This window comes from Candidatus Pantoea edessiphila (genome assembly GCF_002933345.1).
Classification (GTDB): domain Bacteria; phylum Pseudomonadota; class Gammaproteobacteria; order Enterobacterales; family Enterobacteriaceae; genus Pantoea_C.
In genome coordinates this window covers 1-84,112 of sequence record NZ_PDKR01000004.1, presented here as the reverse complement: position 1 = coordinate 84,112, position 84,112 = coordinate 1, and the positions used below count along the sequence as shown (strand labels likewise).

58 protein-coding genes, 3 tRNA genes, 1 rRNA gene and 1 pseudogene are annotated in these 84,112 nt (G+C 26.0%); 15 read left to right on the top strand and 48 right to left on the bottom strand.

The genetic code is table 11. From position 1 onward, the window contains the following. Nucleotides 1-164 precede the first annotated feature (164 nt). Nucleotides 165-2,294: pseudogene (locus CRV09_RS03095) on the bottom strand (AAA family ATPase); the annotation flags it as partial. Nucleotides 2,295-2,656: 362 nt separating this feature from the next. Continuing rightward, nucleotides 2,657-3,604, bottom strand: coding sequence for a 23S rRNA pseudouridine(1911/1915/1917) synthase RluD (gene rluD, locus CRV09_RS03090; protein WP_136132672.1), 948 nt, complete (start codon nucleotides 3,602-3,604; stop codon nucleotides 2,657-2,659). A 115-nt stretch (nucleotides 3,605-3,719) separates the two neighbouring features. On the opposite strand from rluD, the gene bamD reads away from it, so the two are divergent. Both bamD and CRV09_RS03080 read left to right on the top strand, forming a co-directional pair. After that, nucleotides 3,720-4,451, top strand: coding sequence for an outer membrane protein assembly factor BamD (bamD, locus tag CRV09_RS03085; RefSeq protein ID WP_136132671.1), 732 nt, complete (start codon nucleotides 3,720-3,722; stop codon nucleotides 4,449-4,451). Between the two features lie 394 nt (nucleotides 4,452-4,845). Further along, nucleotides 4,846-6,012 (top strand): chorismate mutase, encoded by a 1,167-nt coding sequence (locus CRV09_RS03080; RefSeq protein WP_136132670.1) that lies wholly within the window; start codon nucleotides 4,846-4,848, stop codon nucleotides 6,010-6,012. Here CRV09_RS03080 and tyrA read toward each other — a convergent pair. The 15 genes from tyrA to CRV09_RS03005 all read right to left on the bottom strand — a co-directional run bounded on the left by tyrA (nucleotide 6,009) and on the right by CRV09_RS03005 (nucleotide 19,926). Next, nucleotides 6,009-7,130: a bifunctional chorismate mutase/prephenate dehydrogenase gene (gene tyrA / locus CRV09_RS03075; RefSeq protein WP_136132669.1), complete on the bottom strand. Its 1,122-nt coding sequence runs from the start codon at nucleotides 7,128-7,130 to the stop codon at nucleotides 6,009-6,011. The genes CRV09_RS03080 and tyrA overlap by 4 nt on opposite strands. Next, entirely contained in the window at nucleotides 7,130-8,212 is a 1,083-nt protein-coding gene (locus tag CRV09_RS03070) for a 3-deoxy-7-phosphoheptulonate synthase (RefSeq protein WP_136132668.1), read from the bottom strand. The genes tyrA and CRV09_RS03070 overlap by 1 nt, the downstream gene beginning before the upstream one ends. 336 nt (nucleotides 8,213-8,548) lie before the next feature. Continuing rightward, the gene (gene rplS, locus CRV09_RS03065; protein WP_136132667.1) at nucleotides 8,549-8,899 is read right to left on the bottom strand and encodes a 50S ribosomal protein L19; all 351 of its coding nucleotides are present in this window, start codon (nucleotides 8,897-8,899) and stop codon (nucleotides 8,549-8,551) included. A 38-nt stretch (nucleotides 8,900-8,937) separates the two neighbouring features. Further along, complete coding sequence (gene trmD / locus CRV09_RS03060; protein WP_136132666.1) at nucleotides 8,938-9,675, bottom strand: tRNA (guanosine(37)-N1)-methyltransferase TrmD; 738 nt, start codon at nucleotides 9,673-9,675, stop codon at nucleotides 8,938-8,940. A gap of 35 nt (nucleotides 9,676-9,710) precedes the next feature. Further along, the gene (gene rimM, locus CRV09_RS03055; protein WP_136132665.1) at nucleotides 9,711-10,289 is read right to left on the bottom strand and encodes a ribosome maturation factor RimM; all 579 of its coding nucleotides are present in this window, start codon (nucleotides 10,287-10,289) and stop codon (nucleotides 9,711-9,713) included. Further along, nucleotides 10,282-10,551, bottom strand: coding sequence for a 30S ribosomal protein S16 (gene rpsP / locus CRV09_RS03050; protein WP_136132664.1), 270 nt, complete (start codon nucleotides 10,549-10,551; stop codon nucleotides 10,282-10,284). The genes rimM and rpsP overlap by 8 nt, the downstream gene beginning before the upstream one ends. Nucleotides 10,552-10,701: 150 nt before the next feature. Beyond that, nucleotides 10,702-12,063, bottom strand: a complete 1,362-nt coding sequence (gene ffh, locus CRV09_RS03045) for a signal recognition particle protein (RefSeq protein WP_136132663.1) — start codon at nucleotides 12,061-12,063, stop codon at nucleotides 10,702-10,704. Between the two features lie 389 nt (nucleotides 12,064-12,452). After that, a complete protein-coding gene (locus CRV09_RS03690) occupies nucleotides 12,453-12,590 on the bottom strand; it encodes an S-ribosylhomocysteine lyase (RefSeq protein ID WP_479683927.1) in 138 nt (45 codons plus the stop codon). Between the two features lie 148 nt (nucleotides 12,591-12,738). Next, entirely contained in the window at nucleotides 12,739-14,316 is a 1,578-nt protein-coding gene (gene gshA / locus CRV09_RS03035; RefSeq protein ID WP_136132662.1) for a glutamate--cysteine ligase, read from the bottom strand. A 392-nt stretch (nucleotides 14,317-14,708) separates the two neighbouring features. Then, nucleotides 14,709-14,782 (bottom strand) — tRNA-Arg (locus CRV09_RS03030). 17 nt (nucleotides 14,783-14,799) lie between these two features. After that, a tRNA-Ser gene (locus tag CRV09_RS03025) sits at nucleotides 14,800-14,892 on the bottom strand. Between the two features lie 197 nt (nucleotides 14,893-15,089). Further along, nucleotides 15,090-15,272, bottom strand: coding sequence for a carbon storage regulator CsrA (gene csrA / locus CRV09_RS03020; RefSeq protein WP_136132661.1), 183 nt, complete (start codon nucleotides 15,270-15,272; stop codon nucleotides 15,090-15,092). A gap of 248 nt (nucleotides 15,273-15,520) precedes the next feature. After that, nucleotides 15,521-18,157, bottom strand: coding sequence for an alanine--tRNA ligase (alaS, locus tag CRV09_RS03015; RefSeq protein ID WP_136132660.1), 2,637 nt, complete (start codon nucleotides 18,155-18,157; stop codon nucleotides 15,521-15,523). Nucleotides 18,158-18,305: 148 nt separating this feature from the next. Continuing rightward, nucleotides 18,306-19,361 (bottom strand): recombinase RecA, encoded by a 1,056-nt coding sequence (recA, locus tag CRV09_RS03010; RefSeq protein ID WP_136132659.1) that lies wholly within the window; start codon nucleotides 19,359-19,361, stop codon nucleotides 18,306-18,308. Nucleotides 19,362-19,422: 61 nt separating this feature from the next. Then, nucleotides 19,423-19,926 carry a CinA family protein gene (locus tag CRV09_RS03005; protein WP_422386576.1) on the bottom strand — a complete coding sequence of 168 codons (504 nt, stop codon included), beginning with the start codon at nucleotides 19,924-19,926 and terminating at the stop codon, nucleotides 19,423-19,425. Nucleotides 19,927-20,177: 251 nt separating this feature from the next. Here CRV09_RS03005 and mutS point away from each other — a divergent pair, with 251 nt between their 5' ends. Beyond that, nucleotides 20,178-22,733 (top strand): DNA mismatch repair protein MutS, encoded by a 2,556-nt coding sequence (gene mutS, locus CRV09_RS03000; protein ID WP_136132658.1) that lies wholly within the window; start codon nucleotides 20,178-20,180, stop codon nucleotides 22,731-22,733. A gap of 68 nt (nucleotides 22,734-22,801) precedes the next feature. On the opposite strand, the gene rpoS is transcribed toward mutS, so the two are convergent. From rpoS to CRV09_RS02940, 12 genes are all read right to left on the bottom strand, one after another. Next, nucleotides 22,802-23,791 (bottom strand): RNA polymerase sigma factor RpoS, encoded by a 990-nt coding sequence (gene rpoS / locus CRV09_RS02995; protein WP_136132674.1) that lies wholly within the window; start codon nucleotides 23,789-23,791, stop codon nucleotides 22,802-22,804. Nucleotides 23,792-24,581: 790 nt separating this feature from the next. After that, nucleotides 24,582-25,055: a 2-C-methyl-D-erythritol 2,4-cyclodiphosphate synthase gene (gene ispF / locus CRV09_RS02990; protein WP_136132657.1), complete on the bottom strand. Its 474-nt coding sequence runs from the start codon at nucleotides 25,053-25,055 to the stop codon at nucleotides 24,582-24,584. Between the two features lie 3 nt (nucleotides 25,056-25,058). Then, the gene (gene ispD, locus CRV09_RS02985) at nucleotides 25,059-25,769 is read right to left on the bottom strand and encodes a 2-C-methyl-D-erythritol 4-phosphate cytidylyltransferase (RefSeq protein ID WP_136132656.1); all 711 of its coding nucleotides are present in this window, start codon (nucleotides 25,767-25,769) and stop codon (nucleotides 25,059-25,061) included. Nucleotides 25,770-26,092: 323 nt separating this feature from the next. Continuing rightward, on the bottom strand, nucleotides 26,093-26,689 hold the full coding sequence (gene cysC, locus CRV09_RS02980) for an adenylyl-sulfate kinase (protein WP_136132655.1): 597 nt from the start codon (nucleotides 26,687-26,689) through the stop codon (nucleotides 26,093-26,095). Beyond that, nucleotides 26,689-28,134, bottom strand: coding sequence for a sulfate adenylyltransferase subunit CysN (gene cysN / locus CRV09_RS02975; protein ID WP_136132654.1), 1,446 nt, complete (start codon nucleotides 28,132-28,134; stop codon nucleotides 26,689-26,691). Before cysN ends, cysC begins: the two co-directional genes overlap by 1 nt. Before the next feature lie 15 nt (nucleotides 28,135-28,149). Beyond that, nucleotides 28,150-29,058 carry a sulfate adenylyltransferase subunit CysD gene (cysD, locus tag CRV09_RS02970; protein ID WP_136132653.1) on the bottom strand — a complete coding sequence of 303 codons (909 nt, stop codon included), beginning with the start codon at nucleotides 29,056-29,058 and terminating at the stop codon, nucleotides 28,150-28,152. 9 nt (nucleotides 29,059-29,067) lie between these two features. Further along, nucleotides 29,068-30,480 carry a siroheme synthase CysG gene (cysG, locus tag CRV09_RS02965; RefSeq protein WP_136132652.1) on the bottom strand — a complete coding sequence of 471 codons (1,413 nt, stop codon included), beginning with the start codon at nucleotides 30,478-30,480 and terminating at the stop codon, nucleotides 29,068-29,070. 330 nt (nucleotides 30,481-30,810) lie between these two features. Next, nucleotides 30,811-31,545 carry a phosphoadenosine phosphosulfate reductase gene (cysH, locus tag CRV09_RS02960; RefSeq protein WP_136132651.1) on the bottom strand — a complete coding sequence of 245 codons (735 nt, stop codon included), beginning with the start codon at nucleotides 31,543-31,545 and terminating at the stop codon, nucleotides 30,811-30,813. A 2-nt stretch (nucleotides 31,546-31,547) separates the two neighbouring features. After that, nucleotides 31,548-33,263, bottom strand: a complete 1,716-nt coding sequence (gene cysI / locus CRV09_RS02955) for an assimilatory sulfite reductase (NADPH) hemoprotein subunit (protein ID WP_136132650.1) — start codon at nucleotides 33,261-33,263, stop codon at nucleotides 31,548-31,550. Then, nucleotides 33,263-35,068 carry an NADPH-dependent assimilatory sulfite reductase flavoprotein subunit gene (gene cysJ / locus CRV09_RS02950; protein WP_136132649.1) on the bottom strand — a complete coding sequence of 602 codons (1,806 nt, stop codon included), beginning with the start codon at nucleotides 35,066-35,068 and terminating at the stop codon, nucleotides 33,263-33,265. Before cysJ ends, cysI begins: the two co-directional genes overlap by 1 nt. Before the next feature lie 513 nt (nucleotides 35,069-35,581). Beyond that, nucleotides 35,582-36,862, bottom strand: a complete 1,281-nt coding sequence (gene eno / locus CRV09_RS02945) for a phosphopyruvate hydratase (RefSeq protein ID WP_136132648.1) — start codon at nucleotides 36,860-36,862, stop codon at nucleotides 35,582-35,584. A gap of 52 nt (nucleotides 36,863-36,914) precedes the next feature. Next, complete coding sequence (locus tag CRV09_RS02940) at nucleotides 36,915-38,552, bottom strand: CTP synthase (RefSeq protein WP_199733972.1); 1,638 nt, start codon at nucleotides 38,550-38,552, stop codon at nucleotides 36,915-36,917. A gap of 669 nt (nucleotides 38,553-39,221) precedes the next feature. Here CRV09_RS02940 and queF point away from each other — a divergent pair. From queF to argA, 3 genes are all read left to right on the top strand, one after another. Continuing rightward, on the top strand, nucleotides 39,222-40,061 hold the full coding sequence (gene queF / locus CRV09_RS02935; protein ID WP_136132646.1) for an NADPH-dependent 7-cyano-7-deazaguanine reductase QueF: 840 nt from the start codon (nucleotides 39,222-39,224) through the stop codon (nucleotides 40,059-40,061). A 233-nt stretch (nucleotides 40,062-40,294) separates the two neighbouring features. Beyond that, nucleotides 40,295-40,371: transfer RNA gene (locus CRV09_RS02930), tRNA-Met, on the top strand. Nucleotides 40,372-40,707: 336 nt separating this feature from the next. Beyond that, nucleotides 40,708-42,015 (top strand): amino-acid N-acetyltransferase, encoded by a 1,308-nt coding sequence (gene argA / locus CRV09_RS02925; RefSeq protein ID WP_241973713.1) that lies wholly within the window; start codon nucleotides 40,708-40,710, stop codon nucleotides 42,013-42,015. 57 nt (nucleotides 42,016-42,072) lie between these two features. Here the strand turns inward: argA and recB are convergent, their stop codons facing one another. From recB to lgt, 4 genes are all read right to left on the bottom strand, one after another. After that, nucleotides 42,073-45,603, bottom strand: a complete 3,531-nt coding sequence (recB, locus tag CRV09_RS02920; protein WP_158675185.1) for an exodeoxyribonuclease V subunit beta — start codon at nucleotides 45,601-45,603, stop codon at nucleotides 42,073-42,075. Between the two features lie 92 nt (nucleotides 45,604-45,695). Beyond that, entirely contained in the window at nucleotides 45,696-49,067 is a 3,372-nt protein-coding gene (gene recC, locus CRV09_RS02915) for an exodeoxyribonuclease V subunit gamma (protein WP_136132643.1), read from the bottom strand. 7 nt (nucleotides 49,068-49,074) lie between these two features. Then, nucleotides 49,075-49,866 (bottom strand): thymidylate synthase, encoded by a 792-nt coding sequence (thyA, locus tag CRV09_RS02910; protein ID WP_136132642.1) that lies wholly within the window; start codon nucleotides 49,864-49,866, stop codon nucleotides 49,075-49,077. Next, nucleotides 49,867-50,733 carry a prolipoprotein diacylglyceryl transferase gene (gene lgt / locus CRV09_RS02905; RefSeq protein WP_136132641.1) on the bottom strand — a complete coding sequence of 289 codons (867 nt, stop codon included), beginning with the start codon at nucleotides 50,731-50,733 and terminating at the stop codon, nucleotides 49,867-49,869. It lies immediately after the preceding gene. Between the two features lie 735 nt (nucleotides 50,734-51,468). On the opposite strand from lgt, the gene mutH reads away from it, so the two are divergent. Beyond that, complete coding sequence (gene mutH / locus CRV09_RS02900; RefSeq protein WP_136132640.1) at nucleotides 51,469-52,143, top strand: DNA mismatch repair endonuclease MutH; 675 nt, start codon at nucleotides 51,469-51,471, stop codon at nucleotides 52,141-52,143. A 25-nt stretch (nucleotides 52,144-52,168) separates the two neighbouring features. Here the strand turns inward: mutH and lysA are convergent, their stop codons facing one another. The 4 genes from lysA to recJ all read right to left on the bottom strand — a co-directional run bounded on the left by lysA (nucleotide 52,169) and on the right by recJ (nucleotide 58,064). Then, nucleotides 52,169-53,425 (bottom strand): diaminopimelate decarboxylase, encoded by a 1,257-nt coding sequence (gene lysA, locus CRV09_RS02895; protein WP_136132639.1) that lies wholly within the window; start codon nucleotides 53,423-53,425, stop codon nucleotides 52,169-52,171. Between the two features lie 157 nt (nucleotides 53,426-53,582). Continuing rightward, nucleotides 53,583-55,106, bottom strand: a complete 1,524-nt coding sequence (gene lysS / locus CRV09_RS02890) for a lysine--tRNA ligase (protein ID WP_136132638.1) — start codon at nucleotides 55,104-55,106, stop codon at nucleotides 53,583-53,585. Between the two features lie 4 nt (nucleotides 55,107-55,110). After that, a protein-coding gene (gene prfB, locus CRV09_RS02885) for a peptide chain release factor 2 (RefSeq protein WP_136132637.1) occupies nucleotides 55,111-56,209 on the bottom strand; the annotation gives its coding sequence in 2 pieces (ribosomal slippage) (nucleotides 55,111-56,142 and nucleotides 56,144-56,209; 1,098 coding nt in all). A 112-nt stretch (nucleotides 56,210-56,321) separates the two neighbouring features. Further along, complete coding sequence (gene recJ, locus CRV09_RS02880; RefSeq protein ID WP_136132636.1) at nucleotides 56,322-58,064, bottom strand: single-stranded-DNA-specific exonuclease RecJ; 1,743 nt, start codon at nucleotides 58,062-58,064, stop codon at nucleotides 56,322-56,324. A gap of 412 nt (nucleotides 58,065-58,476) precedes the next feature. On the opposite strand from recJ, the gene ygfZ reads away from it, so the two are divergent. Beyond that, nucleotides 58,477-59,448, top strand: coding sequence for a tRNA-modifying protein YgfZ (gene ygfZ / locus CRV09_RS02875; RefSeq protein WP_136132635.1), 972 nt, complete (start codon nucleotides 58,477-58,479; stop codon nucleotides 59,446-59,448). A gap of 139 nt (nucleotides 59,449-59,587) precedes the next feature. Here the strand turns inward: ygfZ and pepP are convergent, their stop codons facing one another. After that, nucleotides 59,588-60,901 carry a Xaa-Pro aminopeptidase gene (gene pepP / locus CRV09_RS02870; protein WP_136132634.1) on the bottom strand — a complete coding sequence of 438 codons (1,314 nt, stop codon included), beginning with the start codon at nucleotides 60,899-60,901 and terminating at the stop codon, nucleotides 59,588-59,590. Nucleotides 60,902-61,246: 345 nt separating this feature from the next. Here pepP and CRV09_RS02865 point away from each other — a divergent pair, with 345 nt between their 5' ends. Continuing rightward, nucleotides 61,247-61,720: a 5-formyltetrahydrofolate cyclo-ligase gene (locus CRV09_RS02865; RefSeq protein ID WP_241973712.1), complete on the top strand. Its 474-nt coding sequence runs from the start codon at nucleotides 61,247-61,249 to the stop codon at nucleotides 61,718-61,720. Nucleotides 61,721-61,887: 167 nt separating this feature from the next. On the opposite strand, the gene rpiA is transcribed toward CRV09_RS02865, so the two are convergent. The 5 genes from rpiA to tkt all read right to left on the bottom strand — a co-directional run bounded on the left by rpiA (nucleotide 61,888) and on the right by tkt (nucleotide 68,810). Continuing rightward, nucleotides 61,888-62,547, bottom strand: a complete 660-nt coding sequence (gene rpiA, locus CRV09_RS02860) for a ribose-5-phosphate isomerase RpiA (RefSeq protein WP_136132633.1) — start codon at nucleotides 62,545-62,547, stop codon at nucleotides 61,888-61,890. Between the two features lie 251 nt (nucleotides 62,548-62,798). Further along, nucleotides 62,799-63,629: a small-conductance mechanosensitive channel MscS gene (gene mscS, locus CRV09_RS02855; protein ID WP_136132632.1), complete on the bottom strand. Its 831-nt coding sequence runs from the start codon at nucleotides 63,627-63,629 to the stop codon at nucleotides 62,799-62,801. Between the two features lie 89 nt (nucleotides 63,630-63,718). Beyond that, a complete protein-coding gene (fbaA, locus tag CRV09_RS02850; RefSeq protein ID WP_136132631.1) occupies nucleotides 63,719-64,801 on the bottom strand; it encodes a class II fructose-bisphosphate aldolase in 1,083 nt (360 codons plus the stop codon). A 51-nt stretch (nucleotides 64,802-64,852) separates the two neighbouring features. Then, complete coding sequence (locus CRV09_RS02845; RefSeq protein WP_136132630.1) at nucleotides 64,853-66,046, bottom strand: phosphoglycerate kinase; 1,194 nt, start codon at nucleotides 66,044-66,046, stop codon at nucleotides 64,853-64,855. A gap of 763 nt (nucleotides 66,047-66,809) precedes the next feature. Next, nucleotides 66,810-68,810 (bottom strand): transketolase, encoded by a 2,001-nt coding sequence (gene tkt / locus CRV09_RS02840; RefSeq protein WP_136132629.1) that lies wholly within the window; start codon nucleotides 68,808-68,810, stop codon nucleotides 66,810-66,812. Nucleotides 68,811-69,376: 566 nt separating this feature from the next. On the opposite strand from tkt, the gene metK reads away from it, so the two are divergent. Together metK and pitA are read left to right on the top strand one after the other, a co-directional pair. Then, nucleotides 69,377-70,531 (top strand): methionine adenosyltransferase, encoded by a 1,155-nt coding sequence (metK, locus tag CRV09_RS02835; protein ID WP_136132628.1) that lies wholly within the window; start codon nucleotides 69,377-69,379, stop codon nucleotides 70,529-70,531. Nucleotides 70,532-70,744: 213 nt separating this feature from the next. Beyond that, nucleotides 70,745-72,247 carry an inorganic phosphate transporter PitA gene (gene pitA, locus CRV09_RS02830; protein ID WP_136132627.1) on the top strand — a complete coding sequence of 501 codons (1,503 nt, stop codon included), beginning with the start codon at nucleotides 70,745-70,747 and terminating at the stop codon, nucleotides 72,245-72,247. Nucleotides 72,248-72,339: 92 nt separating this feature from the next. Here the strand turns inward: pitA and prlC are convergent, their stop codons facing one another. Then, on the bottom strand, nucleotides 72,340-74,376 hold the full coding sequence (gene prlC, locus CRV09_RS02825) for an oligopeptidase A (protein WP_136132626.1): 2,037 nt from the start codon (nucleotides 74,374-74,376) through the stop codon (nucleotides 72,340-72,342). Nucleotides 74,377-74,749: 373 nt separating this feature from the next. On the opposite strand from prlC, the gene gmk reads away from it, so the two are divergent. The 3 genes from gmk to recG all read left to right on the top strand — a co-directional run bounded on the left by gmk (nucleotide 74,750) and on the right by recG (nucleotide 78,652). Beyond that, entirely contained in the window at nucleotides 74,750-75,376 is a 627-nt protein-coding gene (gene gmk, locus CRV09_RS02820) for a guanylate kinase (protein ID WP_136132625.1), read from the top strand. Between the two features lie 53 nt (nucleotides 75,377-75,429). Next, complete coding sequence (gene rpoZ, locus CRV09_RS02815) at nucleotides 75,430-75,669, top strand: DNA-directed RNA polymerase subunit omega (RefSeq protein ID WP_136132624.1); 240 nt, start codon at nucleotides 75,430-75,432, stop codon at nucleotides 75,667-75,669. Between the two features lie 901 nt (nucleotides 75,670-76,570). Beyond that, entirely contained in the window at nucleotides 76,571-78,652 is a 2,082-nt protein-coding gene (recG, locus tag CRV09_RS02810) for an ATP-dependent DNA helicase RecG (protein ID WP_136132623.1), read from the top strand. Between the two features lie 69 nt (nucleotides 78,653-78,721). On the opposite strand, the gene typA is transcribed toward recG, so the two are convergent. Further along, nucleotides 78,722-80,542, bottom strand: coding sequence for a translational GTPase TypA (gene typA, locus CRV09_RS02805; RefSeq protein WP_136132622.1), 1,821 nt, complete (start codon nucleotides 80,540-80,542; stop codon nucleotides 78,722-78,724). A 383-nt stretch (nucleotides 80,543-80,925) separates the two neighbouring features. Between typA and yihA the strand changes: the two genes are divergently transcribed. Further along, complete coding sequence (gene yihA / locus CRV09_RS02800; protein WP_136132621.1) at nucleotides 80,926-81,528, top strand: ribosome biogenesis GTP-binding protein YihA/YsxC; 603 nt, start codon at nucleotides 80,926-80,928, stop codon at nucleotides 81,526-81,528. Between the two features lie 691 nt (nucleotides 81,529-82,219). Here yihA and CRV09_RS02795 read toward each other — a convergent pair. The 3 genes from CRV09_RS02795 to rrf form a co-directional block, all read right to left on the bottom strand. Continuing rightward, complete coding sequence (locus CRV09_RS02795) at nucleotides 82,220-83,110, bottom strand: 5'-3' exonuclease (protein WP_136132620.1); 891 nt, start codon at nucleotides 83,108-83,110, stop codon at nucleotides 82,220-82,222. Nucleotides 83,111-83,185: 75 nt separating this feature from the next. Next, complete coding sequence (locus CRV09_RS02790; protein ID WP_136132619.1) at nucleotides 83,186-83,824, bottom strand: DsbA family protein; 639 nt, start codon at nucleotides 83,822-83,824, stop codon at nucleotides 83,186-83,188. Between the two features lie 180 nt (nucleotides 83,825-84,004). Continuing rightward, nucleotides 84,005-84,112 (bottom strand): 5S ribosomal RNA (gene rrf / locus CRV09_RS02785); the annotation flags it as partial.

Sequence of the window (84,112 nt, the reverse complement as noted above, 5' to 3'; positions counted from 1 at the left end):
TATAATAATTCGTTATGCTAACTCTGTTGACCTTATTAGTCAAGTTTTTCTTGTCTAAATATACTGATTAATTATAAATATCTTGACTATATTATAATATTATTAAATATTGTCTATCGAGATATTACTATGTTTTTATAATCATTAATTAATTTTTATGAAAATCAATTAATTTTAATTTCTCCATTTTCCATACTTATTGTTATAGTCCTTTCATTAGATAGTTCTCCTGAAACTATTTTCTTTGCTAAAGGATTTTCAATTTGTTGTTGAATAGCCCTTTTTAAAGGACGTGCACCATATGATTTATTGTATGTGTGTTTCCCTAATAAATTAAATACTTCTTGATCAATAATTAAGTTATAATCTTTATCCTCTAAACGTTTACATAAAATTTTTAACTGAATTTGCACAATAGAAATCATATGCTCTTCGTTTAATGGATGAAATACAACTAATTCGTCAATACGATTAATAAATTCAGGTCGAAAATGACGATTAACTGTATGCATTATTAAATCTTTCATCTTATTGTAATCAATAATATCAAAATTATCTTGAATTAAGTTTGAACCAAGATTAGAAGTCATAATAATTACTGTATTACGAAAATCTATAGTACGTCCTTTATTATCTGTTAAACGACCTTCATCTAATACTTGTAATAAAATATTAAAAACATCACCATGTGCTTTTTCAATTTCGTCTAGTAAAATTACTGAATATGGATGAAGACGTATAGCTTCTGTTATATATCCTCCCTTTTCATATCCAATATATCCTGGAGGTGCTCCTATAAGCTTAGAAACTGAATGTTTTTCCATAAATTCAGACATATCTATTCTTGTTATTGCATTATTGTTGTCAAATAAAAAATATGCCAATGCTTTAGATAACTCAGTTTTGCCAACTCCAGTAGGACCTAAAAATAAAAATGAGCCAATTGGGCGATTAGGATCAGATAAACCAGCTCTATTACGACGAATAGAATCTGATATTGCTTCAACTGCCTTATTTTGTCCAATCACTTTTTTATGCAGTTCTTTTTCCATTCGTAAAAGTTTTTCACGCTCGCTTTCCATCATACTAGATATTGGAATCCCCGTCCAAAGAGATACAACATTTGCAATTTCTATATCAGTAACGCGGTTACGTAATAAATTCATGTTATTTTTTTTGAATTGATTTGCTACAATAAGTTGTTTCTCAAGTTCTGGAATTTTACCATATTGTAATTCAGACATCATTGCAAGATCTGCAGAACGACGGGCTTGTTCTAATGATAATTTCGCTTGCTCAAGTTTAGTTTTTATTTTTTGTATAGCTAAAAGAGATACTTTCTCATTTTTCCACTTATCTTCAAGACTAATATACTCAACTTCTTTTTTATGAAGTTCTTTTTTTAATATGTTAAGACGTCTAACACTTGATTGATCTGATTCTTTTTTTAATGCCTGTTGTTCAAGCTTTAAATGTATAATTTTCCTTTCTAGTCTATCAAGAGATTCAGGTTTGGAATCTATTTGCAAACGAATGCTTGAAGCAGCTTCATCAATTAAATCAATTGCTTTATCAGGTAATTGACGTCCTGAAATATATCTTTGTGATAAATTTGCTGCAGAAACAATAGCATGATCAGTAATTTGAACATGGTGATGTAATTCGTAACGTTCTTTTAATCCTCTAAGAATAGCTATAGTGTCTTCAACATTAGGTTCAACTATATTAATTTTTTGAAAACGACGTTCTAGAGCCGCATCTTTTTCAATATAGTATCGATACTCATCTAAAGTCGTAGCTCCTATGCAATGAAGACCTCCTCTAGCTAATTCTGGTTTTAATAGATTACTTGCATTCATTGATCCATCATATTGTCCACCTGAAACTATATTATGCAATTCATCAATAAATAATATAATATTGCCTCCATGTTTGGATAGGTCGTTTATTAATCCTTTAAGACGTTCCTCAAATTCACCACGATATTTAGCACCAGCTACCAAAGCACCCATATCAAGTGATAGTATTTGACGATACTTTAATCCTTCTGGTACTTCACTATTAACAATACGTTGTGCTAAACCTTCAATAATTGCAGTTTTTCCTACTCCAGGTTCGCCAATTAGAATTGGATTATTCTTTGTTCTACGTTGCAATACTTGTATTGTTCTACGAATTTCTTCATCACGTCCTATTACTGGATCTAGTTTGTTGTTTTCAGCAAGTTTAGTAATATTAATTGTATATTTATTTAAATTTTGGTTTTCAGTTCTTAGATTATTCATGTTTTGTCCTTGATAATTATTCTAGATGTTTTAAAATAAATGTTTAATAATATAACTATCAAAAGATTGTATGAAAGTTTATAAAAATATATTTTTGATGAAATAAATATATTTCATATGCTATATATTTATTTACTCTATTTAATTTGTTTAATGATATAATAACTTTAGAATAAATATAAAAATTCATTCTATTGTGTAATTATTAAATATTTGTTCAAATAAAACTGTGTTATAATTTATAAGAGGGTTGATCTTGTTTTTAAAACAACGTTTATATAGTTTTAATAAAACTAGTTTAGTTATGAAAAATATAAACTACACTACTTAATATAGTTCTTTAAAAAATACTATTTTTTATTTAGTTATAATTATATTTCCTTAATTATACTTATAAGCTCGTTCATATCGTTAGGTATTGGAATATCAATTTTCATTTGGATGTTAGTAATAGGGTGGTAAAAGTTTAACGTCGTTGCATGCAGAGCTTGTCGATTGAAAATATATGATTTTTTTAACAATGTATTAGAAGTTTCTTTAAATAAAATAAAAGGTTTTCCATACACTGGATCTCCTAATAATGGATGACGAATATAAGCCATATGAACACGTATCTGATGTGTACGGCCTGTCTCTAAACGTATACGTATGTGAGAATGATTACGAAAATATTCTATAACATTATAATGAGTGATAGCCGGTTTTCCTTGTGGATTTACCATCATTTTTGTTCTTTTTGTTAAATGTCGGGAAATTGGTTTATTAATTGTACCACTTATAGGTGGTTTACCAGCTATAATTCCTTCATATTCACGAGTAATTTCACGTCTTTGCAACATTTTAATTAATTTGGATTGTACTTTTAATGTTTTTGCTACGATTATCAATCCAGTGGTATTTTTATCTAATCTATGTACTATACCTGCACGTGGCACATTAATTATGTTTGGATATTTATATAATAATGCGTTTAATAGAGTTCCACTAAAATGATTAGCTCCAGGATGCATGACAAAATTATTTTGTTTATTTACAATTAAAATATATTCGTCTTCATATAAAATATTTAATGGTAAATTTTGTGGTTTTGAATCTAATCTTTCTTTAGAAAGAGCATTAATAGTTATTAATTCACCGCCAGATATTTTTTTTTTTGGTTTATCTATTATAATTCCATTTAATTTGATGTATTGATTTAAAATCCAATTTTTTATAGATGATCGTGAATAAAGAGGTAAGTATTTTTTTAAAGCTTTATCTAATCTTTCGTTACAATTAGTTTTAGGTAAGGTGAAAGTATGTTGAATTTTTTTTAACATAGTCTTAATGTGTGCTTTATAAAAATGATTTATTATAGCAATAATAAATTTAATGATATGCTATGTTTTTTGTTAAATTAACTTTAAATATTTTTAAAAGGATATTAATTGTATCATGAAAAGAATAAAATACCTATTTGTTACTTTTACATTAATATTAATGATTATGGGTTGTTCTAAATTTAATAATATTTCTTCTATACCTTATACTGATTTACAGAAAATGTATAGTATTGCTCAACAAAAAATGCAGAACGGTAATTTTGTATCGGCAATACAATATTTAAAAGACATAAGTAATATAGATTCATTTGGATCTTATTCAAAACAAGCACAGCTTGATATGATATATTCTTATTATAAAAATAAAGATTTTATTTCTGCACAAATATTGATTAATCATTTTATGCAGATTTATCCAGAAAGTAGTTCTATGGACTATTTACTTTACATTAAAGGATTAATAGAAATGATATTAGATAATCCATTAAAACTAAAAGTACAGCTTGATTATTCTAGTCATAGCATGGTCCATGCTTATAATGCATTTAATGATTTTGCAAAATTATTACATAATTATCCTGGAAGTGATTATTCAGTAGATGCTTATAATCGCTTAGTATATTTAAAAAATCGTTTGGCAAAACATGAATTATCTATAGCACTGTTTTACAGTAAACGTAAAGCTTATGTTGCGGTAATTAATCGAGTTAAAAAAATGATAAAGTTATATCCTGATACACAAGCAACACTTGATGGATTAGTATTAATGCAAAATGCTTATCGTGAATTAAAAATCCATAATGAAGCTGACAAAATTGATAAGATTATTGCTGCAAATGATTAAAATATAAATAATATTATTATATTTTAACTGTTTAAATATATTTTGATATTTAGAGATTTGTTATTTTTGAAAAACATATCTTCTTATATTATATAAATATAAAAATATGAAATAATTAATTTAAAGTTTATTTTTGATATTGCATTATATTTTCTATTGATTTATAAAATTATTAAAGATTATATCTCAAATAAACTAAGGTAAAGATCTAGCTAAAATACTTTGATTAAATAATTACTTAAAATATTTATTACGTTGATATTGCTATAAAATAATCAATAACTTTTATCTGTTAGTAATTTTATAATTGTTATTGTGTTATTTTATAGCTTAACTTACAGATCTTAAAATCTTGTTTTCTTAATTTTTATCTTATACCTTATAGGTAACCTTTATGAATTATAAAAACTCAGCATTAACAATGCTGCGTGATAAATTTAATGAAATAGATGAAAAAATTTTGATGTTATTATCTGAACGTCGTTGCTTATCTATTGAAATTGCCAAGATTAAGTTAAAAGATAACCGTCCAATTCGTGATATAAAACGTGAAAATTTAATAATAAAAAAATTAATTATATCCGCAAAAAAATATGAATTGAATTCTTATTATATTAAACAGCTATTTAAATTAGTAATTGAAGATTCAGTTTTTGTTCAAAGACAAATTTTACAAAAAGATCCTAATTATACTTCTAATAATATAGCAAAAATTACTTTTCTAGGTCCTAAGGGTTCTTATTCACATATTGCTGCTAGGAAATATTCTGATAAATATTTTGATAATATAATTGAATTAAGTTGTTCTAAATTTAATGACATTATTAAAAATGTCGAAAAAGGAATTGCAGATTATGCTATATTACCTCTCGAAAATACTAATTCAGGTTCCATTAATGAAGTATATAATTTATTACAATATACAGATTTATCAATTACCAATGAAATCATATTAAATATAAATCATTGTATTTTGTCAAAAAAAGGAGTAAATTTAGAAACAATTAAAACAATTTATAGTCATCCAGAACCTTTTAAGCAATGTAGTAATTTTATTAGTTTATTTCCTCGTTGGGTAATTAAATACACAGAAAGTACAGCAGCAGCAATTGGAAAAGTAGCTACAATCAATTCAATAAACATAGCAGCTTTAGGTAGTGAAGCAGGGGGGGGGTTATATAAACTAGAAGTACTAAAACGCAATATAGCAAACAAACAATATAATCAAACAAGATTTATTGTACTATCACGTAGATCTGAAGAAATTTCTGATCATATTCCTGCTAAAACTACTCTTATAATTAATACTGGACAGCATATGGGTAAATTGGTCGATATATTATTTATATTGCGTAAAAACAATTTAGTTATCAATAGAATTGAATCACTACTAAAAAATAATAATCATTTGGAAAAAATATTTTATATTGATATTCAAGGTAATTTAAACTTAAATAACATAAAACAAGCATTAATAGATTTGAAAAACATTACATGTTCATTCAAAATTTTAGGATGCTATCCTAGCAAAAATCATATATCCATTAATAATAAATATTAGAAAATATCATTTATTAAATTTAATAACATGTTACTTTTATAAAGAAATGTTTTAGAATTATCACCAAACCATTTTTCTATAACATTAAAATTTTTTATAAAAACCTCTTTATCTTTTTGTTCTAATAATGAAATAGTTCTACCAAATCTTTCGTAATAACGTTTTATTAAAGCTATATTACTTTTTGATGACATCATTATATCTACATAAAGTTGAGGATTTTGAGTAAACAAACGTCCCACTATTGAAAGTTCTAATTTGTGAATAGGAGATGAAAGATCCATAAGTTGATCTAAATTGACTTTTTCTTCGTTTAGATGTAAACCGTATACAAAAGTCTTAAAGTAACGAAGAGATTGAATAAATGACATACTATAATCATGTTCTATTGCGTTAACGCGGTGCATACGCATACCCCAAGATTTAATTTGTTCTAAAAACCATTGATATGATTTTGGATAACGACCATCACACCAAATTATTAGCTGATTTTGCAAATTATAATGATCAGGACTAAACATTGGATGCAAACCTAAAACTGGACCACTATGTACTTCAAGCATAGCTTTTAATGGAATGGTTTTTAATGATAAAATATCGACCAAAATGCAATCTTTAGGTAAAGATGACAGTTTTGAAATTATTTCTTTGCTTACATCAATGGGTACACTTATAATAACCATACTTGCATCAAATAGCAGGCTGTCAGCGTTATGCCAATCATTTTTTTCAATAATTTTAACATTATAACCAGATGATATTAACATTTTTTTAAACAAACATCCCATTTGCCCATTACCACCAACTATAACTATTGATTTTATTTTAGGATGCAATTTTTTTAAAAATTTTTTGTATTTATTCTTATAATATTTTGTTTTTATAAGATATAATATATCTTCTATTAATTCAGGGCAAATACCGAATTTTTCAGTTTCTTGACGTAAATACAAGATCATTTTTGATTCTATTTCTGAAACGTCAACAGATATCCCATAGGAACTTTTTAATTCAGTGGCTTCTTCAACTAAGGCAAATCTTTTTGCTATCAAATGTATCAACGATTTATCAATGTTGTTTATTTGATCGTATAATTTTGTTAGTCTAGTTAATGACATTAATTATTATTACTCCTTTTACGATTTGATAATATTCCTCGTAATTTTTTTTGCATATCATATAATAAATTTTCTGTTGATTCCCAGTTAATACACGCATCAGTTACAGAAATTCCATATTTCATTTCAGTACGAGGTTGTTCAGAGGATTGATTACCTTCGTTAATATTACTTTCTAGCATAAGACCAATAATTGAACCATTTCCTTGTTTAATTTGAGAAATAACTGATTTAGCTACTGAAATTTGTTTTTTATAGTTCTTTGTAGAGTTTCCATGGCTACAGTCTATCATTAAAGCTGGGTCTAATCCTGCATTAATCATTTTTTTTTCACATTGTGTAATATCATTAGGGGCATAATTAGGTGACTTTCCTCCACGTAAAATAATATGACTATTGGGATTACCTTTAGTTTTTAATAAACATACTTGTCCAGATTGATTTATACCGACAAAACAATGAGCCATTGAAGCAGCACGCATAGCATTTATTGCAGTGCCTAAACTACCATCTGTACCATTTTTAAAACCAACAGGCATTGAAAGACCTGACGCCATTTCTCGATGTGTTTGTGATTCTGTAGTACGTGCTCCAATTGCTGACCAACTGAATAGGTCACCAAGATATTGAGGACTATTAGGATCTAGAGCTTCTGTAGCTAAAGGCAATCCTATTTCTATTAAGTATAACAATAAATTACGTGCGATATGTAGTCCTGATTCCATATCAAAAGAGTTATCCATATAAGGATCATTTATCAATCCTTTCCATCCGATAGTAGTACGGGGTTTTTCAAAGTAAACACGCATTACAAGATATAACTGATCTTTTACTTTTTCAGCTATCTTATATAATCTATTGGCGTAATCAACAGCAGCTTCTGTATCATGAATTGAACAAGGGCCACATACGATTAATAATCTAAAATCTTTGCCTGAAATAATATCAGAAATAATCTTTCTTGAACAAGAAATTTGTGTTTCTTGCTTAAGATTTAAAGGAAATTTTGATTTTAGATCCTCTGGTGTAATTAATATTTGTTCATCAGCAATATGCACATTATTTAATAAATCTCTTTTCATAATTGCATACTCCACTCCATATATTTAATAGGTAATAAAATCTTTTATATTTCTCAATAATAGGAAATTTAGATTATTTAATAATTGATATTTAACTTAAATATTATAAAGATATCAAAAATAAATTTAATAATAATTATTTATATGATAATAATTATTTATATGATAATAATTATTTATATGATAGTGAATATTAAGATAAGTTAATTTAGTTGTTTAAAATTATCAGAGATAATATTAAAAGATATTTAATATTATTGAATTAATCATTAATTAATTAATGATATTATTTATTAATTATTTTCTATATTATTAATAATGTCCTAAATTATAGTTTTAATTTAGACGTTCCTTGATACGAGCTGATTTTCCAGATAATTTGCGTAAATAGTAAAGTTTTGCCTTACGAACAGTACCATGACGTTTTACTATAATAATATCAATTGCAGGAGAATAGGTCTGAAAAACACGTTCAACACCTTCTCCATTTGAAATTTTGCGTACAGTGAAAGAAGAATTCAAACCACGATTTCTTATAGCTATAACAATTCCTTCAAAAGTCTGAATTCGTTTTTTAGAATTTTCAACTACTACCCAAACCTTTACCTCTACAGAATCACCTGGTCTAAAATATGGTATATCTTTAGTCATTTGTTCTTTTTCTAACTTTTTAATAATTTCATTCATTATCAAATCTCTTATTTAATATCTTAAAATATAAATTTTTATTTTTTAATTTCTTTTTTAAATTCAATCAATAATTTTAATTCTTCTGTGTTAAGAACTAATTTTTTTAAAAGTTCAGGTCTTCTTAACCAGGTTCGTCCTAAAGATTGTTTTAATCTCCAACGATAAATTTCAAAATGTTTTCCAGATAGTAATATATCTGGAACCTTTTTTCCTTGAAAAAACCTAGGTTTGGTGTAATAAGGACTATCTAAAAACCTATTAAAAAATGAATCTTTTTCAATAGATTCATATTTACCAATCACTCCAGGAATTAATCTAGCAACAGCATCGATTAATATCATTGCTGGTAATTCTCCACCGCTAACTATGTAGTCGCCTATCGATAATTCTTCGTCTATTTCAGATTCAATAACTCTTTCATCAATACCTTTATATCGACCACATACTAAAATAATTTTTTTTTGTTTTGTTAATTTAAATACTTTATTTTGGTTAAGCGTACGACCTTGGGGAGAAAGATAAATTACTTTTGCTCCATTCCCTACTTTTTTTGCTGCATAAATAGCATCAACTAGAGGTTGAACCATCATTATCATTCCTGGTCCACCTCCATATGGACTATCATCTACTGTACGGTTTTTTGTATGTGTAAAATCACGGGGATTCCAAGTTTGAAATGTAAGTAATCCTTTTTTTACACCTCTACTAATAACTCCGTAATTAGTTATGATATTAAACATATCAGGAAATAAGCTAATAATTCCTATCCACATCTTATAACACATTATTATATAATAGTTGAGTTTTTTTAAAAATTAATATCCCAATTTATTTTAATAAATTTTTTATATATATCTACCATCTGAATGATTCTTTGTTCGATAAACGGAATTAATAATTTTTTTTTAGTGAATTTACTTTTATTAAATTCACTATTTCCTGTAAATTCAGGTTTGACAACCATAACATGGTTTGATTTTGTATCTATAAAATCAATTATAATACCAATTATAAAACCATTTTGATTGATTACTTTACAATTCAGTAGATCTTTTAAATAATACTCACCATCTTTTAAAGATGGTAATTGTGTTGAATTAACAATAATTTCCTGATTGGTTAACTCATAAGCTATATTTCTATTGTTTATGTTTTTAAATTTTGTAATAATTTGTTTATTATTATATTTCCAATTAATTACTTCCAGTTTACGCCATTTACCAATGTGATTTATAAACCATGGTTTATAAAAGAAAATATTTTCTAATCTTTCAGTAAAAGAATAAATTTTTATCCATCCAAGAACACCGTATACGGACCCTATTTTTCCTATAATAATAGGTTCTTTAATAAAAAGATTATCTAATCCAGATTCTTTTTTATTCATTTTTATCAACGTTTAATTGAGATCTCTTTTTTTGTTTAATTAATGTATTAACTTTATTAGAAAGTTGTGCACCTTGATCAATCCAGTATTCTATACGTTTCAGATTTAAGGACAAAAAATTTCTATGTCCAGAAGTAATTGGATTAAAAAAACCTAGGTTTTCAATAAAAGCACCATTACGAGCTTTGCGATTATCAGTAATCACTACTTGATAAAATGGACGTTTTTTTGTACCATGTCTTGCTAATCGAATTATTACCATAATATTTCCTTATTTTTAATAAAACACCCGGTTCTATTATTTCTCTAATAATAGAACCGGGTGTTTTATACAAAGAACTTAAATTCTACTTATATAAGTACAAAAAATCAACTTTTATAAATCATAATTCGAATTATTTTATTAAATACTTTAATGTTTATAAAATTTTTGTGGGATTATGTTTTTCATATATTTAGATATTTTGTTTATTCCGTTCTTTTTTATTTTTTTCATCATATTTTGCATATCAGTAAATTGCTTAAGTAATCTGTTAACATCTTGTACTTTCAAACCTGAACCATTAGCAATTCGACGTTTACGAGAACCCTTGATAATTTCTGGTTTCTTACGTTCTTTGATGGTCATCGAATTAATAATAGCTTCCATACTAATTAATATTTTATCATCCATTTCTGATTGAATATTATCTGATATATTATTTAAACCAGGTAATTTTTTTATTAAATCAGATATATTACCCATTTTACGTATTTGCTTTAATTGTTGAAGAAAATCAATAAGATCAAAATTATTACCTGTTTTTATTTTTTTTGTTAAATTTTCTAAATTTTTACCATCTAATTTATTTTCTATATCCTCAATTAGTGTTATTATGTCACCCATTCCAATAATTTGAGATACTATACGCTCTGGATAGAATTGCTCTAGAGCTTCTATTTTTTCACCTATTCCTATGAATTTAATTGGTTTTCCAGTTATATAACGAATAGATAATGCTACTCCACCACGTGCATCGCTGTCTACTTTTGTTAAAATTATGCCAGTAAAAGATAATTCTTCATGAAATATTTTTGCAATATTAGCAATATCTTGGCCCATCATAGCATCAACTACAAACAAAGTTTCTATTGGATTGATTTCATTATGTATTTGCTTTATCTCTTCCATCATAGATGAATTAATATGTAAACGACCAGCCGTATCCACTAATAAGACATCATAAAATTTTATTTTAGCTTCCCTTAATGCATTTCTTACAATGCAAGTTGGTTTCTGATCACAATTAGAAGGATAAAAATCAATATTAATTTGATTTGATAAAATCTCTAATTGTTTAATGGCTGCTGGACGATAAATATCTGTAGAAACTGTTAAAACTTTTTTTTTATGTTTTTCTCTTAGAAACCTAGCAAGTTTAACAGTACTAGTGGTCTTTCCCGTGCCTTGCAAACCAACAAGTAATATAACAGCTGGAGGTGATGTTGATAAATTAAGAGTATTATCATCTTGACCTAAAGCTAAAATTAATTCATTACGGACAATTTTGATAAATTCTTGACCTGGAGTAAGTCTTTTGTTTACTTCTTGACCAATTGCTTTTTCTTTTACACATTTAGTAAAATTACGAACTACTGGTAAAGCAACGTCAGCCTCTAATAATGCTATAGAAACTTCCTTGAGTGTTTGCTCTATATTTTCCTCAGTTAATCTACCTCTACCAGTAATATTTTTAAAAGTTTTTAATAGACGATCAGTTAATGTATCAAACAATTTCATTTCACCTATAATTAGAATTCTGTAATTTTATTTTAATATTTAAATTAATTTTAAACCAATATATATCTTTATAATCAGTTAACGTTATATATTATATTAATAAAAATTAGATTTGTAATTATTTTTAATATATTTATGTAAATAAAATAATTTAATTTTTAAATATAATGTATTATTTTTCTATGAAAAATTTATTTCTTATGATTTTTTTAAAGATAATTTCAAATCTTTATTATAATGAATAGCTATATGACATAATAAAATATTTTTTCAACATCTTGCGTTTATTTTAATGAATTAAGCTTATAATTTCTATTAAAATTAAATAAAACCAGTAAGATAATCCCATTAGGGAAATATCTATAATTTTTTTATTATCTTAATTAATACAATGTCGCATAAATTTTCGATAAAAGATATTCGATGGTATGAATTGTACAGTCTGTAAGAGCATCTATATTAGGTCTGCAAAATCTTAAATCAAAAATAGCAATACAATCCTTATTTAAGGTTTGAATTATTTTTAGATAAACTAACTGATAGTACTTGTATAAGTATATGATTGTAAGTGAAACTATCTAATAATTCCATAATATTTCTCTCATATGATAAAATACATAAAACTTATTATTTGTTAGTTCTGTTTTACAATGATCCAGATGTATTAAATTAAATATTATTTTTTTTATTAAAGTTATTTAAATAATCATCAAATTCTAATAAATCTGAATTTTCAATTCTTTTTTGTTCTAGAATAGAATTTCTTGCTTTGATTTTAAAATCTTTTTCTTGTAATAAGTGTAATGGCTCTAAACGAAGCAAATTATGATATTTTTTTGATAATGAAAGACCAGCGCTAATTATACCTTCTTTTTTTATAATATTAAGAATACGTGCCGAATAGGTTAGTTCAGGATCATATAAATACAATAAAAATTGATCACAAATTTTTTGATATTTTACACTATTTTGATTCATATCTAAAATTTCTGCTAATTTGTACAAATCATCAAAAATTATTTTACCAACATCTAATATAGAATATTTTTTATTATTATGTCCTATATTAATCTTTTTATTTGGTTTTCTTCCTTCTAGTGTCACTATTTTCCAATTTTTTTTACTGTAATGTAGTTCTTCAATGGTCATTTCAGAAACATCAATTAAAATACACCAGATTAAAAATAGGTCAAGAAAATAAATTTGTGTTTTATCTATACCAATGGCTGAAAATGGATTTATATCAAGTGATCTAATTTCTATATACTCAATTCCATTTTTTAATAACGCATCGGAAAGAACTTCACTAAAATGTGTAGCGCATTTAGGACGTATTGGAGAATAAAATTCATTTTCAATTTGAAGGATATTAGTATTAAGTTGGATTCTATTACCATCTTTATCTTTAATACCTATTTCTGCAAATTTTTTAAAAGGTGTGTTAACGGCATTTCGTAATATATGAACATATTCTTCAAGTGAATTAAAAGTTATTTTTAATATATTTTGATATTTGTTACTATACCCAATATCACTTAAACGTAATGATGTCGCATATGGTAGCCAAAAAGTATCTTTATTATTTGTTTCAAAAGGTAATGTAATGTTATTTCTTTGTATAAAATTGGAATATATTGCCGGTGAAGCACCAAAAAGATAAGAAATAATCCAACCAAAACGATGGTAATTTCTAATTAATGTTAAATAACCCGTTGATACGGTCTCTTTACAATTTCTTAATTTTCTAAAATTTGCCCATTCTTGCCAAAATAAAATTGGTAAAGAAAAGTTATAATGAATACCAGATATAGTCTGCATCATAGCACCATAACGATTTTTCAAACCTTTACGATATAATGTTTTCATTAATCCAATATTAGATGTTCCATAATTAGCTAGTTTAATTTTATTTTCATCTTCAATTCTACAAGGCATACTTAAAGACCACATTAATTCTTCATTTAATATACGTGCAACATAACGATGAATATCTCTTAAAAAAGAAAACATGTATTCTATTCTAGAATCTACAGGGGTAATAAATTCTAGCAAAGATTCAGAAAAATCAGTTGTAATCCATTCGTTTTTAAGTGCAGATCCTAACAATTTAGGATGATTACTATTTGCAATATTACCATGATTTGTTACTCGTAATGTTTCACGTTCAATACCACGATTAATATTTTTAAAATCATACGGCTGATTCTTTAACCAAGATAATACACTATTAGAAATATCCGGGAGCATAATAACCTCCGGCTTAACAATATTTTATTTAATGCAAATATTAAATATCAAATTTAATAATTGAAAACTTTTTATTTAATTAAAGACCAGTAATCTTAAGGAAATAAATATAAATTTTTAATTTATACAAATTTCTAAGATAATAACTGATGTATTTATTCAAATAACATAAATTTAAAATAATATTTTTTAACTCGTTTTATTTTATATAAGATATACATTCAAGATTAATATTTATAAGAAAAACTTTTTAAAAGTTTAATTATTTTAAATAAAATAATAATTAAAATTATATAGTTATAAAATAGAACAAAGCACAATGATATACTAAAAGAATTTTTATACTTAATCTTAAGAAAATAAAAAATTAAACATGAATAACCAATAAATTGCGCATCCGGGAGGATTCGAACCTCCGACCGCTCGGTTCGTAGCCGAGTACTCTGTCCAACTGAGCTACGGATGCAATGAAAATAACTGCTTCGGTGAGGGAGGGATTCGAACCCTCGAGCAGCTTTTATAGAGCTACATACTCCCTTAGCAGGGGAGCGCCTTAAGCCTCTCGGCCACCTCACCTATATTGGATCTAACGACTGAATTACTTATCCAATTAAGTATATTACTTTTCTATATGAATAAGTCAATTAATTTTTTTGATTATCGATTGTAATTTTAATTATAATTATTTAATTACTTAGATATAATAGAAAAAGAAAGATCAACATCAAAAAGTAATATTAGCCTCGCTTTTCCGCGAGGCGTTATACCATCCATTAAATACTTGTTTGCTGATTTTCAGATTGAATACGTTGATAAATTTCTTTTCTATGCACAGATATTTCTTTAGGTGCTGTAACACCAATACGAACCTGAGTACCCTTAACTCCTAATACTGTTACGGTCACCTCATTACCAATTACTAGGGTTTCACCAACTCTACGAGTTAGAATAAGCATTATTTGATCCTTAAAAATAAAAAGAGTCGGTCTTATAATAAGGAGAATCCTTTACAACTTTATCGTTTAATATTTGAATAATAATGAATGATAAATAAACTTATATATCACAAATGTGATACAATATATTGTATTATAGTTTATTTAGTTTATTTACAGTAGATTATTTCAAATTGATTTACTATCTCTAGTTTAATATAGAAAATCGTGAAAGCAACTTTAATATAACTCTTTTTCTATATACTATTTTATAAACGATTATAAACCCATGATTGAATACTTAATAATGTAGTTTCTAACTCCTTGATATTATTACCAGCAGCTCTTGCTAAATTAGGTTTTCCACCTCCCTTACCATCAATTTGTTTTGCTAAATCATTAATTAATTCATTTGCTGAAATACGATCAGTTAAATCTTTAGTTACACTAGCTATTAATAAAATTTTATCTTCTATTATTGTTGCAAGTACTATAACTGAAGAACTTAATTTATGTTTTAATTTAACAACTATATTATGTAATCCTGAAGAATTGACATTATTTATTTTACTTATTAAAAGTTTAATACCTTTTATTTCAATAGTTTTTTTAATTAATAAATTACTTTCATTATCGGCTTGTTTATCACGTAATTGTTTTAATTCTTTTTCAAGCACATTGACATGATTAACTAAATCATTAATTTTTTTATGCACATTACTAATATTGGTTTTCATTAAATTAGAGATAATCCATAATTTATGTTTTTGTTCGTTGATATGAATTAAAGCATTTTTACCAGTATTTACTTCAATTCTACGAATTCCTGAAGCAATTCCATATTCAGATTTGATTAAAAACAAACCAATTTCACCAGTACGTGATGCATGAGTACCACCACAGAGCTCAAATGAAACTCTTTCAATATTTACTACTCGAACATGCTGATCATACTTATCCTTGAACAACATTTTTGCTCCTTGAAGTTTTTCGTCTTCAATATGCATAATTTTTGTTTCAATTGGTAAGTTACAGAAAATTTGTTCGTTTACGATTTCTTCAATTTTATTGATTTCTTCCAATTTTAAAGCATTATAATGTGAAAAATCGAAACGCAAATATTTATCATTTATTAATGATCCTTTTTGTAAAATATGATCGCCTAAAATTTGACATAATGCAGCATGAAGTAAATGGGTGGCTGAATGATTTAAAGATATTAATGTACGATGTGCTTCATTAACTTCAGTTGTACAACTATCACCAATAGATAACTTACCTGAAATTAAAGTACCTATATGACAAATTGTATTTCCATATCTTTTTGTATCTTTTACAATAAACTCTGTATTACATTTCTTTAATAATCCTATATCCCCTATTTGGCCACCAGATTCACCGTAAAATGTAGTCTTATCTAAAATAATTAGAGCATTTTGTCCAATAACAGAAATATTTTCTACTTTTTGATCTAAAACATAAATTAACTTAATAATAGCTAATGAACTTAGCTGTTCATATCCTTCAAAATGAGATTCAATTTTAGAACATATAATGTTATTATCATTGGAATTAAATTGATTCAACTCACGTGCACGTATTTGTTGTAGCATCATTTCCTTTTCAAAACCAGTGCTATCTATTTCTATATTACGTTCTCTACATATATCTTTAGTTAAATCAATAGGGAAACCAAAAGTATCATGAAGACGGAATATAGTTTGACCATTTAAAGTTTTACCTTTTAATTTTGACAATTCGGTGTCTAATAATGATAGACCGCGTTTGAGTGTTTTATCAAATTGTTCTTCTTCAAATTTTAATATATTTTCTATTTGAACCTGTTGATTAATTAAATCCTCTACTCCTCTTTCTTCCCATACAATTTCAAGAAATGGTTTAACTAAAGAATGGAAAAAACCTTTTTTAGCCCCCAACATATTTCCATGACGAATTGCGCGACGAATAATGCGTCTAAGCACGTATCCACGATTTTCATTTGAAGGAAATACGCCGTCTGCGATTAAAAAAGAAGAAGAACGTATATGATCAGCAATAACTTTAAGTGAATTATTATTAAGGTCTGTAGTACCAATAAACTTAGCAATTACCTGAATTAATTTTTTAAAAAAATCTATTTCATAATTAGATTTAACATTCTGTAATACAGAAGCTATACGTTCAAGACCCATACCGGTATCAATAGAGGGTTTTAATAAAGGTAACATTGTTCCATCTAATTGTCGGTCAAATTGCAAAAATACTATATTCCATAACTCGAGATAATTATCAGTTTTTAATATCGATTTATTAACATCATTATTAGAATTATAATCTCCATAATTATATAAAATTTCACAACAAGGACCACAAGGACCTGTATCTCCCATTTGCCAAAAATTATCTGAACAATAGGGAATACCTTTTTGATCTCCAACTCTAATAATGTGATTATGTGGAATACCAATTTTATTAGTCCAGATATCATAAGTTTCATTATCTGTTTTATAAATGGTAATGAACAAACGATTTTTAGGTATATTAAACCAATTACTATGTGTTAATAATTCCCAAGCAAATAGAATAGCTTCTTTTTTAAAATAATCTCCAAAACTAAAATTACCAAGCATTTCAAAAAAAGTATTATGTCTTGCTGTATATCCTACATTTTCCAAATCATTGTGTTTACCACCAGCCCTAATACAACGCTGACAAGTTACAGCACGCATATAATCACGTTGTTCTTGACATAAAAAAATGTTTTTAAATTGATTCATCCCTGCATTAGTGAATAGTAATGTCGGATCATTATTAGGTATTAATGAACTACTAGCTACAATTTTATGTTCTTTATTATCGAAATAATCGATAAACATTTGACGAATGTCGTTAGTACTTTTGATCATATATTTATCTACATCCTAAATGTTATATTTAATTTTATTTTTAATAAAAAATAAAAACTATTATTTCATGTTTGAATTATATTAATCATGTAGATATGAAATTTTGCCAATTAATTAAATTAAGATATTTTTATTTTATATAAAATTTTCATAAATCTTCATTAACCAAACTCTCTATTTTTTCATAACAAGATAATTTAGTTGATTCATTAGTATTTAACAACATTTCACGTAATTTATTATCGATTTCATTTGCTATTAATATATTTTTCTTTAAAAAAGAACTAGCATTTAATTTACCTTGACCAATTTTGTTCTCTTTATAACTATACCAAGAACCTGACTTATCAATTATTCCATGTTTTACACCTAATTCTATTAATTCACTGAAAATATTAATACCCTCTCCATACATTATTTGAAAATCTGCTTGTTTAAAGGGTGCTGATATTTTATTTTTAACTACTTTAACACGAGTTTCACTACCAACAACATTTTCTCCTTCTTTAATTACACCTATTCGACGAATGTCAAGACGAACAGAAGCATAAAATTTTAATGCATTACCACCAGTGGTCGTTTCTGGATTACCAAACATAACGCCTATTTTCATACGAATCTGATTAATAAAAATTAATAACGTATTAGATTGTTTAAGAGTACCAGCTAATTTACGCATTGCTTGACTCATCATACGTGCTGCAAGTCCCATATGAGAAGCTCCAATTTCACCCTCAATTTCAGCCTTAGGAGTTAATGCAGCTACAGAATCAACGACTATGACGTCCACTGCCCCTGAACGTGCTAATGCATCACAAATTTCTAATGCTTGTTCACCGGTATCTGGTTGAGAACATAATAAGTTATCAATATCAACGCCAAGTTTTTTAGCATAGATTGGATCTAATGCATGTTCAGCATCAATAAAAGCACATGTTTTTCCCTTAAGCTGAGCAGCTGCAACAACTTGAAGTGTTAAAGTGGTTTTTCCAGAAGATTCAGGACCATAGATTTCAACAATACGACCTAGTGGAAGACCGCCTGCTCCTAATGCAATATCTAAAGATAAAGAACCAGTTGAGATAGTTTCTACATCCATTGATCGATCTTCCCCTAAACGCATTATAGAACCCTTACCAAATTGTTTTTCAATCTGAAATAATGCAGTAGCCAAAGCTTTTTTTTTATCTTCATCAATTGCCATTTAAATTCCTATTTTTACTTATTATACAATTCATATTTATTGTTTATTTCAGTATTAAAATTTAACTCATTAAAAATTCTTTATAAAATATTTGTAATGCCCAAAATACAGATTGATAACGTATTATGTCACGACATCCTTTAAATTGGTGACAAACAGTAAAAATCTTATCTTTAGGTCCTGCAAAACTAAACCATATTGTACCAACTGGTGGATTGTCTATCCTGCCACCACTTGGTCCAGCTATACCAGTTACAGCAATAGAATAATCAGTCCCTGATATACTTTTAGCTCTTAAAGCCATTTCACAAGCAATGATTTTACTTACTGCTCCGAATTTTACTAATAATGTACTATTTATTCCCAATAATTTTTGTTTAGATTTGTTACTATAAGTTATAAAACCACATTCAAACCAATTTGAACTACCAATTGTATCAGTAAAAATTTTAGAAATCCAACCGCCTGTACAAGATTCAGCACATGAAATAGTTGCCTTTCTAAACCTTAATTGATTACCAATATGTTGACTAATTAATTGTAATTTAGAGCCAAATATGATCATTTTTAAACACTTATTTTAAACAAATTAACAATTATATAAAATATTATATTAATATAAAAGATTTATAGTCGTTACTTTAATTAAAATAAAATTAAATAATTTTGATCTATTTTATATATAATTTAACTTATTAGTTTTATTGAATTCTAAATGTTAATAATGTTAGGAATAAAATGATAGGTATGATTTTATAAATCAATATAATATATAATATAGGAAAATAATTTTTTATAAAATTAAAGAGAAAGAATATGAATTTTTGTTCACATACTCCAATGATTCAACAATACTTAAAAATTAAAGCTAAATATCCTAATATGTTACTATTTTACCGTATGGGTGATTTTTATGAATTATTCTATGATGATGCAAAACGTGCATCTCATTTATTAGAAATATCTTTAACTAAGCGTGGAAATTCAGCAGGTGAACCTATACCAATGGCAGGTGTACCTTATTATAATGTTGATAATTATCTAGCTAAATTAATTAAATTAGGTGAATCTATAGCAATTTGCGAACAAATTTCAGATTCTTCACAAAAAAAGGGGGGATTAGTTGATCGGAAAGTTGTTCGTATTATTACACCTGGTACTGTTAGTGATGAATCTTTTTTACAAGATCATCATGATAATATAATAGCAGCAATTGTTCAAGATAAAGACAATTATGGATATGCTACATTAGATGTAACTTCTGGTCGTTTTATTATTAAGGAATTAATTAATACAGAAATAATGGCAGCAGAACTACAAAAGACTAATCCATCTGAACTACTTTATCCAGAAAATTTTCAAAATTTTTCTTTAATAAAAAATTGTTGTGGTTTGAGGATGAGACCAATTTGGGAATTTGAAATTGATACTGCCTATCAACAGCTTAATTTGCAATTTGGTACCAAAGAGTTAAAAGGATTTGATGTTGAGAAATCATATTTAGCTTTAAAATCAGCAGGTTGTTTAATACAATACGTAAAAAATACCCAATGTAATGAACTATTACCACACATAAAATCAATAATATTAGAACATCCTAAAGATAATATTATTATTGATTATAATACGTATCGAAATTTAGAAATAGTAAACAATTTAGAGAGAGGTATAAAAAACACACTATACGAAATATTAAATAAAACAGTAACATCTATGGGTAATAGAATGTTAAAAAGATGGTTGCAGATCCCAACCCGTAATATTGAAATAGCAAATCAACGTCAAGAATCTATTTTAGAATTACAAAATCACTATGAAGTTATACAACCCATTTTACAACAAATAGGGGACTTAGAACGTATATTAGCACGTATAGCTCTTCGTAATGCTAAACCACGTGACTTTGTTCGTATACGTCATGCCTTTCAACAATTACCTAATTTAAATAAAATCACATCTATTTTAAAAACAAAAAAATTAAAAACAATAAATAAACAAATAGGAAATTTTAAAACATTATGTAATTTGCTTGAAAAAGCAATAGTTCCTTTTCCTCCTACTCTCATTAGAGAAGGAGGTGTTATTGCTCCTGGTTATAATAAACAACTTGACAAATGGCGTGATTTAACAAAGGGTGCAAAAGATTATTTGGATAAAATTGCAATGCAAGAAAAGAAAAAACTTGGATTAGATTCATTAAAAATAGGATTAAGTAGTATTTATGGATATTATATTCAGGTTAATAAAAATCAAAGTGATAAAATTCCAAATCATTACATACGTCGTCAAACTTTGAAAAGTATTGAACGTTATGTTATTCCTGAATTAAAAATTTACGAAAATAAAATAATTGTTTCAAAAGAAAAAGCTCTATCATTAGAAAAAACATTATATGAATCGCTTTTCGACTATTTTATGCCTTATATTGCAGAAATACAACTTAGTTCTCAATCATTAGCTGAACTTGATGTGTTAAGTAATTTAGCAGAACGTGCTTGGAATCTTAACTATTGTCGACCTACACTACACAAACATCCTGTAATAAAAATTGTAAATGGCCGTCATCCAGTAGTAGAAAATGTTTTAAAGGAACCATTTATTCCTAATTCATTATCTCTATGTGCAAAGAATAGAATGTTGATTATTACAGGACCAAATATGGGTGGTAAAAGTACTTATATGCGTCAGACTGCTTTAATAGTTTTGATGGCATGGATTGGAAGCTTTGTACCAGCTCAAGAAGCATTAATAGGAAATTTTGATCGTATTTTTACTCGCATCGGAGCAGCAGATGATTTAGCTGCTGGTAGGTCAACTTTTATGGTTGAAATGACTGAAACAGCTAGTATTTTACATAACTCAACTAAAGATAGTCTAGTTCTTATGGATGAAATTGGAAGAGGTACTTCAACTTATGATGGACTATCTCTCGCATGGGCTTGTGCAGAATATCTTAACAAGATAATCAAGTCTTTTACATTATTTTCAACTCATTATTTTGAATTAACTTTTTTAGAAAAAAAAACAGAAGGTATAATGAATGTATATTTTGATGCAATAGAGCATGAAGATAATATAGCATTTATGCATACTGTAAAACCAGGAACTATAAATAAGAGCTATGGTTTTTCTGTAGCTTTATTAGCTGGAGTTCCTAAAGAAGTAATCATATTAGCAAAGAAAAAATTAAATGAGTTAGAGATAGAAAATTGCTATTTTCACTCTAACTCAGTGATTAATGATCTTAAAACAAAAACGTTAATAAAAGAAATTCCATCAACTATAAACAATATTATAAAAAATATAGATCCAGATAATATCACGCCATATGAAGCACTTGATTTAATTTATATTTTAAAATCGATAAGTTAAAACTTTATATCTAGTTACATGAATTTAAAAAATGTTTTAATAGTGTAAATTATTATTTAAATTAATAGTTATTTATGAAATAATGATTCAATATTAAGACCGTGAGATTGCAAAATTTCACGTAAGCGGCGCAATCCTTCAACTTGAATCTGACGAACCCTTTCTCGAGTTAAGCCAATTTCACGACCAACATCTTCAAGAGTCGCAGCATCATAACCTAACAAACCAAAACGACGTGATAAAACTTCTCTTTGTTTTATACTAAGTTCAAATAACCATTTTATAATACTTTGCTTCATATCATCGTCTTGAGTTGCATTTTCAGGTCCATTATCTTTTTCATCAGCTAAAACATCTAATAATGCTTTCTCAGAATCTATCCCCAATGGCATATCAACTGAGGTAATATGTTCATTAAGCTTCAACATACGATTTACATCTTCCACTGGTTTATCTAATTTTTCTGCTATTTCTTCCGCGCTTGGCTCATGATCAAGCTTATGAGAAAGTTCACGTGCAGTACGTAAATAAACATTAAGCTCTTTCATAATATGAATAGGCAAACGAATAGTACGAGTTTGATTCATAATTGCTCTTTCTATAGTTTGACGAATCCACCAGGTAGAATATGTAGAGAAACGAAAACCACGTTCTGGATCAAATTTTTCTACAGCACGAATCAATCCTAAATTACCTTCTTCGATTAAATCTAATAGTGCCATACCTCTATTGCTATAACGACGTGCAATCTTGACTACTAATCGTAAATTACTTTCTATCATACGACGACGAGAATGTATATCACCTTTTAATGCAAGACGAGCAAAAAAAATTTCTTCTTCTGCACTTAACAAAGGAGAATAACCTATCTCCCCAAGATATAATTGTGTTGCATCTAAAATACGTTGAGTAGTACCAGGTAATACCTCTTCTTCTACAATATCATCATCTCCTAGTTCAGTTTGAATAAAATCTTCTTCATTAAAAATTTCATTTTTAATTTCTTCAAATTCTATACTTTCATGTAATTGATCTATTTTCAATATATTATGAGTCATACGCGGTCCTACCCGTGATATCAAAGCAAAAATTTGCCCGATTAACGCTGTAATGAATAACACAACAGTTTTACGGATGTAACCTAATGATTTTCAAAATATAATTTTGTGAAATTAATTTCTGTATTACTCATGCTAGCAATATCCTTTACAATTTAACTTTTTACTGCAACTAAAGATATATTTTTATTATCGTAATTATTCAAACAAAATTTTAAGGAATTTTTCAATGCTTAATTAGTTATAATTGTAAGAACAATTTTTTATAAAAATAATTTTGCAACTATACCAAATCCAAATCATCTGGATGAAATATATTTATTTTCATATCTTTAAAATTGTTTAAATTATTTTAATCTTTTTATTAACACAGCTTTAAATTTTGTGCTAAAAATAAATATCTTTATTTGAATTAATTAAAATATTAAAATATCTATTCAGATTAAATTGTAAATTTTGCTTTTTACAGAATAATAATTTTATATTAACCTATCCTATTTAAATAAAGTAAAATTCAAAATTATTGTATAATAATTTTTTATAAAATACAAGTTATGTTGTTTTATATAGCAAATACTAATCATTATTAATTATAGCAAGATATAATTAAATTTTAATAAAAATTATATTACACATTTCTTTAAGTTATTTCATACTTAATTATAATTAATTATAAAATTAATTAATTCATTGTTAATTTTAACAAAATCTAATTTATAGAATAAATTTATTTAAATGAAAAAAGATATCCTATTATGGAATAATAAGTATTATAATTTTAATTAAAAATTTATTTTTTATTTAATAATAACGCTACTGCTTCACATGCAATTCCTTCTTCACGACCTACAAAACCTAACTTTTCAGTTGTAGTAACTTTTATATTAATTTTGTTTTTTTTACAATCAAGATTTTTTGAAATATTAGTGCACATTTGCTTTAAATATGGATTAATTTTAGGGGTTTGTAATATTATTGTTATATCTATATTTCCTATAACGTAATTCAAACTAATAAGCTTCCAAACCTCACTTAATAAATAAAAACTATTTACTCCTTTAAAATTTATATTATTATCTGGAAATACAGTTCCTATATCTCCCATAGCAGCTGCTCCTAAGAGAGCATCAATAAGTGCATGTAAAACTACATCTCCATCAGAATGTGCTATTAAACCATGTTTAAATTTTATTTTTACTCCTCCAAGAATAAGGGGATTTATACCACCAAAAGCATGAACATCAAAACCATGACCAATGCGCATTATTTAATATCCTTTAAAAATTTTTTTTAAATAAAGCTCTGCAAGTAATAAATCTTCTGGAAAAGTTATTTTTATATTATCATTGCGTCCTTTTATTAAATTAGGATTATAGCCACAGTATTCTAAAGCTGAAGCTTCATCGGTAATATCAATGCCTTCTGTTAGCGCTTTTATTAAACAAGATATCAAGAGAGAACAAGGAAAAAATTGAGGAGTCAAAGCACGCCATAAATTTTTACGTTCTACTGTTTTCTTAATAAGATTATGTCTGTTATTGCTAAGTTTTATTGTATCATTTATAGGAATGGCTAAAATACCTCCAATATTACTTTTCTCACGTATTTTTATTAAACGGATCAAATCATCTATATGTAGACATGGTCTTGAAGCGTCATGTATTAATACCCAAGCGTTATTCTGTATAGTTTTCAAAGCTGCTAAAACTGATTTAGCTCTTGTATCACCACCTATAACACATAATATTCGATTATTACTTGCTAAAGGAAGTTTAGAAAAATATTGATCATTAGAGTTTAAAGCAATAATAACTTGCTTAATATCAGAATGAGAAAATAAACTAAAAATACAATGTTCAAGAATAGTATATTTACCAATAGTTAAATATTGTTTTGGATGTTTTATTTTCATACGTTTGCCTATACCAGCAGCTGGTACTATAGCAATTATATCTTTTTTAATCGATGAATTATTCATTTGTGTAATTTAAATAATTTTTAATATGAAAAATTAATAAATAATTAAATATTAATCATCTTAGTTATTTTTAATGTAATTACTTGTATTTAAAATAAAGATTGTTATCGTAAATCTTTAATTTATTTAAATAAATTTAATGATATTTTATTTTTAATATAAAAATTATATTACAATCTTTAGGATTATATTTAAAATATAACAGTGATTCCAATTTGATATTATAATATATTACCTAACTAAGGATATATTAATAAATAAAATATGATAAAAATTATTTCGATTCATTTACTTTATTTAAAAATTAATTTTCTATTTAATTATTAAATAATATTACGATCTTTAAGTAAATTTACTAAATCAATTGTCAACGTACTAATAGTTTGATTACCATCTAGTTTAATTTCTGGGTTTTCTGGGATTTCATAACTACTACCAATACCAGTAAAATTAATTAAATTACCAGAACGTGCTGCTTTATATAATCCCTTAGGATCTCGAGATTCACAAACAGATAAAGGAGTATTAATAAAAACTTCAATAAATTGATCTTTATTAAAAAAATTTCTTACCATTTTACGATCCTTACGAAGGGGAGAAATAAAGGCAGCAATAACTAATAATCCAGCATCTACCATTAATTTTGCCACTTCACCAACTCTGCGCAAATTCTCTTTTCTATCATAATTACTAAAACTAAGATCACTACATAATCCGTGTCTTAAGTTATCACCATCTAATAAGTAAGTTTTACAACCAATTTGATATAATTTTTTCTCTAAAAAACATGCAATAGTAGATTTTCCTGACCCAGATAACCCAGTAAACCATAACACTAAACCCTTGTGCCCATTTTTCTTTTCTCTCAATTCACGTGTAATAGTATGTTGATGCCAAAGTATATTTTTATATTTTCGCATTATTGTTTTTTATCTAGTAAATTACGTGCTTTCCAGTGTGGAAAATAGCAACGAATTAAAGAATTTAATTCCAATTCAAAATTATTGTAATTGTTGTCATAACATCCTGTATGTTCTAAGTCTAATTTATATTTATTAATCATACCTGCACCTACTGTAGCATTACTAAAACGATCTATAAAAATTAATCCTCCAGTAACTGGATTATTATAGTATTTATCAACAACCATTGGTTCTTCAAAGTTTATTTTTACTAAACCAATACTATTCAGAGATAAATTATCAACCTTATATGTTTCTAATGAACTTATATTAATTTGATGTATTATATTTTCGATATTGCCAATGATTTTTTTACTAGCCATTTTTATAAAATAACTTTGATTCTTTTTCATAGGCTTATCCGACATCCATACAACATTAGCAATTACAGATTTTGTTAAATTAAGATCAGAGTTAATATCTACAATTAAATCTCCTCTACTAATATCAAGTTCATCATTTAGAATTAAGGTAATTGCTTGACCTGCATTAGCTTCTATTAAATCACCATCAAAAGTTACAATACGTTTTATATTGGATTGTATATTTGATGGAAGCACTTTTACATTTTGTCCTACCCTAATTGTACCAGAAGCTATGGTACCAGAATAACCACGAAAATCTATATTAAAACGATTTACATACTGTACTGGAAAACGCATAGGTTTGTTATTTATAAATACATCTAAATCAATGTTTTCTAATATTTTTAATATAGTAGATCCATGATACCAAGACATTTTTTGACTTTTAGAAACTATATTATCACCTCTAAGGGCAGATATTGGAACAAAATAAACATTTGGATTTATCGGTAGTTTTGTAATAAAATTAATGTAATCTTGTTTTATATTATTAAATATATTAGCATCATAATTGATTAAATCCATTTTATTAATAGCTATTATTAACTGTTTTATATTTAGCAAACTAGATATAAAACTATGACGGCGAGTTTGATTTACTATTCCTTTACGTGCATCTAATAATATAATTGCTAATTGGCAAGTAGATGCACCAGTTACCATATTACGTGTATACTGGTCATGTCCTGGAGTATCAGCAATAATAAATTTTCTTTTTTCAGTAGAAAAATATCTATATGCTACATCAATAGTAATTCCTTGTTCACGTTCTGCTTGTAAGCCATCTACAAGTAATGCTAAATTAAGTTTTTCGCCTTGAATTCTATAACGTTTGCTATCATTATAAAGCGATGATAATTGGTCTTCATATATATAACAAACATCATGTAATAAACGACCAATAAGAGTACTTTTACCATCATCTACATTCCCACAAGTAAGGAAACGTAAAAGATCTTTATTTTGTTGAGCAAGTAACCAGACTTCAATGTCATCTTTTTTAATCATTTGGTTTGTATCTTTAATTATAGTATTCATGCTTATATTTATTTCCTAAAAATAGCCCTGCCTTTTTTTATATTCCATTGAATGACTTTGATCTATATCAATTAAACGATTTTTACGTTCACTTGTTTTAAACAATAACATTTCTTTGATTATATCTGAAATTGTTTGTGCTTTTGATTCAATAGCTCCAGTTAGAGGCCAACAACCCAATGTACGAAAACGTACCATACGTTTTTCTATTAATTCATTGTCTTTCAAATTGATACGATTGTCATTGATTACGATAATCATATTATTTCTTTTCAAAACAGGTCTTATTGCAGCAAAATACAGTGGTACAATTTTAATTTTCTCTAAAAAAATGTATTGCCAGATATCTAATTCCGTCCAATTAGATAAAGGAAATACACGAATGTTTTCTCCTTTATTAATTTGACCATTATAATTATTCCATATTTCAGGTCGTTGATTTTTTGGATCCCAACGATGAAATCGATCTCTAAAAGAATAAATACGTTCTTTTGCTCTAGATCTTTCTTCATCACGACGTGCTCCTCCAAATGCTGCATCAAACTTGTATTTATTTAAAGCTTGCTTCAATGCATCTGTTTTCATAATATTAGTATATTTTGTACTATCATGAACGAAAGGATTAATGCCCATTTCTATACCTTTTAAATTACGAAATATTAATAACTCAGCACCTATTGCATTAATGATGTGATCACGAAATTCGTACATTTCACTAAATTTCCAACCAGTATCTATATGCAATAAAGGAAAAGGAATACTACTTGGGTAAAAAGCTTTTTGAGCTAAATGCAACATTACTGAAGAATCTTTACCTATAGAATACATCATGACTGGATTATCAAATTCTGCTATAACTTCTCTCATTATATAAATGCTTTCTGCTTCTAATTGATATATGTGATTAATTTTTTTTTGATTCATGGTGTTTTCTCAGGCTAAATTAATAAAAGAAGATTTGCGAGGTTTATATTGAACCGCACCATTAAACCAAGCTAGTTGCCTGTGGAGATTAACCACTTCTCCAATAATTAATAATGCTGGAGTAGCTACAGATGCTGCTAATTTTTCGATTTGTCCTAGAGTACCCGTTAATACTATTTGATCATATCTTGTCCCTCTGCTGATAACCGCTACCGGAGTAGATTTAATATAACCTTGATCTATTAAAATTTTACTAATTTCTGGAGTCTTTATTAGTCCCATATAAATAACTAATGTTTGACCTTTACTAATTGGTTTACAATTAACAAGATTTTTTTTTAAATGACCATGACCTGTAACGAATACAACACTATGTGCATAATCACGATGAGTTAATGGAATACCAGCATATGCAGTAGCACCTATAGCTGATGTTACTCCGGGAACAATTTGAAATGAAATTCCAGCTTTTTTTGCTGCTTGAAGTTCTTCACCTCCTCGTCCAAAAATAAATGGGTCCCCGCCTTTTAATCTAACTACATATTTACCTTCTAATGCTAATTTAACTAGCATTGCATTGGTTTCTTGCTGTGAAAAAGCATGAGAACCAAAACTTTTACCAACACATATAATATCAGCATCTCTACGCACTAATTCTAATACTTCATTGCTTACCAGATTATCATATAAAACTACATCAGCTAGCTGTATTACTTGCAAAGCACGTAAAGTTAACAGACTACTATCTCCAGGCCCTGCACCAACTAAAATAATTTTTCCTTGACGATTTGATTTAATTTTTAATTGTTGTTTTAGAATAATTTTCGCCTTGTTTAAATCACCTATTGCTATTCGATTAACAAATGGTCCATTGAAAATACGTTCCCAAAAATGACGACGATCAGATAAATAAATAAAATGTTTCTTAACTTTATTACGCCATTGACCAGCTATTAATGCCATTTCACTTATATGTTTTGGTAATATTGCCTCTAATTTTTCACGTAATATTCTTGTTAATATAGGAGCAGTTGCACTTGAGGATATTGCTATTAATATAGGTGAACGATTAATAATTGAAGGTAATATAAAATTACAATTTATTTTATCATCTACTACATTAACTAATTTATATTTAATATTTGCTTCTCTGGAAATTTTCTCATTAAGGACACTATCATTAGTTGCTGCTATCACTAAAAATACTTCATTCAGTTGTGCTGGATCAAATTGAGTAGCTATCCATTCAATTTTATATATTTTTATTATTTTTTGTAATTCATTACAAATTTCATTGGCAACAATTTTCACGCATGCACCAACTCGATTTAATTGTTTAATTTTTCGTGTAGCGACTATTCCGCCGCCAACAACCAACACTGGACGTTTGTTTAAATCAGCAAAAAGAGGTAAATAATTCACTAGAACCTTAGTATTATTAATGTATAATTTTTGATTATAGCTCTTTGTATTTATTGAAATTAAATTATGAATTAGAATGAGTAGTTACTAAACAATATAAGTATATAAGTTATAAACTATATCTAAAGTTATTATTGCTTCTATTTTAATTAAAATTGATATTGAGATAGATCTATAGAAGAACTTGAATGTTATTTATGTGCGTTTATTTTTTACAAAAATTTTATTTTACAACTTAATATAAGTAAACAATATCAAATCAATAGATTACAAATACTATTAATTATTATAATGACAACTTTGAAAATATTAATTGATCAACAATAAAAATTAATCTTCGTGTATTCCACACTCACGTTTTATTCCAAAAAAACGAGTTTCCTCTTCTGTCATTCCTGCTTCCCAAATTCTTGTTGTATGTACATCTCCTAATGACAAATATCCTTTATCATGCAAGGGATGATATTTTAAGTTATTTATTTGCAAGTATCTATGAACTTGACGATTATCCCAATCTATAATGGGTAATACCTTGAAGATACCTCTTTTAAATTCCAATACGGATAAATTAGCTCTACTATTTGATTGAACACGCCTTAATCCAGCAAACCAAGTTTTTATACCTAATGATTTTATAGCATAATTCATTGGATTGATTTTATTTATCTTATTATATTTAATAATTCCTTTTATACCGTGTTGCCATAGTTTTCCATAACGTGCTTCTTGCCAAGCAGACGATATTTTAGATCTAAAAACATGTATATTTAAATTAAATTTATTAACTAATTCATCAATAAAAAGATAAGTTTCTGGAAAAAGATATCCGGTATCTATCAAAATTATTGGGATATTAGGTTGTAACTTTGTAATTAAATGTAATGAAACTGCAGATTGAATACCAAAGCTAGAAGATAATACATGTACACTTGGTAAGTTTTTTAATGCCCATATAATACGATCTTCTGCTATTAGTTTATTTAATTTCAAATTAATAGAGTTTAATATTTCTTTACGTTCTATTTGTGATGTTTTGTTGAATAATGAAAAATCTAATTTAATCATTTTTATTTCCAAAAATCTCGTGCTGGATCCAATACCGGTTTTACGATTCCAATTCTAATTACAAAATCACCAAAATTCTCTTCTTTATAACCTTCTTTAGCCCAGCATTCTATTAGCTTAGAAATATTAGAAATAATCTCATCTTCTTTAATATTTTCACGGTACATACGTGCAATTCTTGTACCTATTCGATTACCTCCAATATGGAGGTTATAACGACCAATTGCTTTCCCAATTAGACCAATTTCCGCTAACATAGCACGGCCACAACCATTAGGGCAGCCAGTAACACGTAATACTATATATCTATTATTTACTCCATAGTTCTTCATGATATTTTCAATTTTTGTAATGAATTTCGGAAGAAATCTTTCAGCTTCTGCCATTGCTAATGGACATGTAGGAAAGGATACACAAGCCATAGAATTTTTTCTTTGAGCAGATATTTTATTTATTAATCCATATTTCATTGCTATAGATTCGATATGTAATTTTTTATTTTCTGGAACACTGGTTATAATTAAATTTTGATTAGCAGTTAAACGAAAATTACCTCGATGATTTTTTGCAATTTCAGCAATACCTTTTTTTAACTGATATTTAGGATGATTAATTATCCGTCCATTTTCAATAAATAACGTTAAATGCCATTTTTCATCTATACCTTTAATCCATCCAATACGATCACCGCGAGTAGTTAATTTATATGGATAACTAGGTTTAAATTTCATATCAGCACGAATTTCTATTTCCTTTTTGAAATGATCAATTCCTACTCTTTCTAACGTATATTTAGTTCTAGCATTTTTACGATCAGTGCGATTACCCCAATCACGTTGTATAGTAATGACCGCAGTAGCGACATCAATCATTTTTTCAATTTCAATATAACCAAAATCAGTTGCAGTGCGAGGATAAGTTGCATGATTATTATGTTCTATAGATAAACCTCCTCCTATTAATAAATTAAATCCAATTAATTCCTTATTCTTTATAATAGCTACAAAGTTGAGATCATTTGCATGTAAATCAACATCATTATTAGGAGGAATCACTATTGTGATTTTAAATTTGCGGGGTAGATAAGTTTTACCTAATATGGGTTCTTCTTCTTTCTCTACAATTTTATGATCATCCCACCAAATTTCTGCATAAGCTTTAGTGCGTGGTAATAAATGCTCGGAAAGTTTTTTTGCTAAATTATAAACTTTTTGATGTAATATTGATTCGTAAGGATTTGAAGTACAGAGAACATTGCGATTTACATCATTAGCAGTAGCTAATGAATCGAGACCTATTTGATGTAACATTTTATGCGTAAGTTTAATGTTTTTTTTAAGAATACCATGAAATTGAAATGTTTGACGATTCGTTAAACGAATGCTACCGTAAATAGTTTTAGCAGTAGCAAACTTATCGATATCCAACCATTGCTGTGTTGTAATAACTCCTCCGGGTAATCGACAACGTAACATTATAGAATGTAGTGGTTCTAATTTCTGTTTAATACGTTCAGTTCTAATATCTCTATTATCTTGTTGATACATGCCATGAAAACGAATCAATGAAAAATTATCTCCTGTAAAACTACCAGTTAATTCATTATCAAGATCTTGTAAAATAGTACCACGTAAGTAATTGCTTTGATATTTTATACGTTCTGCATCTTCTAAATTTCCCTTAACAACAAAAGGACTTTTCTGGTTTTTTTCAGTCATTAGTAAATGTCTCTTTGGTAGCGGTATTCAATACGTAATTCATTTAAAAAATCTTCAGCCTTTTCTTTATTCATTTGACCTTGTTTAGAAATAACTTCTAACAAGGCTGCTTCAACATCTTTTGCCATTTTATTAGCATCACCACAAATATAAATATGTGCACCTTCTTCAATCCAACACCATATATCTACTCCGTTAGCACGAATTTTATCTTGAATATAAACTTTTTCAGATTGATCACGTGACCATGCTAAATTAATTTTATTTAAAAGTCCTCTTTTTACATAATCTTGCCATTCTATTTGATATAAAAAATCTTCTGTAAAATGACGATTACCAAAAAACAACCAATTTTTTCCGGAAGAACTATCGTAATCACGCTGTTGCATAAATGAGCGAAATGGAGCAATACCAGTTCCAGTACCTATCATAATTATTGGTAATTTTTTATCTACGGGTAAACGAAAATTATTGTTATTTTCGATAAAAATACTTATATTTTCTTCTTCTCTAAGATTAGATAACCAAGTAGATGCACCTCCACCACGACAATAATTTTCAATATTAAAGCTAATTATACCAACTGTAATATGCACTTCATTTTCATTTTCAGATTGTGCAGAAGAAATAGAATAAAGTCTAGGCGTCAAGGGACGTAATATGCTAATTAATTTTTCAGCAGTTAATCTAGTAGGTGATAAACGAATCATATCAACAATTGGATATAAATTTGCGTATTTTTGCATTTTACATCTATCATTTATCATTGATAAAAGGTTTTTATTTTTAGATAAAAGAGCATATTTTTCAATTGTTTTATTGTTATTTCTGGTTAAGTCAAACTGGTTTTTTAATGCACATGTGATTGGAATAAACTTATCATGGATTTTAACTTTTTCATCCCCTTTTAATTTAACTAATTTTAAAATTTCATTAATTAAACTATCATCATTTTTATACCATATTCCAATTGCATCACCAGGATTATAAATTATTTGTGAATTACTTATGTCAATTTCAATATGACGTATATCTTTATCTGATTTTCTACCAGTAATTTTTTGATTAACTAAACAAGATGCATTGAAAGGATTTTTTCTGTTATAATTAATATTAAAATTTTTATTAGATTCTTTTATTATATTTGTTTCTACTTGTTCAAATAAATTATTTTTTATATGAGTTTTAAGATGTTTTGTTAATAAACTACACCAAACTTTTAGTTTATTTTTATATTCAACATCAGCATCAACTCTGTCTATTAATCTTTTTGCACCTAATTCTGCTAGTCTATTATCAATATCTTTTCCAGCTTTACTAAAAAACTCATAAGAAGTATCTCCTAGACCAAATACTGCAAAAACAGTTTCTTTCATTTTTGGGGCTTTTTTTGACATCAAGAAATTATATAAAGCAGCTGATTCTTCTGGAGGCTCACCTTCGCCTTGAGTAGATGTTATAATTAACAATATCTTTTCTTTATTAATTTTTTTATAAGTATAATCACTTGCGTGAATTAAATTTACATTTAATTGAATCGAATTTAGCTCATCTCTAAGCCACTCTGATGCACGTCTAGCATTGCCTGTCTGAGATGATGATATAAGTGTTATCACAGGTTCTTTTTTGTTTTTAGATATATTAACTTTGTTAGTGATTTTTTGATTATTTACTAAACCCCAAAGATAACCTGAAAGCCATAATAACTGATTTTCTGAAAAATCCTTTATAACTAATTGTAATGTATTAAATTGTTCTAAAGTAATTGGAAAGGCAAGATCTGAAAATGAGTTATGATTATTCATCACATTAAAATTTTCACTATTTCAGTAAATGGAATTATATTATCTATTTAAATAAAATTAACAAACTATAAATTAATATTTAAATAAATCTTAAATATATTAAATAACTAAATTATTTATAATTAAAGTGTTTTAAAATAAAGATCTTTTCATTAATATTTAACAAGGAAAGGATAGTTCACTATGATCTTACAGGGATATAAAATAACTATTAATTGTATAAAACATGGATTTTTGAAAAAAATAATTACACTCGTTTTGGTTGTAATTATAATTCTAATAAGGAAGGACAGTAATTAAACAATTAATTCCTAATAAATTATTATATTTTTATTTCTTAATTTTGGCATTAAATTTAATATTAAAAATAATTTACCATTAAATATATATATTTTTTTTATTAATTAAATTGCTTTTAAATAATCAATTATTTAATTGATTATATTAATTTAATGAGATCTACTAAAGATATCTATAAAAATTATTATGCTAAAATATAACATAATTAATATCTTATCTGTTTAAAACGTTGAAAGTTGAATGATAACTAATTGCTTCTTCAATGCGTATTAATTGGTTATATTTAGCTATACGTTCAGAACGACTTAGTGATCCAGTTTTAATTTGATCTGCTGAAGTACCTACTGCTAAATCAGAGATTGTCGTATCTTCGGTTTCACCTGATCGGTGAGATATAATCGTTCTGTAACCAGCATTTTTTGCCATTTTAATAGCTGCTAAAGTTTCTGTTAAAGAACCAATTTGGTTGTATTTTATTAAAATTGCATTAGCAATTCCTTGATCTATACCCTTTTGAAGAATTTTAGTATTTGTTACAAATAAATCATCACCTACTAACTGAACTTTATTTCCTAAAATTTTAGTTTGATAAGCAAAACCCTCCCAATCATATTCATCCAATCCATCTTCAATAGAAGTTATTGGGTACTTTTCAATAAGTTCTTTTAAAAAGTTAGTAAAACTATTTGAAGTAAATATTTTATTTTCACCTTTTAGCCTATAATATCCTTCTTCGTAAAGTTCAGAAGCTGCACAATCTATAGCTATAGTAATATCTTTACCTAATTTATAGCCAGTTATTTTCACGGCTTCTGATATAATTTCTAATGCTTCAGTATTTGATTTTAAGTTTGGTGCATATCCTCCTTCATCTCCTACATTTGTACTCATACCTTTGTTTTTAAGTATAATAGATAAATTATGAAATATTTCTGCACCCATACGAATAGCTTCTTTAATATTTTTTGCACTAATAGGTTGAATCATAAATTCTTGTATATCAAGATTATTATCTGCATGTCTTCCCCCATTAATTATATTTATCATAGGCAAGGGCATAGAATATTTTTTTGGAGTACCATTTAATTCAGCAATATGTTCATAAAGTAATTGATTTTTAGAATTAGCCGCTGCTTTGGCAGTAGCTAATGAAACAGCTAAAATAGAATTTGCACCTAAATTGGATTTATTTTCTGTCCCATCTAAATTAATCATAGTATAATCAATATCTTCTTGATCCATAGCATCTTTATTTTTTATTGCTTTACCTATAACATCATTAATTAAAGAAACAGCCTTATTAACACCTTTTCCTAAAAAACGTGATTTATCACCATCACGCAATTCTAAAGCTTCACGTGATCCAGTAGAAGCACCTGATGGAATCGATGCTAAACCTACTAAACCACATTTCAAATGTACTTCCGCTTCTACAGTAGGATTACCACGTGAATCTATGATTTCACGACCGATGACTTTTATTATCTTTGACATTAAAATTATTTCCTATACGTAATTAATAATTACTATATTAAATATTAATTCATTAATTATGATCTTTTTTATTTTTTTGATAATTATACGAAGCTTTTATAAAACTAATAAATAGAGGATGACCATAACGTGGATTAGATTGGAATTCTGGATGAAATTGGCAAGCTATAAACCAAGGATGATCTGGAATCTCTATAATTTCAACTAATTTATCATCTTTAGAACGTCCAGTAATTTTCAAACCAGAAGATTCAATTTTATTTAATAACAAATTATTCACTTCGTAACGATGTCTATGACGTTCAAAAATATAATCAGAGTTATAAATTTTTTTAACTCGACTATTTATCAGCAAATTACATTGTTGACTACCAAGCCTCATAGTACCGGATAATTTACTTTGCTTATTACTAATTTCACTGTTTTGTTGTTCTTCAAAGTTTTTTATTAAAAGAACAACTGGTTTTTTACAATTTGGAACGAATTCTGTAGAATTAGCGTCTTTAATACCAGCAACATTACGAGCAAATTCTATTATTGCTAATTGCATGCCTAAACAAATACCCAAATACGGAATTTTATTTTCACGTGCATATTTTATAGTTTTTAACTTACCTTTTATTCCACGAGAACCAAATCCTCCAGGTATTAAAATCGCATCTAAATCTTTCAACATTTCTATATCACATAGTTCAATATCTTTAGAATCTATTAATCTAATATTAACAGTAATTCTATTTTTTAATCCTCCATGCTTTAAAGCTTCTATTACTGATTTATAAGCATCTGGTAAATTAACATATTTACCTATTATACCAACATTAACTTGACCTATTGGATGTGATTCTTCATAAATTACTCTATCCCATTCCAATAAATTTGCTTCTGGTGTTTGTAATTTAAAAAATTTACAGATATATGTATCTAAACCTTGGGATTTTATCATCTTGGGTATTTTATAAATAGAATCAATATCTTTTAAAGAAACTACAGCTTGTTTTGGTACATTGCAAAAAAGAGAAATTTTAGCACGTTCATTATCAGGAATAGTACTATTAGAACGACAAATTATAACATCTGGTTGAATACCAATTGAAAGTAATTCTTTAACAGAACGCTGTGTTGGTTTAGTTTTCAATTCAGCCGCTGTAATTATATAAGGTACTAGAGTAAGATGGATATACATTATATGCTCACGACCTAAATCTACTGACATTTGACGAATTGCTTCTAAAAATGGTAAAGATTCAATATCACCTACGGTTCCACCAATTTCAACTAAAACAATGTCATAACCTTTTCCTCCAATAATAATATTTTCTTTAATAGCATTGGTTATATGAGGAATAACTTGAACAGTACATCCGAGGTAATCACCTCGACGCTCTTTATATATTACTTCTGAATATATCCTACCAGTAGTGAAATTATTTTTATGTGACATTTTAGCACTAACAAAACGTTCATAATGACCTATATCTAGATCAGTTTCTGTTCCATCTTCAGTAACAAACACCTCTCCATGTTGGTTGGGATTCATATTACCCGAATCTACATTTAGATATGGATCTAATTTTATTATAGTTACACTAAGAGAACGAGCTTCAAGAACGGCTGCAAGAGATGCTGTGGTAATACCCTTACCTAAAGAAGAAACAACTCCACCTGTTATAAAGATATAATTTTGCATTATGATAAATTATTAAAATGAAAAACATAGAAATTAATATGGTTTTTCATTATATATTAAATATGTTAAACTCACAATTAATTATTGTTAATATTAATATTTTAATTTATAGATTTTTAAAAAATATTTGAATTATAATGTATTGAATATTTAATGGGAACAAACAGTTTTTTCTTTTTTTAAGATTATTATTATAATTAAATTATAATATTTTTATTTAGAAACAATTTCATTAAAAGTGATTACTAGTGTTTTTAAAATATTAAATTTAAAATATAAAATAATTACTTTTAATATAATTAAAACATATTTTTCTGAAAAACAGCAGACGTGATTATATAAAAATTCTAAAAAATTAAATCAACATTAGCTATTTGTAATTTACTTAAAATTTTTTATAAACAACCTAATGAAATTATTTTTTTAAAATTAAAAATAATTATTCATTTTATATTTTAAATAAGAATACTGTATTAATATTAAATAATAATATTTTATTGATATTATTTTTAATTAAATTATATGTATTACATATTAACTTATCAAGGATAGTATCTTATTTAAAATAAGATTAAGTAATGGTTTTAATATTGCCATATTAAAATAAAATTTAATAAATAATAAAAAATATAATCATTAATTTTTATTTAGTAATTATGGGAATTAATTATGTTTACATATAGGCAAAATAAATTAATTAATAATGTATCATTAAATAACAGTATAATTTATGCAAAGAAATTTAATTTAATAAAAATAATGCCACGTAGTTCATATCGAAAAGACATTGGTGTGTTTAATAAAATTATACCGTTCTTTGGTAATGATATGTGGACTTTATATGAATTATCTTGGTTAAATAATAAAGGATTACCACAAGTAAGCATAGGGAAAATAGTATTTAATTGTGATAGTAAAAACATCATAGAATCTAGCAGTTTGCAATTATATCTTAGTAGTTTTACTCAAATAAAATTTAATAACTGGAATGAAATACGTAAAATATTAGAATACGATTTAAGTATCTGTTCTGAAAGTAAAGTTGATGTATCACTATTTCGTTTAAATGAAATAAAAGTACATTCTATAAATAATTTTAGTGGTTATTGTATTGATGAACAGGATATAGAAATTGAAGATTATTTTATTAATCCTAATTATTTAGAAGGATCAGTAAGAAATAGGATAGTTAAAGAAACACTAATTAGTCATTTGTTTAAATCTATTTGTCCAATTACTAATAAGTCCAATTGGGGTTCAATTATGATTTATTATAAAGGACCAAGTATTAATTATGCATCACTACTTCGTTATCTAATGTCATTTCGTAACCATAGTGAATTATATGAACAATGTATTGAAAGAATATTTAATGATATTTCATATTTTTGCAACCCTACAGAATTAACTGTTTATGCTAGATATATACGTCGCGAGGGTATAGAAATTAATTCTTGGCGTAGCAATATATCTTTTTCTCCAACATGTTTACGTTTAGTAAGACAATAATATAAACAGAGTTTATTATATTTATAAAAATATTTATCAATAAGATATCAATTTACATTAAACATTGTTATAAAATCTATAGAAATAAAAAATTAATTTTAAATTACTATTGAATATAGAATTTATATAATTTAATAAATTACTTTATTTAATTACAATATTTGTTATAAATATAAAATTAAAAAAATTTGCAATAAACTTTAATAATAAGTATACTAATGGTATTATCTTAGCGCGGGGTGGAGCAGTTTGGTAGCTCGTCGGGCTCATAACCCGAAGGTCGCTGGTTCAAATCCAGTCCCCGCAACCAAGGTTTAAGTTTGCTTATAGTATTTTGAAAAATCATCTTTTCTTAAAAAACAAGTCATATCTCAGATTATAAATTATCTAATAAAAGATTGGTTGTTTTAATTTTAAAATATAATTTGATTATCAATAACTAAAAAAATTAGATAATTTTTTTGATTTATCTATATGATTATTAATTTTACATTGTTATTATTAATACAATTATTTATCAATTAAGGTAAGTTATTTCCCCCTTTTCTTATATGAAATATTTGAGTAAAAATATCTATTAAATAAATTAGTTGAAATATTATTTTTAAAAGAGTAGTTATATGTGAAAAAACGTAGCAATGAAATAATGCGCAGCTTTCGACATACCGTCCCCTATATTAATAGTCATAGGGGTAAAATATTTGTTATTATGCTTAGCGGAGAAGCAATTGCTCATAATAATTTCTACAATATTATTAATGATATTGGTTTAATACATAGTCTTGGAGTTCGTCTAGTTTTAGTTTATGGTGCACGTCCACAGATAAATACAATTATGTCTGAATATAAAATAAAATCTATTTATCATAAGTGTACTCGTATTACTGATAAAAAATCGCTTGAAATAGTAAAACAAGCAGCAGGTCGTCTTCAGCTTGATATTACATCTCTATTATCTATGTCTTTAAACAATACTCCCTTACAAGGAGCAAATATTAATGTTGTTAGCGGTAATTTTATTACTGCTCAGCCATTAGGTGTAGATGATGGTATAGATTATTGCCATGGAGGAAAAATTCGTCGTATTGATGAAAGAGCAATTCACCGTCAATTAGATAACAATACTATTGTTTTATTAGGACCAGTAGCCGTTTCTGTGACTGGAGAAAGTTTTAATTTAACTTCTGAAGAAATTGCCTCAGAAATAGCAATTAAACTTAAAGCTAAAAAAATGATAGGATTTTGCTCCAAACAAGGGGTTGTTGATGATAAAGGAGATATAATATCAGAGTTACTTACAAAAAATGCCGAATTACATATGTATATGTTAGAAAGTAAAAAAAATAATTATTTATTAGAGATCATACGTTTTCTTCGTGCAGCAATTAATGCTTGTCGTAGAGGGGTACATCGATGTCACTTAATTAGTTATCAAGAAGATGGTGCCTTATTAAAAGAACTATTTTCACGAGATGGCATTGGTACACAAATAGTAATGGAATCTGCAGAACAAATAAGAAAAGCTACAATTAATGATATAGGCGGAATTTTAGAATTAATCCGTCCTCTTGAAAAACAAGGTATATTGGTACGTCGTTCACGTGAACAATTAGAGATTGAAATTGATAAATTTACAATAATTAAAATAGATGATTTAACCATTGCTTGCGCAGCATTATATCCTTTTTTAGATGAAGAAATAGGTGAAATGGCTTGTTTAGCAGTTCATCCTGATTATCGTAACTCATCTATAGGTGAAATATTATTTAAATATATATCAGTACAAGCTAGTCAATTAGGATTGAAAAAAATATTTGTTTTAACTACAAGGAGTATCCATTGGTTTCAAGAACGTGGTTTTAAACCAGTAGGAATTGAATTTTTACCAAAAAGTAAAAAAGAAATGTATAATTATCAAAGACGTTCAAAAATTCTTATGATAGATTTAATTTAAATATTCAATTTTATACTTTAGATAGAAATAATCATGTATTATAAAATAATAAAATATTTATTTATTTTTACCAATTAATATATCCAATTTTTGGATTGAATTTTTATCTGTAAATATTTTAATAATACCATTACTAAGTAAATTTTCACTTAATCCTTTTAAAAACAAGTAGAACACACCACCAAAATGTTTTTCATAACTATAGTCATTTAATCTATGTTTAAGATAACGATGAAATGCCAAAGTACATAATTGATTTTTAAAATTAAAACTCCTGTTAAAAATTTTGCTTTTTATGGATTGAGCTGTATAACAGATGTTATGGCTGCCCAAATAATCTAATCTGTAATAGAGCAAATAGTATTTATTATGCCAAATAAATACTAAATCTATATAACCTTGAATAATACCTTGCTCTTTATCAAAGCTAATATTATTTTCATATTTTGATAATTTATCTTTATTACTCAATAATCTATTTAACCCTGATATAACTGCATTATTTTTAATCATAAGAAAAAATTTAAAATCATTGAGATAATCTGTTTCTTTCATATTGATAAGACTTAAACCTTCTGAATTAAGTGGTTTGCAAAGTATTATTATTATCCATTTATGGATATCAGATAATAGTTCTAAAGAATATCCACATCTATTTAATTGATATTCTAACCATGATTTTTTAGGTATTGTATTTAAATTCATAGACTTAAATAAAGAAATTATAAAAGTGTTAAATTTTAAATCATTTGGAAAATGACTAGTTACTATTAAAGAACTTTTTTCCTTTATTAAAGAGTTTTTCTTTACATAATAGTTAATTAAATTATTTTCATCAAAGTCAGATGAAAAAGTAAATTTACCAATTTCATTTTCTTGTTCAGGATATATATTACTTTGGCAAAGATCTGACGAAATTCTATTTAACTTAAGATTATTTAAAGTAGTGTCAATGATTTTTTTTTCTTGCCATTTTTTATTGGGTTTTAAATCAATATCAATTGCTTTTATGTTTATGTATTTTAGTTCGCTAATATAATCTTTTAATTGTTTAATATTGGTATATTTATTGCATTTTAATAAATAACCAAGTGCAGTTTTGTATAAATCATTTGTATTTTTTTTTGTGTTATATCCTCCTTTTATAAAAGTTCCAATACCAATGCTACAGTGATAAATAGATCTAGTGACTGCTACATAGAAAAGACGTAAATCTTCAGCCATTCTTTCTTTAAATGATTGTATATCGTTTACATCTTCATTTGTATTTAAAGAGAGACCATTGTTATTATTGCAATAGATATTATTATCATGTTCCATAAAACTCACAGCAAAAGGTAACCATGTTAAAGGATATTGTAAACCTTTTGATTTATGTATTGTAATAATCTTTATAAAGTTACAATCTTCTTCTAAACGTAATTGCTGATTGGAAATCTGATTATTTGGTTTGTTAATTTGTTCGAAAAAAAAATTTAAAAGATCATTTGGACCAATTAATACCATAGATTCTGCTTGTAATAATTCACTAATATGCATTAAATCAGTTAATCTACGTTTACCATTCTCTGAAGCTAATATATTTTCTGCTATATTATATTCTAATATAATATTACGAAACATTGGCATTAAACCATATTTTTGCCACAATAATTTCCATCGTGAAAACTTTTTAATTAAGACAATCAAATTGTTATTTGATAATGATTCAATAGTTTTTGAATCAATTGAAAACATAGAGGTTGCTAAGGCAGTACGTATTAGTTGTTCTTGTGTTGGAGATTGTATTGCTTTTAATAGATAGAAAAATTCACGTGCTTCTACAGTGCTATAAACGCTATCAAATTCAGATAAATAAACTGATGATACAGAAAATAAATTGAGTGCATTACGAATTAAATTAGCTTCTCTACGATTTCTTACTAATACTGCAATATCTGAAGGTTGTAATAAATGTAATTTATTATTTTTTTTTAAAAAAAAAGCTTTTTTTTTATTTTTAGCTAATAATAGATTACTTATATCAGCAGCACACTGTTTTGCAATATCATATTCATAATCCATACAATCAATATTATTGACTGGATGTATCCAAATGTTCAATGAAGGATATTTATTTCCATTAAAAATAAACTTTATTTTTTTATTATCAATAGCAGATTTAATTGGTATAAAAGGAATTTGTGGCGACATGAATGGTAAGGTTATTTTTGAAAATAAGCAATTTACACTCTCAATCATTTCTGATGAAGAACGCCAATTTGTATCTAAAGTATAAATATCACTAATTTCGCAACGCATATTAATATAAGAAGATATATCTGCACCGCGAAACGAATAAATTGATTGTTTTGGATCACCAATAATTATTAATGATTGATTTAATTTTTGCTGGATGTAAATTTTTTGGAAAATTCTATATTGTTTTAAATCTGTATCTTGAAATTCATCAATTAGAGATACTGGAAAATAAGTACCTATATTACGAGCTAATAAATCACCCTTAGAGCTTTGTAAAGCTTTATCTAATTCATGTAATAAATCATCGAAACTTAATAAACCTTGTAAATGTTTTTCTTTATTTATAGAAATAGTAATTTCAGCTAGAGCTTTTTTTATAAAATCTTCTCTTAGTGATATAGGATTAATAAAAAAACTTTCTATTTCTTTAAATAATCTAAAATCAATGATTTTATCATTATCTTTATTTTTTTCATTAATTATAGATTGTCTAAATCTTTGAAGATCTTTTGGTATTGTGTAATCTAAAGTTATACTATTTGCCCATACTGTTATTTTATCAACCCAATTTTTTAAATTTTTATTATTATAAATTCTTTTATTAATTTTAGAAGAATTTAGAATTTTTAATATATTATTATTATGATTTATCCATATATTTTTTATAGAATTAATTTGATCTAAATTATTTTTGTGTTTTAATTCTAAAGTTTTATCTAAAAAAGATAAACAATTGATAATATCATTTTTTTTTCGAAATAAAGGATATAAAGTAAATAATAGATCTTCCGCATTATTCCATTCATTTGAAATGATACGTGCTACATCTAGAGATATAGAACAAGAGAGATTATTCCAAAAATTCAGAGTAATTTTTTTAAACAATGTATATTCATCTGATAATATTTTATTCCTAAATGACGTATTTGATTCAAAATCAAAAAATTTTAGAACTTTTCTACAAAAACTGTGTATTGTATATATAGCTGCGTTGTATATATTTTTTTCTGCAAAAAATAGTCTTTTTATAGCTTGTTTATTATCATCGATTTGCTCTAACAATAATTGATGCATAGGATTAAAACTTCTTCCTTGAATACAACTCAATCTTAATTGATGGATATCATTACGTATACGTTTACGTAACTCAATTGTAGCTATTTCTGTAAAAGTTACTACTAAAATTTCTTCAACAGATAATGGTCTATAATATTCATGTTTTTTATTAAGGCCTAACAATAATCTTAGATATAATAAGCTAATAGTAAAAGTTTTACCTGTTCCAGCTGAAGCTTCAATAAGTATATTACCTTTAATTGGAAGTGTTATAGGATTTAATATTTTCATATTTAACTCATTCATAAAATAACAATTTATTATCTTTAATAATTTTCAAAAAATCAAATTATTAGTTATTATGTAATTAGATATGATAAATTTTAAATATCTTTTTGTGCTTGAAGTACTGGTAAATACCAACTCTTTGTAGATTCAATTATTTGTTCTATTTCTATATCACCTAAAGTACGATATAAGCGTTTCATATAAGGATCTATGTTTTCTCCATTTGATATTTTATATTTACCATTCCAAGCTGTTAACAAACGATTATATGCTTTTGCTTGAACATTTTTGTCAGTTATTAATTGATTTTCCTTTTTGTCATAACAATATTTTAACCAAGCATTAGCACTTTTATTCAATAAAGGTATTGGTTGACTCATTCCGTAATGATAACCGGCAATATAACGATTTAAAAATTCAATAGCTTTAGTTTGAGATATATTATCGAAATACCAATAGCTTTTATCAAGACCAAATATTTGACTAATACCAGAACCACCCATTGCACAATATACAACATGTTCCAGCCAAAATGTCAATCCATCTCTGATGGTAAGTACATCAGGATATCCACGCAATAATCCATATTCTTGTATTTGGTTTAATGAACCTATTAAAGTTAGGTTGTTAATTTTTAAATTAATTTCCAAATTTCTACTTTTTTTGATATCACTGCAGGAGATTTTTGATACTATTTGTTGCATTGTTTCTTGCTGAGATTGCCAGAATAATTCTGAAAAAACTCCAGGAGGTAAATTACCAACTGTTTTATTATGAATATAAAGCTGTTGAATAGCATTAATATTATTTTCTACCAATGCGTTTAATAATTGCGATTTAATCTCATAATATTTTAAATTATTACAGAGATATGATTTATTTTTTGATAAAACATGTTCCTTTATATAGAAATGAACACCTAGTCTTTTATTAAACCAAGCACGTATGGGATGACGCCAAAAATATAATAATTCCTTTATATTTAAAATTCTGATTTTAGGTACATCTATAGCTTTGATAAAACTAGATTGTGGAATACCTGTACCCCGTGCTGATGGTAACCACTCATAAGCAAAACTTTGTGTTTTTGAATTATATTTAAAATTATTTGGTGCAAAGGGTGCTCTAGTATGATATATCATTAAATGTTTTTGAATATTTTTATTATTTTTATCTATTTCAATATTTTCATCTCCTTTTAGATAGAAGTTTTGTTCGATATATTCTAATAACTCTGTTATTAAATTAGAAGGATACAATTCTGTACTATCTTGCATAGACCAACCAATATAACTTATATAAAGTGTATTTTTAGCGGAAATTATAGTTTCAAGAAATAAATAACGGTCTTCTTCGATATTATTAAAATCTCCTTTATTTGGTTGTTTATACATTAAATTAAATTCAATTGTATTTGACCTACGTGGATATTTATCATTATTCATTCCTAATAAACATATTACTTTAAATGGGAGAGAACGTGTAGGCATTAAATTGCAGAAATTAATTTTTCCTTTAAGGAAATCTTTACCCAAGAGCTGATTACTAAGATTAGTATATAAAATCTCACGCAATAATTTAATTGAAATTTTTTTAGAAATTATTTTTATTCCAGATTGTATTAATCTTTCCCAATTATTTTCTAATAACAATAAAATTGATTCAGATTCATAAGTTATACTAAAAAAATTATTAATTAACTGTTTACCTATAAATAACCAATCTTTTAAGAAATAACATTTTGATAATGTTATATTTAATTTATTAAGTTGGAAAATTAGATTGGTTAAATTACTTAATAAAATCTCTAATAATTTTTTTGTTGTTATATTATGAGGCAAAAATTTTTGTGAGTAGTTTTTATTTTTATTAATGTATTTTAATAAGTTTACTTTAATCTCATTAAGTAAAATATGATAATTTTTATCATATTTATGCATAGATATTCTTTTTAACTCATTCAATTTTTCATAGGTATTTACATTATTAATTAAATTTTGTAATAGTATTAATTGGTTTTCATCTATAGAAAAATGATGTGATAAAGATTTTATGTCTAACATAGCCATAATATCTTCAAAAACATAATTATTATCTAAAGATAATAATCTTAAAAAAACAATAATTATTGGATGTTCGTTAATGGCACGACGATCTAAAATTGTAAAAGGCAAATATCTATCAACTGATGTATTGGAGAATATTGCTTTAATAAATGGTATATATACGTCAATATCAGATGCCATAACTATTATATCGTCTATTTTAAGACTAGAATCATAATTTATTAATTTTAATAAATAATCTTGTAATGCTTCAATTTCACGTGCAATATTGTGACAAACATTAATAGAAATAGATTGGTCACTTGTATCTATACATTGTTTTTTATTATTACATCTTAATTCATTATAATTTAAACCTATAATAGAATTATTCTTTAAATTAAGGATATCATCTTGAATATAGTTTAATAAATTATTTTTTTTTATATTAACAAAAGCATCAATATGATTGTTAGGTTCTAATTGAGTCAGAAAACAAAGGCTATCGCAACCTATTTTTCCCCATGATACCAAAAGAGGATTGTTAATATGCTGTTCATATGTTTCTTTTAAATATTCTGATATATCATCAAAATAATTTTGATCTTTTTTATTAATAAAATATTGCTTGTTTTTTGATTTTTTTGACAAAAATTTATAATTTTGAATATCTCCCCAATAATTACAACATGGGTTTTTAAAAAAGCAATGAATATCAATAAAATCACTTATTGTATTTAAAATTTGCATGTGATAGGGAGAAAATGCAGATACATCAAAAATAAATAAACGTTGAGGTAAAAATTGTAATGTATTTTTAGTATTTTTTATTTTTTTTATACAAAGAGAATAAAAATTATCAGATTGATATAAAGATCTTTTTGATTTTTTCGTATAGTTAGAGATTAAATCTCTCCAAATGGCTGATTGCCATAATTGTTCATCACCAAGTTTGCTAACAAATTTACTACATTCCCAAATGTTAAGCCAATTGGGTCTGTAAATTAGATATTTTTCAAATATACTTGATATACGTAAACTAAATTGAAATAGATTAGTTTCATTTTTACAACCATCTAGGTAATCTGTAATAAAACTAAATTCATTTTTCTTTAATAAGAACGGCATTCTACATATAATCATCCAAATGACATCATTTTTATTAAAAAATTTTTTTACTGGAATATCAGGTATTACAGTACTAATTATACTCCATATAAATTCTGTAAATATAATAAATTTAATGTTTGCAGCAATATCAAAATTTAATGCTATTTCTTTTCTCAACCATCTAGCCATATATAAATTTTGTATAAGCATTACTTCAGATTTAAAAGGGTTTTTAATAGGATTGCTTTTAATAGTTTCATTTAATAACGTTCTAAGAACATCAAGTTGATTTGAATGATATACGTAAAACATAAAATTACTATATAGCTATAGGTGCTTTAATATTTGGATAAGGATTGTAATCCTTAACTTCAAAATCACTACTACGATAATTAAATATAAAATTAGCTTTTCTTTTTATAGATAAATTAGGTAACAGACGAGGTATGCGAGTTAATTGTAAACGAGCTTGGTTTAAATGATTATTATATAAATGAACATCACCTCCAACCCAAATTAAATCACCAACATTTAAATCGCATTGCTGTGCTATCATATGAACTAATAATGCATAACTTGCAAGATTGAAAGGTAAACCAAGAAAAACATCACATGAACGTTGATATAACTGACAAGATAGCTTATTTTTTGTTACATAAAATTGAAATAGAACATGACAAGGTGGTAATGCCATATGATTTAAATCACCTACATTCCAAGATGAAACAATAATACGACGTGAATGAGGAGTAAATTTTAACTGATTAATTACTTGTGTAATCTGATCAATTTTACCTTTTTTTGTTTCCCAGTTTCGCCATTGTTTACCGTAAATAGGTCCTAAATCTCCTTTTTCATTTGCCCATTCATCCCAAATAGAAACATTATTTTTTTTTAGATATTTTATATTAGTATCACCTCTTAAAAACCATAACAATTCATGAATTATTGATTTAAAATGACATTTTTTAGTAGTAATCAAAGGAAAACCATTGATTAAATTTAAACGTATTTGATAACCGAATACAGATATAGTACCAATACCAGTGCGATCTGGTTTCGATGATCCTTTCTCTAGTATATACCTTAACAAATTAAGATAATCTTGCATTTATTCCTTTTCTTTTAAACGAATGTTAGACCAAATAATAATTATGCCACCTATTATCACCATTGGTATTGATAAAATCTGTCCCATACTAATAGTATTATAAAAAAATCCTAATTGAATATCTGGTTCACGAAAAAATTCTGCTGTAGTCCTAAAAATACCATAACAAATTAAAAAAAGACCAGATGTACTACCTATCGGTCTAGATTTTTTAATAAATATATTTAATATTAGAAATAATAATATACCCTCAAGAAAAAACTCATAAAGCTGTGAAGGATGACGTGGTAATGCACCATAATAATTTAATAATTCTTGATATCTTGGATTATCCAAAGCAAATAATAAGTCTTCATGATATGCATTAGAAAACATCATTGCTAGAGGAGATTTTAAAGTTACCCTACCCCATAACTCACCATTGATAAAATTACCTAAACGACCGGCACCTAATCCAAATGGAACTAAAGGAGTTATGAAATCTGAAATTTCTAAAAACATATATTTATTTTTATAACTAAAGTAAATAATTACTAAAACAACACCTATTAATCCTCCATGAAAAGACATACCACCCTCCCAAATCTTAATTAAAGATAAGGGATCTTCGATAAGCAATGGCAGATTATAGAATAACATATAACCAATTCTGCCACCTAAAACCGCACCAAAAAAACAAAAATATATTATATTTTCTAGTTCTTTTTTTTTCCAATTATTATAAATATTATGAATACGACGGTTAGCTAACCATAAAGCAAAAATTAATCCCACTAAATACATTAAACCATACCAACGAAAATCTATTGGTCCTATGGAAAAAATAATAGGATTTATTTTAGGGAAAACTATATATTTTATACTCATTTTTTGAAGTTATTCATTTTTTATTGAATTTAAATAAAAGACGATACTAAAAAAGTATCAAATAAAATAGCAATTTAAATTAATTATATAAAAATTATATTTTTCATAATTAATATCTGAAAAATTTTCATTACTGTACGTTATACTTATTTCTTAAATAATACAACATGATGTAAAGTATACCAACAATTCAATATTGTTGATCAATTAATTCAATAATTTTAATATAATGAATATTAATCTAATTTAATTTTTATTATCTATTAATTAAGGAAAAAACCCTTTTTATTTTTGCCCTATGCATAATGGTTTCTCAATTAATTTCGTTAGTCTTTTTTGTAATTTATAACTTAAGCAGTTATTATTGTGTACTAATATTCATAAGTCTTTTTTAGATAATCTTATTACTTAAAATAAGTATAGACATATCGCTTTTTCAGTTGTTTTTTTACGTAACTTTAATGCCTATTATAAGGACATTGCCAAAAATCTTTCTAAGATGTTTGAACCATAACAGCTATCTTTTTTTGTTACATATAATAATTACGATACTATACTATATTAACATAAATTTAAATAAATTTTGTTTGTAAGAATTAGTTTATTAAAAAAACCATTTAATTAAATGGTTTTTGTTAAGTTTATATTGTTATAATATAAAATATATAAGCAACTGATAGTATATAATTTATTTTTAATAACAGATAATTATACAAATTTAATTAACATAAATCTATGAATTTTTTTTTAAATAAGCCAAAAAATAAAATTACCTTATTTGCTAGAGCTCAAGCTTTAGCGGGATTTACAATAGGAAATTTAGCAGCTAATGCTGGTTTAGAAATTCCATACAACTTAAAAAAGGATAAAGGATGGATTGGAAGATTAATAGAGTTATACTTAGGTGTAGATTCAAAAAACAAAGCTGAGCAAGATTTTGCTCATCTTGGAATAGAATTAAAAACCATACCAATAGACTCATATGGTAATCCAATTGAGGATACTTTTGTCTGTTCAGTTCCGTTGATAAATAATATCGGTATTACTTGGGAAACTAGTAATATTCAAAATAAATTATCTAGCATTTTATGGATTCCTATAGAAGGGAAAAAAAATATTCCTTTAAAAATGCGCAGAATTGCAACATCTTTACTATGGAGTCCTAATATAACAGAAAATACTATATTACGTAATGATTGGGAAGAAATTATAGAAATGATTGTTTTAGGTAAAATTGATAAAATTGCTTCCTATCATGGAACTTTCTTAAAAATCAAGATTAAAGCTGCTAATAACAAAATATTAACTAAAGCAATTAGTGACAAAGGAAAAATTATTTTAACTTTACCTAGGGGTTTTTATTTAAAAAAATCTTTTACTAAGATCATTATATCAAATCATCATTATTAATGATGATAATTAATAACAAATTTATTTAAGATAATTCGAGAGATAATAAATCATGAATGGTCTGGGCTCGACGAATTTCCTTATGTTGACCATTTTCAAATAATACCTCTGGAATCAAGGGACGACTATTATAGTTAGATGACATAGAAGCACCATACGCTCCAGAATCATGAAAAACTAAATAATCTCCTACTTGTGCTATAGGTATAGTGCGGGTTTTTAACACGTACCCTTCCGATTGAGTAAATATATCGCCAGATTCACATAAAGGACCAGCCACTATACTATTAGTAGTATTTAGTTCATCTATATAACGATTATCTTTAGTCATCAAGGATATATGGTGGTAACAACCATACATTGAAGGGCGCATTAAATCATTAAAACCAGCATTAACTAAAATAAAATGTTGCTGTCCCATGTTTTTAATTGCACGTATCTGAGATACTAATACACCAGATTCAGCAACTAAAAAACGACCAGGTTCAATTTCTAATTTTACCGAATGACCTAAATAATTAGAAATACATTTTCTAGCTTTATTCCAAGAATAGAAATAACGATCTGTATCAACTCTTTTTTCATCACGATGATAAGGAACTGATAAACCACCTCCTGCTGATATTCTTTCTAGATCCTGACCAAATTCTATAACTATACGAACCATTGAATTACATACTAGTTCTAAGTGATCATAGTTAACACCAGAACCTATATGTATATGTATTCCTACCAAACGCATGCGATATCTTTTAATTAACGATAGCGCTAAAAATAGATGATTATGCCAAATTCCATGTTTACTGTTTTCTCCTCCAGTATTTGTTTTCTGACTAAAACCATGACCAAATCCAGGGTTAACACGTAACCAAATTTCATGTCCTGGCGAAACAGAACCAAGTTGAATTAACATATCAATAGAACCAATATTAACCTGTAATTTTAGTGCAACAACACGTTCCAATGTAATTTCATCAAATATATCAGCTGTAAATATTATTTCGTCATTATCAGACCGATAACCAGCTACTAAAGCTCGTTCTATCTCTCCTAATGATACTGAATCAACTTTCACACCTTCTGAACGCATTAAACGTAAAATATGAATATTTGAATTAGCTTTTTGTGCAAAGCGTACAACATCAAAATCGCGTAATTGATTAATACGTTCCCGTATAATATTAGCGTCATAAGCCCAAAAAGGACTCTTATAATAATGTGCTAATGGTAATAAATTATAAAAATTAATTGCGGAATCAATATTATTTAAGGGAAGTGGCATAATTAATCTCCTATAGCAAGCGGTTTATTAAAGTTAAAATAAATAGTAATGCCATTCCTAAAACATTATATCGATATCAAATATATTTAAATATTAACATCGTTTATTAAATATATTTAATATTATTTAGTTAGTAATCTCAAACAAAATGCATAAATTATTTTTTTGGTTTAAGTGTAGGAAATAATATAACATCTCGTATATTATGACTATCAGTAAACAACATTGTAATCCTATCAATACCCATCCCTAGCCCCGCAGTAGGAGGTAAGCCATGTTCCAAAGCAATGATATAATCTTCATCATAAGACATTATTTCATAATCGATATTATCTTTAGTTTTAAGTTGTTTTTTGAATCTTTCTTCTTGATCTTCTGAATCATTAAGCTCTGAAAATCCATTGCAAATTTCATAACCACCAACAAAAAATTCAAATCTATCAGCTATTTCAGGATTAACATCATTACGACGTGCAAGCGGAGATACTTCCGATGGATATTCAGTAATAAATGTGGGTTGAATCAAATTTGGTACAACATGTTTTTCAAATATTTCATTAACTATACTACCTACACCCCATGTGTTTTCAACTTCGATACCAATTGAGTTAGCTATTTTCACTGAATCAGTATACCGATGTAGTTTATTTATATTTATTTTTGGACAATATTTTTTTATTGAATCATACATGCTTAATTTTTCAAATGAATTTTTAAAATCGAATTTAAATCTACCATAGGATAATATAGTATTTCCTAGAATATTTTTAGCTATCAGACAAAATAGATCTTCGGTTAATTTTATTAAATCTCTATAATCTGCATATGCCATATAAAGTTCTATCATTGTAAATTCAGGATTATGACGTGCTGATATTCCTTCGTTACGAAAATTTCTATTTATTTCAAAAACACGTTCAAATCCTCCTACCACCAAACGTTTTAAATATAATTCTGGTGCAATTCTTAAGTACATATCAATGTCTAATTTATTATGATGTGTAATGAATGGACGAGCTATTGCACCTCCTGGTATCATGTGCATCATAGGAGTTTCTACTTCTATGAATTGAGATTTAATCATGAAATTGCGAATTATATTGATAATCTGAGCACGTACTTTAAAGATATTAAAAGATTTTTCATTCATAATAAGATCTAAATAACGTTGTCTATAACGTATTTCTTGATTATTAAGGCCATGAAATTTATCTGGTAAAGGACGTAATGATTTAGTTAATAAACAAATGCTAAAACAATTAATAGATAATTCTCCTGTTTTAGTTTTGAATAACTTACCACAAGCGCCAATGATGTCACCAATATCCCATTTTTTAAAATGATTATTATAAATATTTTCTGATATATTTTGATAAGTTACATATAGCTGAATACGACCGCCACAATCTTGTAAAATAACAAAAGAAGCTTTGCCAAAAATACGACGAGTCATCATACGACCAGCAACACTTACTTCAATATTTAAATTTTTAAGTTCTTTATTATTGTATTTGCCATATTCCATATTCAAATAATCAGAAGTACATGTTCGCCGAAAATTATTAGGATATGCTAAGCCATTAGAACGTAATATTCGTAATTTTTCTCTACGTGATTTTAGTTCATTATTTAATGCATTATTCTTATCAATTGTAGAAATATTATATTCTTTTCCAATCATATTGTTACAAACCTAATTTTAAACTCTTTTTAACAAATGGATCTAAATTTCCGCCTAATACCTCTTGGGTATTACGTATTTCTAAACCAGTTCTTAAATCTTTAATAAGAGAATGATCAAGTATATATGAACGAATTTGATTTCCCCAACTTATACAGGATTTATTACTTTCTAAAAATTTCTTTTCAGTATTTTTCTTTTTTATTTCAATTTGATATAACTTTAATTTCATTTGCTTGATTGCTTGCTCTTTATTTCTATGTTGAGATCTATTGTTTTGACATTGAGTTACAATACCAGTAGGAATATGAGTAATACGTACAGCTGATTCTGTACGATTAACATGTTGACCACCAGCTCCTGATGCTCGATAAACATCAATACGTAAATCTGACAAGCTAATATTAATATTAATATAATTATTTATTTCAGGATATATAAAAACTGAACCAAAAGAAGTATGCCTACGATGACTAGAATCAAAAGGACTTTTGCGTACCAGTCTGTGAATGCCAGATTCTGTGCGTAACCATCCAAAAGCATAATTTCCAGATACGTGAACCGTGGAAGATTTAATTCCATTAATTTCCCCCGGCGATTCTTCAATTATTTTAGTATTAAAACCTTTGTTTTCTAGCCACCTTAAGTACATACGCATTAGCATATTGGTCCAATCTTGGGATTCAATTCCACCTGAACCAGCTTGGAAATCAATATAACAATCAGATTGGTCATTTTCACCAGAAAACATAAGATTAAATTCTAATTTTTTTATACCATCTTTTATTATGTTAAGTTCTTTTATAATATCATTATTTACACAATCATCTTCTATGCTTTTCGCTAGTTCGAATAAACCTTCAATATCTTTTAATTTAAATAATATCTTGTCAAGATCTTCAATAATCATTTTTAGGCAAGATTGTTCTTTCACTAAAGATTTAGCATGTTCGTGATTATGCCATATATTTAACTGCTCCAATTCAACACTTATTTCTTTAAAACGATCTTTTTTATTTATATAATCAAAAACTCCTCCTAAGATTACTATTGCGTTGATTAAGATTATTAATAAGATTATTGATGAAATTTATTTCTATCATAATTTGTCCTCTCCATATGAAATTAGATACAAATATTTAGTGGCATAATTATAAATAAAGCTACTTTAAGTATTTTATTTAATTTGGAATTATTATCCTTAATAAATTAGTTTTAATCTAAGGGCCACAAATATTCTATTATTAACTGAACGAAACGTTTGCCACGATATATTTTAACATCAAGACGATATAATAATCCAACTTTACTAATTTTAGTATTTGGCCAATGATTGGTATCTACATTAAATAAAACTCCATCAACTAATGGACCATTGTCAAAAACTTTAACTAAAACATGCAAATGTCTTTTATTAATTAGACGTTGTTTAACTAATTCGAACTCTCCATCAAAGGTAGGTTGAGGAAATGATACTCCCCAAGGTCCGGCCTCACGTAATAGATCTGCAGTTTGAATAGAAAACTCTGATGGTTGTAACGATCCATCCGACCATATAATATCTGAAATTATATCATTTTTAAATAATTCTTTAACTAAATTAGAAAAATATTGACTAAATTCTTTATAATGTATTTCTTTAATAGATAAACCAGCCGCCATAGCATGGCCACCAAATTTTATAATTAAGTTTGGCTTAACTGTATTTAAATGTTCAAGAATATTTCTTAAATGTAAATTTTCAATAGAACGACCAGAACCTTTTAAAATACCATCTCCTATACCTGTGGGTGCAAATGCGATTACAGGTCGATGAAAACGTTCTTTTAAACGTGAAGCTACAATACCAATTACTCCTTGATGCCATTCAGGATGATAAACGGTTATACCTAAAGGTAAGTTATTTTCTTTTTGCTGTAATATATTACATAATTTCAATGCTTCATTGTGCATAACTTGTTCAATTTTTTTTCGAGATTGATTCAATCTATCTAATTCATTAGCTAAAATACGTGCATGGTTCAAATCATGGGTTAATAATAATGCAACTCCTTTTGACATATCATTTAATCTTCCTGCTGCATTAAGACGAGGTCCTAATACATAACTGAGATCATCTGTTGATAAATCTTTTAATTGACGATTAGCGATTTCTAACAAAGCTATAATACCAGGTCTACATATACCGGCACGAATTCTATTTAATCCTTGCCATACCAAAATTCGATTATTTATGTCAAGAGGTACAACATCAACAATGGTACCTAAAGCAACAAGATCTAATAGATTTGCTAAATTTGGTTCAATACATATTTTGTTAAACCATCCTTTTTCACGCAAATATGTTCTTAAAGCAACCATTAAATAAAAAGCAACACCTACACCTGCCAAAGAAGATAAAGCAAAAGACATATTAGAAATATTAGGATTAATAATAGCTTCAGCCTCTGGTAGATCATTACTAGGAAGATGGTGATCTGTAATTATTACTGGAATACCATATTTTTTAGCACAGCTGATACCTTCATGAGATGAAATGCCATTGTCTACAGTAAGAATCATTTCAGCACCTATCATATGTAAATGTTTTACTATCTTCGTGCTTAAACCGTATCCATCTTCAAATCGGTTGGGTATCAAGTATTGTATATTCTTACCGCCCATACTTTTTAAGGCTAATACTGTTAATGCAGTACTAGTTGCACCATCAGCGTCAAAATCTCCTACTACTATAATTTTACGTTTATTTATCAACATGTTATATATTATTGTTACTGCTTTATCAATATTATGTAATGTCTTAAATGATAATAATTTGTTTGCACTACGTTCTAATTTTTCTGCATCACAGAGACCACGATTTAGATAAAGACGTTTTATTAGAGGAGGTAGATCTATTGGCAAATTATCTTTAACAACTATTTTACGATGACGTAATTCAATTTTATAATTTAGCACTGATTAATCACTGATATTCATTTTAATATAATTTAAAACTGTATAGGATTATATTGCTTAAACAATATTTTCTATAAAAATCTAAAAGGTTATTTTCTTTTTAGTTAATTATTTATTTTACTTAAATAACTACTTAATTTAAATATGATTTCTTAAAACTACTTAATAAAAAATAAACACAAAATTTATTAATTATCATTGATGTAATATTTATTATTTATGTTGATACAAAATTAAAATTAACAACTAATTTAATAATTATTATCTGTTTAATCAGATAATATATGAATTATAAGTTATAATTTTTCTATTTACAGTATAAACTAGACATTTATAACTATAATTAAAATTAAAAAAATTAACTCAATAAAATAATTTAAATTTTTTTAATATTATTCTTAAGAGAATACTCATGTTAACATACAATTTACCAATAAAACAACCTATAGAATCGATGTACTTACCATTAACTTTAATGTATCTAGATGATTGGGCTTTAGTTTCAGTATCTGGTCCTGACTCGATAAAATATTTACAAAGTCAATTAACTTTAGACGTTGCAAAAATTAATCCAGCTCAACACTATATAGCAGCACATTGTAATTCTTATGGTAAGATATTAAGCAATTTACGTCTTTTTTATAATAATAATAATATTAACTACATTATACGTAGAAAAATACTTGAAATTCAATTAGCAGAAATTAAAAAATATGCAATATTTTCAAAGGTAAAATTCTCAGATAGTAAATTGTTATTGTTAGGCTTAGCTGGATTTCAGGCAAAAAATATATTACATAAAATCTTTAAAATGATTCCTGATCTTCAATTACCTTTAGTACAAAATGATGAAACTACTATTTTATGGATTAAAAATCCAATTGAACGTTTTATAATATTAACAACTTATAAAAAAGGCAATTTTATAAAAGAGAAATTAATGAATAATAAAGTACAATTCAGTGATAGTAAACAATGGCTAGCTTTAGATATTGAAAGCGGTATTCCCGTAATTGATCCACAAAATATTGGAAGATTTATACCACAGTCAGTTAATTTACAAATACTAAATGCTATTAATTTCGAAAAAGGTTGTTATATAGGACAAGAAACTATAGCACGAACTCATTACCTTAAAACTAATAAACACATGATGTATTGGTTAGAGGGGAAGACAGATAATTTACCATTGGCGAATGAATCATTGGAAATAATGGTAAATAATAGATGGCAATGTACAGGTAGAGTATTAGCTTCAGTAAAATTAAATAGTGGTTTATGTTGGATACAAGTAGTAATGAAGAAAGATATTAAACTAAATAGTGTAATAAGAGTTCAAAAAGATGAAAATGGATATTTTAAAATAAAGCAATTACCCTATTGAATGAAATAATTTTTAGTTAATTTTTATTAAATATTGTAAGGAATGTTTTATAAAAGACTGTACTTTATATAAAAGCAAAACTATTAATCTAAAATTTTATTTACTTGATAAAATAAAAAACCTAGAAATGAAAAAATTCTTAATCTTTTAATGTCATTAAATTTTCAATTTCCTCAATTTCTTTTACAACACTATCTGTAAGATTTTCATTACCAATTTCAGTAATAAGAACATTATCTTCTATTCGGATGCCAATACCACGATATTCAAAAGGTACATTAGCATTTTCTGCAATATATATTCCTGGTTCTATAGTCAACACCATATTTGGTTTCAATATTGTATTATCAATAGAACAACCATATAAACCAACATCATGAACATCTAGTCCTAACCAATGACATAAATTATGCATAAAAAACTGCTTATGTGCACCTTTTGCAATTAATTGATCTAGACTACCTTGTAATAAGCCCAATTTAATCAAATTATAAATCATAATATGTGCTATCTTAGTTTTTATTTCACAAATATTTATATTTGGTCTAAGCATTGATAAAGCAATTTTTAATGAATTTAATACAATATTATATATTTCTCTTTGTTGTTTACTAAATTTTCCGTTTATTGGAAAAGTACGAGTAATATCACTAGCATATCCGTTAAAATTACATCCAGCATCAACTAAGACTAAATCACCGTTAAGCATTTTATTATTATTTTCCGTGTAGTGCAAAATACAAGAATTTTTTCCAGAACCTATAATAGTATTGTAGGAGGGAAATCTAGCACCATGGCAATTAAATTCATGATGAATTTCACCTTCAAGTTGATATTCAAACATACCTGGACGACATGATTTCATGGCCCTAATATGTGCTAATGCACTAATTTTACCTGCAATACGTAATGTTTTGATTTCATGTGGTTCTTTAAATAAACGCATTTTATGTACTAAAGGACGCCAATCAATAATGTTATTAGGAATGATTGGATTATCAATAATTACGTTACGGAGATATTTTATTGTATTAAAAATTAATTGATCAGTCTTTATGTATTCTCCCCATGCATGATATATAGTTTTTAAGCCAATTAATAATTTATAAAGATTTTCATTTATATTTTCCCAAGGAAAAGATTTATCAACATCTATTTTAATTAGAGCAAGATCTTGCCCTAAACGAGGACCATCCCAAATTTCATTAGCATAATCCTTTTTTCTATTAAATAATATTTTTTGATGATGATTATCATTTATTTTTATCATCAAGAACAAAGCGTTCGGTTCATTAAAGCCAGTAAAATACCAAAAATCTTTATTTTGAGTAAAGAAATGATAGTGTTGTCTTTTTTTGTTTTCTGGAGTTGAAAATATTAATATTGCACTGTTAGAAATCATTTTTGATAAAAGCATGTTTCGTCGCTTGCGTAATACATCTATTGGAATCATAATATATAGTTTTCTGTAGTAAAATCATGTTTAATTAAGTGTAATTTATTAAAAATAAATAGACAATAAAATATTATTATACAATAATATTTTATTTTTTGTATTATATAATATATAAATTAAGAATTGCTTGATTTTTGCTTTTTTTTAAAAAAATTAAAATTATTCATTTAGAATGATACTTTGAAATTACATAGTTATAGATATATTTAAAAAAAGGAAATAATATGTTTAAAAAAAAAATTTTAAAACGTGATTATATTAGAAAACAAATGCGTTATTTAAGATGTTCGATTACAGAAAAACAAAAAAAAAGAATCAGCAAAAAAATTAACTAAAACTTTAATTAATTATGATCCTTTAGTACCAGCAAGAAATATAGCATCTTTTTTATCTATAGATGGAGAAATAGATACCAGTTTATTGATCCGTAAGTTTTGGATACAGAGAAAAAATGTTTTTTTACCAGTATTACATCCTTCTTTATCAAGACAACTCTTATTTGTAAAATATACAAAAAAAACAAATTTAATTTTAAATAAATTTAATATTCTAGAACCTTCATTATATCGCAATCAGTCAATAGAAAGTAATAAAATAGACATAATGTTGGTACCATTGGTAGCTTTTGATCTTAAGGGACAACGTTTAGGTTTAGGAGGTGGATTTTATGATCGAACCTTAAAAGATTGGAAAAAAACTTCTTTGTTACCTATTGGACTAGCATATGATTTTCAGTTAATAAATGAGATACCAATCGAAGAATGGGATATACCATTACCTGTGATAATAACTCCTTCAAAAATATGGAAGTGGTAATAAAATAGAGTTTAGAAGATGTTTTGTTAATTATAATTTTATATTAATTAGATAATATCTTTTTAATATAGTATTAACAATAAAATATTACTTTAATATGTAATTGTGAAATTAATCTTTGAACATACATAAATATATCAAGTTTTAGGGTTTTCGTTGCATACATACTATTCTTTAATAATTTCGATACCTTTGGAAGTACTTATTAATACAATATCAGCCTTACGAGATGCAAAAAGTCCAACAGTGACCACACCAGGTATGGAATTAATGTGTTTTTCTAACGAGATAGGATCTAAAATATGTAAATTATGTATATCTAAAATAATATTTCCATTTTCTGTCGTAACATCTTGACGATATTTTGGGATACCACCAATTTTCTCTAATTCACGTATTATAAAATTACGAGCCATAGGAATGACTTCTATTGGCAAAGGGAACCTTCCTAATACATTTACTTTTTTAGAAACATCTACAATACAAATAAATTTATCTGCTACTGATGCTATAATTTTCTCATGTGTTAATGCTGCTCCACCACCTTTAATCATACATAATTGAGAATCAATTTCATCTGCACTATCAATATAAATTGGTAAAAAATTAATCTCATTTAAATCTATAATTTTGATCCCAAGTTTTTTTAGTTTGTTTGTTGATTTTTCAGAACTAGAAACAACGCCTTTAATTTGATGCTTAATAGAAACCAAAGCATTTATGAAATAATCAATAGTTGACCCAGTTCCTATTCCAACGATAGTATTGGGCTGTATAAAATTAATTGCAGCCCAACTAACTGCTTCTTTTAAGCTATTCTGTTTCATAATATATTTTAAAAACCCAAATAATAAAAATTTATTTGATAATAAATATTAATTATTTAATTAACTCACTATTATTATAAATAATCTATAGTGTGAACTAATAACTTTAATTTTAAAATCATTAAATTTAATTAAATATATTTAATATACATTGGTCATATATTTAAAATTAATCAATTAAAAATTTAGATGCAAATCATTTTTTTATATAAACGTCTATAATTATAATTTTATTATACCAAATTAAGATACTATTTTTTAATATTTTTTGAAAAAGGAATACTAAGATTTTTAGAATCTAATACAATTTTAAAATTTTTTAACAAATCCCAATAAACATTTTGTAAGTCATTAATATTGCACCAGCATCTAACAATAAAAACACTTGAAGAAGAATTTATTTCATTTAAGCCAACTTGGATTTCTTTATCTTTTAGCACACGTTTATCATCTTCTACTACTTTCTTTAACAGTTGAATAACCTCATCTATATTTGCCTCGTATGATACATTTATGATAAATTCATTGCATCTAATTTTTTCTCTTGAAAAATTAATAATAACACTGCTAATAATCTTACTATTAGGTAAAATAATAATTTTACCATCTGAACTTTTTAATGTAGTAGAAAAAATCTGAATATTTACGATAGTACCAGTTACCCCTCCTATATCAACAAATTCGCCTGAACGGAAGGGATAAAATGTTATTAATAAAACTCCAGCCGCTAAATTAGATAATGAACCCTGTAAAGCTAGTCCTATAGCTAAACTAGCTGCACCTAGTACAGTTATTATTGACGTAGATTGTATACCAACCCGACCTAATGCTGCACTAATAACACAAGCAATAACACTATATTTTATTAGGCCAGTAAGAAAATCTGCGATAGTAACATCGATATTACGTATCAATAATATATGTCTAATTCCGTTTGACAATATACGAGAAACAATTACTCCAATTATGATTATTATAATGGCTTCAATTATATTGAACAAATGATTAAAGACAATTGATTGATTATTTGAAATCCAACTACTTATATCAAGTATTTTCTTAAGTAAATATGAACTAGTCATCTCTTGAATAGGTTTGTTATTTAAATAGAATAAAAAATTAATATTTAATTAAAGATTAAGAATTATATATTACTTTTTTCAAATATTAATTATAATATATTAATAGCATTAAGTATCTTAAAGTAATTCTCTAAGCATGATTGTAAAGATAATTGAGCACAACGTAACCATATTCTTGGATCATAATACCTTTTATTAGGTTTATCATTTCCTTCAGGATTGCCTAATTGAGTTTGCAGATAATCGCTGTTCTTTTTATAATATTGAAGAACACCATTCCATATCGCCCATTGAGAATCTGTATCTATATTCATTTTAATTACACCATATTCAATAGATTCCTTTATTTCTTTTACAGAAGAACCAGAACCACCGTGAAATACAAAATTCACAGGGTTATTAACTAAATTATGTTTATTTGCAATTAATCTTTGAGAATCACGCAATATAATTGGAGTTAATTTAATATTACCTTTTTTATAAATACCATGAACATTACCGAATGATGCAGCAACAGTAAAATTATTACTAATAATACTTAGTTGTTCATATGCATAATTTACATCTTTAGGACTAGTATAAAGCTCAGAAATATTAATATGACTGTTATCCAAACCATCTTCTTCACCACCTGTACAACCTAATTCTATTTCTAACATCATATTTAATTTAGACATTTTTATTAAGTAATCACAACAGATCTTAATATTTTTTTTTATTGGTTCTTGTGAAAGATCAATCATATGAGAAGAAAACAAAGGTTTTCCTGTTCTATCATAATGTTCTTTACCTGCTTGTAATAATCCTTCAATCCAGGGTAGTAAATTTTCTGTGCAATGATCTGTATGTAAGATTACAGGAATATCATATTTTTTGGCTATAAAATGTACATAATTAGCTCCAGCAATAGAACCAAAAATTGCTGCATCATGTGATTTTGTAGACTTTATTAATCCTTTTCCTGAAAAAAATGTTGCACCACTATTAGAAAATTGAATAATTACTGGAGATCTAACTTTCGCTGCAACTTCCAAAACCGCATTAATTGAATCTGTATTCATGCAGTTTATTGCTGGCAAAGCAAATTTATTTCTTTTTGCTATTTTAAATATTTTTTTAATATCGTCAGCGTTAACAACACCAGAATCAACAATATCTGAAATTTTAGACACAATTACATCCTCATTATTTAAATATTTATTTGATATTATTATATGAAGTAATTATTTTTTAGAAATAGAAAATTTGGAATTAAACTGTTTAGTGCGTTTTTCTAATATAGAAATAATAGGTAATTTTCTACATTCAATAAATTTAAGAAAAGCTCCACCACCAGTAGAAATATAAGATATCTTATCTTTAACATTAAATAAATCGATGGCTGCTAAGGTATCTCCTCCTCCTACTATAGAAAAAGCATTGCTATCTGCAATAGTTCTAGCGATTCTTTCAGTACCTCTGCGAAATTTTTTAAATTCAAATACTCCTATTGGACCATTCCATAAAACAGTCTTAGCATTCTTCAATAATGAAACAAATGATTGTATTGTTTTATCACCAAAATCCATGATAAATTCATCATCAGAAATATTTGTATTATCTTTTACAATTTCTGGAGCATTTTCAGAAAATTCTTTTGCTGTACGTAAATCAATAGGTAATCGAATATTATATTTATCAAGTAACATTTTTGCTGATTTAATAAAATTTGGTTCATATAATGATTTACCTATTTTATTATCAATGGATAAAAAAGTATTTGCAATACCTCCTCCTACAATAACAGAGTCTGCAATCTTAGATAAAGATTTTAATAAATTGAATTTAGTAGAAATTTTGGATCCGCCTAAAATTACAACTAGAGGACGTGTAGGATTTGTCATTATTTTACTCAATGTATTTATTTCTTTAGAAAATAACAATCCAATACAAGAAATCTTAGCAAATTTAGCCAAACCGCAAGTAGAGGCATGAGAACGATGTGCAACACCAAAAGCATCCATTATAAATATATCACATAATGCAGCGTATTTTTTAGCAAGAACCTCATCATTTTTTTGTTCACCTTTATTGAATCTAGCATTTTCTAATACAACTAATTCTTTTGGATTTAAGCTAATACCATTTAGATAATCTTTAGTTAAAATTACATTTATATTTGATAATTTATTATTTAAATACTCAACTATTGGAGATAATGAAAATTTATCATCATAAATTCCTTCAGATGGACGTCCAAGATGAGAAATAATCATGACTTTTGCATTTTTTCTTAAAGCCATTTTAATTGTTGGTAAAGAGGCAATGATACGTGTATCTGATATTATTTTTCCTTCTTTCATTGGTATATTAAAATCAACTCTTATTAAAACACGTTTATTATTTAGGTCTAAATCATCAATTCTAATCATAGATATCCTTATTATGTAACTTATTAAGTTAAGTTATTTTTTATCTATTTTGCAATATTGTTTTATGATGAAAATCATTACTATTTTTTATAAGAGGTATCTATTATTATATTTTAAAATCCCCTTATTTTGCTTTTCTAAAATAAAGCTTTAATAAAATAATAAATACTAACTCTATTTTAATTTATATATAATGATCATAACTAAATTTAAATGTTATAGTTAGTATCAGTATTATTGATAATTGGAATATGAGTAAATATTAGTTAGAAATAAGTACTAAATTATAAAAAAATACTGGTAATTACTGACACTAACTTATTATTTGTATTAAATGACATATTTATTAGCAGAAGCTCGAAGTAAATCATTCTGATAAGTATTAACTGGTAGATTATAAATTGAATAACAAATTATAGTTAATAATTCAAATCTAATTAGAAGCTTTTCATTAAATAATTTAGTAATAGAATTATATAAGAATTAGAAATTACAATATCCATTATACAGAATGGATAAAATATTATATTTTTTAGCACCTAATTTCAATTTAGATATTTCAAGAAAAATATAACATAAATATTAATATAATACCTACAATTTATTTTCATTAAGATAATTTACTAATAATAAAAAATATTTGTTTATCATCAAAATAATAATTTATTATGCCGATAACAACTGCAAATATATAAATTATTATTTCCAATATATATGAAGCATATTTTATAAATTCTTTTTAAGAATGTAACTACTAAATTGAAATTAACTATTTAATTAGTAATTTATTTGCTACTGATACTATATGATTAACGGTAAAACCAAACATCTCAAACAATTTATCAGTTGATCCTGACATACCAAAATCATTAATACCTATAATTTTACCTTCATTACCAATATATTTATACCAAAAATCAGTAGTGCCTGCCTCAATAGCTATTTTGATTTTTATATTCTTTGGAAGAACAAAATCACGATATGATTTATCTTGCTTATCAAAAATATCAGTAGAAGGCATAGATACTACACGAACTTTAAAACCATTTTTAGACAATTCATAATAAACGGAAACAGCTAATTCTACTTCTGAACCGGTCGCAATTAAAATTAAATCTAGTTCTTTTTTATCGCAGTCTTTTAATATATAACCTCCTTTTTGTATATTTTCTAATTGATTATAGGTTCTATTTTGCTGTGTTAAATTTTGACGAGATAATATTAAAATACTTGGACCGTTGGTTCTTTCAACAGCATATTTCCATGCAACTGAAGATTCAACTTGATCACATGGACGCCATAGATTTATATTAGGTATAGTTCGTAAATTAGAAATTTGTTCAATTGGTTGATGAGTTGGTCCGTCTTCTCCTAGCCCAATAGAATCGTGTGTATAGATCATAATATGGCGAATTTTCATTAATGCTGCCATTCTTATAGCATTACGGGTATATTCACTAAACATAAGGAAAGTAGATGTATAAGGCAAAAAACCTCCATGTAATGATATGCCATTAGCAATAGCAGTCATACCAAATTCTCTAACACCATAATGAATATAATTACCAGATATATCTTTATTTATTGGATTCGAACCAGACCACATTGTAAGATTGCTAGGTGTTAAATCAGCAGAACCACCTAAAAATTCTGGCAAAATCCTACCAAACATTTCAATGGTATTTTGTGAAGCCTTTCTAGTAGCTATATTCAATGGATTTTTTTGAAGATTTTTAATAAAATTTTTTGTTATATTTTCCCAATTATTTGGAATATCATTTTTTAAACGGCGTTTAAATTCAGCAGCTAAATCAGGATAATTTTGACTATAAGATATAAATTTTTCATTCCATTTGTTTTCTTTATATTGGCCCGATTTTTTTGCATCCCAAGCATTATATATTTCTTTTGGAATTACGAATGGAGGATGTTTCCAATTTAAAGATTCACGAGTTAATAAAACTTCATTTTCACCTAAAGGCGCTCCATGAGAATTATGTGTACCGCCTTTATTTGGTGATCCAAAACCGATAACAGTTTTACATATTAAGATTGAAGGTCTATCAGTAACCATTTTAGCTTTTTCTATTGCTTCTATAATGCTAAACGGGTTATGACCATCAATTTCCTTAATAACATGCCAGTTATATGATTCAAAACGTTTGGCAGTATCATCAGTAAACCATGATTCGATATTACCATCTATAGAAATACCATTATCATCATAAAAAACCATTAGTTTACCTAATTTCAAAGTTCCAGCTAATGAACATACTTCATGTGAGATACCCTCCATCATACAACCATCTCCTGCAAAAACATAAGTATTATGATTTACGATATCATAACCAGGACGGTTAAATTGAGCTGATAAAGTTCGTTCTGCAATAGCAAAACCTACTGCATTTGCAAGACCTTGACCTAATGGACCAGTAGTTGTTTCAATTCCTATTGTATAACCATATTCAGGATGACCTGGAGTTTTAGAATTTAGTTGACGAAACTTTTTAAGGTCACTGATTGTAATATTATAGCCACTAAGATGTAAAAGACTATAAATTAACATTGAACCATGACCATTAGATAATATAAATCGATCACGATTAAACCAAAGTGGATTAACAGGATTATGATTTAAATATATTCGCCATAGTATTTCAGCAATATCTGCCATTCCCATTGGAGTACCTGGATGGCCAGAATTTGCTTTTTGAATTGCGTCCATACTCAATGCTCTAATAGCATTGGCTAGTTCTTTATGAGAAGGCATTTTATACTCCAAGTAGAGGTTAATAATAATTTATATTGAATCATAATATTATTTTTAGATATGATTAAATTAGTTAACATATTTAGTTATATTTTTTATTTCAATTATCATCATTTAATAATGAATTTTTATCTTGTTAATAAGATAATTTATATTAATTAATAATTGAAAATATACAATAATTATAATGTAATGAAGTAAAATAATCATAATAAACTTATTTAATACATTTATTAATAATAAATAATTATGTTGCTGAAATTTTGTGATTTTATTATCTAGTAATATCGATTAGTTATCTATCGTAATTATTTGTAATAAATTATTATAAAGATAAAAAAATTAAAACAGTTATTTATCTAATATTATATAAAATAAATCTATTGTAATTAAAAATTATTAATAATTAATATATTATTGTTTTTATTTGCAATATATTAAGCAATAAACTTAATATTTATTTAAAATTATAATATTTTTATATTTATATTTTAAATTAATACAATAATAAATTAATTTTATTTCAAAAATAAAATTAAAAATTATTTCATAGGGCATAAAATATAATGGCTATAACTTTTTTTACATCTGAATCTGTATCAGAAGGTCATCCAGATAAAATTGCTGATCAAATTTCTGATGCTATTCTTGATAAAATTATTGAACAAGATAGTAGAGCTCATGTAGCATGCGAAACTTATGTTAAGACTGGTATGGTATTAGTTGGAGGAGAAATTAATTCTAATGCTTGCATTGATATTGAGACAGTAATTCGTAAAACAGTATGTGATATCGGGTATATAAATTCAAATATGGGTTTTGATGGTAATTCTTGCGCTATTTTAAATACTATTGGAAAACAATCAAAAGATATTAATAAAGGAATAAGACATATCAATTTATATGAACAAGGTGCAGGTGATCAAGGTTTAATGTTTGGTTATGCTACAAACGAAACTGATGTTTTTATGCCTGCACCAATCACTTATGCACACCGTTTGGTACAACGTCAAGCTGAATTAAGAAAAAATGGAACAATATCATGGTTACGTCCAGATGCAAAAAGTCAAGTTACTTTTCAATATGAAAATAACAAAATTATTGGAATTGATACTGTTGTATTTTCAACTCAACATACAGAAGAAGTAAGACAAATAGATCTTAAAGAAGCAGTTATGGAAAATATTATTAAATCAGTTTTACCTCAAAAATGGTTAAATAATCATACTAAATATTATATTAATCCAACTGGCAGGTTTGTTATTGGTGGACCAATGGGTGATTGTGGTTTAACAGGTCGTAAAATTATTGTTGATACCTATGGTGGTATGGCCAGACATGGAGGTGGAGCTTTTTCAGGGAAAGATCCTTCAAAAGTTGATCGCTCAGCAGCTTATGTTGCCCGTTATATTGCCAAAAACATAGTTGCAGCTAGCCTTGCAGATAGATGTGAAATTCAATTATCCTATGCTATAGGAATTGCTGAGCCTACTTCTATTATGGTAAATACTTTTGGTACAGAAAAGGTTTCTATCGAAAAACTAAACTTAGTAGTACGTAAATTATTTGATTTGCGTCCTTATGGAGTGATAAAAATGCTTGATTTATTACATCCTATTTATAAACAAACAGCATCTTATGGTCATTTTGGTCGTAATGGTTTTACATGGGAGAATACTGATAAAGTAAAGCAGTTGAAAGATGAATTTTATTTAAAGTAAATCTAGTGGATAAATATAAATTATAAATTAATTTTTGTTTAGGATAATAAAAAAAACATTATTCAATGTAATTTACTGATTTTTTATTAAATATATTCGAAATAATTATAACTCATCATCAAATTAATTTTGATATTTTGTTTTTCTAGATGGAGAAGATTATTACGGGTAATATAATACTGTTCATATTTTTTAAATAATGGCGTAAATTTTATGTTGCATCTATTTGCTGGTATGAATATGAATACTAGATTACTATTAATTATAGCTCTAATATTTGTATTGTTTTACGAAGCAATTAATGGTTTTCACGATACAGCCAATGCAGTTGTAACAGTTATATATACACGTACTATGCGTGCTAAACTTGCTGTAATTATGTCTGGTATATTTAATTTTTTTGGTGTGCTTTTGGGAGGATTAAGTGTAGCATATACTATAGTTCATTTACTTCCTATAGACCTTTTATTAAATGTGGGTTCATCTCATGGACTCATTATGATATTTTCTATGCTTTTGACAGCAATCATTTGGAATCTTATTACATGGTATCTAGGATTACCTACTTCTAGTTCTCATACTTTAATAAGTACTATTATTGGCATTACCTTAACTAATACAATGATAACAAATACTCAATTAATTAAAGTATTAAACATCTCTCAAATTAAAAGTGTTTTTATTTCACTAATAATCTCACCAATAATTGGTTTAGTTATTTCAGGGGGGTTAATTTTTATTTTACGTTATTTTTGTAGAAATAATAAACAAATACGTATTCATATGACTCCTTCTAGTCGTAAAAAAATTGACGGAAAGAAAAAACCTCCATTTTGGATTAGAGTGATATTAGTATTATCAGCTATGGGGATAAGTTATTCACATGGTTCCAATGACGGTCAAAAGGGAATAGGATTGATTATGTTGGTATTAATTAGTGTTGCACCAGCAGGATTTGTAGTTAATATTAATTCTTCTAATTATGAAATTACCCGTACTCATGATGCAATTGTTAATCTTGAAAATTATTATAAAAATCATAAGACATTTTTAAAAAGGATAAATCAATGCAATCAATTTAATATTTCAATATCAAATAAACCTTCTGAAGAACATAATAAATTTCACTGTAACTCATTGAAGGAAATTCATACAATAGAAAATATGAAAATATTGTTAGATAATTTAAAGAGCTATAATCAACTTTCAGTTAATAAAAAAACTCGAATTCGTTGTTCACTATTATGTATTGCTGATACTATTGATAAAATAATAAAACTACCTGATGTAAATATAGGTGATAAACAATTACTTAATAAATTAAAAAAAGATTTGTTATGTACTATTGAATATGCACCAGTTTGGATTATAATAACGGTTGCTTTATCAATAGGGATAGGTACTATAATAGGTTGGCGTCGTATAGCAAACACGATAGGTAATAAAATAGGTAAAAAAGGCATGACATATGCTCAAGGAATATCTGCACAAATAACAGCTGCTCTTTCAATTGGTATTGCTAGTTATACAGGAATGCCAGTTTCTACTACACACATACTTTCCTCTTCGGTAGCAGGAGCTATGTTAGCAGATGGCAGAGGATTGCAATTACGAACGATTAAAAATATTATCTTAGCATGGATATTAACAATTCCAATATGTATTTTATTATCTGGTCTAGTTTATTTGATGTTTTTTAAATTATTAATAAATTAATTAAACTTTGGCATGTTGTATATAAACATGCCAAAGTTAAGTTTTTTTTTAAATAGTTAATTTATTAATTAATTAAAGTTTTAAAAATTTTACTATATAATACTATATTGTTTAAGTAATGCATCTATCTTTGGCTCGCGACCTAGAAATCTTTTAAACATATTCATAAAATCTTCTGAACCACCAAGCATTAATATATTTTTTAAAAAAGATTTTCCCGTTTGTCTACTAAAAATACCTCTTTCTTTAAAAAGAGAATATGCATCTGCAGCCAATACAGCGGACCATAAATAGCTATAATAACCTGCTGCATAGCCACCATTAAAAATATGACTAAAAGAGTTTGCAAATCTATCTTCTTTTAAGTAAGGGAAAATAGAGACATTATTTCTTACTTCTTGTAATATATCTAATGCATTCTGATTTTTTTGAGGATTAAATTTATAATGTAAAGATAGATCAAATAAACTAAACTCTAATTGACGTAAAATAAACAAACCTATCTGATAATTTTTTGCTTGCAACATGTTATTTAAAATATTATTTGGTAATGGTTCGCCGCTCTCGTAGTGACTAGAAATTAATGGAATCATATCTGGTTCCCAACACCAATTTTCTAAAAATTGACTAGGTAATTCAATAAAATCTAAAGGTACTCCATTGATACCTGAAATACTTGAAATTTCTACAGATGTTAAAATATGATGAAGACAGTGACCAAATTCATGAAATAATATAATTACTTCATTATGACTTAAAAGTGCAGGTTTATTTTTATTTGGAGGATTAAAGTTGCATATAATATATGCTACTGGTTTTTGTATATTTCCATTTTTTTTACGCATTCTATTTATACAACTGTCCATCCAAGCACCAGTGCGTTTATTTTCCCGCGCATAAAGATCAATGTAAAAACTTCCTAGTAGTTTATCTTTTTCATTGAATATATCAAAAAAACTTATATCTGGATGATATAAATCTACGTTATTTCGTTCAATAACATAAACACCAAAAATACGATTTATTAATTCAAATAAACCAGATATAACACGTTGTTTTGGAAAATAAGAACGTAATTTTTCATCTTTTATTTTATAAAGATAACCTTTTTGTTTTTGGCTATAATAAGCAAAATCCCATGAGTTTAATTTATTAATATTATATTTTTTTTTGATAAAATATTTTAATTGGGATATTTCTTTTTTACCTTTATCATAAGCATATTTTAACAAATAATTTAAAAAATCAATTACTTGTTGAGGACTTTTAGCCATTCGATTAACAAATAATTGTTCAGCATATGATTTAAAACCTAACAATTGCGATAATTCATATCTAAGCCTTAATTGTTCTTCAATAATATGACCATTGTCCCATTTATTTGCATTAGGTCCTTTATCAGAAGCGCGAGTTGAATATGCTAAATAAATTTCTTTACGCAAATTTTCATTATTACAATAAGTTATTACTGAAGAATATATTGGAAAACTTAATGTAACTAACCAAAAAGATTTCTTATCTTCTGATTTTTTTTTGATAGAAATTAATATATTTTCAGGTATTCCAGATAGTGTTTTCTTATCCAGAATTGATTTATTCCAACCCATGTTAGCATCTAATAGATTATTACCATAAATTATTTTTAATTCTGATAAACGATTTACGATTTCACTATACCTTTTTTGTTCATTTTCTTTTAAATTAATTCCTGATAATCTAAAATCATTTAGTATATTTTCTAGATTTTTTTTCTGAGCATTGTTTAATAATGAATAATTATTGGATTGTTTAAAATTTAGATATATTTTGTATAATTTCTGATTTTGTCCTAACCAAGTATTATAATCCGAAATTAATAAGCAAGCATATTTATAAATTTCACGTAATTCTAAATTATTTTTAACTAAATTTAAATGAGTAATAAATGAAAAAACTTTACTAATACGATCATTAGTTTCGTCTATAGGTTGTACTATACAATTCCAATTATAAGAAATTTTTTCATTTGTTATTTTATCTATTACTAGTTTACAATCTTTTAAAATTTCATAAATAGCAGGTATTATATGATTAAATTGGATTTTAGAGAAAGGCGGTAGTAAAAAAGGAGTAAGTAGAGGGTTGGTCATGATGCTATATTTCCTTAACAATAACAATATTATATAAAAATTACATTCGATTATTTAATAATATTAAAGTTATGATAAAAAATCAGCAATAATTAGCATTAGTTCTAATATAAATAAATTAAAAATTTATTTATTGATTACTATATCTTATTATTCTAATATAGAATGTCAATTATTATTAATTTTGTTAAATAATATTAATTTGTTGACTGCTATTATAACAGTAGTATAATCCTCAAAAATATTTTATATTTTTCAAATTTTATTCAAAATTTAAATTGATCAATAAAAAATGAAATTTATAAAAATATAATTTTGTATCACTTCTTATTATAAAAGAATATTGATTTACAAAAATATAATAAATAATACAATGTCTCAAGGTATCTTACATGTTATTTCTGCTCCTAGTGGAACAGGAAAATCTAGTTTAATTAAAGCGCTATTGAACACACAAAAATTATTCTCAGTAAAAATGTCTATTTCGTACACTACACGTACCGTACGTCCTGGAGAAACTCATGGTGAACATTATTATTTTATAAAAACAAATGAATTTAAAAAAATGATTGATAATGGTTATTTTATTGAATATGCACAAGTGTTTGAAAATTATTATGGCACTTCTTATAGGGAAATAAATAAAATTATTAATGAAGGTTATGATGTTTTACTTGATATTGATTGGCAAGGTGCAAAACAAATTCGTAATAAAATACCTAATACAAAAAGTATTTTCATACTACCACCATCTAAAGATGAATTAAATAAAAGATTGCGTGATCGTGGTCAAGATAGTGAAAATGTTATTAAGCATAGAATGGAAAAAGCAATAGAAGAAATTAGTCATTATAAAGAATATGATTATTTAATCATCAATGATAATTTTAATATTGCTTTAACAGATCTAAAAACAATTATTTGTGCAGAACGTTTAAACATATCACGTCAAAAAATACGTTATGATGATTTAATTAGTAATTTATTAGCTCTTTATTAAATTATTTAATATAATACAAATAAGAATTTAATTAATAATGAGTTGATCATTTCATGGCACGTATAACAGTTCAAAAAGCAGTAGAAAAAATTGGTAACCGTTTCGATTTAGTGTTAATAGCAGCACGTAGAGCACGTCAAATGCAAATAGGAGGTAAAGAACCTTTAGTAGAAGAAGAACAAGATAAACCCACTGTAATTGCACTGCGTGAGATCGAAGACAATTTAGTTACTAAAAATATTTTAAATATTTATGAAAACCCAAAAAAACAAATACATAAAATACATAATTAAAACAATCTCTAATGTACTTATAATTTAAAATGGCTCATAAATATTATGGTTATTTAAAACTTAATATACTAATTAAAAAATACTTATCAGTAGAATAAGTAAACTATCTAATCTCTAACAGATGTTTTTTATTAATGCGGTTTAAAAAAAACCGCATAAATGTATGCTATGAACTTGATATTATATCTATCAATTAGCAATTTGTAAAATATTAAACTTACACAAATTACTATCTACAAAAATAAATTTAATTTTATTAATTATCTGTCTAATAATAGTTAAGAAAATATTTGCAAATAATGATATTAAATGGGTTTAAAAAATCAATTAATTACATTATATCAAGAATTATTAGATTAGTAATTTAAAATTTATAATATTAGTTATTATTAACAGTTATCAATCATTATGTGATTTGATAACTGTTCTATGGTTCTAGAAGCAAATTAGGGTAAAATTAAATAGACAAAAAATAATTTTAGATTAGAATTGATTAGATTTATAATCGGGTAAATCTTAAAACCATCATTTTTGACAAATTTAGATGATTACTTAATTGTTAAAATAAAATTTTCAAAAAAATTAATAGTAAACTATATCTAGATCATAAAATAAATAATCTAAATTATATTTACACGTAGATATTTTCAGTAACATTTTAGTTATTTTTGATAAAAAATACTATTTGTTAAATTTGAATAGTATAATTAATACATTTTTTAGCTTAAACATGAAATTATCAAGATTATTAAATATAGATATTAAAAGATATAGTTTTATTTAAATTAGGATAACAAAGCAAATAGTTATTGCAATAAATATATCTTTAAAAATCTTTAATAATATTAAAATATAATTATTTTAGATATAATTTATTTAAACTATAATAAACAATTATAAAATGAAAGAATTTTGTTTAAATACTATACCAATACATAAATTACAGAAAATAAATAATATTCAAGATAAAAAATTAGTTAAAATGGGTTTAAAAACTATAAAAGACTTATTATTTCACTTTCCTATAAGATATGAAGATCGCACGCAAATTAATTCTATTAAAAATTTAATTTTTGGCACCTATGTTACAGTTGTAGGTAAAGTTATAGAAACTAAAATAGTTTTTAATAATCGTCGTATTATGTTATGCCGAATTACAGATGGAACTGGAATTTTAACGATAAAGTTTTTTAACTTCACTCCTAATATTATAAAAAATACTTTTACACCAGGACGTCAAATCATTGCATATGGAGAAGTTATTCGTGGTAAGTATGAATTTGAACTAATACATCCTGAATATACTATTTATAAAGTAAATAGTAATGAAATGATAAAAAAAACATTAACCTCAATTTATCCATCTACTGAAGGTATTAGTCAATTATTATTACGTAATTTAATAAATCAAGCATTAATTATGCTAGATCATCATAAAATTATTGAATTAATCCCTAAAAAACTAAATAAAAACTTAATTAGTTTTACTGAAGCTTTACATACAATACATAATCCTCCTTTAGATAATTTACAAAAATCAGAAAAAAAAATTTTCTTAGCTGGCAACAGACTAGTATTTGAAGAACTATTAGCACATAACCTTAAGATGTTATCAATAAAAGACAAGATAAAAAGTTATGATGCTTCACCAATACCTAAAAATCATAAATTAATTAATAAATTAATAGCTAATCTTCCTTTTTCTTTAACTAATTCTCAAAAGAAAGTACTTCAAGAAATTGAAAAAGATATATCTAAAAATCATCCAATGGTACGTTTATTACAAGGTGATGTAGGATCTGGAAAAACATTAGTAGCTGCTTTATCAGCACTTAACGTTATAGCTCAAGGTGAACAAGTAGCTTTAATGGTTCCAACCGAATTGTTAGTAGAACAACATGTCGATAATCTACGTCAGTGGTTTACACCTCTTGGAATTGAAATTGGATTATTATTTGGAAAACAGAAGCATAAAGAACGTAAAGCACAAATAGATATGATTTCTAATGGCAAGACATCAATAGTGGTTGGTACTCATTCATTATTTCAAAAACAAATGCGTTTTAATAAATTAGCTTTAATCATTATAGATGAACAACATCGTTTTGGAGTACATCAACGATCAGCTCTTTGGAGTAAAGGAGAAAAAAATAATTTTCGTCCTCATCAATTGATAATGACAGCAACTCCTATCCCCCGTACTTTAGCAATGATTAACTATGCTGATCTTGATATTTCTATAATTGATGAACTTCCTCCAGGTCGTAATCCAGTTTTAACTGTAATAATTCCAGATATTCGTAGAAATAAAATTATATCACGTGTAGAAAAAGCTTGTTTAAAAGGTCGTCAAGTTTACTGGGTATGTCCTATAATTGAAGAGTCAGAAATATTGGAAGCACAAGCAGCAGAAGTTAATTGGGCATTATTAAAAAAAGCATTACCAACATTAAATATTGGCTTAATTCATGGTAGAATGAAATTAGAAGAAAAGAAAAAAACCATGAATAATTTTAAAAATAATAAATTTCAATTGCTAGTTACTACAACTGTGATAGAAGTTGGTGTTAACGTGCCTAACGCTAGTTTAATGATAATCGAAAATTCAGAGCGGTTAGGACTTGCTCAATTACATCAATTAAGAGGTCGTGTAGGAAGAGGTTCTTTGGAATCATATTGTATCTTGCTATACAAACCTCCCCTTAGTGAGATTGCTAAAAGACGATTAGAAACAATAAGAAATATTCATGATGGTTTTTTAATTGCTCAACTAGATTTAGAAATTCGTGGTCCTGGAGAATTACTTGGTACAAAACAAACTGGGACTATTGATTTTAAGGCTATAAATATATTACAAAATAAAGTTATAATATCTGAAGCACAACAAACAGCCTATAGTATTCATAAATTATATCCTGAAAAAGCAATTGATATAATAGATCGTTGGATATCAAAAAAAACTTTCGATATAAATGTTTTCTAATTTATTTTAAGTGATAACTTAGGATGTAATATATCATATCAAAATAAAAATTAGTATGTTTAACTATTTTTAAAGATATGATTTATTCCTTTTGGTTTGTTTACGTTCATATTCTTTTAAATATCTTTTTCTAATACGAATAGATTTAGGAGTGACCTCTACAAGTTCATCATTATCAATAAACTCAATTGCTTGTTCTAATGTCATTTTTAGTGGAGGAATAAGATTTATAGTTTCATCGCTTCCAGCAGCACGCATATTAGTTAATTTTTTACTAGCTAAGCAATTGACAGTTAAATCATTAGAACGATTATGAATTCCAATTATTTGTCCTTCATATACTTCCATTCCTTGATTAATTAATAAATTACCACGATCTTGAAGGTTATATAATGCAAATGCAACTGCCTTACCTTGACTATTAGAAATTAAAACTCCATTTTTACGTTGTTTTATATCACCTATACATATATCATCGTAATGACTAAATATAGAATATAAGTTTCCACTACCAGAAGTAATTCTCATAAATTTACTACGAAATCCAATTAAACCTCGGCTTGGAATTATATATTCAAGCCTTATACGTTTATTTACGCATACATCCATCGTTTGAAGATTACCTTTTCGTATTCCTATTTCTTGCATTACTAATCCTTGATGACATTCTTCAATTTCTAATATAGCTTCTTCAAATGGTTCTAGCTTTTTACCATTAATTTCACGAAAAATTACTTTTGGTCGAGATACTGCAAATTCAAAACCTTCTCTACGCATATTTTCTATTAAAATAGAAAGATGTAGTTCTCCTCTTCCAGATACACAAAAAATATCAGGACTATCTGTTTCTTTTACACGAAGAGCTACATTATAAGTAACTTCTTGCTTTAAACGTTCAAATATTTTACGTGATGTTAAGTATTTGCCTTCTTTCCCACAAAATGGTGATGTATTAACATTAAAAAAAATATTAACAGTTGGTTCGTCAATATTTAAATTAGGAAGAGCTTTTATGTTTGTTGGATCGCAAATAGTATCAGAAATATTTAATTCATTTAAACCAGTAATAGCTACTATATCTCCTGCTTCTGCTTCATTAATATCTATTTTTTTTAATCCAAGATAACCGAAAACCTTACTAATTTTACCATTAATCATTTTTCCATTGCAATTAGTTATAACAACGTTTTGATGCATTTTGATCTTACCACTTTTTAAGCGTCCAATTCCCATCAAACCAAGATAATTATCTTTATCTAATTGAGATATTTGCATTTGCAAGGGTTTTTCCGATTCACCTTTTGGTGCACTTATATTATTAATGATTTCAACATATAAAGGAGTCATATCTTTAGACATATTATTATAATCTAAACCTGCAATACCCTTTATTGCTGAAGTGTATATGATAGGAAAATCCAATTGTTCATCATTAGCATTAAGATTTAAGAACATGTCGAATATTTTATTAACAACCCAATCTGGACGTGCACCATTTCTATCAATCTTGTTGATTACTACTATAATCTTTAGATTATAAGATAATGATTTTCTAGTAACAAAACGTGTTTGAGGCATAGGACCGTCAATAGCGTCTACTACTAATAAAACACCTTCTACCATTGATAAAATACGTTCTACTTCGCCTGCAAAATCAGCATGTCCTGGTGTATCAATGATATTAATACGATAATTATTCCATTTAATAGCGGTATTTTTTGATAATATAGTGATTCCCCTTTCTTTTTCTAGCTGATTTGAATCCATTATACGATCAATATCTTTATTAATATCAAAATTATCAGATTGTTGAAGCAATTTATCAATTAATGTAGTTTTTCCATGATCAACATGAGCAATGATAGCTATATTACGTAAGTTATTAATCAAAATTTTACCTCATTAATTAATAAGTAGTGTTATACTGAGTTAAATAAATATTAATTTTAACCTAAATATTTTAACTTTGACTATGCAAATTATGTTTATTTTCGATTTTCTATTTACTTTAATAAGAAAGATATTATTAAAAAATAATAAATCATTTATATTTTTTATCATTAATTTTAATTAATATTAATTAAAATTAATAATACAGCTGAAATATATTAAATTGTAGCAATTTTTATTTAAGATATTGTTAGTTATTTAAATTGAGATTTTTATAATATTATAAATATTATGCAAATTTTAATATATTCTATATAACAATGCAGTTGTGTTAATATAATAATATATTATTCATTAACAATTTTAAATATGTAATTTTGTACATGATAAATTATCAAAATACGCGTTTTATTGTAAGCGTTCCTAACATAAATTATCTTCCTATCAATAATGATGATAGTATTGAAGTAGCGTTGATAGGTCGTTCTAATTCTGGAAAATCCAGCTTATTAAATAAAATAACAAATCAAAATCATTTAGCACGTGTTAGTAAAACTCCAGGTTGTACTAAATTAATTAATTTATTCGAAATAACTCAAAATAAATATTTAGTTGATTTACCAGGATATGGCTATGCTAAGACATCTAAAAAAAATATAACAAAATGGAACGATATTATTTTTGAATATATAAAAAAAAATAGACATTTAAAGGGATTAATTTTATTAATGGATATTCGTTATACAGTAAATAACTTTGACAAGAAAATAATCAAATTAACAAAAAAACAAAATATTTCTCTATTTATTTTATTAACTAAAGCAGATAAATGCAATTTTTCTGAACAGAAAACAAAATTAAATATAACTAAAACAGCTTTGTCAAAATTTATGGTAGATTTTGAATTTGAAATAGAAATATTTTCATCATTAAAAAATATAAATATTGATAAAATATATCAAAGATTAAATTTATGGTTTAATTAAATAATTAATATTTTTAATAAATTTGTTCCTAATTTTCTCATATACTAACTATAACCAATAAAGTAATTAATAACTGTGTAGTAAATTCCATTAATAATTTAATTTGCTAATTTTTCAACAAAATTATTATGAATTTCCAATTTAATTTTTTTTAAAATTCTCTAATTTGCATATGTGAAAGAAAGATTTAAATTACTACCAGATATTTTATAAGATTTATTTTTTTATATAGATATACTGTAGCAGTTTCTAATAAAACTAGATTAAAATTAAATTTGTTTATATATTATTAATAATTTTAAGGTATTTAATATCAAAATTTCAGTTAAATTAATTAAATCTTTATTTACTTGATACTTGATAAATTATTAATAATATAAGATTATAAAATAATATCATTTTTATATAATGCAATATCTTTAAATAAGTACTTAAGTTGTATTAATTCCAGCTTTTTAGTATATTTTTATAAATTATGAATTAATAGCATATAAGCTGCCTTATATGGCTTTACGGCTTTACAGCGAAGTATATTCCTACAATTCTAGCAAAAATTATATCTGAAGAACTGCTTTCCAAATGCAAAATTTTTTCTTAATGATTTTATCCAAATATTTAAATTACTTAAATTAAAGTACATATTCTTATAAATTTATATTATTTTTTAATATGTTTTATATTGTAGATTACATTATAACTTATTTTTATTGTTTATTTTAATAAACAATTCAAAAAAATTTTTAAACTCATAGCGATAAAAAAATTTTTTTAATTTTATTATATTTGGATTATTAATAACTAAATCTTTGTGATTTAAATCAACTAAAACATCTGTTTTAATTTTCGCTAGCTTATAAGATAATAGCGCTATTTCACGATATTTTTGAAGTTTTAAAATAGTGCTTTTTGCACCACGGAATGAAAGACATGCTACTTTGTTAAGATTAGAATATATATATTTTATACCCCCTATTTCATTCAATAAAATTACTGCCGTTTTTTTTCCAATTTTAGGTATACCAGGAATATTATCTGAACTATCACCAGTAATAGCTAATAAATCCGCAATTAACTTAGGTGAAACACCATATTTTTTTTTAACTTCATCAGGACCTAAAATTTTTTTACTATCGGTATTAATCAAATTTACTTTTGATGTAACTAATTGTGCCATATCTTTATCATTAGTACTAATTAATGTCAAAAAATCATCTGATTTATTAATATTATATGATAATGTACCTATAACATCATCTGCCTCAACGCCATTTAATGTTATAATTTTTAAACCTATTGCTTGAATTATTTCACATAATGGTTGGACCTGAATACGTAGATTATTAGGCATAGGCAATCGATTACATTTATAATATTGAAATATTTCATGTCTGAAATTTTTGGATGAACTATCAAATACTACAGCCATATGACTTGGATTATATTTTTTAATTATATTATTTAATATATTTATAAATCCAAATATTGCACCAGTTGGTTCACCTCTGCTGTTTATTAACAATGGAAAAACATAGTATGCTCTATAAAGAATAGATGATCCGTCAATTAAAATTAAAGTACTCATTAAATCGAAAAATTAATTGTTAAAGTTAAGGAATTTTAATCAAAATAATTATATTAATGAATAAAAAATAAATATTTATTTTTTATTCATTAATAATTTAATTATATTAAAATATTCAGAAATTGTATTATTGGAATAATCTTTACTTAACTCACTAATATTAATCATATATTTTCCATTAACAAATGCAACTGGTATTTTATTAACATTAAAATCAAAATTTGCTTTCTTTTGTCTATCAATTATCATTTTTACTGTAAAACTATCCCATAATGTTTCATATTCTTTAAAAGAAATACCGGATGATTTTATAAATACATTTTTCAACTTTTCTTTATTTTTTAATACATCCTCTCCTGTAATGTTTTTCATGTTCTGAACAATATTGAAAATTGGATTAATTACTTTATCTTCAATGCCTAAAGCCATTGCAATAGCCCATGTATGGGTTAATATTTCGTTAAAATTATCTTCATCTTCTTCAAAATTAATATGATATTTCACTAAGTTAATTTTTTTTGGAATGGTGTACTTACTAAGATAGTGTTCAAATTGATAACAATGTTGACATAAAAATGAAAAAAATTCTACTACTTGAGGTTGATTTGTAATTGTATTAGGCAAAACAACATAATGCTTACCACTAATGAATGGTTCAGCAAATGAGTTTAAGTTTAAAATAACTCCAATAAGAATAACATAAAATTTTTTCATATTAAAACTTTCCTAATTTTACAATGAATCACAAATCATAAAATTTTAGCTACAATATTGATAACGATAAAATATATTATATGAAAGAATAGATTAATTATTAGAATAATTTTAATTAATAATATAATAGGTAATGAAAATAAACATTTCACAAAAATATCTATTTAATTAAGGAATCCTGCCTGGCGATTTCCTACTCTCACATGGAGAAACTCCACACTACCATTGGCACTACGACATTTCACTTCTGAGTTCGACATGGTTTCAGGTGGTACTATCGCGTTATAG

What these genes read in the sequence shown, in the direction of transcription:
- alaS (WP_136132660.1), bottom strand. Translation starts at nt 18,157, where the DNA reads ATGATCAAAAGTACTAACGACATTCGTCAAATGTTTATCGATTATTTC.
- CRV09_RS03080 (WP_136132670.1), top strand. Translation starts at nt 4,846, where the DNA reads ATGAATTATAAAAACTCAGCATTAACAATGCTGCGTGATAAATTTAAT.
- cysC (WP_136132655.1), bottom strand. Translation starts at nt 26,689, where the DNA reads ATGCGAAAATATAAAAATATACTTTGGCATCAACATACTATTACACGT.
- metK (WP_136132628.1), top strand. Translation starts at nt 69,377, where the DNA reads ATGGCTATAACTTTTTTTACATCTGAATCTGTATCAGAAGGTCATCCA.
- CRV09_RS02940 (WP_199733972.1), bottom strand. Translation starts at nt 38,552, where the DNA reads ATGCAAAATTATATCTTTATAACAGGTGGAGTTGTTTCTTCTTTAGGT.
- recB (WP_158675185.1), bottom strand. Translation starts at nt 45,603, where the DNA reads ATGAAAATATTAAATCCTATAACACTTCCAATTAAAGGTAATATACTT.
- gshA (WP_136132662.1), bottom strand. Translation starts at nt 14,316, where the DNA reads ATGCTCCCGGATATTTCTAATAGTGTATTATCTTGGTTAAAGAATCAG.
- ygfZ (WP_136132635.1), top strand. Translation starts at nt 58,477, where the DNA reads ATGTTAACATACAATTTACCAATAAAACAACCTATAGAATCGATGTAC.
- cysN (WP_136132654.1), bottom strand. Translation starts at nt 28,134, where the DNA reads ATGAATACTATAATTAAAGATACAAACCAAATGATTAAAAAAGATGAC.
- eno (WP_136132648.1), bottom strand. Translation starts at nt 36,862, where the DNA reads ATGTCAAAGATAATAAAAGTCATCGGTCGTGAAATCATAGATTCACGT.
- lgt (WP_136132641.1), bottom strand. Translation starts at nt 50,733, where the DNA reads ATGAGTATAAAATATATAGTTTTCCCTAAAATAAATCCTATTATTTTT.
- rplS (WP_136132667.1), bottom strand. Translation starts at nt 8,899, where the DNA reads ATGAATGAAATTATTAAAAAGTTAGAAAAAGAACAAATGACTAAAGAT.
- gmk (WP_136132625.1), top strand. Translation starts at nt 74,750, where the DNA reads ATGTCTCAAGGTATCTTACATGTTATTTCTGCTCCTAGTGGAACAGGA.
- pitA (WP_136132627.1), top strand. Translation starts at nt 70,745, where the DNA reads ATGTTGCATCTATTTGCTGGTATGAATATGAATACTAGATTACTATTA.
- bamD (WP_136132671.1), top strand. Translation starts at nt 3,720, where the DNA reads ATGAAAAGAATAAAATACCTATTTGTTACTTTTACATTAATATTAATG.
- rpiA (WP_136132633.1), bottom strand. Translation starts at nt 62,547, where the DNA reads ATGAAACAGAATAGCTTAAAAGAAGCAGTTAGTTGGGCTGCAATTAAT.
- mutS (WP_136132658.1), top strand. Translation starts at nt 20,178, where the DNA reads ATGAATTTTTGTTCACATACTCCAATGATTCAACAATACTTAAAAATT.
- CRV09_RS02790 (WP_136132619.1), bottom strand. Translation starts at nt 83,824, where the DNA reads ATGAAAAAATTTTATGTTATTCTTATTGGAGTTATTTTAAACTTAAAC.
- csrA (WP_136132661.1), bottom strand. Translation starts at nt 15,272, where the DNA reads ATGCTTATTCTAACTCGTAGAGTTGGTGAAACCCTAGTAATTGGTAAT.
- recA (WP_136132659.1), bottom strand. Translation starts at nt 19,361, where the DNA reads ATGGCAATTGATGAAGATAAAAAAAAAGCTTTGGCTACTGCATTATTT.
- recG (WP_136132623.1), top strand. Translation starts at nt 76,571, where the DNA reads ATGAAAGAATTTTGTTTAAATACTATACCAATACATAAATTACAGAAA.
- recC (WP_136132643.1), bottom strand. Translation starts at nt 49,067, where the DNA reads ATGTTTTACGTATATCATTCAAATCAACTTGATGTTCTTAGAACGTTA.
- rluD (WP_136132672.1), bottom strand. Translation starts at nt 3,604, where the DNA reads ATGTTAAAAAAAATTCAACATACTTTCACCTTACCTAAAACTAATTGT.
- tkt (WP_136132629.1), bottom strand. Translation starts at nt 68,810, where the DNA reads ATGCCTTCTCATAAAGAACTAGCCAATGCTATTAGAGCATTGAGTATG.
- rpsP (WP_136132664.1), bottom strand. Translation starts at nt 10,551, where the DNA reads ATGGTAATAATTCGATTAGCAAGACATGGTACAAAAAAACGTCCATTT.
- cysH (WP_136132651.1), bottom strand. Translation starts at nt 31,545, where the DNA reads ATGATTAAATTAGATTTTTCATTATTCAACAAAACATCACAAATAGAA.
- thyA (WP_136132642.1), bottom strand. Translation starts at nt 49,866, where the DNA reads ATGCAAGATTATCTTAATTTGTTAAGGTATATACTAGAGAAAGGATCA.
- pepP (WP_136132634.1), bottom strand. Translation starts at nt 60,901, where the DNA reads ATGATTCCAATAGATGTATTACGCAAGCGACGAAACATGCTTTTATCA.
- trmD (WP_136132666.1), bottom strand. Translation starts at nt 9,675, where the DNA reads ATGTGGATAGGAATTATTAGCTTATTTCCTGATATGTTTAATATCATA.
- rpoZ (WP_136132624.1), top strand. Translation starts at nt 75,430, where the DNA reads ATGGCACGTATAACAGTTCAAAAAGCAGTAGAAAAAATTGGTAACCGT.
- lysS (WP_136132638.1), bottom strand. Translation starts at nt 55,106, where the DNA reads ATGATTGGAAAAGAATATAATATTTCTACAATTGATAAGAATAATGCA.
- argA (WP_241973713.1), top strand. Translation starts at nt 40,708, where the DNA reads ATGCGCAGCTTTCGACATACCGTCCCCTATATTAATAGTCATAGGGGT.
- CRV09_RS03005 (WP_422386576.1), bottom strand. Translation starts at nt 19,926, where the DNA reads ATGATCATATTTGGCTCTAAATTACAATTAATTAGTCAACATATTGGT.
- rpoS (WP_136132674.1), bottom strand. Translation starts at nt 23,791, where the DNA reads ATGACTCATAATATATTGAAAATAGATCAATTACATGAAAGTATAGAA.
- prlC (WP_136132626.1), bottom strand. Translation starts at nt 74,376, where the DNA reads ATGACCAACCCTCTACTTACTCCTTTTTTACTACCGCCTTTCTCTAAA.
- queF (WP_136132646.1), top strand. Translation starts at nt 39,222, where the DNA reads ATGTTTACATATAGGCAAAATAAATTAATTAATAATGTATCATTAAAT.
- cysJ (WP_136132649.1), bottom strand. Translation starts at nt 35,068, where the DNA reads ATGAATAATCATAACTCATTTTCAGATCTTGCCTTTCCAATTACTTTA.
- cysI (WP_136132650.1), bottom strand. Translation starts at nt 33,263, where the DNA reads ATGACTGAAAAAAACCAGAAAAGTCCTTTTGTTGTTAAGGGAAATTTA.
- CRV09_RS02795 (WP_136132620.1), bottom strand. Translation starts at nt 83,110, where the DNA reads ATGAGTACTTTAATTTTAATTGACGGATCATCTATTCTTTATAGAGCA.
- ispF (WP_136132657.1), bottom strand. Translation starts at nt 25,055, where the DNA reads ATGCGCATTGGTCATGGTTTTGATGTTCATGCTTTTGGTGGTATAAAT.
- tyrA (WP_136132669.1), bottom strand. Translation starts at nt 7,130, where the DNA reads ATGTCATTAACTAGACTAACAAAATTATACGATCAAATAAACAACATT.
- ispD (WP_136132656.1), bottom strand. Translation starts at nt 25,769, where the DNA reads ATGAATAATTCATCGATTAAAAAAGATATAATTGCTATAGTACCAGCT.
- yihA (WP_136132621.1), top strand. Translation starts at nt 80,926, where the DNA reads ATGATAAATTATCAAAATACGCGTTTTATTGTAAGCGTTCCTAACATA.
- rimM (WP_136132665.1), bottom strand. Translation starts at nt 10,289, where the DNA reads ATGAATAAAAAAGAATCTGGATTAGATAATCTTTTTATTAAAGAACCT.
- cysD (WP_136132653.1), bottom strand. Translation starts at nt 29,058, where the DNA reads ATGAATCAAAAAAAAATTAATCACATATATCAATTAGAAGCAGAAAGC.
- CRV09_RS03070 (WP_136132668.1), bottom strand. Translation starts at nt 8,212, where the DNA reads ATGAAAAGAGATTTATTAAATAATGTGCATATTGCTGATGAACAAATA.
- mscS (WP_136132632.1), bottom strand. Translation starts at nt 63,629, where the DNA reads ATGACTAGTTCATATTTACTTAAGAAAATACTTGATATAAGTAGTTGG.
- lysA (WP_136132639.1), bottom strand. Translation starts at nt 53,425, where the DNA reads ATGCCACTTCCCTTAAATAATATTGATTCCGCAATTAATTTTTATAAT.
- mutH (WP_136132640.1), top strand. Translation starts at nt 51,469, where the DNA reads ATGAATTTTTTTTTAAATAAGCCAAAAAATAAAATTACCTTATTTGCT.